This is a genomic window from Bradyrhizobium sp. UNPA324, from assembly GCF_006658635.1.
In the GTDB taxonomy this organism is placed as follows: Bacteria; Pseudomonadota; Alphaproteobacteria; order Rhizobiales; family Xanthobacteraceae; genus Bradyrhizobium; species Bradyrhizobium nanningense.
This window is the reverse complement of the sequence record NZ_LFJD01000004.1, coordinates 1,188,151-1,299,707: the sequence shown is the minus strand read 5'-3', so window position 1 is coordinate 1,299,707 and position 111,557 is coordinate 1,188,151. Positions and strand designations below refer to the sequence as shown.

The following is a 111,557-nucleotide window of genomic DNA, read 5'->3' as shown; positions in this document are numbered from 1 at the left end:
CACTGACGCGGCGGCGAAGACCGCGGCGCAGGCCAAGCTCGATGAGATCAACGCCGACGCCGGCTGGATCTTCAAGAAGGGCGCGATCGACTTCGCCGGCGGCACCGTGGTGCACATCAATGCCGGTATCGCAGGTCTCGTCGGCGCTCTCCTGATCGGCAAGCGCGTCGGTTACGGCAAGGAGCTGATGGCCCCGCACTCGCTGACCATGTCGATGATCGGCGCCTCGCTGCTCTGGGTCGGCTGGTTCGGCTTCAACGCCGGCTCCAACCTCGAAGCCAATGGCGGCGCAGCCCTCGCCATGACCAACTCCTTCGTCGCCACCGCGGCCGCCGCGCTGTCGTGGATGTTCGCGGAGTGGATCATCAAGGGCCATCCGTCGGTGCTCGGCGTCATCTCCGGCGCTGTCGCGGGCCTCGTGGCCGTCACGCCTGCCGCCGGCTTCTCCGGCGTCATGGGCGCGATCGTCCTCGGCCTGGTCGTCGGCGTGGTCTGCCTGTTCTTCTGCACCGTCGTGAAGAACGCGCTCGGCTATGACGACTCCCTGGACGTGTTCGGCGTGCACTGCATCGGCGGTATTGTCGGCGCCCTCGGCACCGGCATCCTCGTCAACCCCGCCCTCGGCGGCGCCGGCATCATCGACTACACCGCGATCCCGCCGAAGGTCGCCGATTACGACTTCGCAGCGCAGATGATGTCCCAGCTCTGGGGCGTCGGCACCACGCTGGTGTGGTCGGGCATCGGTTCGGCGATCCTCTACAAGGTCGTCGACGTGATCGTCGGTCTGCGCACCAATGTCGAGAGCGAGCGTGAAGGCCTCGACATCACCGAGCACACCGAGCGCGCCTACAACATGTAACTCCTCCCGGGCGCGGTCTCCTCAGGAGATCGCGCTCAGAACTACGGTTCGGGCACATACCCGGCAATGCCCTGACCGTCGAGGGGCTCCAGCGCAAGCTGGAGCCCCTTTCTTTTTGCAGGGTTCTTTTGATTTCGCAGCGAAGAAAAGGATTGCCATTCCGCGCCGCCGGCGCAGAAATATCGCCCACAAGAAACAATCATCGGGAGGTCGTCATGCGTTTGGAAGGCGGATGCTATTGCGGCGAAGTGCGCTATGTGGCCGAGGGCGACCCGATGATGCAGGCCCAATGTCATTGCCGCGAGTGCCAGTACATCTCGGGCGGTGCGCCCAACACATTCATCGCGATGCCGGCGGCCGGCTTCAGCTACATCCTGGGGCAACCCAAGCAGTTCACGCGCAAGGATCTCGAACGCCCCGTCACGCGCGAATTCTGCGCCGAATGCGGCACCCATCTGGTGACCAAGGTTCCGGGACTGCCGGCGACGATCGTGAAGGTCGGCACCCTGGACGAACCGGAAAAATTCAAGCCGCAGATGGCGATCTACACCTGCGACATGCAAGAGTTCCACGCGATCCCCGCGGGCATGAAGACATTCGAGAAGCTGCCGGGGCGCTGAAGCCGCGATGAGGGTGCGCTCTCTCCCCCGCTTGCTTGCGGGGGAGGTTAGAGCCGCTCCGCATCCCGTTGTTATCCGGCCTCAATATTCCTGCTCTGGACGGAGGCGGCGGCCGATGGTTAATCGCGTCTTAACCTCGCCCTATCTATGGTGAACTGAACCGCTTCCCGCCGGCGCCGTGGTGCGACCGGCCGTTCCAAGAGTACTGGCGCCCAGAATGGTCATGACCGCTTCATCCCGCGCGCCGCAGGCCGGTGGAAGCTCCAGCAACGAACGCTCGCCCTTCGTCCGGCTGAACGAGCTGCTGGCGCCGCATCAGCCCGGCAAGCCCTTGATTTCGCTCGCGGTCGGCGAACCGCAGCATCCCGTGCCGGATTTCGTCGGCCCGGTGCTGGCCAAGCACATCGCCGAATTCGGCCGTTACCCGATGAACCAGGGCACCGACCCGTTCCGCCAGGCAGCAAGCGCCTGGCTGTCGTCGCGCTTCAAGCTGCCGCGCCCGCTCGACCCCCGAAGCGAGATTCTCGTCCTCAATGGCAGCCGCGAGGGGCTGTTCCTCGCCGCGATGGCGGCGGCGCGCTATGTCGGCCCGCGCGCCGGCAAGCCCGCCATCCTGATGCCGAACCCGTTCTATCCGGTCTATGGCGCCGGCGCCTTAGCTGCAGCCTGCGAGCCGGTCTATCTGCCGACCACGATCGAAAACGGCTTCCTGCCCGATCTCGACACCATCGACGAGGCGACGCTGGCGCGCACCGTGGCGTTCTATCTGGCCTCGCCTGCCAATCCGCAGGGCTCGGTCGCCTCGCGCGATTACTTCACGCGCCTGAAGCGCCTTGCCGATCGCTACGGCTTCATGATCCTCAGCGACGAGTGCTATTCGGAGATCTACACCCGCGAAGCCCCGGGCAGCGCGCTCGAATGTGCCGGCCCTGATTTCACCCGCGTGGCCGCGTTCCAGTCATTGTCGAAGCGCTCGAACCTGCCGGGCCTGCGCGTCGGCTTCGCCGCCGGCGACAAGACATTCATCGGCATGTTCCTGGAGCTGCGCAACATCGCAGCGCCGCAGGTGCCGGTGCCGCTCCAGCATGTCGCGACCTTCGCCTACGGCGACGAAGCCCATGTCGAGGAGAACCGCAGGCTCTACCGGATCAAGTTCGATCTCGCCGACCAGATCATCGGCAACCGTTACGGCTATCGCCGGCCCGATGCCGGCTTCTGCGTCTGGCTCAACACGTCCGGAATCGGCGACGACGTGTCCGTGACGCTCAAGCTTTTCAGGGAAGCCGGCGTGCGCGTGGTGCCCGGCAGCTTCCTGGCGCGGCAGCAGCCTGACGGTTTCAATCCCGGCGCGGGCTATATTCGCCTCGCGCTGGTGCAGGATGGTGAGACCACGGCGCAAGCATTGCATCGCCTGGTCGAGACTCTGGGTTAGGCGGGGCCCATGAGCATGTCGGCAATTGAACGTGTCATTCCACTGGTCGGTCATCTGCCGCCATCGATCCGCGAGAGTCTGGCGCGGCGCATGCGCGAGCTCACCGGCCTCGGCCTGATCGCGCTGGCGGGCCTCGCCTCGGCCGCGCTGATGACCTGGTCGGTGCAGGATCCCAGCCTCAGCCACGCCACCTCGCGGCCGATCCGCAACATCCTCGGCTATGCCGGCGCGATCGGTGCCGATCTGGCGATGCAGATCCTCGGGCTCGGCGCGATCATGCTGGTCCTGACCGTCGCGGTCTGGGGCTGGCGCATGATGACGCATCGCCTGTTCGACCGCGAAGCGTTGCGGCTCGGCTCCTGGGTTCTCTGCACGGTCATCGCGGCGGGCTTCGTCAGCTGCTGGCCGCATGGCGGCGCATGGCCGCTGCCAACCGGCCTCGGCGGCGTGGTCGGCGACGCCCTGGTGCGCGCGCCCGCAGTGATTTTCGGACCCGCCGGCACGATCTACCGCATCGTGCTGGGCACGATCCTGTTCGCCGCAATGGCCGCGACCTTCCTGATCGCCTGCGGTCTTGGCGCCCGAGAGCGTGACGACGAGCTCACGGAGATCGAGGATGACGACAAGCCGCTCGACGAAGACGATGAGAACGATCGAGGCTCGGTGTCGCTGGGCTGGTTGTTCCATGCGCTGATGAGCACGAAGGCGCGGCTGATCTGGCTGTGTGGTGCCGCCTACCGTTCGCTGGTCTCGAGCGGACCGAAGACCAAGGCCGTGGCGTTCAGCCGTCAGGAGCCGAATCTCGGCGGCGGCCGTGCCGCGCCCTCGATCTCACCGCAGCCCGAAGACGAGGACTACGAGGACCAGCACGAAGAAGACGAGGAAGAAGAGGAAGAGGAGCCCGTCGCGCGCGCCCCGCGCAAGAAGGCTGCGCCGAAGGCTCCTGCCAAGAAATCCTCCGACAAGTTCGATCTTCCCTCCGTCTCCATGCTGGCCGCGCCGAAGGCCGGCGATCGCCAGCCGCTCAGCAAGGCCGAGCTCGAAGCCAATTCGCGTTCGCTCGAAGGGGTGCTGCAGGATTTCGGCGTGCGCGGCGAGATCGTGAAAGCCAATCCGGGCCCCGTCGTCACGCTGTACGAGCTGGAGCCCGCGCCCGGCATCAAATCGTCGCGCGTGATCGGACTTGCCGACGACATCGCCCGCTCGATGAGCGCGCTGTCGGCTCGCGTCGCCGTCGTGCCGGGCCGCAACGCCATCGGCATCGAGCTGCCGAACGCGCATCGCGAAAAGGTCTATTTGCGCGAATTGCTGGTCGCCAAGGAAGCGACAGAGACGGTGGCGAAGCTGCCGCTGTGCCTCGGCAAGACCATCGGCGGCGATCCCGTCATCATCGACCTCGCGCGCACGCCGCACATGCTGATCGCCGGCACCACCGGCTCCGGCAAATCGGTCGCCATCAACACCATGATCCTCAGCCTGGTCTACCGGCTGCGCCCGGACCAGTGCCGCCTGATCATGGTCGATCCGAAGATGCTCGAACTCTCCGTCTATGACGGCATTCCCCATCTGCTCACGCCCGTCGTGACCGACCCTAAGAAGGCGGTGGTCGCGCTGAAATGGGCCGTGCGCGAGATGGAAGAGCGCTACAAGAACATGGCCAAGCTCGGTGTGCGCAACATCGACGGCTACAACACGCGCCTGCTGGAATTGAAGGCCAAGGGCGAGGAGCCGACGCGCACGGTGCATACCGGCTTCGACAAGGAGACCGGCAAGGCGATCTACGAGGAAGAGAAGCTCTCGCTCGACCCGCTGCCCTACATCGTCATCATCGTCGACGAAATGGCCGACCTGATGATGGTCGCCGGCAAGGACATCGAAGGCGCGGTGCAGCGTCTCGCGCAGATGGCGCGCGCCGCCGGCCTGCACGTGATCCTGGCGACGCAGCGTCCGTCGGTCGACGTCATCACCGGCACCATCAAGGCGAACTTCCCGACCCGCATCGCCTTCCAGGTCACGTCCAAGATCGACAGCCGCACCATTCTGGGCGAGATGGGCGCCGAGCAACTGCTCGGCCAGGGCGACATGCTCTACATGGCCGGCGGCGGCCGCATCAGCCGCGTGCACGGACCGTTCGCGTCCGACGAGGAAGTCGAGAAGGTGGTGCGTCACCTCAAGACGCAGGGACAACCGGAATATCTCGAGGCGGTGACCGCCGAAGAGCCGAGCGAGGACGAGGACGGCGGAGCCGTGTTCGACGCCAGCGGCATGGGCGCGGACGGCGGTGGCGATCTCTTCCAGCAGGCCGTTGCGATCGTGAAACGCGACCGCAAGGCCTCGACCAGCTATATCCAGCGCCGCCTGCAAATCGGCTATAACCGCGCCGCATCGCTGATGGAGCGCATGGAACTGGAAGGCATCGTCGGACCCGCCAATCACGCCGGCAAGCGCGAGATTCTGGTCGAGGAAGAAGACAGCCATATGTGAGGCGCGGAGCCTCGAGACATCATTTCACGCAAAATCGATATCTGCTTTTGCCCGAAATCACGCTAAAAGGCGCCCAGCCACGTTAGGACGACGCGTTGATCAGACATCCGGACATTCGATTCGCTGCCACCATCGCTGCGCGAGGCGCGCGCGTGGCCGGCGTGCTGCTCGTCACTGCCGCGATGGTGACTGCGACGTCGCTCGCGCAGTCCGTGCCTGTGCCGAAGCCCGCGCCGAAGGGCCGTGATGCTCAATCCGGAGGCGGTGGGCCCGCTGTCACCGGCGCGACGCAGACGCCGCCGACTCCGGTGATTCCGGATCCGCGCCGCAACGTGCCGAGCAGCATCTTCCAGACCTTCGATGCCAACCAGAAGGCGCAGGCGGCCAAGGTCAGCGCCTATCTCTCGTCGCTGCAGACGCTGGTTGGAAACTTCGTCCAGGTCGGCCCCGACGGCAGCAAGACGCAGGGCGATTTCTACATCCAGAAGCCGGGCAAGGTGCGTTTCGAATATGATGCGCCAAGCCCGATCGACATCGTCGCCGACGGATCGTCATTGGTGGTGCGCGACCGCAAGCTTGCGACCCAGGATGTCTATCCGCTGTCGCAGACGCCGTTGCGCTTCCTCTTGTCCGACCGCATCGACCTGATGAAGGACACCAACGTCGTCAACGTCTCGGCCGACGACGTCTTCGTCAGCGTCACCATCGAGGAGAAGCAGGCGCTGGTCGGCACCAGCCGCTTGCTGCTGATGTTCGGCGCCAAGGACGGCCAGCTGAAGCAGTGGACCGTCACCGACCCGCAGGGCTACGACACCACGATCGCGGTCTACAATCTGGATTCGAGCAAGAAGCTCGATCCCGGCATGTTCAAGATCGATTTCACCAATTACGGCCCTGCGCCGGGTTGAACTCCCGTGTCCCGGACCAGCGCAGCGAAGCGGAGCGCAGAGCCGGGACCTAGAATGCCGCAAGATGGGCCCCGGCTCTGCAGCGCGTCACTTCGTGCCGCGCAGCGTCCGGGGCACGCAATCGGACCGAGCGTTTGCTTCCAACTCCAAAAACGCGGTGGGCACGGCGCTTTGCGCCTTTGCCCGCCCTACGAGAGCTTGCTAAGACGCATCCCTCATGCGTTTTTCCCTGACAACCTGGAACATCAATTCGGTGCGGCTGCGCATCGACCTGGTCGCGAAATTCCTCAAGAGCGCGCGCCCCGACGTGCTGTGCCTGCAGGAGACCAAGTGCATCGACGACGCCTTTCCGCTGAAGCGTTTCAAGCGGCTCGGCTATGAGCACGTCGCACTGAACGGGCAGAAGGGCTATCACGGCGTTGCCATCGTCTCGAAGATTCCGTTCGAGTCCACGGACATCCGCACCTTCTGCGACAAGGTGGATTCGCGCCACATCTCCGTATCGTTCGGCGAGAAGGCCAATATCGCAAAGCCACTGGTGCTGCATAATTTCTACGTGCCCGCCGGCGGCGACATTCCCGATCCCGCGGTGAACGAGAAGTTCGACCACAAGCTTCGCTTCCTCGACGAGATGAAGGCGTGCGAGCCGCTGCATCCGCGTGGGCAGGATCGCCACATCCTGGTCGGCGATCTCAACGTCGCCCCGCACGAGAACGACGTGTGGTCGCACAAGCAGCTTCTGAAGGTGGTCTCGCATACGCCTGTCGAAACCGAGAAGCTCAAGGCGGCGCTCGAAGCCGGCGAATGGGTCGATGTCGCACGCGACCGCATTCCGCTGTCGGAGAAGGTCTATACGTGGTGGAGCTACCGCTCCCCCGACTGGACCGTCGGCGATCGCGGCCGCAGGCTCGACCACATCTGGGTTTCGCGCGCGCTGAAGGATGCGGTCAGCGATTTTAGGATTTTGCGCGACGCGCGGAGCTGGGAGCGGCCGTCGGACCATGTGCCCGTGACGGTGACGCTGGAGGTGTGAGCCACCTTTGTCATTCCGGGTTCGCGCTACGCTCGCCCCGGAATGACGAGTGGAGATAGCTACGACGTCAGCTTCGCGCCCGCCATCAATATATCGCTTGCGATCTGGCTGGAGCGGACCGCAAATTCGTCGCGCAGGCGCACGGCGGCGGCAGGGTCGCTTTCGAGCACGCGCTGGAACAGGCTGCGGGCGACGCGGATGACGGAGGAGTGCTCCAGCGCGATCGCGCTCGATGGGCGTTTCATCGGCACCACCAGCGCGAGCTCGCCGATCAACGCGCCGGGACCGGCGATCATTTCGGCGCCGGCGCCGTCCTCGACCCGGAAGGCGCCGCGCTGGACCACGAAGCCGGCATCGGCATCGTCGCCGAGATTGAACAGGGTGTCGCCGCGGACGAAGTCGCGCTGCTCGGAGCCGATCGCCAGCATGCGCAACGAGGCGTCTCCCAACAGGCGCAGTGTCGGGACTCGCTCGAGAAGCGCTACGTCGTCGTCGATTGACATTCAGATCCGAGGCTCAAGGGCATGCGATCTAAAACGATTCGCACGCCCTTCGAGCGTATCACGGCACCAGCTTGTAGCCACCGGCTTCCGTGACCAGGATTTCCGGGTTGGCGGCGTCCTTCTCGATCTTCTGGCGCAGGCGGTAGATGTGGGTTTCCAGCGTGTGGGTGGTGACGCCGGAATTATAGCCCCAGACCTCCTGGAGCAGAGTTTCGCGCGAGACCGGCATCTGGCCGGCCCGGTAGAGGAAGCGGAGGATGGCGGTTTCCTTCTCCGTCAGCCGCACCTTGCGCGCATTGGCCGCGGTGAGCATTTTCGAGCCGGGACGGAAGGAGTAGGGGCCGACCGAGAACACCGCGTCCTCGCTGGCCTCGTGCTGGCGGAGCTGGGCGCGAATGCGGGCCAGCAGAACGGCGAAGCGGAAGGGCTTGGCTACATAGTCGTTGGCGCCGGATTCCAGCCCCAAAATCGTATCGGAATCGGTGTCGTGCCCGGTCAGCATGATGATCGGGGCCTTGAAGCCGCCCTTGCGCAAGGAGCGGACCACCTCACGGCCGTCGGTGTCGGGCAGGCCGACATCCATCAGAACGAGATCGGGGGCATTGGCCTTGGCGGCGCTCGCGCCCTTGGCGCCGGTATCGACGGCGGAGGCTTCGAACTCTTCGTGTAGCGATAATTGCTCCACCAACGTATCGCGCAGATCGGTATCGTCATCCACGATCAGGATCTTGCGGGCATTGGCCATAGGGGGTCATCCTTTTGGGGTCCGGCTCGGCGCGCATCCATGCCGCACTCAGCCGTGAGGGGAAGTTTAGGGGTCGCTGTTGTTATTGTTATTCGTGTTGAAGTAGTGGGCTGTCACCGATTCACAAGCCAGAACCACTCTAACCCAGAATAGCAGGGCGTTTTGATGAATGTCCTGTAATGAATTCGACATTGCACGTTCACATGAAAAATAGAGCTGCTTCAATCGGTTACACCATGAATCGCAGTGCCGGACCGCTCTCCGCAATCCGCGTTAAGCCTGCGGCCGGCAATCCGCTGCGAGGCTGGCTGATTGCGGGATCGCTGACCATACCGGTCGCGCTGGGACGGGGCGGCATCCTCGCCAACAAGCGCGAGGGCGACGGCGGCACTCCCAGAGGCAGCTTCCATCCCCGGCGATTGTGGTGGCGGGGCGACCGGCATAGCCGTCCGCAGAGCTTCTTGCCGACCCGAGCCATCACCGGAGAGGACGCCTGGTGTGAGGATCCCGGCGACCGCCACTACAACCAGCGAATCCGGCGCGGCGAGGGGCAGGGCGGCGACCGCCTCAAGCGCGCCGACCATCTCTATGACTTCATCATCGAGATCGACCACAATACCAGGCCGCGGATCGCCGGCCGTGGCAGCGCGGTATTTCTGCACCTGGCCCGCGACAATTTCGGTCCGACCGCAGGCTGCGTCTCGATGACGAAATCTGCGATGCTGCAATTGCTGCGGCGCCTGGGCCCGCGAACAAAAATCATCATCGGATGAGGATGCATGCTCGACAAAGATCAGATCGCCGCGGGCAGCGTCGTACACAGCCTTCGAGGTGCTGGCCGCCGTCGACAGCTTTCATCCCGCGATCGAGATTCCCGATTCGCGTTTTGCCGATTTCGCCCGCGCCGGCGAAGCGCAGCTGATTGCCGACAATGCCTGCGCGCATCTGTTCGTGCTGGGCGCTGCGACGACTGCAGATTGGCGTGCGATGGATCTCGTCGAGGAGCGGCCGCAGATCACGCTGCGCGGCGAGCGGTATATCGGTCACGGCAAGAACGTGCTCGGCGATCCCCGCGCCGCGCTCGCCTGGCTTGCCAATGAGCTCTCCGGGCTCGGCATCACCTTGCGGGCAGGGCAGGTGGTGACAACAGGCACGTGCCATCCGCCGCTGCCGATTGCGTCCGGCGATCATTTTGCGGCGGACTTTGGGGTGCTGGGGAAGGTGTCGGTGGGGTTCGTGTAAATCGCCTCATGCTCCGCTGTCGTCCCTGCGAACGCAACGCTTCGCTGCTCGTGCCCCGGACGCAGCGGAGCGCCCCCCGGCGATGCGAAGCATCGTCCGGTGCGGTGCGCTGCTGAGCCGGGGTCCATCTCGCCGCACTGTATCGTGTTGCTCTGGGTCCCGGCTCTGCGCCGCAACGCTTTGGGCGTTGCAGCTTGTCCGGGACACCAGCGTGAGTGGCAGCGGTGTACGTGCTCCGTTATTGCGAGAAGCTCTTGCGACGGAGCAATCCAGAATCTCTCCGCTGAGGGAGTCTGGATTGCTTCGCTGCGCTCGCAATGATGAAATCGATAGCGGTTGCTGGGCGCATCCCTCGTCAACGACTCTCACCTGTGCCCGAAGATCGCGCTCCCGACCCGCACATGGGTGGCACCGAGCATGATCGCGGTCGCGAAATCCGCGCTCATGCCCATCGAGAGATTCGTCAATCCATTGCGCGCGGCGATCTTGGCGGTCAGAGCAAAGTGCGCCGCCGGCGGTTCGTCGACCGGCGGGATGCACATCAAGCCGGAGATCGACAGCCCATAGGTGTCGCGGCAGCTGGCGAGGAAGGCGTCGGCCTCTCCGGGCGCGACGCCGGCCTTCTGCGGCTCCTCGCCGGTGTTGATCTGGACGAAGAGCTGCGGGTGCTTGTTCTGGGATTCGATTTCCTTGGCTAACGCTTGGCAAATGCTCGGACGGTCCACCGAGTGGATGGCATCGAATAACGCGACCGCCTCTTTCGCCTTGTTGGATTGTAGCGGTCCGATCAGATGCAGCGCGATGCCAGGGTAAACAGACGTTAACGCGGGCCACTTGCCTTTGGCCTCCTGCACCCGATTCTCACCGAATACGCGCTGTCCGGCTTCGATGATCGGGGTAATGGCATCCGCGGCGAAAGTCTTGGATACGGCGATCAGCGTCACGGAGGCGCGATCGCGCCGCGCATCCTTGCAGGCGCGGGCGATTTCTGCTTCGACCGCGGCGAGCGCGTTTGGTGAATGGCCGGTTACCGGCGCGGCGTTGGGTTCTGTCATGACATCGTTTGGCTGTGTTCGTAACCGGAGGTAAGTCCAATTTTACCGAGTTCAAGAAAGAGTCTTTGAACCCTTCGCTTTACCTTGGACCATCGGGGTGGGTAGCGAAGATGGCCAGCATCAGTCTCAACCGCAAGCGAGCGAAACTCAAGCAGGTTCTCGGAATCCGGGCGCGGCTTGCGTTGCTCGCGGTGATTCTGGTGGCACCCTTGATGCTCGAGCGCATCCGTTCGCTCGAAGACACCCGCACCCGGCAGATCGCGCAGGCCACGGTTGAATTCACCACCGTCGCAAGGCACAGCGCCGATGCGCAGCGCGAGGTGATCTCATCGGTCGAGACCATCCTGAAATCGGAAGCCTTCATTCGCGCCTCCGCAGGCGGCGTCAGCAAGAGTTGCGACGTGCTACGCGCGAGCCTGCCGTCGAACCTGCCCTGGATCCGCACGCTTTTGATCGCCGGCCAGGACGGACGCATCCAATGCGCCACCAATAACATGTATGTCGGCCTCGACCTCAGCGACCGGCCCTACTTTCAGCAGGCCCAGGAGAGCGGCCGCTTCGTGCTGAGCGATTTCATCCTGTCGCGCCCGGTACCGTCACCGACCGTCATGGCAGTCTACCCGGTGTCCGCGTTCAGCGGCGTCGCCGATGCCGTCGTGCTCGCAACGGTCAACCTCGACTGGATGTCGAAGGTGATGAGCAATTTGGGCGGACGCGCCGGCATCACCGCCGTGCTGGTCGACAGCACAGGCACCGTGCTGGCCGCGCCGGCCGATCAGCACAGCGCTGTCGGCCGTCCCCTCGACAACATGCCGCTGATGTCGGCCATCGCCGACCGGGCGCTGCGGTCGAACCAGGACGAGGGCTCACTGTCTTTCCTCGCCGCCGACGGCTCGCGCCGCGCGGTCAGCTACATCCGCATCGCCGGCACCAATGCCCGCCTGATCGCCAGCATCGACGAAGACAAGGTGTCCGCGGCGGTCAGCCGCGACATCCGCACCGCCTATCTCCAGCTCGCTTTCGTCGTCGTGTTCGTCCTGCTCGGCGCGCTGATCGCTGCCGAAAAGCTCGTCATCAAGCCGATCGAGATGCTCGTCGACATGGCCAAGCGCCTCGGTGAGGGCGACCTGTCGGCCCGCGCGGCGCGCAATCGCCTGCCGGCCGAGTTCGTGCCCCTGGCCCGCGCGTTCAACGCGATGGCCGCACAACTGAGCCAGCGCGAGCGAGAGCTGATCGCGAGCAACGACCGGCTGACGGTGATGGCCTCGATCGACATGCTGTCCGGCCTCGCCAACCGCCGCGGCTTCCAGAGCCGGCTCGACTTCGAATGGATGCGTGCGCAGCAATATGGCAGCGACCTCGCGCTGCTGATGATCGACGTCGACCATTTCAAGCTGTTCAACGACACCTATGGTCATCTCGAAGGCGATTCCTGTCTGACCAGGCTCGGCGAATCGCTGTCCGGCATCGCCGCCGACACGATGGGCTTTGCGGCGCGCTATGGCGGCGAGGAATTCTGCCTGCTGCTGCCGAACACCGATGTGAATGGCGCCGTGAAAATCGGCGAACAGGTGCGCGCGGCCGTGCTGAAGCTATGCCTGCCGCACATCACCTCAGCCCATATGATCGTCACTGTCTCGATCGGCGTGGCCGCGACCAAGCCCAACGAAAGTCTGCGCCCCGGCGACTTGATCGAAGCCGCCGACGCCGCGCTCTACGCCGCCAAGCACCGCGGCCGCAACAATGTCGTCGAGCACGGCATCCAGGCGATCGAGAGCGGCGCGGCGGACATGATGATGGCGGCCAGCGCCTAACCCGCAGCTCCCGTGCGATCGAGCTCGGCTTCCGTCACCACGCGATTGCGGCCGCTGCCCTTGGCGAGATAGAGCGCGCGGTCGCAGCGCTCGATGAAATCGGTGATCGCTTCGCCGGCCCGGTACTGCGCCACACCGATCGACACGCTGATGTTGGGCAGGATCTCGCCGGTCGAGCGGCGCGTGATCGTGCATTCGGCGAGCGCACGCCTGATGCGCTCGGCGATCTCGGCGCAAGTGGCGAGATCGGCGTCCGGCAGCACCGCGATCAGCTCCTCGCCGCCATAGCGGGCCGGCAGATCCTGCTCGCGGACCTTTTCTCGCAGCACCTTCGCCATCAGGCGCAGCACCTGGTCGCCAACGCCGTGGCCGAAATTGTCGTTGAAGGCCTTGAAGTGGTCGATGTCGAGCATCAGCACGCTGAGCGGCTCGCCCCATGAAGCGGTCGCCTGCGCCTTGCGCAGGAATTCGTCGAGCGCGCGCCGGTTTGCAAGGCCCGTCAGCGTGTCGGTCCGGGCGCGCTCCTCGGAGCGCGAGAGCGAATCGCGGATCACGTCAAGCTCGCGGGTCTTTTCCGCAAAGCCCGCTTCCAGCCGCGTCGCTCGTGTGGCGGCCCGGGCCAGCTCGTTCATGAGCTGGGCGACCAGCGCCTTCGGATCGACGCCGGCCTTGCCTTGGTCCGCTACCTCGCTGATGACCTGCATCTGCGAATGATTGTCAGCGATCGCGGTCGCCAGAAATTCCTTGGCCGCTCCCATCAGTGCCTGCAGCCGCTCGGAAGTGTCGACCGCGATGGCGCTCACCTGGGGCGCGACATAGGTCTCGAACAGGTCTTGATTGGTTCGGGCGTCGAACGGACGATTGTGGTCGATCAGGAGATCGATCGCGTTGCGCAGATCGTCATGGCTGCCCGCGAAATATTGGTACCAGACCGCAAAATTGGCCGGGGTCGGCGCAATCCGCTGTTCGGCCATGCTGCGCATCGCCCGTCCGGCGATGGAGGCGGCATAGTCGTAGTCGGGATCGTCGAAGCTCGAATCCATCGCGGTCATGCGGGTCCTGTCGGGCCGCAAATTGGCATCGAGCTCTTAATCACACGCCAACACCGATCCTCGTAGTTATGCGGAGGCGACGGCCATGGTTCCAAATCGCGGCAACCCATTGACCCCTTGAGGACTTCTATGGCCTAGTCCGCCGTCTTGACACGGCCGAACCCACGAAAACCCCAACGATTCCATGACCTCCGAACGCTATAACGCCCGCGACGCCGAACCGCGCTGGCAACGCCTCTGGGACGAACAGGCGATCTTCGTCTCCAAGAACGATGATTCGCGGCCGAAATATTATGTGCTTGAGATGTTCCCCTACCCGTCCGGGCGCATCCATATCGGCCATGTCCGGAATTACACGCTCGGCGACGTGCTGGCCCGCTTCATGCGCGCCAAGGGGTTCAACGTGCTGCACCCGATGGGATGGGACGCGTTTGGCCTGCCGGCCGAGAATGCCGCGATCGAACGCAAGGTCGCGCCGAAGGCCTGGACCTACGACAACATCGCCGCGATGAAGAAACAGCTCCGCTCGATCGGGCTGTCGCTGGACTGGTCCCGGGAGATCGCGACCTGCGATCCCTCCTATTACAAGCACCAGCAGAAGATGTTTCTGGACTTCCTGCGCGAAGGCCTCGCCGAGCGCGAGAAGCGCAAGGTGAACTGGGACCCCGTCGACATGACCGTGCTCGCCAACGAGCAGGTGATCGACGGCCGCGGCTGGCGTTCAAGCGCTGTCGTCGAACAGCGCGAGATGAATCAGTGGGTCTTCAAGATCACGAAATACTCGCAGGAACTCCTGTCGGCGCTGGATACGCTGGACCGCTGGCCGGACAAGGTGCGGCTGATGCAGCGCAACTGGATCGGCCGCTCGGAGGGCTTGCTTGTCCGCTTCGCCCTGGATGCGGCGACGACGCCGGCCGGCGAGAGCGAGCTGAAGATCTTCACGACGCGCCCGGATACGCTGTTCGGCGCGAAATTCATGGCGATCTCGGCGGATCATCCGCTGGCGCAGGCTGCGGCCGCGAAGAACCCGAAACTCGCGGAGTTCATCGCCGAGATCAAGAAGATGGGTACCGCGCAGGAAATCATCGACACCGCGGAGAAACAGGGTTTCGACACCGGCATCCGCGCGGTGCATCCGTTCGATCCGAGCTGGAAGCTGCCGGTCTATGTCGCCAATTTCGTGCTGATGGAATATGGCACCGGTGCGATCTTTGGCTGCCCCGCGCATGACCAGCGCGACCTCGACTTCGTCAACAAGTACAGTCTCGGCAACACGCCCGTGGTCTGCCCGGAAGGGCAGGACCCGAAGTCGTTCGTCATCACCGACACCGCCTATGACGGTGACGGCCGCATGATCAATTCGCGCTTCCTCGACGGCATGACCATCGAGCAGGCCAAGGACGAGGTCGCAAAACGTCTGGAAAGCGAGCTGCGCGGCAACGCGCCCGTCGGCGAGCGGCAGGTCAATTTCCGCCTGCGCGACTGGGGCATTTCGCGCCAGCGCTATTGGGGCTGCCCAATTCCCGTCATTCATTGCCCGAAATGCGATGTGGTGCCGGTACCGGATGCCGACCTGCCGGTGAAGCTGCCTGACGACGCGACCTTCGACAGGCCGGGCAACGCGCTCGACCATCATCCGACCTGGAAGCACGTCACCTGCCCGAAATGCGGCGGCAAAGCCCAGCGCGAAACCGACACCATGGACACCTTCGTGGATTCGTCCTGGTATTTCGCGCGCTTCACCGATCCCTGGAACGAGAACGCGCCGACCACGCCCGCGGTCGCCAACCGGATGCTGCCGGTCGACCAATATATCGGCGGCGTCGAGCACGCGATCCTGCATCTGCTCTACAGCCGCTTCTTCACCCGCGCGATGAAGGCGACCGGACACATTGCGCTCGACGAGCCGTTCGCCGGCATGTTCACGCAAGGCATGGTGGTGCACGAGACCTACCAGAAGGCCGACGGTACCTATGTGCAGCCGGCCGACGTCAAGGTCGAAGTCGGCGGCAACGGGCGCCGCGCCACGCTGCTTGGCACAGGCGAAGACATCACGATCGGCCCGATTGAGAAGATGTCGAAGTCGAAGAAGAACACGGTCGACCCCGACGACATCATCGAGACCTATGGCGCCGACGTCGCCCGCTGGTTCATGCTGTCGGACTCCCCGCCCGACCGCGACGTGATCTGGAGCGACGAGCGCGTCCAGGGCGCCTCGCGCTTCGTGCAGCGGCTGTGGCGGCTGGTGAACGATTCCGTCGAGCTCGGCAAGAGCGCGCCGGCGGCCCGGCCGGCCAGCTTCGGCCCGGACGCCACCGCCTTGCGCAAGGCGGCCCATGGTGCGCTGGACAAGGTCACCACTGGGATCGAGCGGCTGCACTTCAACGTCTGCCTCGCCCATATCCGCGAATTCGCCAATAGCTTCTCGGAGATCCTGCAGCGTCCCGGGCAGCCTGCGGCCGACTTAGCCTGGGCAGTGCGGGAAGCCGGCCAGATCCTGGTCCAGCTGTTCTCCCCGATGATGCCGCACCTCGCCGAGGAGTGCTGGCAGGTTCTGGGCCAGAGCGGGCTGGTTTCCGAGGCCAATTGGCCCCAAATCGAACGCGATTTGCTGGTTGAAGACAGCGTGACCCTGGTGGTCCAGGTCAATGGCAAGAAGCGGGGCGAGGTCACAGTTGCAACAGCGGCCCAGAATCCGGAAATCGAGGCTGCCGTTTTGGCCCTCGATGCGGTAAAGCTGGCCCTGGACGGCAAGCCCGTCCGCAAGGTGATCATCGTCCCCAAGAGGATCGTAAATGTTGTCGGCTAGGATCCGCATCGCAGCCCGCTTGCTGGCGGTCGCCGCCCTGGCGGCGTTGACGGCCGGCTGCTTCCAGCCGATGTATGCCGAGCGAAACGACGGCACCCCCGGCCTGCGCGAGAAGCTGATGGGTGTCGAGCTGCCCCCGATCAGCAAGCCCAATGCCTCCCGCGAGGCCCGCGTCGGCGTCGAGATCCGCAACGCGCTTGCTTTCAAGCTTTACGGCTCGGCGACGGGCATGCCGCCGACCCACCGGCTGGACATCCGGTTCACCACCACCCGCTCCTCATTGATCGTCAGCACCGCGACGGGACTGCCGACCAACGAAAATTACGGCATCGACGCCCAATACAATCTGATCGACGCCGCAACCGGCAAGTCCGTCATGACCGGCTCGACTTTCTCGCGCGTGTCCTACGACATGCCGGGATCCTATCAGCGCTTCTCCCGCAACCGCGCCGTGCGCGATGCGGAGGATCGTGCCGCCAACGAGATTGCCGAGAACATCACGACCCGGCTCGCCTCGTTCTTCACCGCGGGCACGTAAGTCACTCCAGTCATTCCGGGGCGCGCCAAGCGTGAACCCGGAATCCAGAGATTGTATATCGAGATTCCGGATTCGCGCTTCGCGCGCCCCGGAATGACGATTGGGCCCGATGGTCGCACTGCGCGGAAAAGAGATCGACAGCTTCCTCGCCCGCCCCGATGCGGGCCGTCCGATCATCCTGCTCTACGGTCCCGATGCCGGCCTCGTGCGCGAGCGTGCCGATGCGTTGATCGCTTCCGCCGTCGATGATCCCAACGATCCGTTTTCCCTGGTCAAGCTCGACGGCGACGAGCTTTCCGCCGAGCCATCGCGCCTCGTCGACGAGGCGATGACGGTGCCGCTGTTCGGCGGCCGCCGCGCGATTCGCGTGCGCGCCGGCTCGCGCAGCTTTGCCGGCGGAATCGACACGCTGGCCGAGATGAACGTCAGGGATTGCCGCATCGTGATCGAGGCCGGCGAGCTCCGCCCGGAATCGCCGCTGCGAAAGGCCTGCGAAAAGGCCAAGACGGCGGTGGCGATCGGCTGCTATCCCGACACCGAGCGCGATCTCGGCAAGCTCATGGAAGACGAGTTGCGCATCGCTAATCTGCGCATCGCACAGGATGCCCGCGCGGCGCTGATGTCGTTCCTCGGCGGCGACCGCCAAGCCTCGCGCAACGAACTGCGCAAGCTGACGCTCTACGCCCATGGCAAAGGCGAGGTGACGCTGGACGACGTGATGGCCGTGGTTGCGGACGCCTCCGAGCTGAAGCTCGATCCGATCGTCGACGGCGCCTTTGCCGGGCGGCCCGACATCGTCGAGACCGAATTCGCCAAGGCGATGATCGCCGGCACCTATCCCGGTGTAATCATCTCCGCCGCGCAGCGCCAGGCGGCGTGGCTGCACAAATCCGCGCTGGCCATCGCCGACGGCCAGCCTGCCTCCGCCGTGCTCGACGGCGGCTATCCGCGCCTGCATTTCTCGCGAAAGCCCGCGGTCGAAACCGCGCTGCGCAATTTTAGCGTGGCGAAGCTCGCCGCCGTCATCGAGCAGCTCGCGACCGCCGCGCTCGACACCCGCAAGCAATCGACGCTCGCCGCCGCCATCGCCCAGCGCACACTGATGGCGATCGCGGCGAACGCGAAGCGGCGGGGTTAATTAAGGCTCTCACTGTCTCCCCGTCATTGCGAGCGAAGCGAAGCAATCCAGGATCCCTCCGCGGAAAGATTCTGGATTGCTTCGTCGCAAGTGCTCCTCGCAATGACGTGGGGAGAGAGTCGCATATCACAATGATGGCGGTAATTCCTCATCCCGAGGAGCGCGCTCTTGCGCGCGTCTCGAAGGATGCAGGCCCGCCTGTGGCCCCCGCCCTTCGAGACGCCGCTTCGCGGCTCCTCAGGGTGAGGGAGATAGACTGAACGGGCCGCGCGATCCGGTTTTCGCCCGGCGCCGCGGAACGAGGGCGAAACCTACAGCGCGCCCTTGGCGAGCCGCTTCATCACCTCGTCGAGCTGATCGAGGTTGCGGTAGTTGATCTGGACCGAGCCGCCGGGGTCGCGGTGATTGACGGTGACCTTGAGGCCGAGCGCATCGCTGACGCGCTTCTCCAGATCGATCGTGTCGGGGTCCTTTTCCTTGCCCCCCGTGCTGCGCGCCTTTTGCGGCTTGCGCTCCGGCACGCCCTCTTCATGCGCGAGCGCTTCGGCCTGGCGGACGTTGAGTCCCTCCTCGACGATGCGCTTGGCGGCGGCGAGCGGATCGGGCACGCCGATCAGTGCGCGGGCGTGACCGGCCGTCAGCTCGCCGGTCGCGATGAAAGCCTGCACCTCCGCTGGCAGCTTTGTCAGCCGCATCATGTTGGCGACGTGGCTGCGGCTCTTGCCGACGACTTTCGCGATGTCGTCCTGGCTGCGTTTGAACTCGTTGGCGAGCGCGTGATAACCCTGCGCCTCTTCCATCGGGTTGAGGTCCTCGCGCTGCACGTTCTCGACGATCGCGAACTCCAGCGCATCGCTGTCGCTGATGTCGACCGGCACGACCGGCACTTCGTGCAGGCCGGCCATCTGCGAGGCGCGCCAGCGTCGCTCGCCGGCGATGATCTCAAAGCGGTCCTGTGCGCCCTTCACCGGACGCACCACGATCGGCTGGATCACGCCATGCTGCCTGATGGACTCGCTGAGCTCCTTCAGCTCGGCGTCCGAAAAGGTGCGGCGCGGATTGCGCGGATTGGCCTTGATGAATTCGATCGGCACCTTGCGCTGCGCGCGCGGACGATCGACGTGCTGGGCCTCGCCGCCGACATCACCGATCAGACTTGCAAGTCCCCGGCCCAGTCGCGAACGCGCTTCATCGGCCATCGCCAGCTCCCTTGGATTCACGGTGCAGCACTCCAGAACTGAATTTCAAATCGTAGGGTGGGTTAGCGCAGCGTAACCCACCATTGGTTAGTCCGGGGACGAGAGACCTGGTGGGTTACGCTACGCTAACCCACCCTACGCACCGTCAATGCGTCGTGCGCAGCTCGCGCTCGCGCTGGATCACTTCGGTGGCGAGCCGCAGATATGCTTCGCTGCCGACGCATTTGAGATCGTAGACCAGCACCGGCTTGCCGTAGGACGGCGCCTCCGAGATGCGTACGTTGCGCGGGATCATGGTCTTGTAGACCTTCTCGCCCATGAACTGGCGGACGTCGGCGACGACCTGGTTCGAGAGGTTGTTGCGCGAGTCGAACATGGTCAGCACGATGCCGTGGATCGACAGGTTCGGATTGAGCGTCGAGCGCACCTGCTCCACCGTCTGCAGCAATTGCGACAGACCTTCGAGCGCGAAGAACTCGCACTGCAGCGGCACCAGGATCGCATCGGAGGCCGCCATCGCGTTCACCGTGAGCAGGTTGAGCGAGGGCGGGCAGTCGATCAGCACATAGGTGTAGTCGGCATCCGGCGAGACATTGTTGTTGAGCGCACCGATGGCATCGCGCAGCTTGAAGGCGCGGCCGGGTGTGGTGCCGAGCTCGAGCTCGAGACCGGAGAGATCCATCGTCGAGGGCGCGATGTGCAGCCGCGGCACCGCGGTCGAGACCACAGCTTCGCGCAAGGCGGCTTCGCCAACCAGCACGTCATAGGTCGAGCAGGAGCGGTTGCGGCGGTCGATGCCGAGGCCGGTCGAGGCGTTGCCCTGGGGATCGAGATCAACGACCAGGACGCGTTCGCCGATTGCCGCGAGTGCCGTACCCAAGTTAATCGCTGTGGTTGTTTTTCCCACGCCGCCCTTCTGGTTCGCCAGTGCCAGGATGCGCGGATGGCCGTGCGGTACCTCACTGGTCGGTTCCTGGGTCTGCTCTTGCTGCGGCTCGTCAATCACGGTCATCGAATTTCCCCACTCAGCCCCTGAAGCCTCAGCTGCGCCGTTCGGCGGCGTTGAGCTCCACGATCCAGCCGTCACCCGTGCGGCTTTGGTGGAGCTGAGGCGTAATATTCCAATATTTAGCGGCTTCGGTCAATTCAGCCTCTACATCTTGACCCTTAGGAAATAACGCCTTTGCGCCCTGGCGCATCAGCGGCTCCGCAAAGCCGATGAGTTGATGTAGCGGAGCCAGCGCGCGCGCGGTGACGCAATCGACGGGGCCAGTGATTCTATCCACATTATCCCCGATCTCAGCGAGATGTACGACTCCCGGAGATGTGGTGACGCGGATCGCTTCGCGCAAAAACGCAGCCTTCTTGGCAATCCGCTCGACGAGATGGACGCTGGCGCCGGGGGTCTCGGCCATGGCACAGGCCAGGACGACGCCGGGAAAGCCGCCACCGCTGCCAAGATCGGCCCAGCGTTTTGCAATCGGCGCAAGATCGACGAGTTGAAGCGAATCGGCGATGTGCCGCGTCCAGAGGTGCGGCAAGGTCGAGGGCGCGACCAGATTGGTCTTGACCTGCCACTCCCGCAGCAGTGCGATGTAGCGGTCGAGCCGGGCTTCCGTTTCATGTGAAACGGGCGCGAGCTTCAGTGCTGCGCGCTTGTCGGCGGCGATGATGGAATCGAGCGCCTGATCATTGGCGCTGGCTTTGTCGAACTTCGGCTTGGCCCCGCCCTCACCTGCTCCGGCACGTCGCGATAGCTCTTTGTCCCTGCCCGGTCCGCGCTGTTTCACGTGAAACCTATGCGATGGCCTTGGAGGACTTTCGTGCCTCACGCCGAAGATAGGCGGCGAGGATGCCGAGCGCAGCCGGCGTCATGCCGTCAATCCGGCCGGCCTGGCCGACGGTGAACGGCCGCGCCTTCTCCAGCTTGGCCCGCACCTCGTTGGAGAGACCGGGGACGAGGCTGTAATCGACCTCTGAGAGCACCAGTCCCTCGTCGCGCCTGAAGGCATCGACGTCGGCGCTCTGGCGCTCAAGATAGACATCGTACTTGGCGTCGATCTCAAGATGAGTCGCGATGACAGGATCGATCCCCGCCAGCTCAGGCCAGATCGTTCGGACCTGGCTCCAGCCGATCTCCGGATAGGCCATCAGCTCGAAGGCCGACCGGCGCTGGCCGTCGCGGTTCAGGGACAATCCGCGCTTGATCGCCTCGTTCGGGGTGATCGTCAGCGACTTCGAGAGCGTCCTGGCTGCATTCAGCGCGTCCATCTTGGCGCGATGGTGGAAGGTCCGGGCGTTTCCAACACATCCCAGGGCGATGCCCTTCTCGCTCAGACGCTGATCCGCATTGTCCGCCCGCAGCGTGAGCCGGTACTCGGCCCGCGAGGTGAACATCCGATAGGGTTCGCTGATCCCGCGGGTGACCAGGTCGTCGATCATCACACCGAGATAGCCGTCGGCACGATCGAACACCGTCAGCGCCGCCCCGCTCGCAGCAAGCGCCGCGTTCAGGCCGGCGACGATGCCCTGCCCTGCCGCCTCTTCGTATCCGGTGGTGCCGTTGATCTGCCCGGCCAGGAACAGACCGCGCAGACGCTTGGTCTGGAGGGTCGGATCAAGCTCACGGGGATCGATGTGGTCGTACTCGATGGCGTAGCCCGGACGGACCATCTTCACCCGCTCCAGACCAGGGATGCTGGCGAGGATCGCGAGCTGGACCTCTTCGGGGAGCGAGGTCGAGATGCCGTTGGGATAGACCGTGCTGTCATCGAGCCCTTCCGGCTCCAGGAAGATCTGATGGCCGTCGCGGTCGCCGAAGCGGACGATCTTGTCCTCGATCGAGGGGCAATAGCGCGGCCCGGAGCTCTTGATCTGACCGGAGTACATCGGCGAGCGATGAACATTGGCCCGGATCACCTCATGGGTGGCGGCCGTGGTCCGGGTGATGCCGCACTGGATCTGCGGGGTCGTGATCCGCTCGGTCATGACCGAGAATGGCTCCGGCGGTTCGTCTCCGGGCTGCATCTCGACCGCGGACCAATCGATCGTGGTGCCGTCCAGACGCGGCGGCGTACCGGTCTTGAGCCGTCCCAGGGCGAGGCCGGCACGCTCAAAGGACGTGGAAAGACCCATCGCCGGGGCCTCACCGACACGGCCGGCCGGCCAATTCTTCTCGCCGAGATGAATGAGACCACGCAGGAAGGTGCCGGTGGTGACCACCACAGCCCCTGCCCGAAGCTCCCGGCCGTCCGCCAGGCGAAGTCCCGTCACCCGGCCATCGGCCACGATCAGCTCGTCGGCCTCGCCTTCAATGACGGACAGTCCCTCGGTCTCCCGGATCGCGGCCTGCATGGCCGCCGCATAGAGTTTTCGGTCAGCCTGAGCCCGAGGACCACGGACAGCCGGACCCTTGCGACGATTGAGCACGCGAAACTGGATGCCGCCGGCATCGCCCACGCGGCCCATCAGACCATCGAGCGCATCGACCTCCCGCACAAGATGCCCCTTGCCGAGACCGCCGATAGCGGGATTGCAGGACATCGCGCCGACCGTGGAAAAGCGGTGCGTCACCAGCGCGGTCGTCGCGCCCATCCGGGCAGACGCAGCTGCGGCTTCACAGCCGGCGTGACCGCCGCCAATCACGATGACGTCGAAGCTCTCTCGCTCTGTTCGCATGAGCGGACTTCTAGCTCAGAGGCGGGAAAGCCGGAAGCGGAAACTGGAAGGTGGATGTTTCACGTGAAACGGGGCGGTTTCGGAGCGGAAATCGATTTCGCGAGAACACAGTAGAAAGATCGTTGTTGCGACTGCTCTTCCCGCGGACGCAAATGGACAGCCACGTTTCACGTGAAACCAAGTTCGGTTGGCGGCCCAAGATGTCTGAATTCGATGGGAACCACCCGCGCTCTTCCGCAGCAAAGCACGCCCATAGTCCTCTGCCCGTGTCCCGGACCGGCAGCAACGCGCGCGTTGCTGCGCCGAGCCGGGGCTCAGAAGCTGCGAGCTGAGTCGGGGTACACTAAGGAGAGAGCGAAGAGACTGTTACGGCAGCTCCTGTTTCACGTGAAACAAACGTCGCGAACCTGACCCGTTTCACGTGAAACATAAGGAATGGAACAAGTGCTAGTTCTACATTGAAGAACTAGAGCTACTTTCCAATGCAAAACTTCTGGAAGATGGCCCCCAGAACGTCCTCGACGTCGACCCGGCCCAGCAGCCGGCCCAAGGCATAAGCGGCCGCTCGCAATTCCTCAGCGGCCAGCTCTTCGCCCTCTTCTACAAGCTCAAGGCTCCGGCGCAAGCTGTCCAACGCGCGACTCAACAGCTCCCGCTGGCGCGCCCTGGTCACAACGGCGCCCTCGCTGGTTGCGAAGAACTCGGCCGCGAATTCAACGAGGGCCTCAACCAGCTCCGGGATGCCATCGCCCTCACGCGCCGAGATCGCAAACTCATCGCGCACGGCAGCGCCTCCGGCTCTGCCCAGATCGATCTTGTTGCGGATGATCCAGACCGGGCCACCGGACCGATCACTATCCCTCCCGGAATTCCGAAGCGTCCGCATCGTCTCCGGATCCACGGCTTGCTCGGACTCGACCAGCCACAACACCAGGTCGGCATCCTCGGCCCGCGCCCGCGCCCGGCGCACGCCCTCCTGCTCGACCGGATCGTCGGTCTCGCGGATGCCCGCGGTGTCGATGATTGTGACGGGGTAGCCGTCGAGGTCGAGCTGGATCTCGATCACGTCGCGCGTCGTGCCGGCATGCGGCGAGACGATCGCGACCTCGCGGCGCGCGAGCTGGTTCATTAGCGTCGACTTGCCGACATTCGGCTCACCCGCGATCGCGACCACGAGCCCGTCGCGAAGGCGTTCAGAATGTCCCTGTGCCGCAAGGACTTCTTTGATTTCGTCATGCAGCGCTGCGATCGCCTTCACCGCCGGAGCCCGCAATTCTGCCGGCACATCGCCTTCGTCGGAAAAATCGATGCCGGCTTCGATCAGCGCCGACGCCTCGATAATTCGTTCGCGCCAGTCGCGCGCGCGGTCGCCAAGCAGGCCCTGCAATTGCCGCAGCGCCTGGCGCCGCTGCCGGTCGGTATCGGCGTGGATGAGATCGTCGAGACCCTCGGCCTCGGTGAGATCGAGCTTGCCGTTCTCGAACGCACGTCGGGTGAATTCACCTGGCTCGGCCGCCCGCGTATTCTGAATAACCGAAATAGAGGCAAGCAGCGCCGCCAGCACCGCGCGGCCGCCATGGACGTGAAATTCGGCGACGTCCTCGCCGGTCGCGCTGCCCGGTCCTGGAAACCAGAGCACCACCGCATCGTCGATCGGCTGGCCAGCCCTGTCGCGGAGCAGCCGGCGGCTGGCCTGCCGCGGTGCCGGCAGCTTGCCCGCAAGCGTCGTCAGTATCTGGCCAGCCTGAGGTCCCGACACGCGGACCACGGCGATCGCGCTCGGCGCCCGGCCGGACGACAACGCAAAGATGGTCTGGTCTCGCGGATGCATGGCCTATTTGTCCGGCTGCCGATCAAAAGGCAAATACCCGTTCCGGCGACAAGACGGCACGATTTGCTGCGCTGTATGCTGCAAAAATTCCTAATATTGCACAGCAATATATCAGGGAATTTTGCTGCAATTAATCCCGACACCTTTCTCGATGGACCGCGGGATTTCAACGATTACTTATATAAATCAACATATTAATTGAATAGCAGCCCCGGCATCATACCGCCTTCCATGCTGCGTATCCTCTGCAACAAAGCCCGCACAACAAAAAGGGCGCCCGGAGGCGCCCTTTGAACTTGAGCAGACTATGTTGCACCGCACTCAGGTGTTCATGGAGTCGAAGAACTCCGAATTGCTCTTGGTCGAGCGCAGCTTGTCGAGCAGGAAGTCGATCGCATCCATCGTGCCCATCGGATTGAGGATGCGGCGCAGCACGTACATCTTCTTGAGCACCTGCGGATCGGTGATGAGCTCCTCCTTGCGGGTGCCGGAGCGCGAGATGTCGATCGCCGGGAAGGTGCGCTTGTCCGAGACCTTGCGGTCCAGGATCAGTTCCGAGTTACCGGTGCCCTTGAACTCTTCGAAGATGACTTCGTCCATGCGGCTGCCGGTATCGACCAGCGCGGTCGCGATGATGGTCAGCGAGCCGCCCTCCTCGATGTTACGGGCGGCACCGAAGAAGCGCTTGGGGCGCTGCAGGGCGTTGGCGTCGACACCGCCGGTCAGCACCTTGCCGGATGACGGCACCACCGTGTTGTAGGCGCGGCCGAGACGCGTGATCGAATCGAGCAGGATCACGACGTCACGGCCATGCTCGACCAGACGCTTTGCTTTTTCGATCACCATCTCGGCGACCTGGACGTGGCGCACCGCCGGCTCGTCGAAGGTCGACGATACGACCTCGCCCTTCACCGAGCGCTGCATGTCCGTGACTTCTTCCGGACGCTCGTCGATCAAGAGCACGATCAGATAGCACTCGGGATGGTTATGCGTGATCGAGTGCGCGATGTTCTGCATCAGCACGGTTTTACCCGTGCGTGGCGGCGCCACGATCAATGCGCGCTGGCCCTTGCCGATGGGAGCGACGATGTCGATCACGCGTGCAGACAGGTCTTTGCGCGTCGGATCGTCGATTTCCATGCGGAAACGCTGATTTGGAAACAACGGCGTGAGGTTGTCGAAATTGACCTTGTGCTTGGCCTTTTCCGGATCCTCGAAATTGAGCGTGTTGACCTTCAGCAGCGCGAAATAGCGCTCGCCCTCCTTCGGGCTGCGAATATGGCCTTCGATGGTGTCGCCGGTGCGCAGGCCGAAGCGACGGATCTGCGACGGGGAAACATAGATGTCGTCGGGGCCCGGCAGATAATTCGCATCGGGCGAGCGGAGGAAACCGAAGCCATCGGAGAGCACTTCGACCACGCCCTGGCCGACAATGTCGGTCTCGGCGAGTGCGAGCTGCTTGAGGATCGCAAACAGCAGCTCCTGTTTGCGCATCGTGCTGGCGTTCTCGACCCCATTCTCCTCCGCAAACGAGACGAGCTCGGCTGGCGTTTTGGACTTGAGGTCTTCGAGTTTAATTTCCCGCATTGGGGTGGTCCTGTGGGGTAACCTAGGAGGGGGGTGCGAGGAGGCTCTGAAATGCGGACGTGAGAAGAGAAAGTCCGCAGGTCTGGCAAGGAGAGTGCCGGTGAGGCTTCAAACCTGATGCGGTGTCCGGCCTCTGGAAAGCTCAGACACAACCACATCCGCCTGCGTTGGGTGGGATATCGACAATATAGAAAATCGCTTCCTGCTCCGCAAGCCGAAGCACTGAGCTAATCGTCAGGCGCATTGCCTAGAACGGCTTCACGATCACCATGATGACGATGAAAATCATCAGGACGGTCGGCACCTCATTGATAATTCGATAGAATTTCTGGGTCCGCGGGCGCCGGTCGGCGGCGAAATCCTTCAGCCAGCGGGAAAAAAAGCCGTGGACCGCAGACATCGCCAGGACCAGTGCCAGTTTTACGTGCAGCCAGCCGAACGAGAACCAATGGCCGGACCAGGCGAGATAGAGCCCGGCGAGCCAGGTGACGATCATGGCGGGGTTGATGATGGCCTTGAGCAGCCGGCGTTCCATCACCTTGAACGTTTCCGACTGCTTCGAGCCGATCTCGGCCTCGGAATGATAGACGAACAGCCGCGGCAGATAGAGCATGCCCGCCATCCAGGCGATGACGGCGATCACATGCAGCGCCTTGATCCAGAGATAGACGTCTTCGAACATTTTCGCGGGTCCGGCTTCTGCCCAGTGAAGGGAACTGGGGATAGTAAGAACTCGTTAAGGTCTCACCGTGCACACATATCCGTCCGTAGCGCCTTCCTCAAATCTAGAATCTTAGATTCTTAAGGTTTGAGTCTATGTGACCGTGGATTGGACTCATGCAATTCCATCCGCGGGTTCACGCGCGCTTTTTCACACCCATCAACATATCCGGATTGCTCTTGGCGCTTTGCGATAAGCCGGCCAGCTTCAAAGGCTTGCGCCTTTCTGTCGGCAGCTTATCAAGGGGGTTGTCCGCGCAATCCCTTTTTCGTCACGGCGGGCCGGCGAACTTGTTCAGACCGGCAGCGGTGTGAAGAAAATTGGCCCTTGTCCCGCCCCTGGTGTCGCACATCCCTTTCCAAGGGGTTAAGCTCCACAGAAATCCACAATCCGTCCCGCCCTCATCCCAAGAGTTTTTGTGCCGACCTCGAACAATTATTTCCATCTGCACCTCGTCTCCGATTCCACCGGCGAGACGCTGATCACCGTGGCCCGCGCGGTTGCCGCCCAATACGCCAACGTGACGCCGGTCGAGCATGTCTATCCGCTGGTGCGCAGCCAGAAGCAGCTCGATCGCGTGCTCGACGAGATCGAGGAAGCCCCGGGGATCGTGCTGTTCACGCTGCTGGAGAAGGACCTGGTCTCCAGGCTCGAGGACAAGTGCAAGGAGATCAATGTTCCGAGCCTGTCGATCATCGGCCCGGTGATGCAGCTGTTCGAAGCCTATCTCGGGGCTGCGACCACGGGCCGCGTCGGCGCTCAGCACGTCCTCAACGCGGAATATTTCAAGCGTATCGACGCGCTGAACTACACGATGATCCACGACGACGGTCAGCATGTCGATGGCCTCAACGATGCCGACGTCGTCCTGGTCGGCGTGTCCCGCACCTCGAAAACGCCGACGTCGATTTATCTCGCCAATCGCGGCATCCGCACCGCCAACGTGCCACTGGTTCCGGGCATTCCGGTGCCCTCGCAATTGGAGACGCTGACGCGGCCGCTGGTCGTCAGCCTGCACGCGACGCCGGAACGCCTGATCCAGATTCGTCAGAATCGCCTGCTCTCCATGGGAGCGGAGTCCGGCAGCGACACCTACACCGACAAGCAATCGGTCACCGAGGAAGTCGCTTTTGCGCGCAAGCTCAGCGCCAAGCACGATTGGCCATTGCTGGACGTCACGCGTCGCTCGATCGAGGAAACCGCGGCGGCGATCATGAAGCTCTACAGCGATCGCCAACGCAACCGACCTTCCGAATAGTTTTCCCAATGGGTCTGTGGCTCGGCACATCTCCGTTGATCCTGGCCTCGCAGAGCAGCGCGCGAAAGCTGCTGCTGGCCAATGCCGGGCTGGAGTTCAAGGCTGTTACCGCCGATATCGACGAACGCGGTATTCAGGCCGCTTCAGAGCTTTCAAGTCCACGCGAGATCGCCCTGCTGCTGGCGCGCGAAAAGGCCAAGGCGGTCTGCGCCCGTCATCCCGGGAGCTACGTGATCGGCGCCGATCAGACGCTGGCGCTTGGCTACCGTCTCTTCAACAAGCCCACGGGCCGTTCGCAGGCATTGGCGCAATTGCGCGATCTCGCCGGCAACAGCCACGAGTTGAATTCCGCAGTGGCCGTGGCGCATGACGGCAAGATTGTTTTCGAGGACGTCTCGATCGCCCGCATGACCATGCGTGAGATGACCGAGGGCGAGCTTTCAGCCTATCTGGACGCTGCCGGCGACGCCGTCACGACCAGCGTCGGCGCCTACCAGCTCGAGGGTCTGGGCATCCATTTGTTCGAGCGCATCGAGGGCGATCATTTCACCATTCTCGGCCTGCCGCTGCTGCCGCTGCTTGCGTTCCTGCGGCGTGAACGGCTAGTTGCGGTGTGAATGACGGAGATGGCTGGGCGCTGATGCGGATCCTGGGACTGACCGGCTCGATCGGGATGGGAAAATCCACCACCGCGAAACTGTTCGCGGAGGCCGGCGTGCCCGTCTACGACGCCGATGCCGCCGTGCATCGGCTCTACGAGGGCGAAGCGGCGCCCGCGATCGAGGCTGCTTTCCCCGGCACCACCGTCAACGGCAAGGTGGACCGGCCAAAACTGTCGGCGCGCGTCGTGCACGATCCCGCCGCGATCAAGCAGCTCGAGCAGATCGTTCATCCGATGCTCGGCGCCTCCCGGCAAAAATTCTTCGCTGAGGCCGCGGCCGCCAAGGCGCCGGTCGTGGTGCTGGACATCCCGCTCCTGTTCGAGACCGGCGGCGAGAAGCGGGTGGATGCCGTGGTCGTGGTGTCGACCTCGCCGGAACTCCAGCGCGAACGGGTGCTGGCGCGGGGCACGATGGATGAAGCCAAGCTCGATGCCATCATCGCCAAGCAGACGCCCGATGCCGAGAAGCGCAAGCGGGCCGATTTCGTGGTGGATACCTCGCACGGACTCGAGCCGGTGCGGGCGCAAATCGCGCACATCCTGGCCGAGGTCGTTAAGATGCCGCAGCGGCGAACCTGATTCGCCGCCTCACACGGCTCTCACGACATTGATCTCAAGACACTGACGCCAAGACATGCGCGAAATCGTCCTCGACACCGAAACTACCGGCCTCGATCCGCTTCGCGGCGATCGTCTGGTCGAAATCGGCTGCGTCGAGATCCTCAACCGCATGCCGACGGGCCAGTCGTATCACGTCTATATCAATCCTGAGAGGGACATGCCGGCGGAAGCCTTCGCGGTGCACGGGCTGTCGGCCGAATTCCTGTCGACCAAGCCGCTGTTCCACGAGGTCGTCGATGCGTTTCTGGAGTTCATCGGCGATGCGCCGCTGGTGATCCACAACGCCTCGTTCGACATCGGCTTCATCAACGCCGAGCTCGACAGGATCAAGCGCGCGGCGATCCCGCGTGAGCGGCTTGTCGATACGCTGCTGCTGGCGCGGCGCAAGCATCCGGGCGTGTCGAACCGCCTCGACGATCTCTGCTCGCGCTATGCAATCGACAATTCACACCGCACCAAGCACGGCGCGCTGCTGGACGCCGAGCTGCTGGCCGAGGTCTATGTCGATCTGGTCGGAGCGCGGCAGTCACAGCTGCTCCTGGCGTCGGAAGCTCAGGAGATTCGCGTCAATGCGGCTGGCGATGCGCCGCGGCGGCAGCGCTTGGTGCCGCTTGCGCCGCGGACGTCGGACGCCGAGCGCGAGGCCCACCGGGCCTTCATAGCAACGCTCGGCGACAAGGCGATCTGGAACGAGTATCTCGTCGCTCCAGCTGCTGCTTCGGACGGTTAGCCCAGATTTAGGCTTGGCCGGTCTGGCCACCACCCTGGGCGGCCATTTGCCGCTCCATGTTCTGGCGATAGAGACCGACGAAGTCGACCGGATCCAGCATCAGCGGCGGGAACCCGCCGTCGCGCACCGCGGTCGCGATGATCTCGCGCGCGAACGGGAAGAGCAGGCGCGGGCACTCGATCATGACCAGCGGATGCAGATTCTCCTTCGGCACGTTGGCGATGCGGAACACGCCGGCATAAGCGAGCTCGAACGAGAACATGATCTTACCCGCGGTCTCGGCCTTGCCCTCGACCGACAGCGTCACCTCGAACTCCTGTTCGCTGAGATTGTTGGCGCTGACGTTGATCTGGATGTTGATCTGGGGCGGCTGGCTCTGCTGCTGGAGTGAGCTGGGCGCGTTCGGATTTTCGAACGACAGGTCCTTGGTATATTGCGCCAGCACGTTGAGCTGGGGAGCCTGGGCCGCCTCGGGAGGGGTGCCGTTACCGTTGGTCATGAGAGTCTCTCCTTACCCGATTTGGGCTGAATTTCGCGGCGGTTGGCTAACATAGGGCCGCCTCGTTCCACAAGGACGAACGGTCCCGGGGCGGGGATTCGGGCCGCGCCGACACCTGTGACGGTCATCCTGCCATTTTCGTACAATAGCGCCTTAAACGATTGAAGATACGCGATTTCCGGGCAGGATCGGGTTTCCCCTTAAGCATAAAACGCGCTACACTCAGTGCTGTGCCAAAAGGCGCCATTGGCCGGGCAAGATTTCGTGCCTACATCCCAGGGACCTGATGTGGACCCAAAATGGTGATGTAGACTTGCCGTTCCCGTAGGGAACGGTCTACTGGCCGGATTGATTTTCCCGGCGACGACCCCAAAAGCGAAGACCCAGAGCAAAGACCAGAAAGCGAATCCGACGTGGACATCTACACCATCATCTTCCTGGCGCTGGCGGTCTTTATCTTTCTGCGGCTGCGCAGCGTGCTCGGGCAGCGGACCGGCAACGAACGGCCGCCGTTCGACCGGACCGCGGCCCGCAATGCGTTGGGGGGTGCCCAGGACAACAACGTCGTGACCATGCCGGGCAAGGTGATCGACCAGGCCCCGTTGGCGCCGTCGGCCGATCCGACCCCGCCCTCCGACCGCTGGAAGGGCCTGACCGAACCCGGCACCGCGCTGGCGCAGGGCCTGGATGCCATCGTCGACAAGGATTCCACGTTCGACCCGCGTCATTTCATCTCGGGCGCCCGCGGCGCCTACGAGATGATTGTGCTGGCTTTTGCCAATGGCGACCGCCGCGCGCTGCGCGACCTGCTGTCGTCGGAGGTCTATGAGAGCTTCGACGCCGCGATCAAGGAGCGCGAGAAGAACGAGCAGAAGACTGAGACCCGCTTCGTCTCGATCGACAAGGCCGAGCTCGTCGGCGCCGAGCTGCGCGACCGCACCGCCCAGCTCACCGTGCGCTTCGTCTCGCAGATGATCTCGGCCACCCGCGACAAGGCCGGCAACATCGTCGACGGCAGCGCCGACACGGTGGCCGACATTACCGACATCTGGACTTTCGCCCGCGACATCACCTCTCGCGATCCGAACTGGAAGCTGGTTGGCACCGGAAGCGCGAATTAAGATCCTACTGAAGACCAGCGCGACCGCGCTTTGCGCAGGCGTCGTCGTGCTGTCGTCGTTTTCGCTCGGCGCCGAGGCGGCGCGGCGCCACTATCGCAACCATCACCATCATCATCCGCCGCAATTGCCTGCCGCACCATTGCGGGCCTTGCCCTATCCGCAGCTTCCTCTGCCGTTCGAAATTCCAGGCGCGCAATATTTGCCGCTGGCCTGGGCGGATGTGAAGGGCTGGAGCGACGACGATCACCTCGCCGCCTACAAGACGTTCCGCGCCAGCTGCCGCTCGATCAATGCGCAGAACGGCGCGGCTGAACCCAAGGCTGAACCCAAGGCGCTCGGTGGATCGCTGAGCGAACCGTGCCGGGCGGCAAAACCGCTCGAGATCACCGACGACGCCAAAGCCAAGACTTTCTTCGAGGAGAATTTCGCGCCGCTGCGAATCTCGCGCCTCGGCGAGCCCGATGGTTTCGTCACCGGCTATTACGAGCCGGTGCTGGAGGGATCGCGCACGCAGACCGAAATCTACAACGTTCCGGTCTACCGCCGCCCCTCGAATCTGTTCGTGCGCGGCTACAAGCAGGATTCGGTGAGCCTGCCCAACAAGGGCCCGGTCTATCGCAAGATCGGCCGCCGCAAGCTGGTGCCCTATTACGACCGTGGCGAGATCGAGGACGGCAAGATCGCCGGCCGCGGGCTGGAGATCGCCTGGCTGAAGGACCCGACCGACCTGTTGTTCGCGCAGATCCAGGGCTCGGCGCGGATCAAGTTCGACGACGGAAGCTCGGTCCGGCTGAACTACGACGCCTATAACGGCTATCCCTACACCGCGGTGGGGCGCATCCTGATCGAACGCGGCATCATTCCGAAGGAAGAGATGTCGATGCACAAGATCAGGGAATGGATGGCGCAGAATCCTGATGGGGCCAAGGAGCTGCGCCGCCAGAACCGCGCCTACATCTTCTTCCGCGAGGTCAACCTCTCCGACAAGGACGAGGCGGTGGGCGCGCAAGGCATTCCGCTGACGGCGGGACGCTCGATCGCGGTCGATAAATCGCTGCATGTTTACGGCACGCCGTTTTTCATCGAGGGCGAGCTGCCGATCGAATCCGAGCGCGCAAAGACGCCGTTCCACCGGCTGATGATCGCGCAGGACACCGGCTCGGCGATCATCGGGCCCGCGCGCGCCGATCTGTTTTTCGGCGCTGGTCAGGACGCCGGACGCGTCTCCGGCCGGCTGCGCCATCCCATGCACTTTGTGATGCTGGTGCCGAAGGGCCTCGATCCCTCCGTGCGCGCCGCGCGGCTGCCGGTGCCTGATCCGCGCCCCACCGAGAAGATCGCAAAGCTGTTTCCGCAAACCGATCCGAGCAAGGGGATGACGAAACCGGCCGCTACCGCCGGCTCAACGGACAACAAGAACGAAACGATTGCCACCGCCGGTCCTGTCCCGCTACCAGTGCCGCGTCCTGCGATCGAGCCTGCCTCCGAGCCGCGGCGTCCCGTGAAGAATCGTCCTCATCGGCAGCAATGAAACGACCGTCCCGTCCGCCCGTGCTGGAGCCTCGCCCCTCGCCGCGCCGCCGCGCGCTGAGCGAGGAGGAGCGCGCGCTGTGGGACTTCGTTGCCAAACAGGTCAAGCCGCTGCGGAAGCATCGCGCGGCGAAAGCGCACGCCGCTCCGCGCACCGAGCCTTTGCCCGCAATATCCGTCTCGCGGCCAGCGCCATCGCCTCGGCCGATTGCCGCAGCGCCGGCGCCGCGCACCACAAAACCGGTCGTCCCACCGCTGGCTCCGCTCGGCAAGCGCGAGCGGACAAAGCTGTCGCGCGGCCGCAGCGAGATCGAGGCGCGCCTCGATCTGCACGGCATGACCCAGACGCGCGCCCATCGCGCGCTGAGCGGCTTTCTGCACCGCGCCCATCACGACGGCCTGACCTTCGTGCTCGTCATCACCGGCAAGGGCCGCAGCGGCGGCGAAAGCGGCGTCCTGCGGCGTCAGGTGCCGGAATGGTTGAGCCTGCCGGAATTCCGCGCCTTCGTCGTCGGCTTCGAGACGGCCCATATCGGCCACGGCGGCGAGGGCGCGCTGTATGTGCGGATCAGGCGGGCGAGGCTCTAGTTGTTTTACACCTCTCCCGCAAGCGGGAGAGGGAGCGCACCGTCTAAAACGGCCGGACGATGCCGACGCGCGGGATCAGGGTGATGATCAGGCCGAAGATATTTGTCTTGCGATCCTCGGCCGGAATCAGCGGAGCTTCCTGCTTCGCCGGCAGCATCTTCACCGCGTGCAGGATCAGGAACAGGCAGACCGCCCAGTTCGAAATCCAGCGCGAATAGTCGAACACCATCGCGAACATCACGAGAGTGGCAAGGCTGACGCCGATCAGCGCCGCGATCACGAGCCGCTTGTGCAGATCGCTGGCGAGCGCACCGACCAGGCTCGCGAAGAAGCGCCACAGCGGCGTGTGCAGCCAGATCAGCAGCGCGAACACCGGCACGCCGAGGATGTTGTGCGGCAGGCGCCCCCAGGTGTCCGAGACCTCCTTTGCCAGCGGCTGGTACCAGATATAGGCGAATTGCAAGAGGTCGGTGCGCGACGGATCGGCCATGCGCGTTTTCAAGTACGCGACGAAGTCCGCTTCCGGAATCGGCATCGTCCCCCAGAATTGCGCGGCGAAGAACAGCGCGGAGACGACAAGCGAGGCGATAATGCCGAAGACGACGTTGCTGCGAGTGAGCCCGTAAGCGAGATAGTGCCTGATCACGACGATGGTGACGATGGTCGGCACATACATCAACAGATGAATGTGGTGGATCAGCACGAGGATGACCGAGAACAACGCTGCTGTTGCGACGAACAGCAGCGAGCCCGCCGGCATCAGCAAGAGGACGAGCGCGAGCGCACAGCCGTAGATGTCGAAATGGCCGAGCGTGTGCATGAAATTCTTCAGGAAGAACGGCGAGCCCGCCATGAAGACGAACAGCGGCAGCGTCTTGGCGGTGAAGCCGAAGGTCTTCTGAAACAGTCTTGCATAGAGGCCGAGCGTGATCAGCCACGTCGCCCCGCCGAGCGCGAACACCAGCCACACCGGCACCTTGTCCGTGAACTGCGCGACGATGGCGCCGACCAGGGCGCGCTTGATGAAGCCGAAATGATAGTCGACCAGGAGGTGGATGTAGGGGACGTAAGGCGGCAGCTGGATCTTGTGAACGAACACGCCGACGATGACCGCCGCGTTGATCGCGAGCAGCAGGCGCCAGGGATTTTTCTGAATTTGAGCGATCACGCCGCACCTGAAGTGGCGCGAACTACCTCCGCTGTCGTCCCGGGCAAGCAAAGCGCGACCCGGGACCCATAACCACAGGAGGTCGAGTGTGCCGGGATCGGAGCCGCCATCTGTTTCAACAAGGACCGCTGGTGGTTATGGGTCCCCGCGTTCGCGGGGACGACGCCGGAATGAATACCGCGGGCCTGTCGAATTACAAAATAAACCGGCTCAGATCCGCGTTCTTGGCGAGATCGCCGACGTGCTTCTGCACGAAATCCGCATCGACCCGGACGGTCTCGCCGTTGCGGTCGGGGGCGGTGAAGGAGATCTCGTCCAGCACCCGCTCCATCACGGTCTGCAACCGTCGCGCGCCGATGTTCTCGACGGCCGAGTTCACGGCAACCGCGACGTCGGCCAGCGCGTCGATCGCGCCGTCGGTGATGTCGAGCGTCACGCCCTCGGTCTGCAACAAGGCAACATATTGCTTGATCAGCGAGGCCTCGGGCTCGGTCAGGATGCGGCGCATGTCGTCGCGGGTCAGCGCCTGCAATTCGACGCGGATCGGCAGGCGGCCCTGCAATTCCGGCAGCAGGTCTGACGGCTTGGCGACATGGAAGGCGCCGGAGGCGATGAACAGGATGTGGTCGGTCTTCACCGCGCCGTGCTTGGTCGAGACCGTGGTGCCCTCGATCAGAGGCAGTAGATCGCGCTGCACGCCCTCGCGCGAGACGTCGCCGGCGGCGCGGCCCTCGCGCGCGCAGATCTTGTCGATCTCATCCAGGAACACGATGCCGTTGTTCTCGACCGCGCTGATCGCCTCCAGCGTCAGTTGATCATTGTCCAGCAGCTTGTCGGATTCCTCGTTGACGAGGATTTCGTGCGAGCCCTCGACCGTGAGCCGCCGCGTCTTGCTGCGGCCACCGAGCTTGCCGAAGATGTCGCCGATCGAGATCGCGCCCATCTGCGCGCCCGGCATGCCCGGGATCTCGAACATCGGCATGCCGCCGCCCGAGGACTGCGTCTCGATCTCGATTTCCTTGTCGTTGAGCTCGCCGGCGCGCAGCTTCTTGCGGAAGGATTCCCGCGTCGTGGACGAGGCATTGGCACCGACCAGCGCATCGAGCACGCGCTCCTCGGCGGCGAGCTGAGCGCGGACGTGCACGTCCTTGCGCTTTTTCTCTCGGACCTGGGCGATCGCGACCTCGACGAGATCGCGCACGATCTGCTCGACGTCGCGGCCGACATAGCCGACCTCGGTGAATTTCGTCGCTTCCACCTTCAGGAACGGCGCGTTCGCGAGTTTTGCCAACCGCCGCGCGATTTCCGTCTTGCCGACGCCGGTGGGGCCGATCATCAGAATGTTCTTCGGCAGCACCTCTTCGCGCAAGGAGCCGGACAGCTGCTGCCGCCGCCAGCGGTTGCGCAGCGCGATCGAGACGGCGCGCTTGGCATCGGCCTGGCCGACGATGAAACGATCGAGTTCGGAAACGATTTCGCGGGGGGAGAAGTCTGTCATGGGACCTTAGCTAGGGTCAGTTGCGGGCGAGGACAAGCCGCTTTTTCAGCCGTCAGATGATCGGCAGGCCGGATTGCCATTGCTTCACGACGTCGATCGGATGGATCAGCATCAGGATGTTGAGCGTCAGATTGTCGCGAATGTGGAGCGCCAGCATGATCTCGAAGGCGAGGCCGATCAGGACGGTTATCGAGACCGGCAGCACGCGCGCGGCGAGGAACCCCAGCATCATGGCCAGAGTGTCGGAGACCGAGTTGACGATGCTGTCGCCGTAATAATCCAGCGAGATCGTGCCGGCGCGGTAGCGCTCGATGATGAACGGCGAGTTCTCGACGATCTCCCAGGCACCTTCGATCAGCATCGCGACGATCAGCCGTGCCGGCCAGGAGAGAGGCAGGAGCGGCAGGCGCGCGAACAACAGCCAGGTCAGGCCGTAGAACAGGAAGCCGTGCAGAACGTGCGAGAAGCTGTACCAGTCGGCGATATGCTGGGAATTCTCCGAGCTGTTCACCACGCCGTGCCACAGCTTGATGGTGCCGCAGGTGCAGATCGGCACCCGGCCCATCGCGAACAGGATCGCGGCCTGCAGCGCCAGCAGCGATAGCGCGATGGCGGCCCAGCCGAACGGCGGAAACGCGACCTTGCTCTCGCGCGCGTGGACCAGCGTCACGGCTCACGCACCATCAGCAGTGCCGCCGCATCCGGCGTATCGACTATGCGGTCGCGGAGGAAGCCGGCTTTCTCATAGGCGCGCAAGGCGCGTGCGTTGAAGGGGTCAGGATCGGTGACCATGCGCGGCAGACCCCTGCGAAACTGCTCATCGACGAACTGGCGGATGAACGCCGAGCCGTGACCGCGTCCGATCATGTCGCTTTCGCCGATGAACTGGTCGATCCCACGCGTGCCCTCCGGTTGTGGCCCGAAGCCTGTATTCCAGCCGGTCAGTCGATAGCACTGAAGATAGCCGAAGGGCTTGTCGCCGGCCAACACGATGAACTGGTCCATGGCGGGTTCATCGAGATCGCCGCTGACGAGGGCAAACTGCTCGTCCGGATCGCCCCACCAGTCCCGCACATGCGCCTCGCCGAGCCACCGCCGGATCAGCGGCAGGTCGACGGCGGTCATCGGGCGGAAGGCGTAAATGGGTGCCACTCAGTTACCAAAGCTATGCTGCGCCCCTCTCCCGCTTGCTTGCGGGAGAGGGTCGTGGAGAGGGTGTCTCTACAATGGGACAGCCCCCAGAGGAGAGAGCCCCACCAGGCGCTTCGCGCCGACCTCCCCCGCAAGCGGGAGAGGTCGCACCGAGCTCGCGGATGGGCGTTCGGACAAATTACGCTCCACTATCCGGTCGCCAGGCTCTCGATGGTCACATTGCGGTTGGTGTAGACACAGATGTCCGCGGCGATGTCGAGGGAGCGGCGGACGATGGTCTCGGCGTCCTTGTCGGTGTCGAGCAGGGCTCGGGCCGCCGCCAGCGCGTAATTGCCGCCCGAGCCGATTGCCATCACGCCGGCCTCGGGCTCCAGCACGTCGCCGGTGCCGGTCAGCACCAGGGAGACGTCCTTGTCGGCCACGATCATCATGGCCTCCAGCCGCCGCAGATAGCGGTCGGTGCGCCAGTCCTTGGCGAGCTCCACCGCGGCACGGGTCAGCTGCCCCGGATATTGCTCGAGTTTGGCTTCCAACCGCTCGAACAGGGTGAAGGCGTCGGCGGTGGCGCCGGCAAAGCCGCCGATCACGTCGCCCTTGCCGAGCTTTCGGACCTTCTTGGCGTTGGACTTGATCACGGTCTGGCCGATCGAAACCTGGCCGTCGCCGCCAACCACCACCTTGCCGCCCTTGCGGACCGTCAAAATCGTGGTGCCGTGCCAGCTAGGCGAGCTGTTCTGGGAAGCCTGCATGAATGATCCTCGTTGTCCGGCCTGATTTAGGCGGTCGGGGGCAAGGGGACAACCTGGGCACAACGGGCCGTTCCGGGCCGAATTTCGCTCACCATAGGCAGAAGTAGAGGGCCCGCCAGCCGTTCCCGCAGTAGCGAAGGCGTCATTTGGCTGTTAATAGACAGGCGTTTTCGGCTCTCTAGCTAGGATGAAAGCCAGCTTTCAATGCGCACCGCGACGATCAAGCGCAAGACCAAGGAAACCGACATCGAGGTCTCCGTGAACCTCGATGGCACCGGCGTGGCCAATATCGCGACCGGCATCGGCTTTTTCGACCATATGCTCGATCTTCTCGCCCGCCATTCCCGCATCGACCTCACGGTCAAGGCGGTGGGCGATCTGCACATTGATTATCACCATACCACCGAAGACACCGGCATCGCGCTTGGCCAGGCGGTCAAGCAGGCGCTCGGCAACATGGCGGGCATCACCCGCTATGCCGGCGTGCACATGCCCATGGACGAGACGCTGTCGCGCGTGGTCATCGACATCTCGGGCCGCCCGTTCCTGGTGTTCAAGGCCGACTTCCCCCGCGACAAGATCGGTGAGTTCGATACCGAGCTGGTGCGCGAATGGTTCCAGGCCTTCGCCATGAACGCCGGCGTGACTCTGCACGTCGAGACCCTATATGGCGATAACAGCCACCATATCGCCGAGTCCTGCTTCAAGGGTCTGGCGCGGGCGCTGCGCACCGCCGTCGCGATCGATCCGAAAGCTGTGGGCGAGATCCCGTCCACCAAAGGCTCGCTCGGCGGCTGACGTCTTTCGGCCAGCGGCGGCACGCGCCGCTTGCGGTATCACTGAATCCCTAGGAACGGGGCATCACCATGCCTGTCTACACAGTTCATGCTCCCTCCCCGACCGGAGCCGATCTGCGCGCGACCGACAAGTTCGTGTTCGTGCGTGACGGTTTTCATTTCTGGGCGATGGTCTTCGGCCCGTTCTGGCTGCTGTGGAATCGGCTGTGGCTGGCTCTGATCGGCTACCTGATCTTCGTGGCTGCATTCAATGCGGGGCTGTCGAGCCTTGGCGTCGGACGCTCGTCGATCTTCTTCGCCGATCTCATCGTTGCGCTGCTGATGGGCCTTGAGGCCGCGAGCCTGCGTCGCTGGACGCTGTCGCGCGGCAAATGGCGCCAGCTCGACGTGGTGGTTGCGGACGACGAGGACACCGCCGAGCGCCGCTTTTTCGAGCGCTGGAGCCAGAAGCAGCACGGCATCGTCAACGATCAATGGGCCGTCGATCGCGGCGGCCCGCCGCCGACCCGCAATGTGCCGGGCCAGCAATTTTCGAACCCGCCGCCTATTCCGGCCGGCGGCATCATTGGATTGTTTCCAGAACCGGGAGGGTCAAGATGAGCGTCGCCATCATCGATTACGGTTCCGGGAATCTGCATTCCGCCGCCAAAGCCTTCGAGCGCGCCGCGCGCGGCCTGGAGAACCCGCAAAAGGTTTTCGTCACCAGCGATCCGGACCAGGCCTATGAGGCTGACCGCCTGGTGCTGCCGGGTGTCGGCGCCTTTGCCGATTGCCGACGCGGGCTCGATGCCGTCAACGGCATGGTCGAGGCGATCACCGAAGCCGTGCGCGTCAAGGCGCGGCCGTTCTTCGGCATCTGTGTCGGCATGCAGCTGATGGCGAGCCGCGGCAAGGAGCATGTCGTCACCGAAGGCCTGAACTGGATCGGCGGCGACGTCGAGAAGATCACGCCGCGCGACGAGAGCCTGAAGATCCCGCACATGGGCTGGAACACGCTCGACCTGCTGCAAGAGCATCCGGTGCTGAACAAGCTGCCGCTCGGCCCCAAGGGCCAGCATGCTTATTTCGTGCACTCCTACCACCTCAACGCCGCCAACGAGGCGGACGTGCTCGCGCGCGCCGATTACGGTGGGCCCGTCACCGCGATCGTCGGCAAGGACACCGCCATCGGCACGCAGTTTCACCCCGAGAAGAGCCAGCGTTTTGGCCTCGCTCTGATCTCGAACTTCTTGCGATGGAAACCGTGATTCTCTTCCCCGCGATCGACCTCAAGAACGGCCAGTGCGTGCGCCTCGAGCAAGGCGACATGGCCCGCGCGACCGTGTTCAACCTCAATCCGGCGGCGCAGGCGCAGAGCTTTGCCAAACAGGGCTTTGAGTATCTCCATGTCGTCGACCTCGACGGCGCCTTCGCCGGCAAGCCGGTGAACGCCGAGGCCGTCGAGGCGATGCTGAAGACGATCAAGATTCCGGTGCAGCTCGGCGGCGGCATTCGCGATCTCAAGACCGTCGAAGCCTGGCTCGACAAGGGCATCACCCGCGTCATCATCGGCACCGCCGCAGTGCGCGATCCGGAGCTGGTGAAGTCCGCTGCGAAGAAATTCCCCGGCCGCGTCGCGGTCGGTCTCGACGCCCGTGACGGCAAGGTCGCGGTCGAGGGCTGGGCCGAGACCTCGCAGGTCACGGTGCTCGAGATCGCACAGCGGTTCGAGGACGCCGGCGTCGCCGCCATCATCTTCACCGACATCGCGCGTGACGGTCTGCTCAAGGGCCTGAACCTGGATGCAACCATCGCGCTCGCCGACGCCATCTCGATTCCCGTGATCGCCTCCGGCGGCCTTGCCTCGATCGAGGACGTCAAGGCGATGCTGACGCCCCGTGCGAAAAAGCTCGCCGGGGCGATCGCCGGCCGCGCGCTTTACGACGGCCGGCTCGATCCGGCTGCGGCCCTCAGTTTGATCCGCGACGCGCGCAGGAGCTGACACATGTTCAAGGTCCGCGTGATCCCCTGCCTCGACGTCAAGGACGGCCGCGTCGTCAAAGGCGTCAACTTCGTCGACCTGCGCGATGCCGGCGACCCCGTCGAAGCCGCGATCGCCTATGATGCTGCCGGCGCCGACGAGCTCACCTTTCTCGACATCACAGCCACTCACGAGAACCGCGGCATCATGCTGGACGTGGTCCGCCGCACCGCGGAAGCCTGCTTCATGCCTGTGACCGTCGGCGGCGGCGTGCGTGAGGTCAACGACATCAAGACGCTGTTGCGCGCGGGCGCCGACAAGGTCTCGATCAACAGCGCCGCTGTATCCCGGCGCGAGTTCGTCAAGGAAGCGGCGGAGAAGTTCGGCGAGCAGTGCGTCGTGGTTGCGATCGACGCCAAGCGGGTGAAGCGTCCGGGCGGCGACCGCTGGGAGATCTTTACGCATGGCGGGCGCAACTCGACGGGTATCGACGCGATCGAATATGCCCAGGAAGTGGTCTCGCTCGGCGCCGGTGAAATCCTGCTCACCTCGATGGACCGCGATGGCACCAGGCAAGGATTCGACATCCCGCTGACCCGGGCGATCGCCGACAGCGTGCCCGTTCCGGTGATCGCCTCGGGCGGCGTCGGCAATCTCGACCATCTCGTCGACGGCATCCGCGACGGACACGCCACGGCCGTGCTGGCGGCCTCGATCTTCCATTTCGGGGAATTCACCATTCGCGAAGCCAAGGAGCACATGGCCCGCCGCGGGCTGGCGATGCGCCTGGATGCCTGACGACTCCCGTGCATAAAAGTGCTACATGAGGTAACGGGGAATGGCCTCCGTGGCCTCATGTGTTTTCCGAGTAAGTCCGATGCCGCGTTTCACGATCCACGATTTGGCCGAGACCATCGACGCCCGCGCCGCGGCTGGCGGCGAGGCGTCCTATACCCGCAAGCTCCTGGACAAAGGCGCCGAGCATTGCGCCAAGAAGTTCGGGGAAGAGGCAGTCGAAACCGTAATCGCAGCAGTCGAAAACGATCGCGCGCATCTGGTCGCTGAAAGTGCCGACCTGCTCTATCATTTCCTTGTGCTTTTGAAGGCACGCGGCATAAAGCTGGAAGAGGTCGAGGCGGCGCTTGGCAAGCGCACTTCGATGTCGGGGTTGGAAGAAAAGGCGTCGCGCAAAAGCGATTGAGGTTATTGTTTGGGCATGATCTTGTCGGAAAACCGCTTCACACTTTTCCGGATCATGCTCTAGAGCAACGGAAAGGCGGCGTCATGGATATCCGCGCACCCGAGCAGCAGTATAATCCCTACCGCGTCTATACGCGCGAAGAATGGGCGCGCTTGCGTGACGACACGCCGATGACGCTGGAGCCGGGCGAATTCGACCGGCTGCGCTCGCTGCACGACCGCCTCGATCTCAAGGAAGTCGAGGACATCTATCTGCCGCTGTCGCGCCTGCTCTCGATCTACGTCGATGCGATGCAGCGCCTGTATTACGCCGAGCGCCAGTTCCTCAACATCCGCGACCGCAAGGTGCCCTACATCATCGGTGTCGCCGGTTCGGTCGCCGTCGGGAAGTCCACCACGGCCCGTGTGCTCCAGGCCTTGCTGGCGCGCTGGTCGCCGCGTCCGAAGGTCGACCTGATCACCACCGACGGATTTCTGTACCCTAAGGCCCTGCTCGAGCGCCAAGGCATTCTGCAGAAGAAGGGCTTTCCGGAGAGCTACGACCTGCCGCTGCTGCTGAGCTTCCTCTCCGACATCAAGTCCGGTCGCCGCCATGTGCGTTCGCCGGTCTACTCGCATCTGACCTACGACATCGTGCCGAACGAATGGGCGGAGATCGACCAGCCCGACATCCTGATCGTCGAGGGCGTCAACGTGCTGCAAACCGGCAAGCTGCCGCGCGACGGCAAGGCGGTGCCTGTGGTCTCCGACTTCTTCGATTTCTCGGTCTATATCGACGCCGACGAAGCAGCGTTGCGGCAATGGTACATCAAGCGCTTCCTGGCGCTGCGCGACACCGCGTTCACCAATCCGAAATCCTACTTCAACCGCTATGCGCTGCTGTCGGACGACGAAGCCACCGCCACCGCCACCGCGATCTGGGAGCGCACCAACCTCGCCAATCTCGAGGACAACATCCTGCCGACCCGCCCCCGCGCGACACTGATCCTGAAGAAGGGGGCGGATCACGCAGTGGAGAGCGTGGCGTTGCGAAGGCTGTAATCGCGCCGGTTGACGAGATCCTGGATCGTTCGGGCAAAGTGTCTTTTGTTGCAGACGGGCAAAAGGTATTCGACTATGAGCTTCGAAACGCGAGGGCTCCATGGTTGATCGTCTGAGAAGCGCTGCGGAGCAGCTCGAAGCACCGACCTGCCCCGATTGCCACATCGAGATGAGATGGTACCGCTCGGAGCTGCTCGCGGACGAGCCGGTTCCGGTCATCGCGCATCTCTTTGTTTGCCCGCACTGCAAGCGCGCCGCGCAGACGGAAACCATCTTCAAGGGGACTCTCGGCCCGCCTGATAAACTCTCCGCGCCGCGCTTTATGGCTCACGCCGCGTAACGGATCACTTGCAGGCCTGCTGTCGCTCTTTCGACCCGATGAAGATGTGCCACGCCGTCAGGAACATTGCAGCGACGAGCGGGCCGATGACGAAGCCGTTCGCCCCGAAGGTCGCAAGGCCGCCCAGGGTCGCGAGCAGCACAACATAGCTCGGCATCCGGATCGACTGGCCGACCAGGACCGGGCGGAGGAAGTTGTCGGCAAGACCGATCACGAAGGTCCCGAACGCAAGCAGGATGATTCCCTTCGTCACGGCGCCGGCCACAAGCAAATAGAGGCCGGCCGGAACCCAGACCAGGGCGGAGCCGAGCACGGGCAGAAGCGAGAGCAGCGCCATGATGGCGCCCGCCAGCAGCGGCGCGGTCAGGCCGAGCAGCCAGAAGATCAGCCCGCCAAGCGCTCCCTGGATCATGGCAACCAGGATGATCCCCTTGATGGTCCCGCGAACGGCCAGCGTGAACGCGTCCAGGATCTCGGCGGTATGGCTCGCGCGCAGCGGCAGCGCGTGGCGGATGCGCAGGTTCAGCTCGTCACCGTCGCGCAGGAAGAAGAACAGCAGGTACAGCATCACGAGCAGGCTCGCGACGAACTCCAGCGTCAACTGACCGATATTGATCGCGTGGCCGGCCAGCTGCTGGCCAGCCGGCACCACCAGGCTCGACAGGCGTTCTTTCAGGGCGGTCAGATCGATGCCGACCAGGCGATCTGACATGGAGGCGGCCCAGTCCGGCAGCGCGGCTTTCAGCTGCTGCAGGGGATGAGCCAGATTGATCTCGCCGGTCTGAACGCGCTGATAAAGCTCGCCTCCCTGGTCGACGAGCGAAGCGATCACGATCCCGACCGGGATCAGGACCATGACGACCACGACCATGACGGTGGAAAGTGCGGCAAGGTTGCGCCTTTCCGGAAACGTCCGCAGGCAGCGTCGATAAAAGGGCGCGAAGATGATCGCCAGCAGCGTGGCCCACAACAAGGCGCCAGAGAACGGCCAAAGCAGCCAGCCGAACGCGAGAGTAATGACGCCGAGCCAGACCAGGAATGAGCGGTCTTCCGATGTTCTCACGTGTCGCCGGCCTCCAGTCGCACCTCACGCGACGTTGGTAGCACAGGACCATGGCGGAGCGGCAAGTCACGCCCCCGCCTCCGTCGCGCCGGCGGCCGAGGTTGGATGCGGCCTGTCACTTGCCGGTTTTCGCAGCCCAATCGGCGATCTTGATGCGTCCTGCAAACGTGGCGGGACCAGAGCCGCTGGCCTTGTAGACGAAGGCTTCGCCTTCCTGGACGTCGCCGGCCTCTTTGCCGAAGGCATCGGCGATGTTGGTCTTGTGGGTAATCAGGAAATTGTTGTTGCCTGCTTTCGGGGGCGCATCGACAAGCTGACGCACGGCCTGTCCGGCCTTTGCATTGGCCCCGGTCGGGTTTGCCATCCCCGATGCGCTGGCATTGCTGCTGTCCGTCAACGCACCGACCGGCTTGACCTCGCGGCCGGAGATCAGCTTGCCGGCCTCGATCGCGCGGTTCAGCCGGCTGCTGTAGACATCGCCGATCGGGATCGCGAGCGCCTTGATCGCCGCCCCGATCTGGCGCGCCATGTCCCTGCCCTTGTCGCTGAGCTGGCGCTGGGCGCTCATATCGTCGAACTTGAACGGGTAGACGTCCTTTTGGCTGTCGTCGGTGGCGGTGTGCCGAAAGATCAGCACAAAGCCGCCTTGCTTGAGCGAATCGATGAGCTCCGGGGTATCGGCTGCGGCGTGTCGGGAAATTCCAGCGAGGAGGACAACAAGTGCGAGGCGGCAAAGCACGTTCATGCGCAAAATCCTCTCGTGCAAATGCCCCCGGAGGATGGTGACGCGCAACGCGGTCGATTTCAATTGTCGATAGCCGGCCCGACCTAGGTTCCCGCGAGGTTCCCAATCAGACCGACAGCCGCTGCGATGCCGCGAGCCCGGCCAGTGCCTCGTCGAGCTTGTCGCGATCGAGCGGCTTGATCAGAAACCCGGTCATGCCGGCCTCGAAGCAAGCATAGCGATCCTCCACCAGCGTATTGGCGGTGAGCGCGAGGATCGGCGTGTGATGGCCGCCCGTGGCCGCCTCATGGGCGCGGATGCGCTTCGTCGCCTCGATGCCGTCGAGCTGCGGCATCTGGATATCCATCAGCACGAGATCATAGGGCGTGCCGGCCGACGACGCGGCGAGCCAGGATTCCAGCGCGGCCTCGCCGTGGACGGCGATCACGACGCGATGGCCGAGTTTCGTCAGCAGCGAGCGCATCAGCAGCGCGTTGATCTCGTTGTCCTCGGCGACGAGGATCGACAGGCCCTTTGCGGCGGTCGCGCCGGCAGCTTCAGCCGCTGGTTCCGGCGCGAGATCGGGCGAGGCGACCGCCGGCGTCAGCGCAAGACGCGCGGCGAGCGAGGCCGCCCGCAGCGGCTTCACCAGAAAGCCGGTGAAGGCCGGCGACAGCTTTTCATGCCGCGAACTCGACGTCAGCAGCACGAGGCGCTGCAGCGCATGTGCGCGGGCTCTTTCGCCCAGCTGGTCGGTCATTGCGGGGCCGATCGCACGATCGATCAGCACTGCGTGCCAGGAGCGTTCCGGCAGCAGCGCTTCGGCAACCGCCGCGTCCGCAACCAGGCAGGTCTGGCCGCCCCAGCGCTCCAGGCGCCGCGCAATCAGCGAAGCCTCGATGCCGTCGGCGACGAGGAGGATCGACCTGCCGGCGAGGTCGGGGCTCGGAAAGGCGGTCTGTCCCGCGCTCGCCTGCGACGGCGGAAGCGGTACTGCGATCTCGAAGGTCGAGCCTTTGCCCGGCTCACTGGTGAGCGTGATCCGGCCGCCCATGCGCTTGACGATGCGCTCGCTGATGGCAAGCCCGAGCCCGGTGCCGCCATAGGTGCGGGCGACGCGCTCGTCGGCCTGCTCGAATTCGCGGAAGATGCGCTGCTGCGCCTCGGGCGCGATACCGATGCCGGTGTCGCGAACCAGGAAGCTGATCTCGTTCGCCCAGATGCCGGGCTCGACGATCAGCGCGACGCCGCCGTGAGCGGTGAACTTGATGGCGTTGCCGGCGAGGTTGAGCAGCACCTGGCGCAGCCGCGCGGCGTCGCCGACGACTTCCAGCGGCAGGCGCTCGTCGACATAGGCGGCGATCTCGAGCGACTTTGCCTGCGCGCGCGGCGCAAGCAGCTCGGTGATCTCCTCGACCAGGGTCGAGAGCGCGAAGGGGCGCTGCTCGAGATCGAGCTTGCCGGCCTCGATCTTGGAATAGTCGAGCAATTCCTCGATCAGCGACATCAAGGCTTCGCCCGAGGTCTTGACCGCCTTGGCATAGGTCGCCTGCTCCGGCGTCAGATTGGTGTCGAGCAAGAGGCCGCCCATGCCGATGATGCCGTTGAGCGGCGTACGGATCTCGTGCGAGGCCATTGCGAGGAAGCGCGATTTGGCGCGGTTGGCGGCGTCGGCCTGGTCGCGCGCGTCGGACAGTGCGCGTTCGGTCTCGGTGCGATCGGTGACGTCGCGCCCCACGCTCTGCAATTCGGCGGGCTGGCCGGCATCGAGGCGGACATAGCCCTCCCGCCAGGCGATCCAGCGCGGGCCGAGCAGGGTTGCGATCTTCTGGTCGTGGATGCGCGTGCCGTTGCTCTCGCGCGCGCTGTCGCCCTGCTCCAGCACGTCGAAATCGAAACGCGTGCCGACCAGCGCGCCGCGCTTCTGTCCTGCGAGCGCGCAATAGGCCTCGTTGGCAAAGGTGATGCGGCGGCTGGTGTCGCGCAGCACGATGAGATCGCCCTGCTGCTCGAACAGGCTGCGGGCGCGTTCTTCCGCTTCCTTCAGCTCCCAATTGCGGTCGATCAGCGTCTCGTTGTGGGCGGCGAGCGTACGCAGCCGCTTGCCCACGAAACGCAGGCGCATGCTCAGCGTCGCAAGGCCGAGGCAGGCGAGCGCGAACAGGAAGCTCGCGCCGATCGCAAAGGCGTGGGGATCGTAGCCGGAGTTTTCCGACCGGCTGCCGGACACGAAACCATAGGCGCCGCCGAAGGTCGCCGAGAAGATCACGAAGGAGCGGATCGCGAAGGCGATGCGGGGGTGCTGTCGCCTGAAGCGGCGCATGCGCACCTTGATCCGGAACGTCCGACCCATCGCCACCGACCCCGACTCTTGTCCGAAACCCCGTTGCCGTATGCGACGATGGCCCGCCGACCTTGCGAACAGTTTGAGGCTTCGGCTCAGCCTCCAAACAGGGTTGATGAGGTGTTAACGCTTCACAGCGAAGCCGCCTGGAGATGGCGGTGGCTGCCGCGGGCGCCGACGATCAGCGCCGCCGCCTCGCGCTGCGAGAACGACTTCGAGCGCACATAGATGCGGTAATCCGCCGGTCCTTCGGTGGAGAGATAGATCACCTGGCCGCCATCGACCGGCTGAGCGGCTATCGAGACGAGGCGCGTCGAGGGATTGGCCTGACAGGAATCCGGCTCGGAACCGAGGCCGTCGTCGACCACGGTGAAGTCCGCAGCGTCGGCATCGTCAGTGACCTGCACCCGTACCGTGGCCCGTTCCGGATCTTCGGTGAAGGCGACGTGCACGCCGGCGGTCCAGAACAGCGACGTCAGCTCGACCGAGGTTTCGCCGAGGGCGATGCAGGGATGTGAGACCGATCCGATCTCGGCGCGGGCAAACACCGCAGCCGCCAACACGGGAACGACCGAGGCCAGGATCTTGAAACGCAACATGACACTCTACTCGCCGGGGCCCTCGGGAACGCGAAACCGAAATCAGCGGGCCGTATGGTTTGCAGAGCGTAAAGGAAACTCGTTACCGCCGGGTTGATGCGCGGTATGATCAAGCCATCTGCCGCACATCCTCCGCGAGTGCGCGATAGGACAGCGCTTCGGCGAGATGCAGCCGGCCGATCTTGTCGGCATGATCGAGGTCGGCCAGCGTGCGCGCCACCCGCAGCACGCGGTGATAGCCGCGCGCCGACAGCCGCATCGTCTCGGCGGCGTCGCGCAGCAATTTTTGACCCTGCGCGTCCGGCTTGGCGATCTCCTCCAGCACCGAGGCGGGCGCCTCGGCATTGGTGCGAACTTTGGGCAGGCCGGCATCGGCGTAACGTGCGAGCTGGATGTCGCGCGCCGCCGCCACGCGCGCGGCGACCTCGGCCGAGCCCTCCGCCGGCGGCGGCAGGATCAGATCGGCCGCGGTCACGGCCGGCACCTCGATGCGAAGATCGATGCGGTCCATCAACGGGCCCGAGATGCGCGCCTGGTAGTCGCCGGTGCAGCGGTCGATGCGGCCGCGCTTGCAGGCATAGCCCGGCTCGAACGCGTTGCCGCAGCGGCACGGATTCATCGCCGCGACCAGCATGAAGCGGGCAGGGTAGGTGACGCGGTGATTGGCGCGCGACACCGCGACCTCGCCGTTCTCCAGCGGTTGCCGCAGCGAATCCAGCACGCGCGGATCGAATTCGGGCAGCTCGTCGAGGAACAGCACGCCCTGATGCGCCAGCGAGATCTCGCCGGGCTTGGCGCGCATGCCGCCGCCGGTGAGCGCGGCCATGCTCGCGGAATGATGCGGCGAGCGGAACGGCCGCCGCGCCGTCAGCGCGCCGCCTTCGATCTCGCCGGCAACGGAGGCGATCATCGAGACCTCGAGCAGTTCGCCCGGCGACAGCGGCGGCAGGATCGAGGGCAGCCGTGCCGCCAGCATCGACTTGCCGGCGCCGGGCGCGCCGATCATGAGCAGATGATGGCCGCCGGCAGCTGCGATCTCCAGCGCCCGCTTGGCGCTTTCCTGACCTTTGATGTCGCGCAGGTCGAGCGTGGACGCCGCGGCTTCGTGGACCTTCGGCGAGGGCCGCGACAGCACCTGCGTGCCCTTGAAATGGTTGGCGATCTGGATCAGCGAGCTTGCTGCGATGATCTGGATGTCCGGGCTCGCCCATGCCGCTTCGGAGCCGCAAGCCGCCGGGCAGATCAGCCCTTCCTCGCGCATATTGGCGCCGATGGCGGCGGGAAGAACGCCGGCCACGGGCGCGATCGAGCCGTCGAGGCCGAGCTCGCCGAGAACGGTGAAGCCGGTCAGCGCATCCGGCGGGATCGCCCCGATCGCCGCCATCAGGCCGAGCGCGATCGGCAGGTCGTAATGGCTGCCTTCCTTGGGCAGGTCGGCCGGCGCCAGATTGACGATGATCCGGCGCGCCGGCAATGCCAGCCCCGAGGCGATCAACGCCGAGCGCACCCGCTCGCGCGCCTCCGACACCGCCTTGTCCGGCAGGCCGACGATGGCAAAGGCCGGCAGGCCCGGCGCGACCTGGACCTGCACGTCGACCGCGCGGGCCTCGATCCCCTCAAAGGCGACGGTGGAAACCCGCTGAACCATGCTCAAACCAGCCTGCCCCTCTCGCACAATTAGGGGTAGCAGAGCCTGGCTCTCTTCGGTCGTGCCTCAGTTTGAAATCTGGCCCGCTTGACTAGCCCGCCGATGCAGCCGGCGCCGTGGTATCCTACATCCTGAGAAACAGGATGATTTGCCATGCCTAAAGGTCCCAAAGGCGAGAAGCGCCACGCCGACACCGTACAGAACGCCATGCTGATCGGCCGGATTGCGACCGGCGAGATCGATGACGCGCCCAGCAGCGCGCCGAATCGCTCGAAGGGTGGAAAAATCGGCGGCGCTGCACGCGCTGCCAAGCTCTCTCCTGCAGAACGTCGTGAAATTGCGAAGAAGGCGTCGTCTGCCCGTGGGAATCGGGGATAAGTAATCAGCTTCGTTTTTGAGATTGCATTGAACCGCGTGTTATGCGATACGCGGAACCATGACGTTTAGCAGCGAATCTCTCGATGAAGCGGGCGTGCTTGCCATCTTGGTAAAGCACGCTCGCGCGTCGTTCATTCGGCGGGCTGCCGAAAAGTCCATAGAGGAGGCGAAGGCTCAGATTAAGGAGCAGGACAAGGCGACGGCGGCCTGCGAGGCCACGCTCCGGCTATTTGGATACGACCTCAATGAGGGGGCGACTTGGGACCTTCTTATGGAAAAACACCGGGACAGGGTGTTCGAGGTCCTGCAGTCCGAGGCATCCACCGCGAAGCTATTGCAGGCCGAAGACGAGGACCGTCCCAAGGACTCCGACGTGCCTCCGGCCCTTCCCGCCAAGCGGCAAATGCCGACAATCCAGGAGATCTTGCTGGAGCGCTTGCAGGAGGCCGGCGACAAGGGCTCAAAAGCGGCCCCTCTCCGCGACTACATTCAGCAGACATATAGCATTGAAATCCATGAGAAAACTGTCGGCATGACGCTTTACCGGCTTCTCAGGAAGGGGCTCGTGCGCCGCGAGGGGCACGTATGGTTTTTCGTACCGCAGACTATCGCGGATACGAAAAAACCCGGCGATCCACCGCCGGGTCTTCTCGAACTTCTCAAATGATCTGGAGGCGCATCATGCGATACGACACCAGCTAATTGTGAGCGAGGCGACCGGCGAGAGTAGCGTCTCGCCGGACTTCGCTTGCCTGCGTGCACCGGTAGCTCAGCTGGAAAGAGCGCCTGGCTGCTAACTGGGAGGTCGCTGGTTCGAGTCCTGCCCGGTGCACGCCTATTGTAGAGAGTAAACATCAGTTTTCAAGCGAAACGATCAATAAAACTGCAAAAGAATCAATCGCTTACATGTAGTAAATTGAAGGAAAGATAGGACATCAATATTTCAAACTGAACTTTTAACTTGACAAAAGTACATCATGTTCTAGTTTGTTCTCTATGAACAAGCTCGACACAGCGAAGCGCGCCCAAATCCTCCAGATGCTCTGCGAGGGCTCATCCATGCGCTCCATCTCGCGGGTGACAGACGTTTCCTTGAATACGGTCACCAAGCTCTTGGTCGATGCCGGCAGCGCTTGCAGCGCCTTCCACGACGCGACCGTGCGCAACGTGAAGTCCCAGCGCGTTCAGTGCGACGAAATCTGGAGTTTTGCCTATGCCAAGGCCAAAAACGTCGCGAGCGCTAAAGCTGCCCCTATTGGCTCTGGCGACGTTTGGACGTGGACGGCCATTGATGCCGACTCCAAGCTGATCCTATCTTGGCTTGTCGGGGACCGCGACGCGAGTGCCGCCAGTGACTTCATTGCCGACCTCAAGCCTCGCCTCGCTAACCGCGTCCAGCTCACCACGGACGGCCACAAAGCTTACCTTCATGCTGTCAGCCAGGAATTCGGCCCCGATGGTGTGGACTACGGAATGCTTGTGAAGCTGTACGGCAGCGACCCGCAGCCACAGAAGCGCTACAGCCCAGCCAAGCTGATCGGAATTGACAAGGATTTGATCCTTGGTTCGCCCGACATGGCGCACATTTCCACGTCCTATGTGGAGCGCCAGAACCTCACCATGCGCATGTCAATGCGCCGCTTTACCCGGCTAACCAATGCCTTCTCAAAGAAGGTTGAGAACCACTACCACGCGCTGTCGCTCTACTTCGTTTGGTATAACTTCGTGCGGTCGCACAAGTCACTCAAGGGCAGTACGCCAGCCATGGCGGCCGGGCTCGTTTCGTCACCACTGGAAATGAGCGATATCGTTACGCTGATCGATCAGCGCGAAGGGCCGGCAAAGAAGCGCGGCCCTTACAAGAAGCGCGAACAAAGGGCTCTCTAGAATTTCGTCCGGAATACGCTTAGGTTGCTTCTTTTTAAGACGGCAACTGGAGATTCTTATGGCCGATACTCCCAGCGCTCCCGATGCAGCTAGCCCACCCTATGAAGACGTTTTCACGGCCCCCATCGTTTACTTTGATATTGTACCAACTCACGGCATCATGAACGGAGCCATTCAGATCGAATTGGCTTCGCGCATATTGGTCCCGAGCGGCGACGGCGTGCTTGTTAAATTCATGACCAGCGGAAGAGTGCGATGTAGCCCCGTCGCTGCTCGCTTCCTTCGCGACGCCCTGGACGCCGCTCTTAAGATGCTTGATCAACCTCAAGACGCTCCCGCAGCTGCGTCCAAGCTGAATTAGCCAAGTCATTTTTTCTCCAATTTCAAACTGAGGCACGACCCTCTCTTCGCAAGAACAATACAGGAACATTCGGGGGAGGCGGGCATCCCTAACAAGTCGTAAACGCCAAGCCGACACTACGCTTCGAATGCCGGCTTCTGTCCTCAGCACATTCCAACGAATGTTCGCTACTCCTAAGCCTGCGGGATGGGCCGTGGTCTAACGGGTGAACAATTCAAATGCTTGCAAATCGCCGGAGAAGCGAACGTCGGGTGTGCAGCCGGCTCGCCAAGATCCATTTTGGCGCGGGCTCGCTGCCGCGGGACTGCACGATCACGGATATCTCGGATGGTGGCGTGAAGGTGGTGGCGGAATTTCTGGAAGTGCCGCCGCAATTCACCATCATCTTCGCGCCGGATTATTCCCGCCAATGCCGCCTGCGCTGGCGCATCGGCTGCGAGTTCGGTGCTGAATTCGTCGATTGAGACGCAAGGGCTCCGCGTCCTTAACGGGACTTTAGCGTTAATCGGTAAGCATCTCTGATCAGTTGCCGAGTGATCAGAGTATGTCCAAGCGTTTGTCCCTCGCCTCTCCCCCGGCGAGATTTCTGTGGTCCGCCGTTCTGATCCTTGCCCTCGGCGGCTGTCAGACCACCGGCCTCGAGGACGTCACCGGTGCGCTCGGCGGCAAGCAGGAGCCCGCCGCCAACGCCAACGCCAACGCCCGGCCGGAGATGGACGCACTTCGCGAGCGTTACCGCGCCAAGCCCAGCGATCCCGCAATCGCGCTCGAATACGGCAAGGCGCTGCGCGACAGCGGCCAGCGCGCGCAGGCGGTCGCGGTGCTGGAACAGGCCGTACTCGCCCATCCCAGCAACAAGGCGCTGCTCGCCGGCTATGGCCGCGCGCTCGCCGACAGCGGCAATTTCCAGCAGGCCTTCGACGTCCTCAGCCGCGCGCATACGCCCGAGGACCCCGACTGGCGCATCCTGTCGGCGCAGGGCGCGGCGCTCGACCAGCTCGGCCGCAACGAGGAAGCGCAGCAATATTACGCCGCGGCGTTGAAGATCGTGCCGAACGAGCCGACCGTGCTGTCCAATCTCGGCCTGTCCTATATGCTGCAAAACAATCTGCCGAAGGCCGAACAGGTGCTCGGCCGCGCTTATCAGCGCAATCAGAACGATGCGCGGGTCCGCGCCAATCTGGCTCTGGTGCTGGGATTGCAGGGCCGCGAGGCCGAGGCCGAAATCCTCGTGAAGGCAGATTTGCCGCCGGACCAGGCGGCGGCCAAGGTCACGGCGCTGCGGCAGCTATTGGCGAAGAAGCAGCAACGGGCGGACAAGTAGTCCGCCCCTTTTGGTGTCAGTTTACGATGCCTTGCGATGCGGGGCCGATGGGCGGCCCGACCGGCCCTTCAGCTTCCTCAGCAGTGGCTCCAGCAACGAACGCTTCGGCTTCTTCACCTCGCCGCGGCCGGCGAGGCGGTTCGCCATGCTCTGAAACAGCGCGGAGGTGCGGTGGTTCTTGGACACTTCCGCGATCATCTGGCCGTTATTGGCCGCGGTCGAGAACAGCTTCGAATCGAACGGGATCACCGCGATCGGCTGGCTCTCCATGGTCTTGGCGAACGTCTTGACGTCGATCTCCGCGCGCTTGTGCATGCCGACCTGGTTGAGACAGTACAGCGGCGGCCGGTCGTTCGGCCGCGCCGCTTTCAGCACGCTCAGCATGTTCTTGGTGTTGCGCAAGTTCGCGAGATCGGGCTCGGCGACGATCACGATGTCGTCGGCGTTCACCAGCGCGCGCCGCGTCCAGCCCGACCATTGGTGGGGAACGTCGAGCACGATGCAGGGCGTGGTCATGCGCAGCGTGTCGAACACGGCGTCGAAGGCTTCGGCGCCGAAATCGTAGACGCGGTCAAGGGTGGCAGGCGCAGCGAGCAGGCTGAGGCGCTCGGTGCATTTGGCGAGCAGGCGCTCCATCAGCGCCGTGTCCGGCCGGTCCTGCGACAGCACGGCGTTGGCGATGCCCTGTACCGGATCCTGGTTGTAGTCGAGGCTCGCGGTGCCGAAGGCGAGGTCGAGGTCGATCACGACTGAATCGAGCGAAAGGTCGCGGGCGATGGTCCAGGCCACATTGTGCGCGACGGTGGAGGCGCCGACGCCGCCCTTGGCGCCGACCACTGCGATGACGCGGCCGGTGATGATGGTCTCGGAGGCCGAGAACAGGCTGCAGATCGAGCGGACGACGTCGAGGGTTTCGACCGGTCCGACCACATAATCGTTGACGCCGCGGCGCACGAGCTCGCGATAGGGCGCCGTGTCGTTGGGATTGCCGATCACGACCACACGCGTGCCGGGGTCGCAGACGCCGGCGAGGTCGTCCAATCCCTCGAGGATGTCGCGCGTGCCGTCGGATTCGATCACGATCACGTTCGGCGTCGGCATCGATTCATAGACTTCGATCGCCGCGGCAAGGCCGCCGTCCTTGGCGGTGAGGTGCGCCTTGGCGAGCCGGCGGTCCTGCCCCGCCGCGGTCACCGCGGTGAGCGTCTGCTCGGTCTCACAAAAAGCCTGCACCGAGATGCGAGGAACCGGCGCGATGTGTTCCTCGGGGTGCTGCGGGTCGTCCGCGTCTTCGTCCTGGAGCCGTGTCATTTGCCGGTATCGCTGAGCTTGGCCTTGTCGGCCTCGGGATTGGGAGACGCGATCGCGGTGCCTTTGCGATAGCGCTCGAAGGCGATGTTGCGCCGCGCGGTATAGGAGGGCGTCTCGGATCGCGGCTGCTCTAGATCGGCCGGGTTGTCGATCATTGCCGCGAGGTTGCGCTGGCTGGCGCAGCCCAGATTGAAATAGGGCCGGTTCTCGTTGTAGCCGGGATCGAGGATGGAGGGGCCGACGTCTTCCGGCCACAGACCGCAGGGACCTGCAACGGCGGTGATCTTCGAATAGCTGAGGCGGATGGTGGGCAGCAGCCCGGGGTCTTCAGGGCGATAGGGATGCTGGACAATGGCCCGCGACGGCACGCCGCCGGACGCGAGCACGGAATGGATCTCCCGATAGGTTGCGGCCGCCGCGCGCGAATTCGCGCTGTCGACGGGGACGTCGACGACGACGGAGCCGGTGCCTTCGCGCACCCAGTCCTGCGCAATGCCCGCGACATCAGAGTGCTGCGCGGCAGAAAGACCGCCTCGCGCCTTGCCGACGAAGATCACGATCGACTTCTTGCCCTCCTGCACCGCGATCGGGTGACGCTGGCGGTAATCGGTCGGCACCGTCTGGGTGACGATCTCGCCGGTGGTGTTGCAAGCGCCGAGCATGACGCACAGCCCAGTCAATGCCAGCGCGATCCCAAAGCTGCGACGTCGATCGGCTGATGTTGTCGTCATCGCCCAGTCCCCTCTTGCCCCGTGTCTTGGCCTGTTCTTGCCCCGGTCTCCAAACCGTTCGCCTCAGTCGATGATGAAGCCGAAATCGCCGGGCGTGCCGTTGATCGGATCGACGCGCCGCGTGATGCCGTAGAGGCGGTTCATGCGGCCGAGCAGCGCCGTCTGCGCGTCGGAGGCCGGCGCGAAGCCGTCGTCGGGCCGCGCCAATTCCTTCTGGGCGACTGCGCGCACCACATAGGGCGTCACGATCACCATCAACTCGGTCTCGTTGTTGACGAAGTCCTGGCTGCGGAACAGCGCGCCGATGATCGGCACCTGGTCGACGCCGGGCAGGCCGTTGATCGCCTGCTTGGTCTGCTGCTGGATCAGGCCGGCCATCGCCATCGAGCCGCCCGAGGGAATTTCGAGCGTGGTTTCGGCGCGGCGGGTTTGGACCGAGGGGATGGTGATCGAGTTGCTCGAGGTCGAGGACACCGCCTGGGTCAACGTGATCGAATTCGTATTCGACAGCTCCGAGACCTCGGTCATCACGCGCAGGCTGATGCGGCCTTCGCTCAGCACGACCGGAGTGAAGTTCAGGGAGATGCCGAACTTCTTGTAGGTGACCTGGGTGGTACAGACGTGGGTGACCGGATCGCAGGAATAGCCTGCGGGGATGGGGAATTCGCCGCCGGCGATGAAGGTGGCGGATTCGCCCGAGATCGCCGTCAGACTCGGTTCGGCGAGCGTCCGCATGACACCGGCGCTTTCCATCGCGCGCATGGTGGCGCTGACGGTGGCGACGCCCTTGGCGAGGCCGGCGACGCCGAGCCCGTTGCTGCCGACGATCGGTCCGCCCGAGACCGAGAACGGGTTGGAATTGTTGAAATTCACCACCGCCGTGCCGGCATTCAGGCTGGCGCTGAGATCGACGCCGAGCTGCTTGACGATGTCACGGCGCACTTCGCCGACGACGACCTTGAGCATCACCTGGTCGCGGCCCCGCACGACGATGTTGTTGACGACCTTGTCCGATCCGCCGACCAGCTTTGCGGCGACGTCGCCGGCCTGCTGCGCCTCGACCGGGCTCGACACCGATCCGGTCAGCATCACGCTGTCGCCGACGCCCTCGATCTGCACGCCCGGCAGCGACTGCCGCAGGGCCGCGCGCATGCCGTTGAGATCGCGCTTCACCGCGATGTCATAGGAGGCGACCTGCTGGCCGTCGGCGGCGAAGAAGACGACGTTGGTCTGGCCGACCTGACCACCGATGATATAGGCGCGCTGAGCCGAGCGGATGACCGCATTGGCGATCTTGGGATCGGCCACCAGCACGTCCTTGACCTCGCGGGGCAGGTCGATGACGACAGATTTGCCGATACCAAGCGAGAGAAAACGCGTCCTCGCCGGCGCGATCGTCGCGACCGGCGACACACCGAGATCCGGCGCCTGCATCGGCGCCTGGTCGCCGACCGGCGCGTCCGCCGCGCTGACGCAACCTGGCGCTGCGAGCAGCCCCAGCATCAGCATCGTCCCCGTCCAGAACGAGCCCGCGCGCTTCCCCCGAATGCGCAGCCCCGTCCGATCATCCCCGTATTTCATTCTGTCCCCATCACTTCTGTGACGTTAGCTGCCGCGTCTGTACGCCGAAGCGGATGACGTTGACGCCTCTGGAGCGTTTGGCTCCTTGGTCCTCGACGGTGACTTCCGCCGCGTTGGCATCGACGATGCTCCGCAGCGCAAGCTGGAGCGTGCCGCCCTGGCGCGCGGCCGACAGCGTGGCGACCTGGTCGGGCTTGAGCTCGAGTGTGACGGTCTTGCCGATCACGGCGTTCTGACCGTCCTTTTCCTTCGGTGCCTGGTCGATCGCGAGCACGCGGATATTGGTCAGGATGACCTCGGACAGGATGAGGTCGTTGCCGCCGGTCGGCGCGTTGGCGCCTTCAGGACTCTTCAGCCGGCGGGTCAGCACGATATCGACGCGGTCGTTCGGCAGGATGAAGCCACCGGCGGCGGTCTCGGCGGAAATCTCGGTCGAAACGGCGCGCATGCCGGAGGGCAGGATCGCGGCCATGAATCCGGAGCCTTCGGCCTTGACCAGCTTCTGCTCGCGGATCGGCTCGCCCTGCATCAGGGGAACGCGCGCGATCGAGCCGGCGATCTGGCTTTGGGCCTCGGGCCTGCTGTCACGGCGGATGAACGCGCCGCTCGCAGTTGCCGCCGGCCAGGTCTGCCATTGCAGATCCTCGGGCTTGAGCGCCTGGCCGAGCTGGATGTCGTTCTTCGCGATGAGAACTTCGACCGTCGGCAGCTTCTCAGCCACGGGCGCGACGGGCGCAGAGGCATTCTGATAGCCGCTCGCCAGATACGCGGCGACGCCGCCGGCCGCGAGCGCGATGACGAGGACGATAATGCGTGCGGTGTTCATACGCTTTACTCATACGCGGGGCACTCGAACCGCACCTGGCGGGTCCCCCCATGTCGATGAGTAGGGAGTAAAAGTATAAGGGGTGTTGCGAGGCCGACCGCGCCTGCCGGTCACGCCGGGGTCTTTCCGCAGATGGTGAACGCGGCGTTATTGGGTCGGCCAGCGGCCCCGTAGATTCACGTATTTCCGCGCGTGCGTTGGCACCTGACGGGGAACGTCATGGTGAATGGGTGGTTAGTGATGAGTTCGCGACGATGCGAGTGAGGCCGTAGTAGCTCGCCGCAACATCGCTGTCGTCCCCGCGAACGCAGGGACCCATAACCACAGGGAGGAGTTGCGGCGCCAAGCGGCAACTCCGAGTCCTCGTAACCATATCTTCCCGTGGTTATGGGTCCCGGATCTGCGCTTCGCTTGTCCGGGACGACGTTGGGGAGAGAGTGCGGACTCTCCAGCGCGATCATTGCGGTGAGTTACTTCTTCCGCTTCTCTTCGATCACGTCCCAGACCTTCGCTGCCACATCAGGCCCGCCGAGCCGCGCGATGGCGCGGATGCCGGTGGGGGAGGTCACGTTGATCTCGGTGAGGTTGCCGTTGATGACGTCGATGCCGACGAACAACAGGCCGTGCTCGCGTAGCGCCGGTCCGACCGTTGCGCAGATCTCGCGCTCGCGCGGAGTGAGCTCGGTCTCCTGCGCCGCGCCGCCGCGCACCATGTTGGAGCGGAGATCGTCCGCGGCCGGCACGCGGTTCACCGCGCCGGCGAACTCGCCGTTGACCAGAATGATGCGCTTGTCGCCGTGCTTCACCTCAGGGATGAATTGCTGGATCACCCATGGTTCCTTGAACGTCACCGAGAACATGTCGAACAGCGATCCGAAATTCATGTCCTGCGGCATCACGCGGAACACCGCCGCGCCGCCGTGACCGTGCAGCGGCTTCATCACGACGGCGCCGTGCATGTCGCGAAACGCGTTGATCTCATCGAGGTCGCGCGAGATCAGCGTCGGCGGCATCAGCTGCGGAAAGTTCATCACGAACAGCTTTTCCGGCGCATTGCGGACCGAGGCGGGATCGTTGACCACCAGCGTCTTCGGATGGATGCGCTCCAGAAAGTGTGTCGAGGTGATGTAGGCGAGGTCGAACGGCGGATCCTGGCGCAGCAGCACCACGTCGAAGCCGTTCAGCGCCTCGCGCTTCGGCTCGCCAAGGGTGAAATGATCGCCGGGCTCGTCGCGCACGGTCAGCAGCTGAACGGGAGCGACGATCTCCTCGCCGACCATCGAGAGCTTGTCGGGCGTGTAATAGAAAAGGCCATGGCCGCGCTTCTGCGCCTCCAGCAGCAGCGCGAAGGTGGAATCGCCCTTGATGTTGATGCGGGCGATGGGGTCCATCTGGACGGCGACGTTCAGTTTCATGGTCTGCCTTTCAGGTCGAGGCGTCGAATGCCGCCAACACATGGCGCGGAAGTGAGCGCGGCGCAATCAGCATGGCGTCGAATCGCAATTCGAATTCGGCATGCTCGGGATGCGCTACGAGCCAGCCTTGCGCGGCATCGATGATGCGCTGCTGCTGGCGCGGCGTCACGGCAAAGGCGGCATCGTCCAGCGTTGCGCGCGCCTTGACCTCGACGAAAGCGATCAGGTTGCGGCGGCGCGCGACGATGTCGATCTCGCCATGCGCCGTGCGGTAGCGCTTGGCGAGAATGCGATAGCCTTTGGCCATGAGATAGGCGGCGGCGCGGCTTTCCGCGGAGATGCCGGTGTGAAACGCGGCGACACGCTCGGGCGAGGCGACCTTTGGTTCCCCGGGGATCTCAGTCTTCGCCATCGCCGCCCCGCGAATCCTTTGCGAGCTCGAGCGCGCGGGCATAGACCTCGCGGCGCGGCCGGCCCGAGAGCGCGACCGCATGCGCCACGGCATCCTTGACGCTGTGCGCGGCAAGCTGCTCGCGCAACAGACCGTCGAGGGCGTCCATTGTCAGCACCTCGGCGTCGGCCGCTGGCGGGCCGATCACCAGGACGAACTCGCCGCGCGTCTCCGGCGCGTCCGCTTGTCGCGCAAACTCGGCAAGGGGCGCGCGCCTGACCTCCTCATGCAGCTTGGTCAGCTCGCGGCAGACCGCGGCGTCTCGCTCACCCATGATCTCGGCAAGATCGGTCAAGGTGGCCTGCATCCGATTTCCCGACTCGAACATCACCAATGTCGCGTCGATGCGTGCGAGCTCGGCCAGGCGCGTCCGGCGCGCGGCGGATTTGGCCGGCAAGAAACCCTCGAAGAAGAAGCGGTCGGTCGGCAGCGCCGCCACCGACAGCGCGGCCAGCACCGAGGACGGGCCGGGCAGCGCGTATACCGCATGGCCGGCGGCGCAGACCTCGCGCACCAGCTTGAAGCCGGGATCGGAGATCAGCGGGGTGCCGGCGTCCGAGACCAGCGCGACCGAGCCGCCGGCCGCGAGCGCCTCCAGGATTTTTGGACGGGCAATCTCCGCATTGTGCTCGTGATATTGCCTGAGCTGCGCCGCGATGGCGTAGCGCTCGGTCAGGCGCCGCGTGATGCGGGTATCCTCGCAGGCGATGACGTCGACGCCGGCGAGGGTCTGCAGCGCCCGCAGCGTGATGTCGCCGAGATTGCCGATCGGGGTCGCGACCAGATGGAGGCCCGGTGCCGCCTTCGGCGCCGCCAGCCGATGGGCATCGATGGAGAAACCGCGCGAGGCGGCGTCTTGAGCGTCAGGCGTATTTATCGGGGCCGGCTTTGCGCGCATAATGAAGTCAACTTAGGCACGATCCGCAGGGCTGGGAACCGGCTCGCCGAAAAAGATCGTGCCGAGGTGAGGGGCGAGGAACGGACGGGAATGTGATCGGTCAGGATCACGTCGGGAGGGAGTTAGGGCCCTCGCGCCATATTCGCGACGGAAACGCCGCCTTGATGCTGCAAGAGCGACGGCGAACAGCTGCCGGGACAGGAAGGCGGCCGCGTTAAGCGGTTATTATCCTTTTGTTTTGGTTAACTATTTGCCGACAATATGCCTGAATCCGCGGCCTTTGTCGTGGAAAGAAGATCGTGATCGGCCGGCGACGGCGGGTCAGAAGAGAAGCTGCCATGGTGGGCCCGCGTTTTCCAAAGTCTCCCCTTCCGGGGTCCCTGATGTCAGGGGCGACCCGCCGGAGCGCGCTCGGCCTGTTGCTCGGCGCGCCCCTGCTGTCGGCCTGCGCCGGCGTACAGCAGAGTCTCAGCCAGTTCTCCAACCCGTTCTCGAGTTCCGCGCCGCCGGCCCAGCCGGCAGGTCCCCCGCAGCAGGCGACGACCGCCGGCACCGGCGGCGTCAAGGTCGCCGTGATCCTGCCGCTCTCGGCCGCGGGCAATGCCGGCCTTGCCGCGCAATCCATGCGCAACGCCGCCGAGATGGCGCTGGCCGAGTTCCAGAATCCGAACATCCAGCTCCTGATCAAGGACGACAATGGCAGCCCGCAAGGCGCGCAGGCCGGCGCGCAGCAGGCGGTCGACGAGGGCGCCGAGATCATCCTCGGACCGCTGTTCGCACAGTCGGTGCCGGCCGTGGCGCAGGTCGCGCGCACGCGCGGCATCCCGGTTATAGCGTTCTCGACAGATTCCAGCATCGCCGGCCGCGGCGTCTATCTGCTCTCCTTCCTGCCGGAGTCCGACGTCAATCGGATCGTCGAATATTCCGCCAGCATCGGAAAGCGCTCGATCGCGGTGCTGGTGCCCGACAATGCCTATGGCAATGTCGTCGAGGCCGCGGTGAAGGTGGCAGTGCCGCGGCGCGGCGGGCGCATCGTCGCGTTCGAGAAATACGGCGCCGACCGCGCGACGCCGGCACGCACGGTGGCGCAGCAGCTCGGCAGTGCGGACGCGCTGTTCATCGCCGATGACGGCGACGCCGTGGTGACGGTCGCTGACGCGATGACCGCCGCAGGCGCGAACTTGCGCAACATCCAGCTGCTCGGCACCGGCCTGTGGGACAATCCGCGCGTCTATGCCAATGCGAGCCTGCAAGGCGGCCTTTATGCCGCGCCCGACCCGGCCGGCTTCCGCGCCTTCTCGGGCCGCTATCGCACCAAGTACGGCGGCGAGCCGATCCGCACCGCGACACTCGCCTATGACGCCGTCGCCCTCGTCGCCGCGCTCGCGCGGACGCAGGGCACCACGCGCTTCTCGTCCGATGTGCTCACCAACCCCTCGGGATTTGCCGGCATCGACGGCCTGTTCCGCTTCCGCGCCGACGGCACCAATGAGCGGGGCCTTGCGGTGATGAAGGTGACGCAGGGCGGTGGCGTTGCGGTGGCGGGCTCGCCGAAGAGCTTTGGGGCGTAGCTCAGGACGACGGTGCCGTAGGGTGGGCAAAGCGATGCGTGCCCACGGCTTCAATCCATTCGCGAAGAGATGGTGGGCACGGCGCAAGTGCGCCTTTGCCCACCCTACGAGAGCTCGTTACGCCGCCAAATCCGCGACCACCGCATCCAGCACGGGAAAACCGCTGCTGGTCACGCGCAGCCGTCCGGTCGCATCGACCGTGATCGCGCCTTCCTCGCGCAAGAGCGCGATACGACGGGGATCGAGCGGACGGCCGGCGAGGGCCTTGTAGCGCTCGGGGTCGATGCCTTCCGCGAGCCGCAATCCCATCAGCAGGAACTCGTCGGCGCGTTCCTCGCTGTTGAGGAGATCGTCGGTGATGATGCCATGGCCGTTGGTCTCGACCCGCATCAGCCAGGCCTCGGGTCGCTTCTCGGTGGCGGTGGCGTGCCTGATACCGTCAATGTCGAGGCGGCCGTGCGCGCCGGGGCCGATGCCGGCATATTCGTCGCCGCGCCAGTACACCAGATTATGCCGGCACTCGGCGCCGCGCCGCGCGTGGTTGGAGATCTCATAGGCGGGTAGCCCAAGCTTGTCGCAGGTCTCCTGCGTGACGTCGTAGAGCGCGCGCGCGACCGCTTCATCCGGCGTCTTCAATTTGCCGGCCTGATGCAGGCCGAAGAACGGCGTGCCTTCCTCGATCGTCAATTGATAGAGCGACAGGTGCTCAGCCGCCTCGTCGATGGCGAGACGCAGTTCATCGGCCCACATCGACGGCGTCTGGTCGGGGCGGGCATAGATCAGGTCGAACGAATAACGGTCGAACGAGCGCCGTGCGATGGCGACGGCATCGAGCGCCTCGCGCGCACTATGCATGCGGCCCAGCGCTTTCAGCGAGGCATCATCGAGCGCCTGCACGCCGAGCGAGACGCGGTTGACGCCGGCACTGCGATAGCCGGCAAAGCGCGTGGCTTCGACGCTGGTGGGATTGGCTTCGAGCGTGACTTCGACGTCGCCTGCAACGCTCCAGTGCTTGCCGATCGCATCGAGCACCGCGCCGACCGTTGCGGGCTGCATCAGGGACGGCGTACCGCCGCCAAGGAAGATCGAGGTGACCTCGCGTCCGGGCGCACGTTCGGCGGTGGCTGCGATCTCTCGCGCGAAGGCGGAGGCGAAGCGTACCTCGTCGATCGCGGCGTGGCGGACATGGCTGTTGAAATCGCAATAGGGGCACTTCGACAGGCAGAACGGCCAGTGCACGTAGACGCCGAAGGCTTCCTTAGCGCGGCTCAAGGCAGATCTCCGCCAGTTTCACGAAGGCGCGCGCACGGTGCGACAGGCCGAGACCGAGCGGCGGCAGCCCGTGCTTCTCGATGCTCTCCATCTCGCCGAAGGTGCGCGTATGGCCATCCGGCAGGAACATCGGGTCGTAACCAAAACCGGCAGTGCCGCGCGGCGGCCAGACCAGCGTGCCGTCGACGCGCGCCTCCACCTCTTCGAGATGATCGTCGGGCCAGGCGACGCAGAGCGCGGAGACGAAATGCGCTGTTCGGCGGTCCGGCGTGGTGGCGCCGCGCTCCTGCAACAGGCGCTCGATTTGCGCCATCGCCGCGTTGAAGTCCTTGGCCGGGCCGGCCCAGCGCGCGCTGTAGATGCCGGGCGCACCGTCGAGTACGTCGACCACGATGCCGGAATCGTCGGCGAAAGCGGGAAGCTTGGTCGCCTGCGCCGCCGCGATCGCCTTGATCGCGGCGTTGCTGCGGAAATCGGTGCCGGTCTCATCCGGTTCGCCGAGCCCGAGGTCACCGGCCGACACCGCCTCGACGCCGTGGGGCGCCAAAAGCTCCCGCATCTCGGCAAGCTTGCCGGGATTATGGGTGGCGATGACGAGCTTTCCGGTGATTCGGCGGTGCATGGGCCTATTGACTACGCGACAGCCAGTTTCTGCAAGTCCACGAGACGCGCAACGCCCTTGCGGGCCAGCGCCATCAGCGCCAGGAACTCGGCTTCCGTGAACGGTTCGCGTTCCGCCGTGCCCTGCACCTCGATGATGCGGCCGTCGCCGGTCATGACGAAATTGGCGTCGGTCTGGGCTTCCGAATCCTCGGCATAGTCGAGATCCAGTACCGGCGTGCCGTTGTAGATGCCGCAGGAAATCGCGGCGACGTTGTCGCGCATGACGTTGGCCTTGATCATGTTGCGCGCCTTCATCCAGTTGATGCAATCGGCGAGTGCGACCCAGGCGCCGGTGATCGAGGCCGTGCGGGTGCCGCCGTCGGCCTGTAGCACGTCGCAATCGACCGTGATCTGACGCTCACCGAGCGCTTCGAGATCGACGATGGTGCGAAGTGAGCGGCCGATCAGGCGCTGGATCTCGACGGTGCGGCCGCTCTGCTTGCCAGCGGCGGCCTCGCGGCGGGTGCGTTCCGAGGTGGCGCGGGGCAGCATGCCGTATTCGGCGGTGACCCAGCCGCGGCCCTGACCCTTCAGCCACGGCGGCAGGCGGTCTTCCAGCGTGGCCGTGACCAGCACATGGGTGTCGCCGAACTTCACCAGGCACGAGCCTTCCGCATATTTGACCACGCCGCGCTCCAGCGTCACGGGGCGCAATTCGTCGGGCGCACGGCGGCTTGGCCGCATGGAAATCCTCCAAAACTCAACGGGAAAGGCTGTTCGCGGTGCTTGTAGGTGGGGTGAGGGTGGGCGGCAAGGGCTTATTCAGCCCCTGATTCCGGGGCTGCAAACGCAACGCTTGTCAGAAGCGCCCGGGATGGACAAATTATGAGGATCTGAGAGGAGTTACCGCTGTGGCCCATCACGATCCGATCCATCTGATCGCGCCGCGCGCAGGCCTCGCCCAGCTCAACGAGCGTTCCCGCGATATCTTTCGTCAAATTGTCGAAAGTTACCTCGCGACCGGTGAGCCTGTGGGCTCGCGCAATATCTCGCGCCTGATCGCGATGCCGCTGTCGCCGGCTTCGGTCCGCAACGTCATGGCCGATCTGGAACAGCTCGGCCTGATCTATGCGCCCCACACCTCCGCCGGCCGGCTGCCGACGGAACTCGGCCTGCGCTTCTTCGTCGATGCCTTGATGCAGGTCGGCGACCTCAACGAGGCCGAACGGCAGTCAATCCAGAGCCAGCTCACGTCCGTAGGTCAGGCGCACTCGGTCGAGGCGGCGCTGGACCAGGCGCTGACGCGGCTATCCGGACTGACGCGGGCTGCGGCGGTGGTGCTGACGCCAAAATCCAATGCGCGGCTCAAGCACATCGAATTCGTCCGCCTGGAACCGGAGAAAGCGCTGGTCATCCTCGTCGGTGAGGATGGTCAGGTCGAAAACCGCGTGCTGGCACTGCCCCCCGGAGTTCCCTCCTCGGCGATCACCGAAGCCGGCAATTTCCTGAACGCCCGCATCCGCGGCCGGACCCTGGCCGAGGCGCGGCTCGAGCTCGAGACTGCGCTGGGCGAGGCCCGCGCCGAGCTCGATCAGCTCGCACAGAAGGTGATTTCAGCCGGGATCGCCAGCTGGTCCGGCGGCGAGAACGAGGACCGCCAGCTCATCGTGCGCGGCCACGCCAATCTGCTCGAAGATCTGCACGCGCTGGAGGATCTGGAGCGGGTGCGCCTCTTGTTCGACGATCTCGAGACCAAGCGCGGCGTGATCGATCTGCTCGGCCGGGCCGAGACCGCCGAGGGCGTGCGCATTTTTATCGGCTCCGAGAACAAGCTGTTTTCGCTGTCGGGGTCGTCCACCATCATCTCGCCCTATCGGGATGCCGCCGGCCACATCGTCGGCGTCCTCGGCGTGATCGGCCCGACGCGGCTGAATTATGCCCGCGTGATCCCGACCGTGGACTACGCCGCCCGCATCGTCAGTCGCCTGCTGGGGGGCTGACCGGCGTTTGAACCGATCACGGGCGCTTGATTTTCGACGCCCGAAGCACGATATCCGGGCCAGCAAAATCCCTTGGAACAAGTTCGAGAACAGAGCCGATGACCGATCGAGACCGGCAACCCGAAGACGCGGCTGCGCCGACTGGCGAGCCCGTGGTGTCAAAGCCCTACATCATGCCCGACGATCCCGAGCCCGGCTCGGTTGAAACCTTGCAGAAGGAAGTCGCCGAGGCGCGCGATCGCATGCTGCGGACGCTGGCCGAGATGGAGAACTTGCGCAAGCGGACCACCAAGGAAGTCGCTGACGCCCGCCTCTACGGCATCACCGGCTTTGCCCGCGACGTGCTCGACATCGCCGACAATCTTCAGCGCGCGCTCGATGCCGTTCCGGCCGAGGCCCGTGCCACGGCCGATCCCGGCCTGATCTCGCTGATCGAGGGCGTCGAGCTCACCGAGCGGTCGCTGCTCAACGCGCTGGAAAAGCATGGCGTGAAGAAGCTCGATCCGCAGGGCCAGAAGTTCGACCCGAACTTCCACCAGGCGATGTACGAAGTGCCCGATCCGTCGGTGCCGTCGGGCACCGTGGTCCAGATCATGCAGGCCGGCTACACCATCGGCGATCGCGTGCTGCGTCCGGCTTTGGTCGGCGTCGCCAAGGGCGGCGTAAAGCCCGCGCCCGCGGCGAACAACAATGAATCCAGCAGCGCGGCGAACTGAATCCTCAGACCCTCATGGTGAGGAGCCGCGCCCTTGCGCGGCGTCTCGAACCATGAAGGCCAAGGTGCCGCAGCGGGGGCCTTCATCCTTCGAGACGCGCGCGAAGTAGCGCGCTCCTCGGGACGAGGGTTTTGCAGTGTTGCGTGTCCTACGCACTCGCCGCGATATCCGCAGATTGAATCCGCTTCACGCCGGCCTTGGCCATGTCGGCCCAGGCCTTTGCGAGCGAACCCTGCGTGTCGATGCCGCGGCAGGCGTCTTCCACCACATAGACTTCGAAGCCTGCCTTGCGCGCGTCGAGCGCGGTCCAGGCAACGCAGAAGTCTGTCGCGAGCCCTGCGACGAAGACGCGTTTGATCTTGCGCGCCTTCAAATATCCGGCAAGGCCCGTCGAGGTCTTGCCGTCGGCTTCGAGGAAGGCCGAATAGCTGTCGACGTCCTTGTGAAAACCCTTGCGGATGATGAGCTCGGCGTGCGGGATCGCAAGGTCCTTGGACAGCGCCGCGCCGTCGGTGCCCTGCACGCAATGATCGGGCCACAGCACTTGCTTGCCGTAGGGAAGGTCGACGGTCTCGAACGGCTTCTTGCCGGAGTGGACTGAGGCAAACGAAATGTGGCCTGGTGTGTGCCAGTCCTGTGTCATCACCACGTTCGCAAACGCCTTCGAGATCTTGTTGATGACGGGCACCACCTGCTCGCCTTCCTTCACGGCAAGGCTGCCGCCGGGCAGGAAGCAGTTCTGCACGTCGATCACGAGCAGCGCGGAGGCCTCGTCCGGCTTGATCGATGCGGCCGCAAACAGCGCGGTTGGCGCGAGAGTCGCGAGCGCCGTCGTTCCAAGCATTGCCAAAATCTGTCGCCGATCCAGCATCGTTCGCCTCCCCTTGTGAGCCAATCGAGGCGAAGCCTAATTCTGCGCGCGAGCGAACAGAAGCCCGAAAATGCAGCCGGCTTTGGTTAGCGGCTAAGCGCTCGTCCCGCGCGTCGGGTGAGGGTTTTCTCCTCTTGGGGGGTCTTGATTGCGGAGACACCCTCTCCCCATCCCTCCCCGCAGGCGGGGGAGGGAGCGCATCCAGCTCGTGGATGCGCTCAACCCTTCGGCTGAATTCCGTCGCGCACGGCGCGGAAGCGGGTGAAGGCGGCCTGCCACTGGTCGCGCGGAGCGCTGGCGATGATGCGCAGCGAGGCGCCGCTGCCCGAGAAACGAATCCACTGCACCACGGTCACCGGCGTCTTGTCCTTGCCGCTGACGCCGTCGATCCTGGTCTCGAAGCCTTGCTGGCCATTGATGCGGATCGGCTCGGACATGGTGACGCGGGATTCGCGCAGTCCGGGGATTTGCAGCGCGGCCTCCTGGGCGAAGCGGGCGCGGTCGTCGGCGGCTTGCGGGGTCGCGCCGATCACGCCGAGGATCATGAACGGCTTCGATTCATAACCCGAGCCCTCGTTGCCGTCGGCCAGGATGATGCTGCTCCCCGGCGCCAGGGTGCGGATGTCCTTGAAGTCGGCAAGATCGGTGATCTTGAACGGCATCAGCCCGATCTGCTCCTCGGCCGAGACCTGCTTGCGGGTGGTGGCGCTCGCGAACATCTGCCGCACCGCCTCGTCGGTGTAGATCTTGGTTGCGTTCTCCGGGATCTGCACCGCGACATAGCCGGAGAAGCCGGCACCCGGCACGATCATCGAATAGCGCTTCACCGGGCTGTCGCCGGCCTTGCCGGTCTCAGTGGTGAAATAGGCAAGACCCGCGGGGGTCTCGACCTTATCCTGCTTGACGCCGCTCGCTCCGGCCGGATTGGAATTGAAGGCGCTCACGACCTCGCCATAGGCGGCCGGCGGCAGCTCGGTGATCAGCACCTTGACGCTGCCGTCCTCGCTCTCGAAGCCCGGAAAGGTCTTGGCCGTGTTGAGGCCGACCAGCGGCACCATGCCGAGGCGCAAGCCGGGCGGAAACACGGCGTCGGCAGCGAGGGCCGGAAGCGCGGAGGCGGCGAGAAGGGCGAGCGCGGCGAGGGGGCGGATCAGCTTCATGGGCACTCTGATTGGTTCACATTGAGACCGTTCGATGGTCGGCCACCGGGCCGCTTTGTCGCGCGAAGCAGCTCTGGCGGCTGTCCGGCCGGTCCGCCTTTTACCGGGTTTGGGCTTGCGGCGACAGGGCGGGCGGGCTTGCGGTAGCGGGGGCTTGCCGGAGCCCGAACCTGTTAATAATTCCTCACCCGCAAGGGCGGTCGAGCCCGGATATCATCTTCCAAAACCCAATGTTTTAGCGGCAGAAACCTAGCTTCGGTCCTTGCGGGCCCCTCCCCCCCTCCTATATGAGCGTCAATCATCGCAATATCGCGGATGTTTGATCTTAGGGGGTTTCGGTTTGGGTGCCTTCTGGGCCCAGCCAACCTGCCGCAAAAAGAAGGATATCAGGACCATGGGAAAGGTCATTGGGATCGACCTCGGCACCACGAATTCGTGCGTCGCCGTGATGGATGGCAAGAACGCCAAAGTCATCGAGAATTCCGAAGGCATGCGCACGACGCCCTCGATCGTCGCCGTCACGGACGACGGTGAGCGCCTCGTCGGCCAGCCGGCCAAGCGCCAGGCCGTTACCAATCCCGAGCGCACCTTCTTCGCAGTGAAGCGCCTCATCGGTCGCCGCTACGACGACCCGATGGTCGAGAAGGACAAGAAGCTCGTCCCCTACAAGATCGTGAAGGCTTCCAACGGCGATGCCTGGGTCGAGGCCGACGGCCAGACCTACTCGCCCTCGCAAGTCTCGGCGTTCATCTTGCAGAAGATGAAGGAGACCGCGGAAGCCCACCTCGGCCAGAAGGTCGACCAGGCCGTCATCACCGTTCCCGCCTACTTCAACGACGCCCAGCGCCAGGCGACCAAGGACGCCGGCAAGATCGCGGGCCTCGAAGTGCTGCGCATCATCAACGAGCCGACCGCGGCCGCGCTCGCCTATGGCCTCGACAAGACCAAGGCCGGCACCATCGCAGTGTACGATCTCGGCGGCGGTACGTTCGATATCTCCATTCTCGAAATCGGCGACGGCGTGTTCGAGGTGAAGTCGACCAACGGCGATACCTTCCTCGGCGGCGAAGACTTCGACATGCGCCTGGTCGGCTATCTCGCCGACGAATTCCAGAAGGAGCAGGGCATCAACCTGCGCAACGACAAGCTCGCGTTGCAGCGCCTGAAGGAAGCCGCTGAAAAGGCCAAGATCGAGCTATCCTCGACGACGCAGACCGAGATCAACCTGCCGTTCATCACCGCGGACCAGACCGGTCCGAAGCATCTGACGATGAAGCTCACCCGCGCCAAGTTCGAGGCGCTGGTCGACGACCTCATCCAGAAGACCGTCGAGCCCTGCCGCAAGGCGCTGAAGGATGCCGGCGTCACCGCCGGTGAGATCGGCGAAGTCGTGCTGGTCGGCGGCATGTCGCGCATGCCGAAGGTCCAGGAAGTCGTCAAGCAGCTGTTCGGCAAGGAGCCGCACAAGGGCGTCAACCCGGATGAAGTCGTGGCGATCGGCGCTGCGATCCAGGCCGGCGTGCTCCAGGGCGACGTCAAGGACGTGCTGCTGCTCGACGTGACCCCGCTGTCGCTGGGCATCGAGACGCTGGGCGGCGTGTTCACCCGCATCATCGACCGCAACACCACGATCCCGACCAAGAAGAGCCAGGTGTTCTCGACCGCCGAGGACAACCAGAACGCGGTCACCATCCGCGTCTTCCAGGGCGAACGTGAAATGGCGGCCGACAACAAGATGCTCGGTCAGTTCGACCTGATGGGCATTCCGCCGGCTCCGCGCGGCATGCCGCAGATCGAGGTGACCTTCGACATCGACGCCAACGGCATCGTCAACGTCTCGGCCAAGGACAAGGCCACCGGCAAGGAGCAGCAGATCCGCATCCAGGCCTCCGGTGGTCTGTCGGAAGCCGACATCGAGAAGATGGTCAAGGACGCCGAGGCCAATGCCGAGGCGGACAAGAAGCGCCGCGAGGCCGTCACCGCCAAGAACGAGGCCGATGGCCTGGTGCATTCGACCGAGAAGGCGCTGGCCGAGCACGGTTCGAAGGTCGCCGAGAGCGAGCGCCGCGCCATCGAGGACGCCGTCAGCGACCTCAAGGAAGCGCTGAAGGGCGACGACGCCGAGGCGATCAAGGCCAAGACCAACACGCTGGCTCAAGCTTCGATGAAGCTCGGCGAGGCCATGTACAAGCAGCAGGCCGAGGCCGACGCCAAGAAGGATGCGGCCAAGGACGACGTCGTCGACGCGGAATTCACCGAGGTCGACGACGACAAGAACAACAAGAAGTCCGCTTAAGCCCCGAGAGGGTCACGATGCGGACGGCTTGGACCCCACACGCGCTACCGGCCTCCTCCCTTACGGGGGAGGCCGTCGCGTCGGGCTCGACGGGCCAACATTCTGTTTCAATCGTGCCCGTTACGATCAATCAATTCCCAGCCGCTATGCTGAACGCAGGCATGCTGCCCTCTGCCACAAGGCGGAAGGCTGCCTATATCGTTGCGTGGCGACGTCGTTTTGCTCCAACTTGAATCGCGATTGGATAGACCGAGTCCGACATGTCCACGTCCACCAAGCGCTGCTACTACGAGACCCTCGAGGTCGAACGCGACGCCGACGAAGGCAAGCTGAAGTCGTCGTTCCGCAAGCTCGCGATGAAATTCCATCCCGACCGCAATCCGGGGGATGAGACCAGCGAAGTCAAGTTCAAGGAACTCAACGAGGCCTACGAGGTCCTGAAAGACAAGGACAAGCGCGCCGCCTATGACCGTTACGGCCATGCCGCTTTCGAGCAGGGCGGTGGCGGCGCCGGCTTCGGCGCGGGCTTCGCCTCCTCGTTCTCCGACATTTTCGAAGACCTGTTCGGTATGGCCGGACAGCGCGGCCGCGGCGGTCGTGAGCGCGGCGCCGACCTGCGCTACAACATGGAAATCACGCTCGAGGAAGCCTTTGGCGGCAAGACCGCGCAGATCGAGATTCCGGTCTCGGTCACCTGCGAGGCCTGCTCGGGCATCGGCGCCAAGGCCGGAACCAAGCCGAAGACCTGTTCGACCTGTGGCGGCGCCGGCCGCGTGCGGCAGTCGCAGGGTTTCTTCACGCTGGAGCGGACCTGTCCAGGCTGCCAGGGCCGGGGCCAGATGATCGAGGATGCCTGCCCGTCCTGCTCGGGCCAGGGCCGCGTCACCCGCGAGCGGAATCTTTCGGTCAACATTCCCCCGGGTGTCGAGGACGGCACCAGGATCAGGCTCGCCGGCGAAGGCGAGGCCGGGGTCCGCGGCGGCCCGCCCGGCGACCTCTACATCTTCCTGTCGCTGGCCCAGCACCAATTCTTCCAGCGCGACGGCGCCGATCTGCATTGCCGTGTGCCGATCTCGATGGTGACGGCCGCCCTCGGCGGCGAATTCGAGGTGCCGACCATCGAGAAGGGCAAGGCCAAGGTGAAGGTGCCGGCCGGGACCCAGTCCAACCGCCGATTCCGCATTGCATCAAAAGGCATGCCGGTGCTGCGGTCGCGCCAGATGGGCGACATGTATGTTCAGGTGGTGGTCGAGACCCCGCAGAACCTCACCAAGAAGCAGCAGGAATTGCTGGCCGAGTTCGAAAAGCTGTCCTCCGGCAACACCCAGCCGGAATCCGAGGGCTTCTTCGCCAAGGTCAAGGATTTCTTCGGTAATCGGGCGAGTTGACTCGGCTTGACCGTGCCGCCTTCGGCCTATACGTCTTTATGACCATTTTCTGACACGCCGCGGTCCCGCGGTCCCGTCCGGTCCAGACATGCCATTGCCATCGTCCGCGCGTGCGTTGAAGAAGCCTCGTCTCGACGACGAGGTGCGCTTTCTCAGATCGTGGATCGAAAAGCCGCTGCACATGGGCGCGGTGATGCCGTCGGGCAAGCTGCTCGCCCGGACCATGGCCCATTACGTCGATGTCGATTCGGACGCGCCCGTGGTCGAGCTCGGGCCCGGCACCGGCGCCATCACCTCCGCCCTCATCGAGCGCGGAGTCGACCAGAAACGTCTCGTCCTCGTCGAATACAATCCCGGCTTCTGCGCGCTGCTGCGCGACCGCTATCCGCAGGCCAAGGTGGTGCAGGGGGATGCCTATCGCCTGCGGGACACGCTCTGGAACGTCCTGAGCGCGCCGGCCAGTGCGGTCGTCTCCGGCCTGCCGCTCGTGACAAAACCGATGCTGACGCGGCTGCGGCTGATCCGCGATGCCTTCACGGCGCTGGCGCCCGGCGCGCCCTTCGTCCAGTTCACCTATGCGGTGGTGCCGCCGATCCCGAAATCGCTGCCCGGCGTGTCCACAGAGGCTTCGGAACGGATCTGGATGAACCTTCCGCCGGCCCGCGTCTGGGTGTATCGCAAGGACTAATTCCGCCGGCTTCCTTCTCTGCGCGGCGGGCTTGTTTCGCCGAACGTATGGAAGCGGATGTCCGCACCGAAAATCCTGGTCATTCCCGGCTCGCTGCGCACCGGCTCGCACAATGCGAAGCTGGCGGCGGTCGCTGCCTATGAATTTGCCCGGGCCGGCGTCGACGTCACCCGCATCTCGCTCGCCGATTTTCCGCTGCCGATCTACGACGGCGATCTCCAGGCCAAATCCGGCGTGCCCAAGCACGCGATCAATCTCAAGCGCATGATCGGCGCCCATCACGGCGTGCTGTTCGTCACGCCCGAATACAACGCCTCGGTGCCGCCGCTGCTCAAGAACGCGATCGACTGGGTCAGCCGCGTGCACGAGCTGCACGAGGCGCGCGGCGATGTGTTCCGCAACCGCGCCTTCGCGCTTGCCGGCGCCTCGCAGAGCCGGCTCGGTGCGGCGCGCGCGCTGCAGGCGCTGCGGCTGATCCTGACCTCCTGCCACGCCAATGTGATTGCCAGCCAGCTCACGCTCGGCTTTGCCGACCAGGCCTATGACGATATGGACAAGCTCAAGAACGAGGGCGATATCGCCGCGTTGAAGGAGCTGGTCGCGCAATTGATCGACATTTCCCAACGCATGATGTGAGGTGACATGACGCCAGCCGAGATCGCTCCAAAGGACCGCCTGATCGTCGCGCTCGATCTGCCCAGCGTCGATGCCGCGGAGGCGACTATCAACCGTCTCGGCGACAGCGTCACCTTCTACAAGATCGGCTATCGGCTCGCTTATGCCGGCGGATTGCCGCTGGTCGGCAAGCTCGCCGACAAAGGCAAGAAGGTCTTTCTCGATCTCAAGCTGCACGACATCGGCAACACCGTGATGCAGGGGGTCGAGAGCATCACCAGGCTCGGCGCCACCTTCCTGACCGTGCACGCCTATCCGCAGACCATGAAGGGCGCGGTCGAAGGCCGCGGCAATTCGAGCCTGAAGATCCTCGCGGTGACGGTGCTGACCTCCTACAACGAGGACGACCTGCACGCGGCCGGCTATCGGCTCGGCGTCTCCGAGCTGGTCGAGGCGCGCGCGCAGCAGGCGCAGGTGCTCGGCATCGACGGTCTGGTGTCCTCGCCGGAGGAAGCTGGTGCTCTGCGCAAGATCGTCGGCCACCAGATGCACCTCGTCACACCGGGCATCCGGCCGGCAGGCTCGGCGACCGGCGACCAGAAGCGCATCATGACGCCGGGCCGCGCGATCACCGCCGGCGCCGATTATCTCGTCGTCGGACGTCCGATCGTGGAAGCCGCTGATCCCAAGGCCGTCGCAGACGCCATCCAGGCCGAGATTGCGCAGGCGCTTGGCTGATCAACAACACAGGGAGAAGAGCAATGGCAAAGGGCTACTGGATCGGGCGCGTCGACGTGAACAATGACGAGGGCTACAAGCCCTACGCCGTCGCCAACGGTCCGATCTTCAGGAAATGGGGCGGCCGCTTCGTCGTCCGCGCCGGCAAGTTCACCACCGTCGAAGGCGCCAGCCGGACCCGCAACGTCGTGATCGAATTCCCGGACTACGAGACCGCGATCGCCTGCTTCAATTCGCCGGAATACCAGGCCAACATCAAGGTGCGCCAGCCGCACTCGGTTGCCGATCTCATCATCATCGAGGGCTATGACGGCCCGCAACCGCAGGACGGCTGAGAGGAGGCCGTCATTATGGGGCGATGCGAAGCATCGAACCCCGGTGCGCAATTGCGCACCTGAGAATCTCGAGATTCCGGGTTCGGCTCTGCGAGCCGCCCCGAACGTGCCGCCGCTGTCCCCCTCGGTTGCCGGAACTTCATCCCCCCGCTACAACGGCGGCGAAGAGGATCACACCATGTCCGACATGCGCTTGATTGTTGCTGGGGCCGGCGGCCGGATGGGCCGCGCACTGGTGCGGGCGATTGCCGAGAGCCAAGGCGCGGTGCTCGCGGGTGCGCTGGAGGCGCCGGGCTCGGAGCTGCTCGGCAAGGATGCCGGCGTGCTCGCGGGATTGCCCGCCAACGGCATCAAGCTCTCGGCCGATCTCTGGGCGATGTCGAAGGAGGCCGACGGCATTCTCGATTTTACCGTGCCGGCCGCCACCATCGCCAATGTCGCGATCGCCGCCCAGCGGGGCATCGTCCATGTCGTCGGCACGACGGGACTCTCAATGTCCGACAACGCCGTGATCAAGAGTGTCACCAACCGCGCCGTCGTGGTGCAGTCAGGCAATATGAGCCTGGGCGTCAACCTGCTCGCCGCGGTGGTCAAGCGCGTCGCCAAGGCGCTCGATCAGGGTTTTGACATCGAGATCGTCGAAACCCATCACCGCATGAAGGTCGACGCCCCCTCCGGCACCGCGCTGATGCTGGGCCAGGCCGCAGCGGCCGGCCGCGGCGTCACCCTCGATGACCATTCCGAGCGAGGCCGCGACGGCATCACCGGCGCGCGCAGGCCGGGCAATATCGGCTTCGCCTCGTTGCGCGGCGGCACCGTCGCCGGCGACCACAGCGTGACCTTCCTCGGCCCCTTCGAGCGCCTGACGCTGTCGCATCAGGCCGAGGACCGCATGCTGTTCGCCCATGGCGCGCTGAAGGCGGCGCTGTGGGCCAACGGCAAGAAGCCGGGGCACTATTCCATGGCCGACGTGCTCGGCCTCGCCGATATCTGATCGAAACTAACGGAAAGCAGTCAATGAGCGAACGTCTTCTCGTGCTCGTGCGCCACGGCCAGAGCGAATGGAATCTGAAGAACCTGTTCACCGGCTGGAAGGATCCTGATCTCACCGAGCTCGGCGTGAAGGAAGCCACGGAAGCCGGCCGCAAGCTGAAGGCACAGGGCCTCGTGTTCGACGTGGCCTTCACTTCGGTTCTCACGCGCGCGCAACACACGCTCGACATCATCCTCGGTGAGCTCGGTCAAGAAGGCTTGCCGACCTCGAAGAACCTCGCGCTGAACGAGCGCGACTATGGCGATCTCTCCGGCCTCAACAAGGACGACGCCCGCAAGAAATGGGGCGAGGACCAGGTGCTGATCTGGCGCCGCTCCTACGACGTGCCGCCGCCCGGCGGCGAAAGCCTGAAGGACACCCTCGCGCGCGCGCTGCCCTATTACGTGCAGGAGATCCTGCCCGGCGTGCTCAACGGCAAGCGCACGCTGGTCGCCGCCCACGGCAATTCGCTGCGCGCGCTGATCATGGTGCTGGAGAAGCTCTCGCCCGAAGGCATCCTGAAGCGCGAGCTCGCCACCGGCGTGCCGATCATCTATCGCCTCAATGCGGATTCGACCGTGGCGTCGAAGCTGGATCTGGCGGGGTAGGGCCGGTCTCGTAGGGTGGGTTAGCGCAGCGTAACCCACCATCTCTCGCAGAGATTAAAGAGGTGGGTTACGCCGAGCAGCTGCGCTTTGCGCATCTGCAGGGCTAATCCACCCTACGGCATCTCGACTACTGCATCCCCAGCTGCCCGGCTTCCCAGCCCAGCATCGCCTGCTTGCGCGTGATGCCCCAATGATAGCCGGTGAGCGTGCCGCTCTTGCCGAGCGCGCGATGGCAGGGCACGACGAACGAGACCGGGTTCTTGCCCACCGCCGCACCGACGGCGCGCGAGGCCTTCGGGCTGTTGATGTTGCAGGCGATGTCGGAATAGGACACCGCGCGGCCCATCGGGATTTTCAGCAGCGTCTCCCATACCCGCACCTCGAAGTCGGTGCCGATCATCACCACGCGCAGCGGCTGGTCCGGCCGCCACAGTCTGGTGTCGAAGATGCGCGCGGCGAGCGGCGCCGTGCCTCGTGGTCTTCGACATAGGTGGCGTTCGGCCAGCGCCGCGTCATGTCGGCGAGCGCGATCTTCTCTTCGCCGTGGTCGGCGAAGGCAAGCCCCGACAGGCCGCGGTCGGTCGCGATCACGATCGCAGTGCCGAACGGGGAGGGATGAAAGCCGTAGCGCAGCGTCAGCCCGGCGCCGCCGTTCTTCCATTCGCCTGGCGACATGGCTTCGTGCGTGACGAAGAGATCGTGCAGCCGGCCCGGACCCGACAGGCCGGAATCGAGCGCGGCGTCGAGGATGCTCGCGGAGTCCCGCAGCAAGCCCTTGGCGTGATCGAGCGTCAGCGCCTGCATGAAGGCCTTTGGCGTGATCGAGGCCCAGCGGCGGAACAGATGGTGCAGCTCATCCGGCGTGACGCCGGCCGCATCCGCCATCGCCTCGATGGTCGGCTGCGCGCGCCAGTTCTCCGAGATGAAGGCGATCGCCCGGCGCACCGAATCGTAGTCGCGCAACGCGGCGTTCTGGGGGCCCGGCTTGGTCAGGCGCTGGTCATGTATGGCGAGTGTCATCATGACCGGAAATGTAGGAGAGGGGCGGCTGGGAAACCACCCGATTTCTGACTGCGCTCAGGTCACCGAATTGTAGGTCGGGCCGCGCTTGGCGGCATTGAGCGCCTCAACCAAGCTTTTGTAAAAACTTGCTTTTTCCTCTGGCCCCAGGAATCGGGCAATCTGGATCTGGTGGCCGCGCGAGATCAGGTAGAGATGCTCGATGCCGAAATCCTCGTCGACCTCCATGTCGAGGCGGACCCAGAGCGGGTTGAACGTCCATTCGGCCACCTGGCCGTGGTGGCTGATGCGCCGCACGCGCAATTCGCTCGTCGTGACGGTGATCTCTTCGCGCGCGCGAGCCGCGCGGAAGTTGGCCTTGAAGGCCCACCAGATCACCAGCACGTCGAGGCCGAAGAAACCGAACACCGGCCAGGCGCCCATCATCAGGAAGACGAGGCCGGTGACGAAGCTGACCACGCTCAGGAACAGCATCACGGCGAGGAAGCCGGTGCGGTTCAGCGAGCGGTGCGGCGTCAGCAGTGCGGAGAAGATCTGCACTTCGCGCTGATCAGGCTCGCCGCGCTCAATTTCGTTGCCTGTGCTCATCGTCCGTCAGTATATCCCGATCATGGCGAAAATCACCCGCAAGCCGGCTCCGCGCAAAGCGCCCGCGCCGAAGAAGACGGCCAGGGCCGCCGTCGCGAAGCCCAAGCCCGCTCAGAAAACGGCCCCAGCGAAAAAATCGCTCAAAGCCACCAAACCCAGCTCCTTAAAACCTTGGACCCCGGCGGAGGTCCACGACGCCTTCAGCCGCTTCCGCAAAGCCAACCCGGAACCGAAAGGGGAGCTCGAGCACCTCAATCCGTTCACGCTGCTGGTCGCCGTGGTGCTGTCGGCGCAGGCGACCGATGCCGGCGTCAACAAGGCGACGCGCGCGTTGTTCGAGGTCGCCGACACCCCGCAGAAGATGCTCGACCTCGGCGAGGAGCGCTTGCGCGACTACATCAAGACCATCGGCCTCTACCGCACCAAGGCGAAGAACGTGATCGCGCTGTCGGCCAAGCTGCTCAGCGAGTTTGGCGGCGAGGTACCGCGCACGCGCGCCGAAATCGAGTCGCTGCCCGGCGCCGGCCGCAAGACCGCCAACGTCGTGCTCAACATGGCCTTCGGCGAGCACACCATGGCGGTCGACACGCATGTCTTCCGCGTCGGCAACCGCACCGGGCTAGCGCCCGGCAAGACGCCGCTGGAGGTCGAGCTTGGTCTGGAAAAGGTGATCCCGGCCGCATTCATGCTGCATGCCCATCATTGGTTGATCCTGCACGGCCGCTATACGTGCCTCGCGCGCAAGCCGCGCTGCGAGGTCTGTCTGATCAACGATCTCTGCCGCTGGCCGGAGAAGACGGTCTGAGCGACGGCGCCGCGGCCCGCGTCATCACCGCATCTGCCGTGCCGGCGCGATCAGCTCGGGCCGCGGACCTGACAGCCGCTTGTGCATGTGGACCATGAAGGCCATGCCGAAGATCGGCGTTGCCAGATTGACGATTGGGATCGAGACGAAGGCGGCGATGAACAGCCCGGCGGTGAAGATGGTCGCGGCATTGTCGCGCCGCATCGCCTTGGCTTCCTCCGGCGGGCGGAAGCGCATCGCCGCGAGCTCGAAATATTCGCGGCCAAGGAGCCAGGCCGCGGCGAGGAAGAAGATCAGGAAGCCCGCGCCGGCGAACAACACCAGCGGCAGCGCGGCGAGATAGACCAAAATCGTCAACAGCGCGGTCTTGACGCCCTCGAGGATCGCCTGGCTGAAGGGCAGCGCGACGCCCGGCTGCTCGGCGGGATAATGCTCGCGCTCGACGATGTCGGCGACGTCGTCGACGAACAGGCTCGCCACCAGCGAGGTGATCGCGGGCATCAGGAAGATGCCGCCGAACACGACGCCGAGGCCCGCCGCGATCGAAACGATCCAGGACAAGACGTCGAGCGAGGAGTGCCAGCCCGGCCCGAGCAGGCCTTCCAGCCAGACCTCGCCAGAGGTCGCAAACCAGCTGAGCAGCCGCTGCAAGCCGATCGCCAGCACAATGATCAGCACGAGCGCAAGCCCGATCGATCGCCACAGGATCGAGCGCATCGGCGGCGAGATCATTTGCGACAGCGCCTTCACGGCGGCATCCAGCATGGGAGACCCTTTCACGAAACGACCCGCGAGAGGTAGACACCCAATGCGGCTTCGGCAAGGGAGGTTGGTTGTCCAAGACACGGCCGTGTCCCGGACGCGGTGTAGCGTGGAACGCTGCTCTGCGGCGCACCGCTGAAGAAGCTCTGCGCTGCGTCCGGGGCGCGCAAGCCCGCCTACTCATGCCGATGGCCGTGCCCGTGCTTCCGCGCTTTCGCCGGCTTCCCCTCGCCCGTCGGGATCATCACCACGCGGCCGTAGCGGACGCCGCGTTCGGCGATGATGTGGTCGGCGAAATGCTTGACCTCATCCGCCGACCCCTTCAGCGCCGTCATCTCCATGCAATTGTTGTCGTCGAGATGGACGTGCAGGGTCGCCAGCGCGAGGTCGTGATGGCCGTGGAATTCCTGCACCAGTCGTTTCGACAGATCGCGGGCGGCGTGGTCGTAGACATAGACGAGACCGGCGACGCAGGGGCCGGTCTGCGCGGTGTCCTCGGTGCTCTGCTGCAGACCGGCGCGCGCGAGGTCGCGGATGATCTCGGAGCGATTCTGGTAACCGCGCGCTTCCGCCGCCGCGTCGATCTCCGCCAACAGGTCGTCCTCGATCGTGATGGTAATTCGCTGCATCAGATATTCCCCGCACCTCTCGCCTGCGTTCCGTGAACCGTAGCCCGGATGGAGCGAAGCGCAATCCGGGACGTTGCCGATGTGGGCAGGACTCCCGGATTTCGCTAGCGCTCCGTCCGGGCTACGCGGCTTCCCTACAGCTGCGTCGCACGCAGGCGCAGCGCATTGCCGACCACGCTGACCGAGGACAGTGCCATCGCCGCCGCGGCGATGATCGGCGAGAGCAGCAAGCCGAACGCCGGATAGAGGATGCCGGCGGCGATCGGAATGCCGGCGGCATTGTAGATGAAGGCGAAGAACAGGTTTTGGCGGATGTTGCTCATGGTCGCCTGCGACAGTTTTCGGGCGCGGACGATGCCAACGAGATCGCCCTTGAGCAGGGTCACGCCCGCGCTCTCCATCGCGACATCCGTGCCGGTGCCCATGGCGATGCCGACTTCTGCGGCGGCCAGCGCGGGCGCGTCGTTGACGCCGTCGCCGGCCATCGCGACGATGCGGCCGGCCTTTTGCAGCTTGGTCACCACCGCGCTCTTCTGATCCGGCAGCACCTCGGCCTCGACCTCGGCGATACCGAGCCGGCGCGCCACCGCTTCCGCCGTGGTGCGGTTGTCGCCGGTCAGCATGATCACCTTGATGCCTTCGGCAGCTAACGCCTTCAGTGCCTCCGGGGTCGAGGCCTTGACCGGATCGGCGATCGCGAACAGGCCGGCAAGCCGGCCATCGACGGCCATGTTGATCACGGTGGCTCCGTCGCCGCGCAGCCGCTCGGCCTCGGCGTCGAGTGTCGCCGTGTCGATTCCGATCGAGGTGAGATATCTCGCGTTGCCGAGCGCGATGGTCTTGCCGTCGACCTTGCCGGTGGCGCCCTTGCCGGTCGGGGAGTCGAAATGCTCGACCTGGCCGAAGGCAAGCTGCTTCTCCTTGGCTGCGCGAACGATCGCGTCGGCCAGAGGATGCTCGCTGGCGCGCTCGACGCTGGCCGCAAGCCGCAGGATGTCATCTTCCGCAAAGCCGGCGGCCGGCACGATCGCGACCACCTTGGGCTTGCCCTCGGTCAGCGTGCCGGTCTTGTCGACCACCAGCGTGTCGATCTTCTCCATCCGCTCCAGCGCCTCGGCGTTCTTGATCAGCACGCCGCCTTGCGCACCGCGGCCGACGCCGACCATGATCGACATCGGGGTCGCCAGGCCCAGTGCACAGGGGCAGGCGATGATCAGCACGCTGACGGCGGCGACGAGACCGAAGGCGAGCCGCGGCTCCGGTCCGAACCAGGCCCAGGCGGCGAAGGCCGCGAGAGCGACGACGATCACCATCGGCACGAACCAGCCGGCGACCTGATCGGCCAGACGCTGGATCGGCGCGCGCGAGCGCTGCGCATCCGCGACCATCTGTACGATCTGCGACAGCAGCGTCTCGCGGCCGACCTTGTCGGCACGCATCACGAAGCTACCCGATTGGTTCAGCGTGCCGGCAATGACCTTTGCGCCGGTTTCCTTGGTGACAGGCATGGATTCGCCCGTGACGAGGGATTCGTCGAGTGACGAGCGTCCCTCGAGAATGATTCCGTCGACCGGCACTTTCTCACCAGGCCGAACGCGCAAGCGGTCGCCGGCATGAAGCGTATCGATCTCGACCTCGTGCTCGCTGCCATCGGCATCGACGCGTCGCGCGGTCTTCGGCGCCAGTTGAAGCAACGCCTTGATCGCGCCCGAGGTGGCGTCACGCGCGCGCAGCTCCAGCACCTGGCCGAGCAGCACCAGCACGGTGATGACGGCGGCGGCTTCGAAATAGACGGCGACCGCACCTTCATGGGCGCGGAACGTGGCAGGGAAGATCTGCGGCGTGACGGTGCCGAGCACGCTGTAGACATAGGCAACGCCCGTACCCATCGCGATCAGCGTGAACATGTTGAGGTTGCGTGTCAGCAGCGACTGCCAGCCGCGGACGAAGAACGGCCAGCCGGCCCACAGTACCACCGGGGTGGCGAAGACGAGCTGGATCCAGTTCGAAAGCGCCGCATCGATCCAATTGTGTGGACCCGCGAGATGGCCGCCCATCTCCAGCACCACGGGCGGCAGTGACAGCACGCCGCCGATCCAGAACCGCCGCGTCATGTCGGCGAGCTCGGGATTGGGGCCGGTCTCCAGGCTCGCGACTTCCGGCTCCAGCGCCATGCCGCAGATCGGGCACGTGCCCGGGCCGACCTGGCGGATCTCGGGGTGCATCGGGCAGGTGTAGATCGTGCCCGCGGGCATCTCGGGTTCGGGCGCCTTCTCCTTGGCAAGATATTTGGCGGGATCGGCGGCGAACTTGGTGCGGCAGCCGGCCGAGCAGAAATGGAAGGTCTCGCCGTGATGTGTGAGCTGGTGCTTCGAGGTCGCGGGATCGACGCTCATGCCGCAGACAGGATCTTTGACCTTCGTCACGCCCTCACCAGGGTCATGCGCGTGATGATGAGCGTCATCGGCGTGATCGCCGTGCCCGCCGCAGCAGGAGGACGCCGCCGGCTTGGCCGCTGTCGCCTCGGTCACTTCCGTTTTGGCTGAACACCCGCATCCGGAATGTCCGTTCGCGTCGTGATGATGCCCGTGTTCGTTCATAGCCTTGCTCCGGCGCTTGTGCCCAGGTCTTGCAACCTATACCCGGTAGGGGTATATAAACCTCATGCGCAAAGACATCAAGGCATCTGTCGGAAAACGCCTCGGCCGGATCGAGGGCCAGGTTCGCGGCCTCTCGAAAATGGTAGAGGAGGACCGCTACTGCATCGACATCGTGACGCAGATCTCGGCGGTGCGGGCCGCGCTGCGCCGGGTCGAGGAGGAGATCCTGAAGGATCACGTCGCCCATTGCGTCGAGCACGCCATCGCGAGCGGCGACAAGGCCGACCAACGCGAGAAGATCGCGGAGCTGATGGCGGTGATCGGACGGGCGGAGCGGTAGGTCTCCACCGTCGTTGCGAGCGCAGCGAAGCAATCCAGACCGTCTCCGAGGAGGTAGTCTGGATTGCTTCGTCGCAAGAGCTCCTCGCAATGACGGATGTTGAGGCGCGAGATCGCACTCAAACCCCAGGTGTCGCCCCTGCGAACGCAGGGACCTGCGCGCGAGCGCCTACGCTCGTCGCGATAGCCCCAGGGAGAGGTTTGGCGAAGACTTCTCGATCGGTACTGCTACCGTCCGCACGCGATAGATCACGCGGTCTGGGTTCCTGCGCCCGTGCGCAATTGCGCACCAGGCAGGGACGACCTATGCCGCCCGCTCGCGCGCCGGGCCACGGCGCCTCGGGCGGTACATCGCCAGCTTCTTCAGCAGCGGGACATGTTCGGGGACGGTTTCGGCTGCCGCAGGCTGAGCACTCACTTGCTCAGCCGGAACCTCATCCGGCGCCTCTTGGTCAATCGCTTCAGGAACGAGCGGCGGCGCACTGATCGTTTCTGGAAACACACTGAATGTGCCCGCTACCTCCTCGAGCGGCTTCTGCTTGTCGGCCCAGTGCAGCGCGGTGTAGTCGAACCCGTGCACGATGGTGGGTTTGACGACCTCGAAATAGGGCGAGATGTCGAAGTCGCGGGGCATGTAGAGCGAGGAATCGCGGATGTGCAGGATCTCGCGGCGGGCGGCGCGGCTGCCGGCCTTGGTGATCTTCGGCAGGATCGGGTAGCGCACCGCGTCGAACGCCTGCGCGATCAGCGCCGAGCAGATGATCTTGGTCGGATCGCCCGAGCCAATCGCGATCATGCGTCGCCGCCAGCGCTGCGGTACCGGCAGCGGGAACAGGAAGCGCATGAGGTCGACGATGTTCTTGGTGTCGTAGCCGAAGCCGATGCGGTTGATCGCATAGCGGCAGACCGTGGTGCGATCCTCATGGGACAGCCCGACCGGGCGGCAGACGCGGGTGTGATACGGGAAATATTTCGACAGCGGCGCAGAGGTGACGCCTTCGCCGATATTGGCTTCGATCAGCACATGCGGCTCGCCGTCGGGCTCCACGGCGCCCTCGACAGGGCCGACATAGAGCGCGGCATGCGACCAGGTCGACTGCGTCAGATATTTGATGATGCCGGAGATGCGGTTGTTGCCCTCGATCAGCAGCACGTCGCCGGGCTCGATGACGCCGCGCAGGTGCTCCGGGTCGCTCGGTGTGAACGGCTCGTAGCCCGGCACCTCCTTGGAGAGGTACGCGGCAATCAGCTTGCCGACTGAATCTAGGACCGTCCCCATTTCCAACTCCCCCCCACGGCCTTTTCCGGCCGTCTTTTTCCCTTCTCTATCATGGTCGAAACGTGTTGCAATTCGGTTCATCAATCCGTGAGGTCAAGCACGATTGATTCACCATGATGGTTGCCGTGCAACATCAGATGCGGCAAGGTTCACTGACTGTTCCCGTTCGCCGCAAGTCCTCGGAAACCATGACATGACAATCACGCGCCGCGGTTTCCTTGTCGCGTCGGCGGCTGTTGCCGCGATGCCGGTCCTGCGCGCAAGCGCAGCCAGCCTGCCGCGCGAGGCCGACATCGTAGTGGTCGGGGCGGGGGCTGCGGGAATCGCCGCGGCGCGGCGCATCATGGCGTCGGGCCGCAAGGTCGTCGTAGTGGAAGCGGCGTCCCAGATCGGCGGCCGCTGTATCACCGACAGCACGACCTTCGACACGCCGTTCGACCGCGGTGCGCGCTGGATGCACAATCCCGACACCAATCCGATGATCCGGCTGGCGCGCAGTGCCGGGCTCGACGTGCTGCCGGCGCCGTCCGGCCAGAAGATGCGTATCGGCCGCCGCAACGCGCGTGCGGGCGAGACCGAGCAGTTCCTGGCGGCGTTGGTGCGCGCCAACCGCGCCATCGACGAGGCCGCGCGGGGAAAGCTGGATACCTCCTGCGCGTCCGTGCTGCCAAAGGATCTCGGCGACTGGGCGGGCGCGGCCGAGTTCATGTTGGGCGCGAGCTTTGCCGGCAAGGACCTGAAAGACCTCTCCGCGATCGACAAGGGGCGCGCGCAGGACCGCAACGCGGCGATCGCCTGCCGTCAGGGCCTCGGCACGCTGATCACCAAGCTCGGCGAGCAGGCACCGGTGGCGCTGTCGAGCCCGGTGAGCCGCGTAGCCTGGAGTAACCGCGACGTCAGCGTGGAGACGCCAGCCGGCAAGATCGCCGCGCGCGCGATCATCGTCACGGTTTCGACCAACGTGCTGACGTCAGGCGCGATCAAGTTCACGCCCGATATTCCCAAGCGCACACTGGACGCGGCGTCAAAACTCGGCCTCGGCAGCTACGATCGCATCATGCTGCAATTGCCGGGCAACCCGCTCGGCCTGTCGCGCGACGATATCCTGATCGAGCAGAGCAATTCGACGCGCACGGCGCTGATGTTCGCCAATATCGGCGGCTCCTCGCTCTGCTCCATCGATGTCGGCGGCACGTTCGGCCGCGAACTTTCCGAGCAGGGCGAGAAGGCGATGGCCGCCTTCGCCAGGGAATGGATCACAAAACTGTTCGGCAGCGAGGCTGCGGCCGCCGTGCAGAAGACCAGCGCCACGCGCTGGAATGCCTCGCCTTACGTGATGGGCGCGATGTCGGCGGCTTCACCCGGCGGCCAGCTCTCGCGAAAGATTTTGGCAGAGCCGATCGGCAATGTGTTCCTCGCCGGCGAGGCCACCCACGAGACGCTGTGGGGCACCGTCGACGGCGCCTGGGAAAGCGGCGAGCGCGCCGCGGACGCGGCCTTGCGCAAGATCGGCGCGCTCAAGGACGAGCCCGCCGACATGCCGACGCAGTCGACGAAGAAGCGCCGCGTGCCACGGAAGTAGGGCACTCAACTCGCCACAAACTCCGCTGTCGTCCCGGACAAGCGCGCTCCAAGGCGCGCGCAGATCCGGGACCCATAACCACAGGAAGTGGTTTTACGAAGACTCGGAGTTGTCAGCTTCGCGCGATAGACGCTGACCGGGATTATGGGTCCCTGCGTTCGCAGGGACGACACGGTGGTTTACCGCAGCACGCCATCCAGCACCGGCAGCCCGGCGATCACCGCCATCGCGATCAGCGCGTAGCAGATGCCGCGAAATACTCGCTCGCTGGCGCGTCCGAACAGCGAGGCCCCGAACGCGACGCCGAGCGCATAGACCGGGCCGACGATCAGCGAAAGCGCGAGCGACTCGCGTGAGATCAGCCCCGTGGTCGCGTAACTGATCATCGAGAAGAAATCAGCGGCGCCGAAAAACAGCACGATGTTGGCGCGCGCGACGATCGGCGCGATCGGGCGGCCGAGCCAATAGCCGACGATCGGCGGCCCGCCGGTCTGCGCGAGGCCGCTGCAGAAGCCGGAGAGCCCGCCGATACCGACCGCGAGCCAGGCGTGGTCCTTGCCGCGGTAGCGCCAGCCCGACAGCAGCAGAAGCAGGAGCGCGGCGACGAAGCAGGAGATGATCCAGCGCGTGGTGACGGGCTCGAGCACGCTGAGGAAATAGGTGCCGACGGGTACGCCGACCAGCGCGCCCAGCACGATCACGGCGGTAGCCTTGCGGTCGGCCTTCCGCCACGCGTGCGGCAGCAGCGGTGCTGCCGAGACGAAATCAATGACGAGCAGCAGAGCGGCGACCAGCCGCGGCGCGGCGATGCTGCTCGCCAGCGGCATGAAGATCAGCGCGGCGCCGAAACCGGAGAAGCCGCGTGCAGTGCCCGAAACGAAAGCGACGGCGCAGAGCGCCATCGCAATGGTGAGGCTGACGTCCTTCGGAAGGAAGTCCGCGAACGTCATGCTCTATGTTTCTGGAGCATGACGTTGTCCGAAAACCGCTTCACACTTTTCGGCATCATGCTCGCAACGTGCCGCCGGTCTTCTTCGCGACCTCGGCGACGATCTTCGCCGCGACGGCCTCGATCTCCTGATCGGTCAGGGTCTTCTCGCGCGGCTGGAGCGTGACCGCGACCGCGAGCGACTTCTTGCCCTCGTCGATGCCCTTGCCCTCGTAGACGTCGAAGACGTTGACGCCGGTGATCAGCTTCTTGTCGACCCCCTGCGCGGCACGCACGATGTCGCCGGCCTTCACGGCACGATCGACGATGAAGGCGAAGTCGCGCGACACCGGCTGGAACGCCGACAGCTCGATTCCGGGCTTGGCGCGGGTCGGCTTCTTCTTGGCCTCCGGGATGCGGTCGAGGATCACCTCGAACACAAGCAGCGGGCCGTCGGCGCCGAGTGCTTCGAGCGCGCGCGGATGTACCTCGCCGAAAGTGCCGAGCGCGTTCTGCGGTCCGATCTGGATCGTGCCGGAGCGGCCCGGATGCAGCCAAGACGGTCCACCGGCGACGATCTGCAGTGCCTGCATCGGCGCGCCGGCCGCAGCCAGAACAGCCAGCGCATCTGCCTTGGCGTCGAACACGTCGGCTTGCGCCGAGCCCGACCAGTGCCGCCCCAGACCGTCGGACGAAGCAAAGCCGCGGCGAACGCCGCTCGCGGCCATGAACTGGTCCTGCGGGCGATCGCCCCTGAAGACCTGGCCGACCTCGAACAGCGCGACATCGCCCACGCCGCGATTGGCGTTCGCCTGGGCTGCCGCGATCAGGCCCGCGAGCAGCGTCGGGCGCATGTCGGAGAGATCCGACGCGATGGGGTTGGCGACTTCGAGCTCGCGCTGGCCGCCGCCGAACAATTGTGCCGCGGACTTCGTGATGAAGGACCAGGTCACCGCCTCGACCATGCCGCGGCTCGCGAGCGCGCGCTTGGCCCGGCGGGTGCGCAGCTGCAGCGGCGTCAGCACCGGTTTGCGCGCGTCCTCGCCGCGCTCGAACGGCGTCATCGGCACCTTGTCGACGCCGAAGATGCGGACGACCTCCTCGACGATGTCGGCCTTGCCGTGGACGTCCGAGCGCCACGAGGGCACGGCCACCTTCACGACCGGTCCCGGGCCCGCCATCATGAAGCCGAGATGGGTCAGGATGCGCTTCATCTCCGGCTGCGGCACCTCGATGCCGGACAGACGCTTGACCTCGGTGACAGGGAAATCGATCACGCGGTCGTCGCCGAAGGACTTGCCGACGACGACGTTCTCGGACGGCGTGCCGCCGCACGTCTCCATCACCAGCTTGGTCGCGAGCTCCAGCCCCGGCACCATGAAGGCCGGATCGACGCCGCGCTCGAAGCGGTAGCGCGCATCGGAATTGATGCCGAGTTTGCGGCCGGTCTGCGCGATGTTGATCTCGTTCCACAGCGCCGATTCGATCAGCACGTCGGTGGTGGTCTCATCGCAGCCGGAGGCCTCGCCGCCCATGATGCCGGCCAGCGATTCGACGCCGTGCTCGTCCGCGATCACGCAAATCGCGGGATCGAGATCATAGGTGCGGCCGTCGAGCGCCAGCAGCGTCTCGCGGTCGCGCGCGCGGCGCACGACGAGATTGCCCTTCACCTTCTTGGCGTCGAACACGTGCAGCGGACGCGCGCGGTCGTAGGTCATGAAGTTGGTGATGTCGACCAGCGCATTGATCGGGCGCAGCCCGATCGCGCTCAGCCGCTTCTGCAGCCATTCCGGCGACGGGCCATTCTTGACGCCGCGCACGAGGCGAAGCGCGAAGCCCGGACAGAGCGAGGTGTCCTCGACCGTGACCTTCACCGGACAGGGGAATTCGCCCTTGATCGGCTTGATCGTGGGGTCCTTGAACTTGCCCATGTCGGCAGCGGCGAGGTCGCGCGCGATGCCGTGCACGCCGGTGCAATCCTGCCGGTTCGGCGTCAGATTGATCTCGACCACGGGATCGCCAAGCGCGGCCCATTCGGCGTATCCGGCGCCGATTGGCGCATCCGCCGGCAATTCCATGATGCCGTCATGGTCGTTGGAGATCTGCAGCTCCGCCGCCGAGCACAGCATGCCGCGGCTCTCGACGCCGCGAATGGTGCCAACACCCAACGTGATGTCCTTGCCGGGAATATAGGTGCCGGGCGGCGAGAACACGCTGACGAGACCCGCGCGCGCATTCGGCGCGCCGCACACGACCTGCACCGGCGCGCCGCCGTCACCCGTGTCGACCATGCAGACACGCAGCCGGTCCGCATTCGGATGCTGCTCGGCCGAGATCACCTTCGCGATGGTGAAGGGCTTGAGCGCCTTCGCCTTGTCCTCGATGTTCTCGACCTCGAGCCCGATCATGGTGAGCTTATCGGCGAGCTTGTCCAGCGGCTCGTCGGTCTCGAGATGATCCTTCAGCCAGGAGAGGGTAAATTTCATGGCTGTTTTTTCTCCACGGAGACGGTCTGCTCCCTCCCCCGCTTGCGGGGGAGGGCTGGGGAGAGGGTTCTCTCCGCAATGGCAGTAACTATTGTTTCAAGAACACCGGAACGGTTTGTCATCACGTCATGATTGTTGAAGCGCAGAACTTTGAAGCCCTTCGCTTCGATCGCAACAGAGCGACGCGCATCGGCCCGTTCGCCTGCATCCGAGAAATGTTGGCCGCCGTCGAGCTCGATGACGAGCTTGGCCGCGTGGCAGATGAAGTCGGCGACGTAGTGATCAATCGGCACTTGGCGGCGAAAGCGCGCGCCGTTCAATCGGCCGGCGCGCAGCTCTGACCAGAGGATACGCTCCGCATCGGTCGAGTTGCGCCTGAGCGCGCGCGCATTGGCGCGCAGTTTAGCCGGTACCTTCCAATCCGGGTGCTTGGGATCGACCATCGGCAGCCCCATTGCGGAGAAACCCTCTCCCCAACCCTCCCCCGCAAGCGGGGGAGGGAGCTCGACCTGTCGAGCGGACGGAGAATAGGTACCCATGAGACAAACGTCACCACGAGCGCGCACCATCCTTTCCCTCCCCCGCTTGCGGGGGAGGGAAAGGGAGAGGGTTGTCTCCGCAAAGGGAACGGAGAGAGTCTTCGTATGGCTAATCACAGCCATCACGAGCTCAGCCCTCCGGCAAGCGTTGGCACTTCCAGCGGCTTGAAGCCGTAATGGGACAGCCAGCGGATGTCGCTGTCGAACAGCTGGCGCAGATCGGCGATGCCGTATTTCAGCATGGCGATGCGGTCGATGCCCATGCCCCAGGCAAAACCCTGGTACTCGTCGGGATCGATGCCGCAGGCGCGCAGCACGTTCGGATGCACCATGCCGCAGCCGAGAATCTCGAGCCAGTCCTCGCCCTCGCCGAAGCGGATCTCGCCCTTGTCGCGGCGGCACTGGATATCGACTTCCAGCGACGGTTCGGTGAACGGGAAGAACGAGGGCCGGAAGCGCATGTTGATGTGGTCGACCTCGAAGAACGCCTTGCAGAACTCATGCAGGATCCATTTGAGATGGCCGAGATGCGAGGTCTTGTCGATGACGAGGCCTTCGACCTGGTGGAATTGCGGCGTGTGGGTCGCGTCGGAATCGATGCGATAGGTGCGGCCCGGGCAGATCACGCGGATCGGCGGCTTCTGGCTCAGCATAGTGCGCACCTGCACCGGCGAGGTGTGGGTACGAAGCAGCATGCGCGAGCCGTCCTCTTTCGGATGGAAGAAGAACGTGTCGTGCATCTCGCGCGCGGGATGACCTTCCGGGAAGTTCAGCCTGGTGAAGTTGTAATCGTCGGTCTCGATGTCCGGGCCTTCAGCGACCGAGAATCCCATGTCGGCGAAGATCGTGGTCAGCTCGTCCCAGACCTGGCTCAGCGGATGGATGCGGCCGGCCTCGGCCTGAGCCTCGCGCAGCGGCAGCGTGACGTCGACGGTCTCGGATGCCAGCCGCGCGTCGAGCGCCGCCGATTTCAGGACGTCGCGCCGTGCGGCGAGCGCCGCGGTGACCTTGTCCTTGGCCTGGTTGATCGCGGCGCCTTGCGTCTTGCGCTCGTCCGGCGACATCTTGCCAAGCGTGGCGAGCAGCGCCGAGATCGAGCCCTTCTTGCCGAGGGCTGCGACGCGCACCGCTTCGAGCGCGGCTTCGTCGCCGGCGGCGGCGATCTGGTCGAGGATGGAGGTTTCGAGCGTTGCGAGGTCGGACACAGTCAAATCCTTGCTGCCAAAATTCGGCTGGGTTGTCGCCGCCCGAAGGGCGTAACGTCAAGCGAAAAGCCGGTGGTTTCGGGCTCCCACCCGGTTGGGATTGAACCTCGCGCATCGGCCCTGCACCAAGGGGAATGTGAGGAGACTTTTGCGATGCTTTCGAAATCCTGCCTGGTTGTCCTGGCTGTTATTTTGTTCATTGCCGGCACCCCTGCACGCGCCATGGTCTGTATGGAGACATCCATGACGCTGGATGAGGTCGTCGATACCATCAACAAGCAGAAGAGCTGCGAAGCCGCGATGAAGGTGTTTCAGGACTGCCAATTGACCGCGAGCGGCGATGTCCAGCTTGGCGCCGCCGTTGAAAAGAAATGCGAGGCGGACTTCATGCCTGGCCTCAATCTCGCGCAGCAGCAGGCTTACAAACGCGAGATGCGCGTTTGTGACCAGAAGTACCGAAACAAGTCCGGCACCATGTATCTGTCGTTCGCGGCATTCTGCCGGGCGGAGGTCGCCCAGCGCTACTCGCAGCGCGCGGAGAAGGCTGCGGGCCAGAAGACCCGCTAGCGCAACCGTCAGGCCGCCAGAGCCGCTTTGGCCTTCTCGGCGATCGCCTGGAACGCGGCGGGCTCGCTGATCGCGAGATCCGACAGCACCTTGCGGTCCACGGTGATCCCGGACTTGGCCATGCCGTCGATAAATCGGCTGTAGGTCAGGCCGAACGGACGGACGGCAGCGTTGATGCGCTGGATCCAGAGCGCGCGGAACGTCCGCTTCTTACGCTTGCGGTCGCGGAAGGCATATTGCATCGCCTTCTCGACCGCCGGCTTGGCGGCGCGGATGGTGTTCTTGCGGCGGCCGTAGAAGCCCTTGGCGGCCTTGTAGACTTTCTTGTGCTTGGCGTGGGCGGTCACACCGCGTTTGACGCGAGACATGACGAAATCCTTCAGAGATGACTTTGGTTATCGGATTGCCGCGCAAGACGCGGCACGGCTGGCAGTGATCGTGGACGCGATCAGGCGTTCGGCAAGAAGTACTTCTTGACGTTGTCGCCGTCGGTCTTGAACAGCACGCGAGTGCCGCGGAGCTGACGGATCTGCTTCTTCGTCCGCTTGATCATGCCGTGACGCTTGCCGCGCTGGGCGTGCATCACTTTGCCGGTGGCAGTCACCTTGAAGCGCTTTTTAGCGCCCGATTTGGTCTTCAGCTTGGGCATTTGGCTCTCCTAATGGCCACAGAGATCCGCCCGCGAAGGCGGCTGGCCGTCAAAATGCTCGTTAGAGCGTTGATTGTGCTCAGGTTTTGCGAACAAGCGCGAAACCCGCACGAACACCGCCACGGCAGCCCTTAATCAGCCGGGCGATGAAGGCTGGGCTTATGGCAGAGGACAAGCCAATTGGCAACGATGAACCGATGGAACTCGGTCCGCGACTATCCGGAATTGCACCTCTCATGTCCAAGTTCACGTCCAAGTCTGTCGCCTGGAGCAGGACCAAAATGGCTCGTTTTTCCCAATCGCTTTCGTCTTTGACCGGTTTCGCTCGCCTGCGCCATCTGGCGCTATTCGCCGTGCTCGCCACGGCCGCGCTGCCATCGACGGCCGATGCCCGCGTCGGCAGCTATGACGGCATCTGGAATGTCACCTTCGCCACCACACGGGGCAATTGCAGTTCCGGCTACAGCGTGCCGTTCACCGTCACCGGTAGCCGGGTCTCGTCCGCCGGCGGGGGCCGGGTCTCCGGCAGGGTCAATAGCGGCGGCGCTGTCGCGGTCCAGGTCTCGGTCGGCGCCTCCCATGCCAGCGGCGGCGGCCGGCTCGCCGGCGTAAACGGCGCCGGCTCGTGGAAGGGCATCATTTCCGGCGACCCCTGCAGCGGCACCTGGCAAGCGACGCGGAGCTAGCTGTCGCCAAGCGGCCGGTGCGCTCCCTCCCCCGCTTGCCGGGAGGGTTGGGGAGAGGTGCAGCGGCGCTCGTGGCAGCACTCTTGGCAAAGTCAACAAACAAAACGGCCCGCCGGAGATCCGGACGGGCCGTTGAACTTCTTAATGTCCTAACGAGCCGCTATCAGCGCGGCGCCAGCACCATGACGACCTGGCGGCCTTCGAAGCGCGCGTCCTGCTCCACCTTGGCGAGCTCGGCCACGTCGGTCTTGATCTTGTCCAGAAGCTTGGTGCCGATCTCCTGGTGCGCCATTTCGCGGCCACGATAGCGCAGCGTGATCTTGACCTTGTCGCCCTCTTCGAAGAACCGCTGCATCGCGCGCATCTTCACGTCGTAATCGTGGTCGTCGATCATCGGGCGGAGCTTGATCTCCTTGATCTCGACGGTCTTCTGCCGCTTGCGGGCTTCGGCGGCTTTCTTCTGTGCCGAATACTTGTACTTCCCGTAGTCCATGATCTTGCAGACGGGAGGGCTGACATTCGGCGAAATCTCGACCAGATCCATGCCAGCTTCCTGGGCCATCTTGATGGCCAAGACCGTCTCGACCGTGCCCTTATTGTCACCGGTCTGATCGATCAGCTGGATCTGCGCGTTGCGGATATCATCATTGATGCGCGGCCCGTCTTTGCTGGCAGCGGGCGGAGCTTTATTAGGACGGCGAATGGGTGGTTCTCCAAAGTTGTGAAAGAAGCGGCTATCTTGAAGGAAGATGCGGTTGCCGGCAAGCAAGTCGCTCGTGCGGCAAGTGAAAAACCCTCAAATGCGAGGCATTTTGGTCACGCCTGGGCACGGTGCTCGACATAGACACCTTGCATCTGTTCCGCAAGCGTCCCAAAGGGCCAATGCCGCGTCCGATTGCGTCGCAGGAGGCACCCCGGACAGCTCAAACCGCACAGCCAGAGTAAACGTTCCATGACCGATGCAATTCCCGATGCCGTGCTCGACTTCATCGATGTGGGCGAGGGGGCGTCCGCACGCAGGATCGCGGTGCGCCACCGTCCCGGGAACGGACCTGGCCTGGTTTGGCTGGGCGGATTCAAGTCGGACATGCAGGGCGGCAAGGCCGTGGCGCTGGACGGCTGGGCCCGGGATCACGGCCGCGCCATGGTCCGGTTCGACTATTCCGGTCACGGCGAATCCGGCGGCGATTTCGCCGACGGAACCATCGGCAGCTGGCTCGAAGACAGCATTGCGGTATTCGAACGCTTCTGCGACGGCCCGCAGGTTCTGATCGGCTCGTCCATGGGCGGCTGGATGGCGCTGTTGCTCGCGCGCGAGATCAAGAAGCGGCAAGAGAAAGAAGAGAAACAAGAAGAGAAACAACAAGCCAAGGCCGCGCTTGCGGGGCTCGTGCTGATCGCCCCGGCGCCCGATTTTACCGAAGAGCTGATGTGGAAAAATTTCTCGCCCGCCGTGAAGCAGGAGATCGAGACCAAGGGTGTCTGGATGCGGCCGTCGGATTATGGCGATGGCTCGCCCTATCCGATCACGCGGAACCTGATCGAGGAAGGGCGCAACCATCTCGTGCTCGGCAGCGCCATCGATCTTGGCTGCCCGGTTCGCATCCTGCAAGGCGCGCAGGATCCCGACGTGCCCTGGCAGCACGCCTTCGCGCTGACGCATCGTCTGCCGGCCGACGACGTTGTGCTGACCATGATCCAGGACGGCGATCACCGCCTCTCCCGCCCACAGGACATTGCGCGGATTCTTGCCGCGGTCGCGGAGATCGGGTGAAGTATCTCCAAACAGGCGGTGTCATCGTCCGCGAAGGCGGACGATCCAGTACGCCGCGGCCGTTGTGATGAACTGAAGCCGCGGCGTACTGGATGCCCCGGTCAAGCCGGGGCATGACGGAGAACGAGGGAAGGAGAAACGCCAATGACAGACACCACCGCCATGCTGCGCGCCTTCTGCGACGCCATCGAGCAGCGCAACGGCCGTGCCTTCGCCGAATTGTTCACCGCGGACGGCGTCTATCACGACGTTTTCTACGGCGCCTTCGCAGGTCGCGAGAACATCGCCGCGATGATCGACGATTGGTTCTATCGCACGGCGACGGACTTCCGCTGGGACATGCATGACGCCGTCACCGACGGCACCACGCTCTATGCGCGCTACACCTTCAGCTATCGCTCGACGCTACCGGAAGCGGACGGCGCGCGGGCGATGTTCGAAGGCGTCGCGATCATGACGCTTCGCGAGGGGCAGATCGTCAGCTATCGCGAGGTCGCCAACACGGCGCCGGCATTCGTCGATCTGAAGTTCGCGCCGGAAAGAATCACGAAGATCGTCGCCAAGCAGGGCGCCGAGCTGAAGGCGCGACCGGAGATGCAGCGGCATCTCACCTAGCCGTCATTCCAGGGCGCGCGCCAAGTGGCGCGCCCCGGAATGACGGGGAGACCCTACCGCTTCGACGGATTCGCCATCGGCTTGCGCTGCGCCAGCGCGGCGACCGTCGCGGTGCCGATCGGGCCCGCTTCGTCGTAGAGCCAGCATTCGCCGATCGCCACGCCATCGGTAGCGTGATGGTTCACCACCTCGAAACCGATCCATTTCGTCACCGGAAGGCGGTGTAGATAGATCGTGACGTCGCTGTTGATGTAGCCGAGCCCGTTGTCGCCGGCGTTGGCAAAGGGGCTGGCGAAATCGGCGCCGGTGGCGACATGGACGAACGGCGTCATCGGCACGCCGGCGACGAGCTCGCGCACCTCGCTCATCCACAGCCGTCGCGGCCCGAGCGAGCCCATGTGTCCGACGATGGGGCGCGTCGTCCATTTGCCGTGCATGCCGAGCCTGGGATCGGTTGGCTTCGGAATGTCGTCCGGCTTGGGCACGTCCCAGTTCGGCGGCGACCAGACATTGCCATCGGGATTCTGCGTCTTGCGCAGCAGCTGGCAGGAGGCGCGCGCCATGCTGACGCCGCCGGAGACGAACTCCGCCTCGACCACGCGGATGCGCAAACCGTCGCGCACGAGGCGCGTCGTCACTTGAATCGGCTTGTCGATGGTCGGCAGCCGAAACATGTCGACGGTGAGCCGCGCCGGCACGAAGTCGGGGCCGGAATGGCGCTCCTCGATGGCAAAGCCGAGCAGGCCGACGATGACGCGGCCGTGCAGCGATTTCGGATCCCACGGGCCGTTGGCCACTTCCGTCGGATGGAATGCATCGCTGTCGCGGGTGAAGAAAGGCATATTTGTCATGCGCGCGACTTTGCGGGAACAGGTGAGGAAATCAAGTGTGGGTGTCGCATGAGGGTCGGGTGCGCGCCGCTCAAGCCACAACAACCGCTGTCATCGCCCGACTTGATCGGGCGATCCAGTACTCCGAGACGGCAGTGATTGAGCCGAGAAGCCGCGGCGTACAGGATGCCCCGGTCAAGCCGGGGCATGACACCGAGAGTTAGGAGGCGGCGCGCCACTCCTCACGCACGCTATCGTCGGACTCTCCGCTCAACGCAGCGCTCTTCATCGCCGCAAGCTCCTCCTTCGACATCAACTGCGCGAGCGCCCACACCGCAGCTCCGCGCACCAGCGGGCTCGCATCCTGCAGCAATCGCCGCGCCTCCGCAGCCAGCGCCACCTCCCCGGAGTTGCCAATCGCGATCAGCACGTTGCGCACAAAACGATCGCGGCCGATGCGTTTCACGGGCGACTTCGTGAACAGCGCCCGAAACGCCGCGTCGTCGAGCCGTGCCAGTTCAGCGACATTAGGCGCGCGCAATTCGTCACGCGCGGCGAGCTTGGCCTCGCGTCCCTCCTGCGCGAACTTGTTCCAGGGGCAGGCGGCGAGACAATCATCGCAGCCATAGATGCGATTGCCGATGGCTTTGCGGAATTCGCGCGGGATCGGTCCCTTGTTCTCGATGGTGAGATAGGAGATGCAGCGCCGCGCATCGAGCTTGTAGGGTGCGGGGAAGGCCGCGGTCGGGCAGATGTCGAGGCAGGCCTGGCACGTGCCGCAATGATCGATCTCGGTTTCGTCGCGCGGCAGCTCCAGCGTGGTATAGATCGCGCCGAGGAACAGCCAGGAGCCGAATTCGCGCGAGACGAGATTGGTATGCTTGCCCTGCCAGCCGAGACCGGCGGTCTGCGCCAGCGGCTTCTCCATCACGGCCGCAGTGTCGACGAACACCTTCACGTCCGACGGCGCGGTCGCGACCAGCCAGCGCGCCAGCGCCTTCAGCCGCTTCTTGATGAGGTCGTGATAGTCGTCGCCCTGCGCATAGACCGAGATCGCCGCGCGGGTGCGCTGCTTCAGGACCGCGAGCGGATCCTGGTCGGGACCGTAATTGACGCCGAGCATGATGACGCTGCGCACGTCGCTCCACAGCCCGCGCGGATCGACGCGACGCTCCGGCTGCGCGGCGAGCCAGTCCATGTCGCCATGACCGCCCGAGGCGATGAATTCGAGAAAGTATCTCCCGGCGTTCTCGATCGTGCCTGGTGCGGTGATGCCGATGCAGTCGAAGCCGAGCGCACGCGCTTCGCGTGCGAGCGCCGTCTTCAGTTCGGTCGGATCAGAGCTCAGAAATCCAGGTCCACGTAGGTCCGCGACGCCGGCACGCCGGCCAGCCATTCGCTCAGCAGCGGACGGAACGACGGGCGGGACTTCACCCGCGCGTACCACGCCTTTGCTGCGTCGTCCTCGCTCCATGGCACGTCGCCCAGATAGTCGATCGCCGAGAGATGCGCCGCGGCGGCGAGGTCCGCGTAAGTGAGCCGGTCGCCGGCGAGGAAATTACGCGTCTGCGCCAGCCAGCCGATATAGGCCAGATGATAGCGCACATTGGCCTTCGCGGCGCGCATCACGTCGGCGGAAGGCGCACCCCCGCCGTTCTCCTCGCTCATGAAGCGCTTGTAGATGCGCTCGGTGACGAGAGGATGCGAGACCTCCTCGAAGAACTTTTCGTTGAACCAGGCCATCAACCGGCGCACCTCGACGCGCTCGGAAATCGTCTCCGGCATCAGGCGCTTGGGTCCCATCTCGGCGCCATAGGCCTCATCGACATATTCGGCGATGATCGCCGCGCCCGGGACAGGCGGCTGCTCGTCGTCCACCATGACAGGCGTCGTACCGGCCGCATTGAGCAGCAGAAACGCCTCGCGCCGTTCCCAGCTGCGCTCCTCCACCAGTTTCAGGTCGAGCCCGTATTCGCCCGCGATCAGGCGGATGAAGCGCGAATGCGGACAGAACGGATGATGAAACAGCGTAAACATGAAGCCTTTGACTATTTGATGGTGCTTAAGAATCCATCAATGTTTGTGCGGCGCCACACTAGTCCTTCAAAACCGCGAGGCAAGGGCGTGATTTCGCATTTTGCGATTGCGGCATGGGGGCGAATAGGCGAGAAGAGCCCCGCTTTTCAAGCCGAAATGGACCGTAAATATGTCAGACGCAATACGGGCAGTGATCCTCGGCATCATCGAGGGTGTGACCGAGTTCCTTCCCGTGTCCTCGACCGGCCATTTGCTGCTCGCGGAGCGCTTCTTCCATCTCGGTGAAGGCGCCTTCTGGGATTCGTTTACGGTTCTGATTCAGCTGGGCGCGATCCTCGCGATCGTCGGCCTTTATTTCAAGAAGCTGTGGGACGTCGTGATCGGCTTCTTCACCGGCGATACCTATTCGCGCCGCTTCGTGATCGGCGTGCTGGTGGCGTTCCTGCCCGCTGTCGTCGTCGGCCTCGTCGCCGGCAAATACATCAAGAGCGTGCTGTTCAATCCGTGGGTCGTCTGCTTCACGCTGATCGTCGGCGGCGCCATCCTGCTCTGGGTCGACAAGCTCGATCTCAAGCCGCGCGAGCATGACGCCACCCGGTTTCCGCTGCTGATGTATCTCTATATCGGCATCGCGCAGTGCGTGGCGATGATCCCGGGCGTGTCGCGTTCCGGTGCCAGTATCGTCGCCGCGATGTTCTTGGGCGCCGACAAGCGCGCGGCGGCGGAGTTCTCGTTCTTCCTCGCCATCCCCACCATGATCGGCGCGTTCGCCTACGACTTCTACAAGAACCGCTCCGAGATGACGACGGACCATATGGGCATCGTCGCGATTGGTTTCGTGGTGTCGTTCGTCACCGCGATCATCGTGGTCAAGACGTTCCTGGAATACGTCACCCGGCACGGCTTCGTGGTGTTCGCCTGGTGGCGCGTTATCGTCGGCACGCTCGGCCTGATCGCGCTGGCGCTGGGCCGGTAGGCTCGAAGTTCAGGTAACAGCAGTCTCGACGTTGAAGCTCGTCATGCCCGGCCTTGTGCCGGGCATCCACGTTCTTGGCGGCTGCGCGAGAAAGACGTGGATGGCCGGGTCAGGCCCGGCCATGACGACGGAGAGAACGACCCCTCACGCGCTCTTGCGCTGGAACTGCCCGGCGGCGCGGAAGCGCCAGAGATATTGCGGGGCGATCGCTTCCAGCGAGTCGGCGGCGATGCCGAGCCCTTCCAGCGTCAGGCCGGCGGCTTTCGCCGCGTCCGACACGACATTGTCGCGCTCCAGCAGCGTGACCTGGTCCGGCGTCAGCTTGAACGCGCCGGGTGCGAATTGCAGGAAGCTGGCCTTGAAGCGGGCGAGGCCGAACGGCAGCGGCACCAGCATCCGCTTGCGGTCGGTGATATCGAGAATGGTCTCGATGATCTCGCGCATGGTCAGCACTTCCGGCCCGCCGAGCTCGTAAGTCGCGCCCGCCTTGGCCTTGCCGTCGACGGCGTCCGCGATCGCGGTGGCGACGTCGCCGACATAGACCGGCTGCATCTTCGTCTCGCCGCCGATCAGCGGCAGCACCGGCGACATCCGGGCCAGCGCGGCAAAGCGGTTGGTGAACTGGTCCTCGGGGCCGAACATCACGGAAGGGCGGAAGATCGTGGCCGAGGGCACCGCGGCCAATACCGCGGCTTCGCCGGCCGCCTTGGCCCTGGCATAGCGCGAGGGAGACTCGGCGTCGGCCCCGATCGCCGAAACATGCACCAGGCCGGCCCCTGCCGCGGCAGCGGCCTTGGCGACCGTTTCGGCGCCCCTGGCCTGCACGGCGTCGAAGGTCTGCGCGCCGCTCTCGGCGAGGACGCCGACCAGATTGATCACGACATGCGAATCGCGCAGCGCCGCCTCGACCGAGGCCGGATAGCGCAGGTTCGCCTGGACAACGTGGACCTGCCCGACCCTGCCGGAGGGCTGGAGGTACCCGGCCAGCTCCGGCCGCCGCACCGCAACCCGGACCCGGTAATCGCGCTTGCACAAGGCACGGACGACATTACGGCCCAAAAATCCCGATCCGCCGAAAATCGTGACGAGCGTGTCCAGATTCGATGCCATGGGAGCCATTCCTGCGGAAAAGAGTGCGTCTTGTCAGGCTTGTATCGGGCCGGTTTGCGATGCGCAATCGGCATCCCGAACCGCCCTTCAAGCATGAATTGACAACGGCGTCACCGAACCGTAGTAACCGCCTCCGTGCCCCAAACGGCATGCCCAGGTGGTGGAATTGGTAGACGCGCTGGCTTCAGGTGCCAGTGGCTTAACGGCCGTGAAGGTTCGAGTCCTTTCCTGGGCACCATTTAGCGGGATCTGGTCCCCGAGCAGGGCTGCTTCTCGCTGAAGCTGGTCAGGGGCGGCGGTCCCTACGTCGCCGTCGCAACGGTCCCCTGGTACGCCAAATTGCCCCGCCAAGGCCCCCCTCACACCACCCGCTTCCCCGCCCGCTCCGCCACCGCCTTCTGTACAAAATACATCATCACCAGCGTGACGATCGTCGTGGCGACCACGACGTAGCCGATCCGGTCGAAATGGATCAGCGAGCCGTCCGGCGCCTGCGCGATAATCGCGCCGGCGAGCACCGAGCCGAGGCCGCCGGAGAGTTGCTGAAGCGAGGCGCTGATCGCGCTGAACGAGCCGCGCTGGTCGGGATCGGGAATCGCCGACATCAGCGCCTGCGACGGGATCATGCGCGAGAAGATGCCGACGAACATCAGCACGTTGACGAGGATCGCGGTCGCGAGCGCAACGTGGCCGAGATGGGTGTAGATCAGCACCATGATCACGGTCATCACGCAGCCGAACACGAAGGTCGGATATTTGCCGAACGCGTCGGCCGCGCGGCCGACCAGCGGCCCCGTGACGATGCTGAACAGGCCGGAGACGAGATAGATCGTCGGCAGATGCGTGATGTCGATGCCGAGATTGTGCACCGTGAAGGCGCTCGAGAACGGCATCAGCATGTATCCGCCTGTCGCCAGCAGCGTCGTGACTGCGAAGGCCAGCGTATAGCGTGGCTGCGCGATCGTCGCGATCAGATGGTGGAACGGGTTTCTGTCCTGCTTCAGCTTCAGATGCGCATCGACCGGCTCCATGGCGAAGGCGATGATGGCGATCGCGGCGATCGACACGATGACGATCGCGATGAAGCAGACATGCCAGCTCCAGTGATTGGCGAGAAACAGCCCGGCGGGAATGCCGAGCACCTGGCTCGCGGCGAACGCCGTCTGGATGTATCCCATCACGCGGCCGCGCATCTGCAGCGGGAACAGATCGGTGACGATGGCGAGCACCACCGAGCCGATCACGCCGCCGAACAATCCGGTCACGGTCCGGCCCATGAGCAGCACATGGTAGTTCGGCGCAGCCGCGCACAGCGCGGTGCCGAGCGTGAAGCCCACATAGAAGAACAGCAGCAGGCGCTTGCGGTCGAAGCGATCGGCAAAGCCGGCGGCCAGCACGCCCGAAATGCCCGCACTGAACGCGTAGGCCGACACCGCGACGCCGAATTGCCCGGCCGTGATGTCGAGCGCGGGCATCAGGATGGCGCCGAGCGGCGACATGATGATGAAGTCGAGGATGATCGTGAACTGCGTGAACGCGAGCAGCGCGATGAGAAGCGCCTGGTAGCGCGAAAAGCCGCGCCGGCGTTCCGATGAATCGTCAATAGCCGCAGCGAGCGTCTGTTCGGTCATGTTCACCTGATTGATGGCGAGGGGGAGGAAGCGCGCAAAACTGGCAGATGGGGGCGGCCGGGGCGATGTCCACAGGGCGCATGGCACAGATTGCGCTGGAATATGAAGCCGGGGCCGGGTTGTGGGATTAGGGCAACAGCCCGCCGGCCAACGCGCCGCCCACCCCCGCGCAACCTTGCTTGCGCGGCCCGCCAGCAATGGCTACATCGCCGGCAATCCGAATTAGCTATTGTGCCGACGCAACCGATTCGACCCGAGGTTTTGAAACGCCATGACCGTACGCCTGCACCGCGGCGACCTGCCCGACCTCACGCGCTACACCACAGCGGTGGCGATCGACACCGAGACCATGGGGCTGAACCCGCACCGTGACCGGCTCTGCGTGGTGCAGCTCTCGCCCGGCGACGGCAGCGCCGACGTAGTGCAGATCCCCAAGGGGCACACCGACGCGCCGAACCTGAAGGCGCTGCTGGCCAATCCCGCCATCACAAAAATCTTCCACTTCGCGCGGTTCGACGTCGCGGTGCTGTACCAGACCTTTGGCGTCATGACCGGGCCGATCTACTGCACCAAGATCGCCTCCCGTCTGACCCGCACCTATACCGACCGCCATGGCCTGAAGGACCTCGTGCGCGAGGTGCTCAATGTCGACCTCTCCAAGCAGCAGCAGTCCAGCGACTGGGGCTCCGACAGCCTGACCGAGCCGCAGCTCGCCTACGCCGCCTCGGACGTGCTGCACCTGCATGGCTTGCGCGAACGGTTAGATGCCATGCTGGTCCGGGAGGGTCGCTCAGCGCTCGCCAAGGCCTGTTTCGACTTCCTGCCGACCCGTGCCCTGCTCGACCTCCAGGGCTGGGCGGAAGAGGACATTTTCGCGCATTCCTGAGCCCTCGACAGCCGGTTAGACTCTGGACTGCGCCCCGTTTCGGACACTTTCCTGCGGCCTGTCCAGGCCTGTTATGTCCAAGGCTTATGTCCAAGGCTGCATATTGCGGCGGTGATGGGTACAATGGGGCGCCCTCGACCCGGCTTGGCGAGCGACACCTCAGGAGCTCAGGTGAATTCGGCCCATAATCCCACCTACGACGCCGCGCTTGCGGCGAAGTTTGCCAGTGCGGCGCGCCACAGCCGTCTGGTGCGGATTCTGCGGGTTTGGGTCCCCGCGACCGTGGTCGTGGCCATGGCCGTGATCATCTACATCGCGTTCTTCAACAAATTCCGGATTCCGGAGCTGCCGCTCACGGTCGAAAACATGGTGGTGTCGGGCACCAAGATCACGATGGAATCGCCGCATCTGGCCGGCTTCACCCCGGACCAGCGGCCCTACGAGCTCTGGGCCAAGACCGCGACGCAGGACATCACCGACCCTGACCATGTCGATCTCAACGACCTGCGCGCGAAAGTGCTGATGGAGGATCAATCCACCCTGTACCTCGATGCCCGCACCGGCCGCTTCGACAACAAGCAGCAGCAGCTAGACCTGCACAAGGATATCTTCCTGCGCACCTCCACCGGCTATGAGGCGCGGCTGAACTCGGCCTTCGTCGACATGAACAAGGGCACGGTCTCCTCGGACGAGCGTGTCGACGTCAAGCTGACCAACGGCACGCTGACCGCGGATCGCTTGCGAATTACAGAAGGCGGCGACGTCATTCGCTTCGAAGGCAACGTGGTGATGCATCTGGATAAGCTGGACGAGCCCGCCGCCGCACAGCCTGCGGCGGTCGAGCCTGCACCTGCGCCGCCACCGCCGGCGAAGACACGTACGCCTCAGAACAAGTCTGCCAACTCAAGATGATTTTCATGACCAGGATCTTTTCGCGCAACGACGACAAGCGGTGCGCCATCGTCAGCGTGGCTGCACTTGCAGTCGGCATCGCGCTGGTCGCCACAGGTGCGGCCATCGCGCAGAGCGCGATGCAGGGCGTGCCCAACGCGATGCAGGGCTTTTCGCAGAACCGCGACCAGCCGATCCAGATCGAGGCCGCCTCGCTCGAGATGCGCGACAAGAAGAAGGAGGCGACCTTTGCCGGCAACGTCAAGGTCATCCAGGGCGACACCACCATGACCTCGAAGACGCTGGTGGTGTTCTACGAGTCCGGCGGCGACAAGCCCGCCACGCCGCAGCCCGCGCCCGCAAAGGGCGCGAAGTCCGCGCCGATGCAGTCGGCCACGCCCGGTCCCGGCGGCAGCTCCTCGATCAAGCGGCTGGAGGCGCGCGGCAACGTCGTGGTCACCCAGAAGGACCAGGTGGTGACCGGCGACACCGCCGTGTTCGACACCAAGACCAATCTCATCACCATGCTCGGTGGTTCCGGCCAAGTGGTCCTGACGCAGTGCAAGAACGTGCTGCGCGGCGACCGTTTGATGGTCGACATGACGACAGGCGTGTCGCGGGTGGAATCCGACAATGGCCGGGTTCAGGCCCTGCTGCCGCAGGGCGGCGGCAGCGATTGCGGCCAGGGGGGACAAGGCGGCAAGCCCGGCGGAGCGCCGCCTCTGCAATTGCCCGGCGCAAGTAAACCGAAATAAATTCAACGGCTTGGTTCGGATGCTCCCGAACCGAGGTTGAAGCTTGGCCGGCGAGACTGTATCTAGCGCACAGGGCTTTCGAAGCGGGGTCCGCCGCTTTTCGGGCGTGTTTCACTGGGCATGAGACATCCCTTCACTCATGCTGCATCGGCGAATCGAACGGCCGGTGCGGCAGATCGCGCGAATGCGCGCAGGATCGTCGCGAAAGGCTAGAAGGCGGGGATGGTCGATCTCTTCAGCATGTTCCGTCGGCGCCCCGCCAAGCGCGGCCGGCCAGGATTTGCGCGTCAGGACATCACCGCGCTCGGTGACAGTGTCGGCGGGCTCGTGACCAGCCCGATCCGCGACGCACCGCCGATCGCCCGCGACCAGGTGCGTGCGCCCGATCAGTATCAGGGCGACTATCAAGCCGACTATCAAGCCGAGCCGCCGCGTGTGCAGGCCGTTCATCCCCTCAGGAACGCCGCCAAATCGAATGGCACGGGCGGGCCTCAGCTCCTGCAGCGGCCGGGTTTCCTGGCTGTGCATAGCGTGGAAAAGGCCTTCGGCAGCCGCCAGGTGGTGCGTGGCGTCAGCATCTATGTGCGCCGCGGCGAAGCGGTCGGCCTGCTCGGCCCGAACGGCGCCGGCAAGACCACCGTGTTCTACATGATCACCGGCCTGATCAAGGCCGATCGCGGTGCGATCGAGCTCGACGGCCACGACGTCACTCAGCTGCCGATGTATCAGCGCGCGCGGCTCGGCATCGGCTATCTGCCGCAGGAAGCCTCGATCTTCCGCGGCCTCACCGTCGAGCAGAACATCCGTGCCGTGCTCGAAGTGGTCGAGCCCTCGCGCAAGAAGCGCGAGCAGCAGCTCGACTCGCTGCTCGACGAGTTCAACATCACGCGGCTGCGCAAATCGCCGTCGATCGCGTTGTCCGGCGGTGAGCGCCGCCGCGTCGAGATCGCGCGTGCGCTGGCGACGCGGCCGAACTACATGCTGCTCGACGAGCCCTTCGCCGGCATCGACCCGATCGCGGTCGGCGACATCCAGGACCTCGTCCGCCACCTCACCAATCGCGGCATCGGCGTGCTCATCACCGACCACAATGTGCGCGAGACGCTCGGCCTCACCGATCGCGCCTATATCGTCTATGCCGGGGAAATCCTGACTGAGGGCAGCCCGGATCAGATCGTCGCCGATCCGGACGTGCGCCGCCTTTACCTTGGCGAGGAATTCCGCCTCTAGCCCGTTTTTGCGTTTCGTCAAGACATGTACATCGGGCTTGGACTAGGATAAGCAAAAATCGGACCAATTTTTGGGAACGGTTCTTGCTTCATGGCGCTCACGCAGAGATTAGAGTTCCGGCAATCGCAGTCGCTGGTGATGACGCCGCAGCTGATGCAGGCGATCAAGCTGCTGCAATTGTCCAATCTCGATCTCACGACGTTCGTGGAAGAGGAGCTCGAGCGGAACCCCCTGCTGGAACGGGCCAATGACGAGGCCCCCGCGGGCGAGACCCCCCCTGATGCCGGCCAGTACGGTGGCGACGAGTCCGGCGGCCAAGGAGAAGGTCAAGGCGACGATGGCTTTGGCGGCAGCGCGGAGGCCTTCGAGCCGGGCCAGGAAGAATGGATGAGCTAGGATCTCGGCACCCGCGCCGAGATCGAGCAGACCCTGGACACGGGCCTCGACAACGTCTTCTCCGAGGAGCCGGCCGAGGCAGCTGCGCGCAACGCCCAGGACGCCGCGCCCACCACCTACACCGAATGGGGCGGCGGCGCCTCCAGCGACGAGGACTACAATCTCGAAGCCTTCGTGGCCGCGGAGATGACACTCTCGGACCATCTCGCCGAGCAGCTCTCGGTAGCCTTCACCGCGCCTGCGCAGCGCATGATCGGCCAGTACCTGATCGACCTCGTCGACGAGGCCGGCTATCTGCCGCCCGATCTCGGCCAGGCCGCCGAGCGTCTTGGCGCATCGCAAGCCGACGTCGAGGGCGTCCTCGCCGTGCTGCAAAAATTCGATCCCCCCGGCATCTGCGCGCGCTCCTTAAGCGAATGCCTCGCGATCCAGCTCCGCGAGCTCGACCGCTACGACCCCGCGATGCAGGCTCTCGTCGAACATCTCGATCTCCTCGCCAAGCGCGACGTCGTGGCCCTGCGCAAGATCTGCGGCGTCGACGATGAGGACATCGCCGACATGATCGGTGAGATCCGCCGCCTCAATCCCAAGCCCGGCATGAAATTCGGCTCGGCGCGTCTGCAGGCCATGGTGCCCGACGTCTATGTCCGCCCGGGTCCCGACGGCGGCTGGCATGTCGAACTCAACAGCGACACCTTGCCGCGCGTGCTGGTCAACCAGACCTACTATTCCGAGCTGTCGAAGAAGATCGGCAAGGACGGCGACAAGTCCTATTTCACCGACGCGTTGCAGAACGCGACCTGGCTGGTGCGCGCGCTCGACCAGCGCGCCCGCACCATCCTGAAAGTTGCAACCGAGATCGTGCGCCAGCAGGACGGCTTCTTCACCCACGGCGTGGCGCATTTGCGACCGCTCAATCTGAAGGCCGTCGCCGACGCCATCCAGATGCATGAATCCACGGTGTCGCGCGTCACCGCCAACAAATACATGGCGACCAATCGCGGCACGTTCGAGCTGAAATATTTCTTCACGGCCTCGATCGCCTCGGCCGACGGCGGCGAGGCGCATTCCGCCGAAGCCGTGCGCCACCACATCAAGCAGCTGATCGATTCGGAAGTGCCTAGCGCGATCCTGTCGGACGACACCATCGTGGAACGCTTGCGCGCCTCGGGCATTGATATTGCCCGCCGCACGGTCGCGAAGTACCGCGAAGCCATGCGCATTCCTTCCTCGGTGCAACGCCGCCGCGACAAGCAGAGCGCCCTTGGTAACGTCCTCTCCACCGCCTTGTCCGATCGCTCGCGCAACCCCGAACCGGCCTGATTGCGCTGGCGCGAAATCGCGCTACTCTCGGCTCCCCTTTGCAACCGATCCAAGCACGCGCATGATCCGGAAAAGTGCACAGCGGTTTCCTCTCCCGACAAACGCGGAAAGTGTTCGTGGGGAGGTCATGCGAAGGGAACGACTTCAGCTGCGATGACGTCGTCGCAGCTGAGGAGCAAACCAAGCGAGGCATCCATGACTCTTCGGATTTCGGGCAAGAGCATCAGCGTCGGGGAGGCCCTGCGCGGCCGCGTTGCCGACCGCACCGACGAGGTGCTGCGCAAGTATTTCGACGGCAATTATTCCGGCCACATCACGCTCAGCAAGGACGGCTTCGGCTTCCGTACCGATTGCGCCCTGCACCTCGATTCGGGGATCACGCTGGAGGCCGATTCGAACGCGCCTGATGCCTATGCCAGCGCCGACCAGGCGCTGCTGATGATCGAGAAGCGGCTGCGCCGCTACAAGAACCGGCTCAAGGACCGCTCCGCCCGCAAGGCTCATGTCGCCTCCGAGGCCATGGCTGCGCTCGATGCGACGGCTTACGTGCTGGAGGCGCCCGGAGAGGGCGAAGAGGATGTCACCGGCTACAGCCCCGTGATCATCGCGGAGCAAACCACCTCGTTGAAGCCGCTCTCGGTTAGCGAGGCGGTCATGGAACTCGACCTCAGCGGAGCACCTTGCCTGGTATTCCAGCATGGCTCGTCGGGTCGGGTGAATATCATTTACCGCCGGGCGGACGGCAACGTCGGCTGGATCGATCCACCGGGGGCCAAATCGAATAGCAAGGCCGACGGCAAGGCTGAGGGTTAGGCCAAGGCAAGGTCCGTACAATCCCGGGCCTTAACAATGACCGGGGCAAAGCCGCACGCGGGAGTTGGCACCGGGATTGCGTTGGAGTAGAAGCCCCCCACATCAGGATCGGGGCTAAGTCCGCCTCCTGCTTCAAGTTATTGACGCCGGCTCAGCTTGGTCTATCAAGCTGGCCAAATCGGAACCTGACGGTTTAATTCACCTCGGAAAGCCTCCATGCCGATTACCGATCTGGTCGCACCCGAGGCGATTCTCCCGGCATTGAAGGTCAACAGCAAGAAGCAGGCCTTGCAGGAGCTCGCGGCCAGGGCCGCCGAGCTGACCGGGCAGAACGAGCGCTCCGTGTTCGAGGTGCTGCTGCAGCGCGAGAAGCTCGGCACCACCGCGGTCGGCTACGGCGTTGCTATTCCGCACGGCAAGCTGCCCAAGCTCGAAAAGATTTTTGGCCTGTTTGCACGGCTTGATCGCCCGATCGATTTCGAGGCGATGGACGGCCAGCCGGTCGATCTCGTCTTCCTGCTGCTCGCCCCCGAAGGCGCCGGCGCCGACCACCTCAAGGCCCTTGCTCGCATCGCCCGCCTCCTGCGCGACCAGGACATCGCCAAAAAACTCCGCGCCTCGCGCGACGCCCAGGCGATCTATTCGGTGCTGGCCCTGCCGCCGGCGACCGCAGCGTAAGCCTCTCGCCTCTCTCGAACCCGCGCCGCGCCGCCTGCGACTTATGTCGTAGCCGGGCGCTGTCGATCGTATTCCGCGCGCGTCCGGATCGGTTGCGCCTCGCGCAACCTGCGGGATTCGGTGCGGGATTCGTGAGACATGATTTGCGCTTCCGTCGGCCGGGCGTTCGGCCTGCTTTGCTCCGTCACCATCGCCGTCACGGTCGTGGCCCGCGCTGACGAGGCGTCGAACGACCGCGTCATTGCGGAGAAGACCGAAATCCTTGCGGTCGACCCGGCAAATGCGGTCGCTTACGAGCTGCGTGGGGAAGCCTGGTATCTCAAGCATGACTGGAACCGTGCCTTCGAGGATTGCAGTACGGCGATCAGGATCGATCCGAATTTCGGGCGGGCCTATCACTGCCGCGGGCGCGCATATTCTGCCAAGGGCGATCGCGATCACGCCATGGCCGACTACAACGAGGCCATTCGTCTCGATCCTGCTTACGGACCGTCCTACACCTCGCGCGCCGAGGAATATTTCAACAAGCGTGATTTCGATCTCGCGATCGCGGGCTTCACCGAGTCGATCGAACGCAGCCCCAAGCAGGCTTACCGTGCGTTGGTCATGAGAGGAGAGGCGTACGCGGCGAAGGGCGACGCCGATCGAGCCGTCGCCGATTACGGCGAGGCGATGCAGCGCAATCCAGCCGCAGCCTGGCCCTACGAGCTGCGGAGCACCATTCGTCTCAACAAGGGTGACCTCGATGCGGCGCTGGATGACTGCGATAGCGCCGTCCGTCTGGAGCCCGGAAATGCCGGCGGCCACTATTGCCGGGCCATGGTGTTCCTGAAAAAAGACGATTCCGACCGCACCATCCGCGAACTGGATGATGTCATCAGGATCATGCCGTCTTTCGAGAGAGCCTATGTCGTTCGCGCCGTGGTCCTGCACAGGAAGGGCGACGACAAACGTGCCCTTGCAGATTTAGACGAAGCTATTCGACTAAAGCCGGCGAATTTGGAGGCCTACCACAGTCGTGCGGGTGTGTTCCGAGACCTGGGACGGCACGATCGTGCACTCGCCGACTACAACGAGGCGATCCGGCTCGATCCCAAAAGCCAGCTCGCCCTGGCCAATCGCGGCCTCCTCTACATGATGATGTCAGATCCAAAGCATGCGCGCGCGGATTTCAGCCGCGTGCTCGCGCTGCCGCCGAGCGACAAATGGGCCGCGGACACCGCGCGCGAAGGGCTTGGTTTTCTGAAGTGAACAAGAGTGGGGCGCGTGTTTTCCGCTCTCATGTCCCGGACAAGCAGCAACGCGTAAGCGTTGCTGTGCAGAGCCGGGACCCAGTGCCACACGGATTGTCG

At 64.5% G+C, this 111,557-nt stretch carries 109 protein-coding genes, 2 tRNA genes and 3 pseudogenes (1 of these 114 running past the window's edge); 62 read left to right on the top strand and 52 right to left on the bottom strand.

Going from position 1 to position 111,557, the window contains the following annotated elements; genetic code table 11:
* From UNPA324_RS06285 to xth, 6 genes are all read left to right on the top strand, one after another.
* On the top strand, positions 1–859 hold the 3' portion of the coding sequence (locus UNPA324_RS06285; RefSeq protein WP_128921078.1) for an ammonium transporter. It extends 590 nt beyond the left edge of the window; 859 of the gene's 1,449 nt are visible here — the last part of the coding sequence; its start codon lies off the left edge, out of view; the stop codon is at positions 857–859.
* A 215-nt stretch (positions 860–1,074) separates the two neighbouring features.
* Positions 1,075–1,479 (top strand): GFA family protein, encoded by a 405-nt coding sequence (locus UNPA324_RS06280; RefSeq protein WP_141934048.1) that lies wholly within the window; start codon positions 1,075–1,077, stop codon positions 1,477–1,479.
* Between the two features lie 217 nt (positions 1,480–1,696).
* Positions 1,697–2,911, top strand: a complete 1,215-nt coding sequence (locus tag UNPA324_RS06275) for an aminotransferase class I/II-fold pyridoxal phosphate-dependent enzyme (protein ID WP_181769308.1) — start codon at positions 1,697–1,699, stop codon at positions 2,909–2,911.
* A gap of 9 nt (positions 2,912–2,920) precedes the next feature.
* On the top strand, positions 2,921–5,395 hold the full coding sequence (locus tag UNPA324_RS06270) for a DNA translocase FtsK (protein WP_141934045.1): 2,475 nt from the start codon (positions 2,921–2,923) through the stop codon (positions 5,393–5,395).
* Between the two features lie 152 nt (positions 5,396–5,547).
* A complete protein-coding gene (locus UNPA324_RS06265) occupies positions 5,548–6,303 on the top strand; it encodes an outer membrane lipoprotein carrier protein LolA (protein ID WP_128921230.1) in 756 nt (251 codons plus the stop codon).
* A 217-nt stretch (positions 6,304–6,520) separates the two neighbouring features.
* The gene (xth, locus tag UNPA324_RS06260) at positions 6,521–7,336 is read left to right on the top strand and encodes an exodeoxyribonuclease III (RefSeq protein WP_141934043.1); all 816 of its coding nucleotides are present in this window, start codon (positions 6,521–6,523) and stop codon (positions 7,334–7,336) included.
* A 59-nt stretch (positions 7,337–7,395) separates the two neighbouring features.
* Here xth and UNPA324_RS06255 read toward each other — a convergent pair whose 3' ends face one another.
* Both UNPA324_RS06255 and UNPA324_RS06250 read right to left on the bottom strand, forming a co-directional pair.
* On the bottom strand, positions 7,396–7,839 hold the full coding sequence (locus tag UNPA324_RS06255; RefSeq protein ID WP_028133428.1) for a cyclic nucleotide-binding domain-containing protein: 444 nt from the start codon (positions 7,837–7,839) through the stop codon (positions 7,396–7,398).
* 58 nt (positions 7,840–7,897) lie between these two features.
* On the bottom strand, positions 7,898–8,584 hold the full coding sequence (locus UNPA324_RS06250) for a response regulator transcription factor (protein WP_007598630.1): 687 nt from the start codon (positions 8,582–8,584) through the stop codon (positions 7,898–7,900).
* 236 nt (positions 8,585–8,820) lie between these two features.
* On the opposite strand from UNPA324_RS06250, the gene UNPA324_RS06245 reads away from it, so the two are divergent.
* Together UNPA324_RS06245 and UNPA324_RS06240 are read left to right on the top strand one after the other, a co-directional pair.
* The gene (locus UNPA324_RS06245; RefSeq protein WP_246667124.1) at positions 8,821–9,357 is read left to right on the top strand and encodes a L,D-transpeptidase family protein; all 537 of its coding nucleotides are present in this window, start codon (positions 8,821–8,823) and stop codon (positions 9,355–9,357) included.
* Positions 9,358–9,406: 49 nt separating this feature from the next.
* Positions 9,407–9,826 (top strand): annotated as a pseudogene (locus UNPA324_RS06240) (2-keto-4-pentenoate hydratase); the annotation flags it as partial.
* A 365-nt stretch (positions 9,827–10,191) separates the two neighbouring features.
* On the opposite strand, the gene UNPA324_RS06235 reads toward UNPA324_RS06240, so the two are convergent.
* The gene (locus UNPA324_RS06235; protein ID WP_141934039.1) at positions 10,192–10,881 is read right to left on the bottom strand and encodes a YggS family pyridoxal phosphate-dependent enzyme; all 690 of its coding nucleotides are present in this window, start codon (positions 10,879–10,881) and stop codon (positions 10,192–10,194) included.
* Positions 10,882–10,991: 110 nt separating this feature from the next.
* On the opposite strand from UNPA324_RS06235, the gene UNPA324_RS06230 reads away from it, so the two are divergent.
* Positions 10,992–12,695: a diguanylate cyclase domain-containing protein gene (locus tag UNPA324_RS06230; RefSeq protein WP_128921087.1), complete on the top strand. Its 1,704-nt coding sequence runs from the start codon at positions 10,992–10,994 to the stop codon at positions 12,693–12,695.
* On the opposite strand, the gene UNPA324_RS06225 is transcribed toward UNPA324_RS06230, so the two are convergent.
* Positions 12,692–13,738: a GGDEF domain-containing protein gene (locus UNPA324_RS06225; protein WP_181769648.1), complete on the bottom strand. Its 1,047-nt coding sequence runs from the start codon at positions 13,736–13,738 to the stop codon at positions 12,692–12,694. The two genes, UNPA324_RS06230 and UNPA324_RS06225, sit on opposite strands and share 4 nt — an antisense overlap.
* 193 nt (positions 13,739–13,931) lie before the next feature.
* Here UNPA324_RS06225 and leuS point away from each other — a divergent pair, with 193 nt between their 5' ends.
* The 3 genes from leuS to holA all read left to right on the top strand — a co-directional run bounded on the left by leuS (position 13,932) and on the right by holA (position 18,232).
* On the top strand, positions 13,932–16,556 hold the full coding sequence (leuS, locus tag UNPA324_RS06220) for a leucine--tRNA ligase (RefSeq protein WP_141934037.1): 2,625 nt from the start codon (positions 13,932–13,934) through the stop codon (positions 16,554–16,556).
* Positions 16,543–17,094 (top strand): LPS assembly lipoprotein LptE, encoded by a 552-nt coding sequence (lptE, locus tag UNPA324_RS06215; protein WP_128921089.1) that lies wholly within the window; start codon positions 16,543–16,545, stop codon positions 17,092–17,094. The genes leuS and lptE overlap by 14 nt, the downstream gene beginning before the upstream one ends.
* Before the next feature lie 109 nt (positions 17,095–17,203).
* Entirely contained in the window at positions 17,204–18,232 is a 1,029-nt protein-coding gene (gene holA, locus UNPA324_RS06210) for a DNA polymerase III subunit delta (protein ID WP_128921090.1), read from the top strand.
* Positions 18,233–18,543: 311 nt separating this feature from the next.
* On the opposite strand, the gene UNPA324_RS06205 is transcribed toward holA, so the two are convergent.
* From UNPA324_RS06205 to hemJ, 7 genes are all read right to left on the bottom strand, one after another.
* Entirely contained in the window at positions 18,544–19,431 is an 888-nt protein-coding gene (locus tag UNPA324_RS06205) for a ParB/RepB/Spo0J family partition protein (protein ID WP_181769306.1), read from the bottom strand.
* A gap of 145 nt (positions 19,432–19,576) precedes the next feature.
* On the bottom strand, positions 19,577–20,443 hold the full coding sequence (locus UNPA324_RS06200) for a ParA family protein (RefSeq protein ID WP_128921092.1): 867 nt from the start codon (positions 20,441–20,443) through the stop codon (positions 19,577–19,579).
* A gap of 28 nt (positions 20,444–20,471) precedes the next feature.
* Positions 20,472–21,221: a 16S rRNA (guanine(527)-N(7))-methyltransferase RsmG gene (gene rsmG, locus UNPA324_RS06195; protein WP_141934033.1), complete on the bottom strand. Its 750-nt coding sequence runs from the start codon at positions 21,219–21,221 to the stop codon at positions 20,472–20,474.
* A gap of 7 nt (positions 21,222–21,228) precedes the next feature.
* A complete protein-coding gene (gene mnmG / locus UNPA324_RS06190; protein ID WP_141934030.1) occupies positions 21,229–23,109 on the bottom strand; it encodes a tRNA uridine-5-carboxymethylaminomethyl(34) synthesis enzyme MnmG in 1,881 nt (626 codons plus the stop codon).
* Between the two features lie 472 nt (positions 23,110–23,581).
* Positions 23,582–24,940 (bottom strand): tRNA uridine-5-carboxymethylaminomethyl(34) synthesis GTPase MnmE, encoded by a 1,359-nt coding sequence (gene mnmE / locus UNPA324_RS06185; protein ID WP_128921094.1) that lies wholly within the window; start codon positions 24,938–24,940, stop codon positions 23,582–23,584.
* A 321-nt stretch (positions 24,941–25,261) separates the two neighbouring features.
* Positions 25,262–26,527: a transcription termination factor Rho gene (gene rho, locus UNPA324_RS06180; protein ID WP_008133567.1), complete on the bottom strand. Its 1,266-nt coding sequence runs from the start codon at positions 26,525–26,527 to the stop codon at positions 25,262–25,264.
* A gap of 247 nt (positions 26,528–26,774) precedes the next feature.
* Positions 26,775–27,209, bottom strand: coding sequence for a protoporphyrinogen oxidase HemJ (gene hemJ / locus UNPA324_RS06175; RefSeq protein WP_128921095.1), 435 nt, complete (start codon positions 27,207–27,209; stop codon positions 26,775–26,777).
* A 457-nt stretch (positions 27,210–27,666) separates the two neighbouring features.
* On the opposite strand from hemJ, the gene UNPA324_RS06165 reads away from it, so the two are divergent.
* The 4 genes from UNPA324_RS06165 to dnaQ are packed head-to-tail and all read left to right on the top strand — an operon-like array spanning position 27,667 to position 30,518.
* Positions 27,667–28,506: a pyruvate, water dikinase regulatory protein gene (locus UNPA324_RS06165; RefSeq protein WP_128921096.1), complete on the top strand. Its 840-nt coding sequence runs from the start codon at positions 27,667–27,669 to the stop codon at positions 28,504–28,506.
* Positions 28,507–28,514: 8 nt separating this feature from the next.
* Complete coding sequence (locus UNPA324_RS06160) at positions 28,515–29,123, top strand: Maf family nucleotide pyrophosphatase (RefSeq protein ID WP_141934028.1); 609 nt, start codon at positions 28,515–28,517, stop codon at positions 29,121–29,123.
* A 23-nt stretch (positions 29,124–29,146) separates the two neighbouring features.
* Positions 29,147–29,746: a dephospho-CoA kinase gene (coaE, locus tag UNPA324_RS06155; protein WP_141938726.1), complete on the top strand. Its 600-nt coding sequence runs from the start codon at positions 29,147–29,149 to the stop codon at positions 29,744–29,746.
* Positions 29,747–29,801: 55 nt separating this feature from the next.
* Positions 29,802–30,518, top strand: coding sequence for a DNA polymerase III subunit epsilon (dnaQ, locus tag UNPA324_RS06150; RefSeq protein ID WP_141934025.1), 717 nt, complete (start codon positions 29,802–29,804; stop codon positions 30,516–30,518).
* A 7-nt stretch (positions 30,519–30,525) separates the two neighbouring features.
* Here dnaQ and secB read toward each other — a convergent pair whose 3' ends face one another.
* The gene (gene secB, locus UNPA324_RS06145) at positions 30,526–31,017 is read right to left on the bottom strand and encodes a protein-export chaperone SecB (protein ID WP_128921099.1); all 492 of its coding nucleotides are present in this window, start codon (positions 31,015–31,017) and stop codon (positions 30,526–30,528) included.
* A gap of 413 nt (positions 31,018–31,430) precedes the next feature.
* Between secB and UNPA324_RS06140 the strand changes: the two genes are divergently transcribed.
* Genes UNPA324_RS06140 through UNPA324_RS06130 form a run of 3 tightly spaced genes read left to right on the top strand, consistent with a single transcriptional unit; the run spans position 31,431 to position 34,256 of the window.
* Positions 31,431–32,138, top strand: a complete 708-nt coding sequence (locus UNPA324_RS06140) for a Tim44/TimA family putative adaptor protein (protein WP_128921100.1) — start codon at positions 31,431–31,433, stop codon at positions 32,136–32,138.
* Positions 32,116–33,669, top strand: coding sequence for a murein transglycosylase A (mltA, locus tag UNPA324_RS06135; protein WP_181769305.1), 1,554 nt, complete (start codon positions 32,116–32,118; stop codon positions 33,667–33,669). The genes UNPA324_RS06140 and mltA overlap by 23 nt, the downstream gene beginning before the upstream one ends.
* Complete coding sequence (locus UNPA324_RS06130; RefSeq protein WP_141934023.1) at positions 33,666–34,256, top strand: Smr/MutS family protein; 591 nt, start codon at positions 33,666–33,668, stop codon at positions 34,254–34,256. Before mltA ends, UNPA324_RS06130 begins: the two co-directional genes overlap by 4 nt.
* Before the next feature lie 43 nt (positions 34,257–34,299).
* Here UNPA324_RS06130 and UNPA324_RS06125 read toward each other — a convergent pair whose 3' ends face one another.
* From UNPA324_RS06125 to hslV, 5 genes are all read right to left on the bottom strand, one after another.
* The gene (locus UNPA324_RS06125) at positions 34,300–35,424 is read right to left on the bottom strand and encodes a hypothetical protein (RefSeq protein WP_141934021.1); all 1,125 of its coding nucleotides are present in this window, start codon (positions 35,422–35,424) and stop codon (positions 34,300–34,302) included.
* A 193-nt stretch (positions 35,425–35,617) separates the two neighbouring features.
* A complete protein-coding gene (gene hslU / locus UNPA324_RS06120) occupies positions 35,618–36,922 on the bottom strand; it encodes an ATP-dependent protease ATPase subunit HslU (protein ID WP_128921103.1) in 1,305 nt (434 codons plus the stop codon).
* 52 nt (positions 36,923–36,974) lie between these two features.
* Complete coding sequence (locus UNPA324_RS06115; protein WP_246667287.1) at positions 36,975–37,586, bottom strand: DUF2585 domain-containing protein; 612 nt, start codon at positions 37,584–37,586, stop codon at positions 36,975–36,977.
* Between the two features lie 2 nt (positions 37,587–37,588).
* Entirely contained in the window at positions 37,589–38,074 is a 486-nt protein-coding gene (locus tag UNPA324_RS06110; RefSeq protein ID WP_141934017.1) for a GNAT family N-acetyltransferase, read from the bottom strand.
* Between the two features lie 188 nt (positions 38,075–38,262).
* A complete protein-coding gene (gene hslV / locus UNPA324_RS06105) occupies positions 38,263–38,823 on the bottom strand; it encodes an ATP-dependent protease subunit HslV (RefSeq protein WP_128921106.1) in 561 nt (186 codons plus the stop codon).
* 204 nt (positions 38,824–39,027) lie between these two features.
* Here hslV and hisB point away from each other — a divergent pair, with 204 nt between their 5' ends.
* The 8 genes from hisB to UNPA324_RS06065 all read left to right on the top strand — a co-directional run bounded on the left by hisB (position 39,028) and on the right by UNPA324_RS06065 (position 44,161).
* Entirely contained in the window at positions 39,028–39,621 is a 594-nt protein-coding gene (hisB, locus tag UNPA324_RS06100; protein ID WP_128921107.1) for an imidazoleglycerol-phosphate dehydratase HisB, read from the top strand.
* A gap of 68 nt (positions 39,622–39,689) precedes the next feature.
* Entirely contained in the window at positions 39,690–40,220 is a 531-nt protein-coding gene (locus UNPA324_RS06095; protein WP_141934014.1) for a DUF2628 domain-containing protein, read from the top strand.
* A complete protein-coding gene (hisH, locus tag UNPA324_RS06090) occupies positions 40,217–40,867 on the top strand; it encodes an imidazole glycerol phosphate synthase subunit HisH (protein WP_128921109.1) in 651 nt (216 codons plus the stop codon). Before UNPA324_RS06095 ends, hisH begins: the two co-directional genes overlap by 4 nt.
* On the top strand, positions 40,855–41,601 hold the full coding sequence (hisA, locus tag UNPA324_RS06085) for a 1-(5-phosphoribosyl)-5-[(5-phosphoribosylamino)methylideneamino]imidazole-4-carboxamide isomerase (protein ID WP_245471774.1): 747 nt from the start codon (positions 40,855–40,857) through the stop codon (positions 41,599–41,601). Before hisH ends, hisA begins: the two co-directional genes overlap by 13 nt.
* Positions 41,602–41,604: 3 nt before the next feature.
* Entirely contained in the window at positions 41,605–42,378 is a 774-nt protein-coding gene (gene hisF / locus UNPA324_RS06080) for an imidazole glycerol phosphate synthase subunit HisF (protein WP_027561669.1), read from the top strand.
* Positions 42,379–42,457: 79 nt separating this feature from the next.
* Entirely contained in the window at positions 42,458–42,781 is a 324-nt protein-coding gene (locus UNPA324_RS06075; RefSeq protein WP_128921110.1) for a phosphoribosyl-ATP diphosphatase, read from the top strand.
* 83 nt (positions 42,782–42,864) lie between these two features.
* On the top strand, positions 42,865–43,821 hold the full coding sequence (gene coaA / locus UNPA324_RS06070) for a type I pantothenate kinase (RefSeq protein WP_128921111.1): 957 nt from the start codon (positions 42,865–42,867) through the stop codon (positions 43,819–43,821).
* Between the two features lie 100 nt (positions 43,822–43,921).
* Positions 43,922–44,161, top strand: coding sequence for a hypothetical protein (locus UNPA324_RS06065; RefSeq protein ID WP_128921112.1), 240 nt, complete (start codon positions 43,922–43,924; stop codon positions 44,159–44,161).
* 4 nt (positions 44,162–44,165) lie between these two features.
* Here UNPA324_RS06065 and UNPA324_RS06060 read toward each other — a convergent pair whose 3' ends face one another.
* The 5 genes from UNPA324_RS06060 to UNPA324_RS06040 form a co-directional block, all read right to left on the bottom strand.
* Complete coding sequence (locus tag UNPA324_RS06060) at positions 44,166–45,224, bottom strand: AI-2E family transporter (protein ID WP_128921113.1); 1,059 nt, start codon at positions 45,222–45,224, stop codon at positions 44,166–44,168.
* A 115-nt stretch (positions 45,225–45,339) separates the two neighbouring features.
* Positions 45,340–45,969: a histidine phosphatase family protein gene (locus UNPA324_RS06055; protein ID WP_164936472.1), complete on the bottom strand. Its 630-nt coding sequence runs from the start codon at positions 45,967–45,969 to the stop codon at positions 45,340–45,342.
* Positions 45,970–46,075: 106 nt separating this feature from the next.
* Positions 46,076–48,301, bottom strand: a complete 2,226-nt coding sequence (locus UNPA324_RS06050; RefSeq protein WP_164936473.1) for an ATP-binding protein — start codon at positions 48,299–48,301, stop codon at positions 46,076–46,078.
* A 122-nt stretch (positions 48,302–48,423) separates the two neighbouring features.
* Complete coding sequence (locus UNPA324_RS06045) at positions 48,424–48,891, bottom strand: hypothetical protein (protein WP_141934011.1); 468 nt, start codon at positions 48,889–48,891, stop codon at positions 48,424–48,426.
* Between the two features lie 109 nt (positions 48,892–49,000).
* Complete coding sequence (locus tag UNPA324_RS06040; protein WP_141934009.1) at positions 49,001–50,539, bottom strand: YifB family Mg chelatase-like AAA ATPase; 1,539 nt, start codon at positions 50,537–50,539, stop codon at positions 49,001–49,003.
* Between the two features lie 153 nt (positions 50,540–50,692).
* Between UNPA324_RS06040 and UNPA324_RS06035 the strand changes: the two genes are divergently transcribed.
* The 7 genes from UNPA324_RS06035 to UNPA324_RS06005 all read left to right on the top strand — a co-directional run bounded on the left by UNPA324_RS06035 (position 50,693) and on the right by UNPA324_RS06005 (position 54,489).
* Entirely contained in the window at positions 50,693–50,917 is a 225-nt protein-coding gene (locus tag UNPA324_RS06035) for an RNA-binding protein (RefSeq protein WP_141934007.1), read from the top strand.
* 58 nt (positions 50,918–50,975) lie between these two features.
* Positions 50,976–51,584: a hypothetical protein gene (locus UNPA324_RS06030; RefSeq protein ID WP_141934004.1), complete on the top strand. Its 609-nt coding sequence runs from the start codon at positions 50,976–50,978 to the stop codon at positions 51,582–51,584.
* A gap of 91 nt (positions 51,585–51,675) precedes the next feature.
* A tRNA-Ser gene (locus UNPA324_RS06025) sits at positions 51,676–51,749 on the top strand.
* A gap of 164 nt (positions 51,750–51,913) precedes the next feature.
* Positions 51,914–52,804 (top strand): DDE-type integrase/transposase/recombinase, encoded by an 891-nt coding sequence (locus UNPA324_RS06020; protein ID WP_141934002.1) that lies wholly within the window; start codon positions 51,914–51,916, stop codon positions 52,802–52,804.
* A 58-nt stretch (positions 52,805–52,862) separates the two neighbouring features.
* Positions 52,863–53,165 carry a hypothetical protein gene (locus tag UNPA324_RS06015; protein ID WP_141934000.1) on the top strand — a complete coding sequence of 101 codons (303 nt, stop codon included), beginning with the start codon at positions 52,863–52,865 and terminating at the stop codon, positions 53,163–53,165.
* Positions 53,166–53,383: 218 nt separating this feature from the next.
* Positions 53,384–53,629, top strand: coding sequence for a PilZ domain-containing protein (locus UNPA324_RS06010; protein WP_018644993.1), 246 nt, complete (start codon positions 53,384–53,386; stop codon positions 53,627–53,629).
* An 80-nt stretch (positions 53,630–53,709) separates the two neighbouring features.
* Positions 53,710–54,489: a tetratricopeptide repeat protein gene (locus UNPA324_RS06005; protein ID WP_141933998.1), complete on the top strand. Its 780-nt coding sequence runs from the start codon at positions 53,710–53,712 to the stop codon at positions 54,487–54,489.
* Positions 54,490–54,510: 21 nt separating this feature from the next.
* On the opposite strand, the gene UNPA324_RS06000 is transcribed toward UNPA324_RS06005, so the two are convergent.
* From UNPA324_RS06000 to rsmI, 7 genes are all read right to left on the bottom strand, one after another.
* Positions 54,511–55,800: a CpaE/TadZ family protein gene (locus UNPA324_RS06000; protein WP_141933997.1), complete on the bottom strand. Its 1,290-nt coding sequence runs from the start codon at positions 55,798–55,800 to the stop codon at positions 54,511–54,513.
* Entirely contained in the window at positions 55,797–56,531 is a 735-nt protein-coding gene (locus UNPA324_RS05995) for a CpaD family pilus assembly protein (RefSeq protein WP_141933995.1), read from the bottom strand. Before UNPA324_RS05995 ends, UNPA324_RS06000 begins: the two co-directional genes overlap by 4 nt.
* Positions 56,532–56,594: 63 nt before the next feature.
* Positions 56,595–58,112, bottom strand: coding sequence for a type II and III secretion system protein family protein (locus UNPA324_RS05990; protein ID WP_128921120.1), 1,518 nt, complete (start codon positions 58,110–58,112; stop codon positions 56,595–56,597).
* A gap of 10 nt (positions 58,113–58,122) precedes the next feature.
* Positions 58,123–58,938: a Flp pilus assembly protein CpaB gene (gene cpaB, locus UNPA324_RS05985; protein ID WP_141933993.1), complete on the bottom strand. Its 816-nt coding sequence runs from the start codon at positions 58,936–58,938 to the stop codon at positions 58,123–58,125.
* A gap of 470 nt (positions 58,939–59,408) precedes the next feature.
* A complete protein-coding gene (gshB, locus tag UNPA324_RS05980; protein ID WP_128921122.1) occupies positions 59,409–60,353 on the bottom strand; it encodes a glutathione synthase in 945 nt (314 codons plus the stop codon).
* A gap of 10 nt (positions 60,354–60,363) precedes the next feature.
* Positions 60,364–60,765 carry a YraN family protein gene (locus UNPA324_RS05975; protein WP_141933991.1) on the bottom strand — a complete coding sequence of 134 codons (402 nt, stop codon included), beginning with the start codon at positions 60,763–60,765 and terminating at the stop codon, positions 60,364–60,366.
* Positions 60,752–61,702, bottom strand: a complete 951-nt coding sequence (rsmI, locus tag UNPA324_RS05970; protein WP_128921124.1) for a 16S rRNA (cytidine(1402)-2'-O)-methyltransferase — start codon at positions 61,700–61,702, stop codon at positions 60,752–60,754. Before rsmI ends, UNPA324_RS05975 begins: the two co-directional genes overlap by 14 nt.
* 338 nt (positions 61,703–62,040) lie before the next feature.
* Between rsmI and UNPA324_RS05965 the strand changes: the two genes are divergently transcribed.
* The gene (locus UNPA324_RS05965) at positions 62,041–63,273 is read left to right on the top strand and encodes a penicillin-binding protein activator (protein ID WP_181769304.1); all 1,233 of its coding nucleotides are present in this window, start codon (positions 62,041–62,043) and stop codon (positions 63,271–63,273) included.
* A 117-nt stretch (positions 63,274–63,390) separates the two neighbouring features.
* On the opposite strand, the gene hemW is transcribed toward UNPA324_RS05965, so the two are convergent.
* Genes hemW through rph form a run of 3 tightly spaced genes read right to left on the bottom strand, consistent with a single transcriptional unit; the run spans position 63,391 to position 65,892 of the window.
* Positions 63,391–64,545, bottom strand: a complete 1,155-nt coding sequence (hemW, locus tag UNPA324_RS05955) for a radical SAM family heme chaperone HemW (protein WP_141933987.1) — start codon at positions 64,543–64,545, stop codon at positions 63,391–63,393.
* A complete protein-coding gene (gene rdgB / locus UNPA324_RS05950) occupies positions 64,532–65,167 on the bottom strand; it encodes an RdgB/HAM1 family non-canonical purine NTP pyrophosphatase (protein ID WP_141933985.1) in 636 nt (211 codons plus the stop codon). The genes hemW and rdgB overlap by 14 nt, the downstream gene beginning before the upstream one ends.
* Positions 65,168–65,178: 11 nt before the next feature.
* Positions 65,179–65,892: a ribonuclease PH gene (gene rph / locus UNPA324_RS05945; RefSeq protein ID WP_128921128.1), complete on the bottom strand. Its 714-nt coding sequence runs from the start codon at positions 65,890–65,892 to the stop codon at positions 65,179–65,181.
* Positions 65,893–66,059: 167 nt separating this feature from the next.
* Here rph and hrcA point away from each other — a divergent pair, with 167 nt between their 5' ends.
* Positions 66,060–67,148, top strand: coding sequence for a heat-inducible transcriptional repressor HrcA (hrcA, locus tag UNPA324_RS05940; RefSeq protein WP_128921129.1), 1,089 nt, complete (start codon positions 66,060–66,062; stop codon positions 67,146–67,148).
* 98 nt (positions 67,149–67,246) lie between these two features.
* The gene (gene grpE, locus UNPA324_RS05935; RefSeq protein WP_128921130.1) at positions 67,247–67,864 is read left to right on the top strand and encodes a nucleotide exchange factor GrpE; all 618 of its coding nucleotides are present in this window, start codon (positions 67,247–67,249) and stop codon (positions 67,862–67,864) included.
* Positions 67,865–68,012: 148 nt separating this feature from the next.
* Here the strand turns inward: grpE and pncA are convergent, their stop codons facing one another.
* A complete protein-coding gene (gene pncA / locus UNPA324_RS05930; protein ID WP_141933983.1) occupies positions 68,013–68,735 on the bottom strand; it encodes a bifunctional nicotinamidase/pyrazinamidase in 723 nt (240 codons plus the stop codon).
* A gap of 218 nt (positions 68,736–68,953) precedes the next feature.
* Complete coding sequence (locus tag UNPA324_RS05925; RefSeq protein ID WP_181769303.1) at positions 68,954–69,895, bottom strand: hypothetical protein; 942 nt, start codon at positions 69,893–69,895, stop codon at positions 68,954–68,956.
* A gap of 394 nt (positions 69,896–70,289) precedes the next feature.
* On the opposite strand from UNPA324_RS05925, the gene dnaK reads away from it, so the two are divergent.
* The 8 genes from dnaK (at position 70,290) to UNPA324_RS05875 (ending at position 77,596) form a co-directional block, all read left to right on the top strand.
* Positions 70,290–72,191 carry a molecular chaperone DnaK gene (dnaK, locus tag UNPA324_RS05920; protein ID WP_141933979.1) on the top strand — a complete coding sequence of 634 codons (1,902 nt, stop codon included), beginning with the start codon at positions 70,290–70,292 and terminating at the stop codon, positions 72,189–72,191.
* A gap of 260 nt (positions 72,192–72,451) precedes the next feature.
* Positions 72,452–73,579 carry a molecular chaperone DnaJ gene (dnaJ, locus tag UNPA324_RS05910; protein WP_128921135.1) on the top strand — a complete coding sequence of 376 codons (1,128 nt, stop codon included), beginning with the start codon at positions 72,452–72,454 and terminating at the stop codon, positions 73,577–73,579.
* Positions 73,580–73,667: 88 nt separating this feature from the next.
* Positions 73,668–74,267, top strand: a complete 600-nt coding sequence (locus tag UNPA324_RS05905) for a class I SAM-dependent methyltransferase (protein ID WP_018323496.1) — start codon at positions 73,668–73,670, stop codon at positions 74,265–74,267.
* Positions 74,268–74,324: 57 nt separating this feature from the next.
* The gene (locus tag UNPA324_RS05900) at positions 74,325–74,903 is read left to right on the top strand and encodes an NADPH-dependent FMN reductase (protein ID WP_128921136.1); all 579 of its coding nucleotides are present in this window, start codon (positions 74,325–74,327) and stop codon (positions 74,901–74,903) included.
* 6 nt (positions 74,904–74,909) lie between these two features.
* Positions 74,910–75,620, top strand: coding sequence for an orotidine-5'-phosphate decarboxylase (pyrF, locus tag UNPA324_RS05895; RefSeq protein ID WP_141933975.1), 711 nt, complete (start codon positions 74,910–74,912; stop codon positions 75,618–75,620).
* 23 nt (positions 75,621–75,643) lie between these two features.
* Positions 75,644–75,955 carry a DUF1330 domain-containing protein gene (locus UNPA324_RS05890; protein ID WP_141933973.1) on the top strand — a complete coding sequence of 104 codons (312 nt, stop codon included), beginning with the start codon at positions 75,644–75,646 and terminating at the stop codon, positions 75,953–75,955.
* A gap of 178 nt (positions 75,956–76,133) precedes the next feature.
* Entirely contained in the window at positions 76,134–76,949 is an 816-nt protein-coding gene (gene dapB, locus UNPA324_RS05880) for a 4-hydroxy-tetrahydrodipicolinate reductase (RefSeq protein WP_164936475.1), read from the top strand.
* 23 nt (positions 76,950–76,972) lie between these two features.
* Positions 76,973–77,596 carry a 2,3-bisphosphoglycerate-dependent phosphoglycerate mutase gene (locus UNPA324_RS05875; RefSeq protein ID WP_128921139.1) on the top strand — a complete coding sequence of 208 codons (624 nt, stop codon included), beginning with the start codon at positions 76,973–76,975 and terminating at the stop codon, positions 77,594–77,596.
* A gap of 127 nt (positions 77,597–77,723) precedes the next feature.
* Here UNPA324_RS05875 and UNPA324_RS05870 read toward each other — a convergent pair.
* Both UNPA324_RS05870 and UNPA324_RS05865 read right to left on the bottom strand, forming a co-directional pair.
* A pseudogene (locus UNPA324_RS05870) lies at positions 77,724–78,619 on the bottom strand (methylated-DNA--[protein]-cysteine S-methyltransferase).
* Positions 78,620–78,673: 54 nt separating this feature from the next.
* The gene (locus UNPA324_RS05865; RefSeq protein ID WP_141933970.1) at positions 78,674–79,204 is read right to left on the bottom strand and encodes a DUF2244 domain-containing protein; all 531 of its coding nucleotides are present in this window, start codon (positions 79,202–79,204) and stop codon (positions 78,674–78,676) included.
* A gap of 22 nt (positions 79,205–79,226) precedes the next feature.
* Between UNPA324_RS05865 and nth the strand changes: the two genes are divergently transcribed.
* Positions 79,227–80,009 carry an endonuclease III gene (nth, locus tag UNPA324_RS05860; protein ID WP_181769302.1) on the top strand — a complete coding sequence of 261 codons (783 nt, stop codon included), beginning with the start codon at positions 79,227–79,229 and terminating at the stop codon, positions 80,007–80,009.
* 24 nt (positions 80,010–80,033) lie between these two features.
* Here nth and UNPA324_RS05855 read toward each other — a convergent pair whose 3' ends face one another.
* From UNPA324_RS05855 to UNPA324_RS05845, 3 genes are all read right to left on the bottom strand, one after another.
* Positions 80,034–80,774, bottom strand: coding sequence for a sulfate transporter family protein (locus tag UNPA324_RS05855; protein ID WP_141933968.1), 741 nt, complete (start codon positions 80,772–80,774; stop codon positions 80,034–80,036).
* Between the two features lie 173 nt (positions 80,775–80,947).
* Complete coding sequence (gene nikR / locus UNPA324_RS05850) at positions 80,948–81,400, bottom strand: nickel-responsive transcriptional regulator NikR (RefSeq protein ID WP_128921143.1); 453 nt, start codon at positions 81,398–81,400, stop codon at positions 80,948–80,950.
* A gap of 134 nt (positions 81,401–81,534) precedes the next feature.
* Positions 81,535–84,000: a heavy metal translocating P-type ATPase gene (locus UNPA324_RS05845; protein WP_141933966.1), complete on the bottom strand. Its 2,466-nt coding sequence runs from the start codon at positions 83,998–84,000 to the stop codon at positions 81,535–81,537.
* A 64-nt stretch (positions 84,001–84,064) separates the two neighbouring features.
* Between UNPA324_RS05845 and UNPA324_RS05840 the strand changes: the two genes are divergently transcribed.
* Positions 84,065–84,340: a metal-sensitive transcriptional regulator gene (locus UNPA324_RS05840; protein ID WP_024338640.1), complete on the top strand. Its 276-nt coding sequence runs from the start codon at positions 84,065–84,067 to the stop codon at positions 84,338–84,340.
* A gap of 303 nt (positions 84,341–84,643) precedes the next feature.
* On the opposite strand, the gene UNPA324_RS05835 is transcribed toward UNPA324_RS05840, so the two are convergent.
* Positions 84,644–85,618, bottom strand: a complete 975-nt coding sequence (locus UNPA324_RS05835) for a YiiX/YebB-like N1pC/P60 family cysteine hydrolase (RefSeq protein ID WP_141933964.1) — start codon at positions 85,616–85,618, stop codon at positions 84,644–84,646.
* 193 nt (positions 85,619–85,811) lie between these two features.
* On the opposite strand from UNPA324_RS05835, the gene UNPA324_RS05830 reads away from it, so the two are divergent.
* Positions 85,812–87,200: a flavin monoamine oxidase family protein gene (locus UNPA324_RS05830; RefSeq protein WP_141933962.1), complete on the top strand. Its 1,389-nt coding sequence runs from the start codon at positions 85,812–85,814 to the stop codon at positions 87,198–87,200.
* 179 nt (positions 87,201–87,379) lie between these two features.
* Here the strand turns inward: UNPA324_RS05830 and UNPA324_RS05825 are convergent, their stop codons facing one another.
* The 4 genes from UNPA324_RS05825 to pheS form a co-directional block, all read right to left on the bottom strand.
* Positions 87,380–88,150 carry a sulfite exporter TauE/SafE family protein gene (locus UNPA324_RS05825; protein WP_141933960.1) on the bottom strand — a complete coding sequence of 257 codons (771 nt, stop codon included), beginning with the start codon at positions 88,148–88,150 and terminating at the stop codon, positions 87,380–87,382.
* 55 nt (positions 88,151–88,205) lie between these two features.
* A complete protein-coding gene (pheT, locus tag UNPA324_RS05820) occupies positions 88,206–90,614 on the bottom strand; it encodes a phenylalanine--tRNA ligase subunit beta (RefSeq protein ID WP_141933958.1) in 2,409 nt (802 codons plus the stop codon).
* On the bottom strand, positions 90,611–91,057 hold the full coding sequence (locus UNPA324_RS05815) for an endonuclease domain-containing protein (RefSeq protein ID WP_141933956.1): 447 nt from the start codon (positions 91,055–91,057) through the stop codon (positions 90,611–90,613). Before UNPA324_RS05815 ends, pheT begins: the two co-directional genes overlap by 4 nt.
* A 218-nt stretch (positions 91,058–91,275) precedes the next feature.
* Complete coding sequence (pheS, locus tag UNPA324_RS05810; protein ID WP_128921151.1) at positions 91,276–92,358, bottom strand: phenylalanine--tRNA ligase subunit alpha; 1,083 nt, start codon at positions 92,356–92,358, stop codon at positions 91,276–91,278.
* A 153-nt stretch (positions 92,359–92,511) separates the two neighbouring features.
* On the opposite strand from pheS, the gene UNPA324_RS05805 reads away from it, so the two are divergent.
* On the top strand, positions 92,512–92,925 hold the full coding sequence (locus tag UNPA324_RS05805) for a hypothetical protein (protein WP_128921152.1): 414 nt from the start codon (positions 92,512–92,514) through the stop codon (positions 92,923–92,925).
* A gap of 8 nt (positions 92,926–92,933) precedes the next feature.
* Here the strand turns inward: UNPA324_RS05805 and rplT are convergent, their stop codons facing one another.
* Both rplT and rpmI read right to left on the bottom strand, forming a co-directional pair.
* Entirely contained in the window at positions 92,934–93,293 is a 360-nt protein-coding gene (gene rplT, locus UNPA324_RS05800; protein ID WP_028179126.1) for a 50S ribosomal protein L20, read from the bottom strand.
* Between the two features lie 80 nt (positions 93,294–93,373).
* A complete protein-coding gene (gene rpmI, locus UNPA324_RS05795) occupies positions 93,374–93,574 on the bottom strand; it encodes a 50S ribosomal protein L35 (protein WP_008539890.1) in 201 nt (66 codons plus the stop codon).
* Between the two features lie 281 nt (positions 93,575–93,855).
* On the opposite strand from rpmI, the gene UNPA324_RS05790 reads away from it, so the two are divergent.
* Entirely contained in the window at positions 93,856–94,260 is a 405-nt protein-coding gene (locus tag UNPA324_RS05790) for a hypothetical protein (protein ID WP_128921153.1), read from the top strand.
* A 163-nt stretch (positions 94,261–94,423) separates the two neighbouring features.
* Here the strand turns inward: UNPA324_RS05790 and infC are convergent, their stop codons facing one another.
* Complete coding sequence (infC, locus tag UNPA324_RS05785; RefSeq protein ID WP_085969949.1) at positions 94,424–94,963, bottom strand: translation initiation factor IF-3; 540 nt, start codon at positions 94,961–94,963, stop codon at positions 94,424–94,426.
* A gap of 249 nt (positions 94,964–95,212) precedes the next feature.
* Between infC and UNPA324_RS05780 the strand changes: the two genes are divergently transcribed.
* Together UNPA324_RS05780 and UNPA324_RS05775 are read left to right on the top strand one after the other, a co-directional pair.
* Positions 95,213–96,034 carry an alpha/beta hydrolase gene (locus UNPA324_RS05780; protein ID WP_141933954.1) on the top strand — a complete coding sequence of 274 codons (822 nt, stop codon included), beginning with the start codon at positions 95,213–95,215 and terminating at the stop codon, positions 96,032–96,034.
* 144 nt (positions 96,035–96,178) lie between these two features.
* Entirely contained in the window at positions 96,179–96,649 is a 471-nt protein-coding gene (locus tag UNPA324_RS05775) for a nuclear transport factor 2 family protein (RefSeq protein ID WP_141933952.1), read from the top strand.
* A 53-nt stretch (positions 96,650–96,702) separates the two neighbouring features.
* Here UNPA324_RS05775 and UNPA324_RS05770 read toward each other — a convergent pair whose 3' ends face one another.
* From UNPA324_RS05770 to UNPA324_RS05755, 3 genes are all read right to left on the bottom strand, one after another.
* Positions 96,703–97,500: an acyl-CoA thioesterase domain-containing protein gene (locus tag UNPA324_RS05770; protein ID WP_141933950.1), complete on the bottom strand. Its 798-nt coding sequence runs from the start codon at positions 97,498–97,500 to the stop codon at positions 96,703–96,705.
* Positions 97,501–97,699: 199 nt separating this feature from the next.
* Positions 97,700–98,875, bottom strand: coding sequence for a tRNA epoxyqueuosine(34) reductase QueG (gene queG / locus UNPA324_RS05760; RefSeq protein WP_141933946.1), 1,176 nt, complete (start codon positions 98,873–98,875; stop codon positions 97,700–97,702).
* Positions 98,824–99,516 (bottom strand): glutathione S-transferase family protein, encoded by a 693-nt coding sequence (locus UNPA324_RS05755; RefSeq protein WP_128921159.1) that lies wholly within the window; start codon positions 99,514–99,516, stop codon positions 98,824–98,826. The genes queG and UNPA324_RS05755 overlap by 52 nt, the downstream gene beginning before the upstream one ends.
* A gap of 169 nt (positions 99,517–99,685) precedes the next feature.
* Here UNPA324_RS05755 and UNPA324_RS05750 point away from each other — a divergent pair, with 169 nt between their 5' ends.
* Positions 99,686–100,492 carry an undecaprenyl-diphosphate phosphatase gene (locus tag UNPA324_RS05750; RefSeq protein WP_128921160.1) on the top strand — a complete coding sequence of 269 codons (807 nt, stop codon included), beginning with the start codon at positions 99,686–99,688 and terminating at the stop codon, positions 100,490–100,492.
* A 144-nt stretch (positions 100,493–100,636) separates the two neighbouring features.
* Here UNPA324_RS05750 and UNPA324_RS05745 read toward each other — a convergent pair whose 3' ends face one another.
* Positions 100,637–101,602 carry a complex I NDUFA9 subunit family protein gene (locus UNPA324_RS05745; RefSeq protein WP_141933945.1) on the bottom strand — a complete coding sequence of 322 codons (966 nt, stop codon included), beginning with the start codon at positions 101,600–101,602 and terminating at the stop codon, positions 100,637–100,639.
* A 151-nt stretch (positions 101,603–101,753) separates the two neighbouring features.
* Between UNPA324_RS05745 and UNPA324_RS05740 the strand changes: the two genes are divergently transcribed.
* Positions 101,754–101,840, top strand: a tRNA-Leu gene (locus UNPA324_RS05740).
* 121 nt (positions 101,841–101,961) lie between these two features.
* Here UNPA324_RS05740 and UNPA324_RS05735 read toward each other — a convergent pair.
* On the bottom strand, positions 101,962–103,233 hold the full coding sequence (locus UNPA324_RS05735; protein WP_141933943.1) for an MFS transporter: 1,272 nt from the start codon (positions 103,231–103,233) through the stop codon (positions 101,962–101,964).
* 271 nt (positions 103,234–103,504) lie between these two features.
* Between UNPA324_RS05735 and UNPA324_RS05730 the strand changes: the two genes are divergently transcribed.
* The 8 genes and pseudogenes from UNPA324_RS05730 to UNPA324_RS05695 all read left to right on the top strand — a co-directional run bounded on the left by UNPA324_RS05730 (position 103,505) and on the right by UNPA324_RS05695 (position 111,456).
* Positions 103,505–104,119: a ribonuclease D gene (locus UNPA324_RS05730; RefSeq protein WP_128921163.1), complete on the top strand. Its 615-nt coding sequence runs from the start codon at positions 103,505–103,507 to the stop codon at positions 104,117–104,119.
* 171 nt (positions 104,120–104,290) lie between these two features.
* Positions 104,291–105,031, top strand: coding sequence for an LPS export ABC transporter periplasmic protein LptC (lptC, locus tag UNPA324_RS05725; protein ID WP_128921164.1), 741 nt, complete (start codon positions 104,291–104,293; stop codon positions 105,029–105,031).
* Positions 105,028–105,765, top strand: coding sequence for an LptA/OstA family protein (locus UNPA324_RS05720; RefSeq protein ID WP_128921165.1), 738 nt, complete (start codon positions 105,028–105,030; stop codon positions 105,763–105,765). Before lptC ends, UNPA324_RS05720 begins: the two co-directional genes overlap by 4 nt.
* 222 nt (positions 105,766–105,987) lie before the next feature.
* A complete protein-coding gene (gene lptB, locus UNPA324_RS05715; protein ID WP_141933940.1) occupies positions 105,988–106,995 on the top strand; it encodes an LPS export ABC transporter ATP-binding protein in 1,008 nt (335 codons plus the stop codon).
* 90 nt (positions 106,996–107,085) lie between these two features.
* Positions 107,086–108,714 (top strand): annotated as a pseudogene (gene rpoN / locus UNPA324_RS05710) (RNA polymerase factor sigma-54).
* 195 nt (positions 108,715–108,909) lie between these two features.
* Positions 108,910–109,527, top strand: a complete 618-nt coding sequence (hpf, locus tag UNPA324_RS05705; protein ID WP_128921168.1) for a ribosome hibernation-promoting factor, HPF/YfiA family — start codon at positions 108,910–108,912, stop codon at positions 109,525–109,527.
* A gap of 216 nt (positions 109,528–109,743) precedes the next feature.
* Positions 109,744–110,205, top strand: a complete 462-nt coding sequence (ptsN, locus tag UNPA324_RS05700) for a PTS IIA-like nitrogen regulatory protein PtsN (RefSeq protein ID WP_014438750.1) — start codon at positions 109,744–109,746, stop codon at positions 110,203–110,205.
* 138 nt (positions 110,206–110,343) lie between these two features.
* Positions 110,344–111,456 (top strand): tetratricopeptide repeat protein, encoded by a 1,113-nt coding sequence (locus UNPA324_RS05695; RefSeq protein ID WP_141933938.1) that lies wholly within the window; start codon positions 110,344–110,346, stop codon positions 111,454–111,456.
* The last annotated feature ends 101 nt before the right edge of the window (positions 111,457–111,557 follow it).

Coding starts and splice junctions, on each gene's coding strand:
- UNPA324_RS05865 (WP_141933970.1), bottom strand. CDS start 79,204: ATGAGCACAGGCAACGAAATTGAGCGCGGCGAGCCTGATCAGCGCGAA.
- UNPA324_RS06250 (WP_007598630.1), bottom strand. CDS start 8,584: ATGGCCAATGCCCGCAAGATCCTGATCGTGGATGACGATACCGATCTG.
- queG (WP_141933946.1), bottom strand. CDS start 98,875: ATGGCTGGCCGGCGTGCCGGCGTCGCGGACCTACGTGGACCTGGATTT.
- UNPA324_RS05790 (WP_128921153.1), top strand. CDS start 93,856: ATGGCTCGTTTTTCCCAATCGCTTTCGTCTTTGACCGGTTTCGCTCGC.
- UNPA324_RS05745 (WP_141933945.1), bottom strand. CDS start 101,602: ATGGCATCGAATCTGGACACGCTCGTCACGATTTTCGGCGGATCGGGA.
- hisH (WP_128921109.1), top strand. CDS start 40,217: ATGAGCGTCGCCATCATCGATTACGGTTCCGGGAATCTGCATTCCGCC.
- UNPA324_RS05780 (WP_141933954.1), top strand. CDS start 95,213: ATGACCGATGCAATTCCCGATGCCGTGCTCGACTTCATCGATGTGGGC.
- lptB (WP_141933940.1), top strand. CDS start 105,988: ATGGTCGATCTCTTCAGCATGTTCCGTCGGCGCCCCGCCAAGCGCGGC.
- UNPA324_RS05995 (WP_141933995.1), bottom strand. CDS start 56,531: ATGACGACAACATCAGCCGATCGACGTCGCAGCTTTGGGATCGCGCTG.
- dnaQ (WP_141934025.1), top strand. CDS start 29,802: ATGCGCGAAATCGTCCTCGACACCGAAACTACCGGCCTCGATCCGCTT.
- UNPA324_RS05925 (WP_181769303.1), bottom strand. CDS start 69,895: ATGAAGCTGATCCGCCCCCTCGCCGCGCTCGCCCTTCTCGCCGCCTCC.
- holA (WP_128921090.1), top strand. CDS start 17,204: ATGGTCGCACTGCGCGGAAAAGAGATCGACAGCTTCCTCGCCCGCCCC.
- hemJ (WP_128921095.1), bottom strand. CDS start 27,209: ATGTTCGAAGACGTCTATCTCTGGATCAAGGCGCTGCATGTGATCGCC.
- pyrF (WP_141933975.1), top strand. CDS start 74,910: ATGACGCCAGCCGAGATCGCTCCAAAGGACCGCCTGATCGTCGCGCTC.
- UNPA324_RS05875 (WP_128921139.1), top strand. CDS start 76,973: ATGAGCGAACGTCTTCTCGTGCTCGTGCGCCACGGCCAGAGCGAATGG.
- cpaB (WP_141933993.1), bottom strand. CDS start 58,938: ATGAACACCGCACGCATTATCGTCCTCGTCATCGCGCTCGCGGCCGGC.
- UNPA324_RS05770 (WP_141933950.1), bottom strand. CDS start 97,500: ATGACAAATATGCCTTTCTTCACCCGCGACAGCGATGCATTCCATCCG.
- secB (WP_128921099.1), bottom strand. CDS start 31,017: ATGACCAACGGTAACGGCACCCCTCCCGAGGCGGCCCAGGCTCCCCAG.
- UNPA324_RS05965 (WP_181769304.1), top strand. CDS start 62,041: ATGGTGGGCCCGCGTTTTCCAAAGTCTCCCCTTCCGGGGTCCCTGATG.
- rho (WP_008133567.1), bottom strand. CDS start 26,527: ATGCGGGAAATTAAACTCGAAGACCTCAAGTCCAAAACGCCAGCCGAG.
- UNPA324_RS06040 (WP_141934009.1), bottom strand. CDS start 50,539: ATGGTTCAGCGGGTTTCCACCGTCGCCTTTGAGGGGATCGAGGCCCGC.
- UNPA324_RS06270 (WP_141934045.1), top strand. CDS start 2,921: ATGAGCATGTCGGCAATTGAACGTGTCATTCCACTGGTCGGTCATCTG.
- UNPA324_RS06275 (WP_181769308.1), top strand. CDS start 1,697: ATGGTCATGACCGCTTCATCCCGCGCGCCGCAGGCCGGTGGAAGCTCC.
- dnaJ (WP_128921135.1), top strand. CDS start 72,452: ATGTCCACGTCCACCAAGCGCTGCTACTACGAGACCCTCGAGGTCGAA.
- pncA (WP_141933983.1), bottom strand. CDS start 68,735: ATGCTGGATCGGCGACAGATTTTGGCAATGCTTGGAACGACGGCGCTC.
- UNPA324_RS05805 (WP_128921152.1), top strand. CDS start 92,512: ATGCTTTCGAAATCCTGCCTGGTTGTCCTGGCTGTTATTTTGTTCATT.
- UNPA324_RS05815 (WP_141933956.1), bottom strand. CDS start 91,057: ATGGTCGATCCCAAGCACCCGGATTGGAAGGTACCGGCTAAACTGCGC.
- UNPA324_RS06010 (WP_018644993.1), top strand. CDS start 53,384: ATGCTTGCAAATCGCCGGAGAAGCGAACGTCGGGTGTGCAGCCGGCTC.
- UNPA324_RS05975 (WP_141933991.1), bottom strand. CDS start 60,765: ATGGCGAAGACTGAGATCCCCGGGGAACCAAAGGTCGCCTCGCCCGAG.
- UNPA324_RS06280 (WP_141934048.1), top strand. CDS start 1,075: ATGCGTTTGGAAGGCGGATGCTATTGCGGCGAAGTGCGCTATGTGGCC.
- dnaK (WP_141933979.1), top strand. CDS start 70,290: ATGGGAAAGGTCATTGGGATCGACCTCGGCACCACGAATTCGTGCGTC.
- UNPA324_RS06050 (WP_164936473.1), bottom strand. CDS start 48,301: ATGGGTCGGACGTTCCGGATCAAGGTGCGCATGCGCCGCTTCAGGCGA.
- lptE (WP_128921089.1), top strand. CDS start 16,543: ATGTTGTCGGCTAGGATCCGCATCGCAGCCCGCTTGCTGGCGGTCGCC.
- coaA (WP_128921111.1), top strand. CDS start 42,865: ATGGATATCCGCGCACCCGAGCAGCAGTATAATCCCTACCGCGTCTAT.
- UNPA324_RS06245 (WP_246667124.1), top strand. CDS start 8,821: ATGAATCGCAGTGCCGGACCGCTCTCCGCAATCCGCGTTAAGCCTGCG.
- UNPA324_RS05900 (WP_128921136.1), top strand. CDS start 74,325: ATGTCCGCACCGAAAATCCTGGTCATTCCCGGCTCGCTGCGCACCGGC.
- nth (WP_181769302.1), top strand. CDS start 79,227: ATGGCGAAAATCACCCGCAAGCCGGCTCCGCGCAAAGCGCCCGCGCCG.
- nikR (WP_128921143.1), bottom strand. CDS start 81,400: ATGCAGCGAATTACCATCACGATCGAGGACGACCTGTTGGCGGAGATC.
- UNPA324_RS05835 (WP_141933964.1), bottom strand. CDS start 85,618: ATGGGGACGGTCCTAGATTCAGTCGGCAAGCTGATTGCCGCGTACCTC.
- UNPA324_RS05720 (WP_128921165.1), top strand. CDS start 105,028: ATGATTTTCATGACCAGGATCTTTTCGCGCAACGACGACAAGCGGTGC.
- UNPA324_RS06255 (WP_028133428.1), bottom strand. CDS start 7,839: ATGTCAATCGACGACGACGTAGCGCTTCTCGAGCGAGTCCCGACACTG.
- pheT (WP_141933958.1), bottom strand. CDS start 90,614: ATGAAATTTACCCTCTCCTGGCTGAAGGATCATCTCGAGACCGACGAG.
- hisB (WP_128921107.1), top strand. CDS start 39,028: ATGCGCACCGCGACGATCAAGCGCAAGACCAAGGAAACCGACATCGAG.
- mnmG (WP_141934030.1), bottom strand. CDS start 23,109: ATGCGAACAGAGCGAGAGAGCTTCGACGTCATCGTGATTGGCGGCGGT.
- UNPA324_RS06065 (WP_128921112.1), top strand. CDS start 43,922: ATGGTTGATCGTCTGAGAAGCGCTGCGGAGCAGCTCGAAGCACCGACC.
- hisF (WP_027561669.1), top strand. CDS start 41,605: ATGTTCAAGGTCCGCGTGATCCCCTGCCTCGACGTCAAGGACGGCCGC.
- xth (WP_141934043.1), top strand. CDS start 6,521: ATGCGTTTTTCCCTGACAACCTGGAACATCAATTCGGTGCGGCTGCGC.
- UNPA324_RS06055 (WP_164936472.1), bottom strand. CDS start 45,969: ATGAACGTGCTTTGCCGCCTCGCACTTGTTGTCCTCCTCGCTGGAATT.
- UNPA324_RS05840 (WP_024338640.1), top strand. CDS start 84,065: ATGCGCAAAGACATCAAGGCATCTGTCGGAAAACGCCTCGGCCGGATC.
- UNPA324_RS06230 (WP_128921087.1), top strand. CDS start 10,992: ATGGCCAGCATCAGTCTCAACCGCAAGCGAGCGAAACTCAAGCAGGTT.
- leuS (WP_141934037.1), top strand. CDS start 13,932: ATGACCTCCGAACGCTATAACGCCCGCGACGCCGAACCGCGCTGGCAA.
- UNPA324_RS05825 (WP_141933960.1), bottom strand. CDS start 88,150: ATGACGTTCGCGGACTTCCTTCCGAAGGACGTCAGCCTCACCATTGCG.
- UNPA324_RS06160 (WP_141934028.1), top strand. CDS start 28,515: ATGGGTCTGTGGCTCGGCACATCTCCGTTGATCCTGGCCTCGCAGAGC.
- UNPA324_RS06095 (WP_141934014.1), top strand. CDS start 39,690: ATGCCTGTCTACACAGTTCATGCTCCCTCCCCGACCGGAGCCGATCTG.
- rsmI (WP_128921124.1), bottom strand. CDS start 61,702: ATGCGCGCAAAGCCGGCCCCGATAAATACGCCTGACGCTCAAGACGCC.
- mnmE (WP_128921094.1), bottom strand. CDS start 24,940: ATGCATCCGCGAGACCAGACCATCTTTGCGTTGTCGTCCGGCCGGGCG.
- UNPA324_RS06200 (WP_128921092.1), bottom strand. CDS start 20,443: ATGACCGTGATTGACGAGCCGCAGCAAGAGCAGACCCAGGAACCGACC.
- UNPA324_RS06015 (WP_141934000.1), top strand. CDS start 52,863: ATGGCCGATACTCCCAGCGCTCCCGATGCAGCTAGCCCACCCTATGAA.
- UNPA324_RS06030 (WP_141934004.1), top strand. CDS start 50,976: ATGACGTTTAGCAGCGAATCTCTCGATGAAGCGGGCGTGCTTGCCATC.
- hpf (WP_128921168.1), top strand. CDS start 108,910: ATGACTCTTCGGATTTCGGGCAAGAGCATCAGCGTCGGGGAGGCCCTG.
- hslU (WP_128921103.1), bottom strand. CDS start 36,922: ATGACAGACTTCTCCCCCCGCGAAATCGTTTCCGAACTCGATCGTTTC.
- UNPA324_RS06075 (WP_128921110.1), top strand. CDS start 42,458: ATGCCGCGTTTCACGATCCACGATTTGGCCGAGACCATCGACGCCCGC.
- UNPA324_RS06225 (WP_181769648.1), bottom strand. CDS start 13,738: ATGGATTCGAGCTTCGACGATCCCGACTACGACTATGCCGCCTCCATC.
- UNPA324_RS05905 (WP_018323496.1), top strand. CDS start 73,668: ATGCCATTGCCATCGTCCGCGCGTGCGTTGAAGAAGCCTCGTCTCGAC.
- UNPA324_RS06045 (WP_141934011.1), bottom strand. CDS start 48,891: ATGTTGCGTTTCAAGATCCTGGCCTCGGTCGTTCCCGTGTTGGCGGCT.
- UNPA324_RS06035 (WP_141934007.1), top strand. CDS start 50,693: ATGCCTAAAGGTCCCAAAGGCGAGAAGCGCCACGCCGACACCGTACAG.
- UNPA324_RS06005 (WP_141933998.1), top strand. CDS start 53,710: ATGTCCAAGCGTTTGTCCCTCGCCTCTCCCCCGGCGAGATTTCTGTGG.
- UNPA324_RS05830 (WP_141933962.1), top strand. CDS start 85,812: ATGACAATCACGCGCCGCGGTTTCCTTGTCGCGTCGGCGGCTGTTGCC.
- gshB (WP_128921122.1), bottom strand. CDS start 60,353: ATGAAACTGAACGTCGCCGTCCAGATGGACCCCATCGCCCGCATCAAC.
- UNPA324_RS06130 (WP_141934023.1), top strand. CDS start 33,666: ATGAAACGACCGTCCCGTCCGCCCGTGCTGGAGCCTCGCCCCTCGCCG.
- UNPA324_RS05890 (WP_141933973.1), top strand. CDS start 75,644: ATGGCAAAGGGCTACTGGATCGGGCGCGTCGACGTGAACAATGACGAG.
- ptsN (WP_014438750.1), top strand. CDS start 109,744: ATGCCGATTACCGATCTGGTCGCACCCGAGGCGATTCTCCCGGCATTG.
- grpE (WP_128921130.1), top strand. CDS start 67,247: ATGACCGATCGAGACCGGCAACCCGAAGACGCGGCTGCGCCGACTGGC.
- UNPA324_RS05750 (WP_128921160.1), top strand. CDS start 99,686: ATGTCAGACGCAATACGGGCAGTGATCCTCGGCATCATCGAGGGTGTG.
- UNPA324_RS05735 (WP_141933943.1), bottom strand. CDS start 103,233: ATGACCGAACAGACGCTCGCTGCGGCTATTGACGATTCATCGGAACGC.
- UNPA324_RS05990 (WP_128921120.1), bottom strand. CDS start 58,112: ATGAAATACGGGGATGATCGGACGGGGCTGCGCATTCGGGGGAAGCGC.
- rdgB (WP_141933985.1), bottom strand. CDS start 65,167: ATGCACCGCCGAATCACCGGAAAGCTCGTCATCGCCACCCATAATCCC.
- hisA (WP_245471774.1), top strand. CDS start 40,855: ATGGAAACCGTGATTCTCTTCCCCGCGATCGACCTCAAGAACGGCCAG.
- rplT (WP_028179126.1), bottom strand. CDS start 93,293: ATGTCTCGCGTCAAACGCGGTGTGACCGCCCACGCCAAGCACAAGAAA.
- UNPA324_RS05775 (WP_141933952.1), top strand. CDS start 96,179: ATGACAGACACCACCGCCATGCTGCGCGCCTTCTGCGACGCCATCGAG.
- UNPA324_RS05695 (WP_141933938.1), top strand. CDS start 110,344: ATGATTTGCGCTTCCGTCGGCCGGGCGTTCGGCCTGCTTTGCTCCGTC.
- UNPA324_RS06205 (WP_181769306.1), bottom strand. CDS start 19,431: ATGGCCGATGAAGCGCGTTCGCGACTGGGCCGGGGACTTGCAAGTCTG.
- dapB (WP_164936475.1), top strand. CDS start 76,134: ATGTCCGACATGCGCTTGATTGTTGCTGGGGCCGGCGGCCGGATGGGC.
- UNPA324_RS05755 (WP_128921159.1), bottom strand. CDS start 99,516: ATGTTTACGCTGTTTCATCATCCGTTCTGTCCGCATTCGCGCTTCATC.
- coaE (WP_141938726.1), top strand. CDS start 29,147: ATGCGGATCCTGGGACTGACCGGCTCGATCGGGATGGGAAAATCCACC.
- rph (WP_128921128.1), bottom strand. CDS start 65,892: ATGCGGCCAAGCCGCCGTGCGCCCGACGAATTGCGCCCCGTGACGCTG.
- UNPA324_RS05730 (WP_128921163.1), top strand. CDS start 103,505: ATGACCGTACGCCTGCACCGCGGCGACCTGCCCGACCTCACGCGCTAC.
- UNPA324_RS05845 (WP_141933966.1), bottom strand. CDS start 84,000: ATGAACGAACACGGGCATCATCACGACGCGAACGGACATTCCGGATGC.
- UNPA324_RS06000 (WP_141933997.1), bottom strand. CDS start 55,800: ATGACACGGCTCCAGGACGAAGACGCGGACGACCCGCAGCACCCCGAG.
- UNPA324_RS06020 (WP_141934002.1), top strand. CDS start 51,914: ATGAACAAGCTCGACACAGCGAAGCGCGCCCAAATCCTCCAGATGCTC.
- hslV (WP_128921106.1), bottom strand. CDS start 38,823: ATGCAGGCTTCCCAGAACAGCTCGCCTAGCTGGCACGGCACCACGATT.
- UNPA324_RS06235 (WP_141934039.1), bottom strand. CDS start 10,881: ATGACAGAACCCAACGCCGCGCCGGTAACCGGCCATTCACCAAACGCG.
- rpmI (WP_008539890.1), bottom strand. CDS start 93,574: ATGCCCAAGCTGAAGACCAAATCGGGCGCTAAAAAGCGCTTCAAGGTG.
- UNPA324_RS05855 (WP_141933968.1), bottom strand. CDS start 80,774: ATGCTGGATGCCGCCGTGAAGGCGCTGTCGCAAATGATCTCGCCGCCG.